The sequence below is a fragment of the Pseudomonas sp. PARCl1 genome (assembly GCF_947311875.1).
Lineage (GTDB): Bacteria > Pseudomonadota > Gammaproteobacteria > Pseudomonadales > Pseudomonadaceae > Aquipseudomonas > Aquipseudomonas juntendi.
Genome location: NZ_CAMZMX010000004.1, coordinates 56724 through 172066 on the forward strand (window position 1 = coordinate 56724; position 115343 = coordinate 172066).

General features: G+C 64.2%; 98 protein-coding genes and 2 riboswitches (2 of these 100 cut by a window edge). Of the genes, 53 read left to right on the forward strand and 45 right to left on the reverse strand.

Annotated features, from left to right (window positions below):
• A protein-coding gene (gene cytX / locus QME24_RS03635; protein WP_047150057.1) for a putative hydroxymethylpyrimidine transporter CytX crosses the window boundary here: on the reverse strand, positions 1-704 show its 5' portion. Its footprint begins 580 nt before the window's first position; 704 of the gene's 1284 nt are visible here — the first part of the coding sequence; the start codon lies at positions 702-704; the stop codon falls past the left edge of the window.
• Between the two features lie 137 nt (positions 705-841).
• Positions 842-2722 (reverse strand): phosphomethylpyrimidine synthase ThiC, encoded by a 1881-nt coding sequence (gene thiC / locus QME24_RS03640; RefSeq protein WP_280091723.1) that lies wholly within the window; start codon positions 2720-2722, stop codon positions 842-844.
• 156 nt (positions 2723-2878) lie between these two features.
• Positions 2879-2985: riboswitch (TPP riboswitch) on the reverse strand.
• A 161-nt stretch (positions 2986-3146) separates the two neighbouring features.
• On the opposite strand from thiC, the gene QME24_RS03645 reads away from it, so the two are divergent.
• Positions 3147-4583 carry a TolC family outer membrane protein gene (locus QME24_RS03645; protein WP_054904851.1) on the forward strand — a complete coding sequence of 479 codons (1437 nt, stop codon included), beginning with the start codon at positions 3147-3149 and terminating at the stop codon, positions 4581-4583.
• Between the two features lie 154 nt (positions 4584-4737).
• Here the strand turns inward: QME24_RS03645 and waaA are convergent, their stop codons facing one another.
• Positions 4738-6009, reverse strand: a complete 1272-nt coding sequence (waaA, locus tag QME24_RS03650) for a lipid IV(A) 3-deoxy-D-manno-octulosonic acid transferase (RefSeq protein WP_280091724.1) — start codon at positions 6007-6009, stop codon at positions 4738-4740.
• Between the two features lie 11 nt (positions 6010-6020).
• Complete coding sequence (locus QME24_RS03655) at positions 6021-6911, reverse strand: LysR family transcriptional regulator (protein ID WP_054904853.1); 891 nt, start codon at positions 6909-6911, stop codon at positions 6021-6023.
• Between the two features lie 85 nt (positions 6912-6996).
• Here QME24_RS03655 and QME24_RS03660 point away from each other — a divergent pair, with 85 nt between their 5' ends.
• The 4 genes from QME24_RS03660 (at position 6997) to QME24_RS03675 (ending at position 10457) form a co-directional block, all read left to right on the forward strand.
• The gene (locus tag QME24_RS03660; protein WP_009681340.1) at positions 6997-7329 is read left to right on the forward strand and encodes a multidrug efflux SMR transporter; all 333 of its coding nucleotides are present in this window, start codon (positions 6997-6999) and stop codon (positions 7327-7329) included.
• Between the two features lie 121 nt (positions 7330-7450).
• Complete coding sequence (locus tag QME24_RS03665) at positions 7451-8626, forward strand: FAD-dependent oxidoreductase (RefSeq protein ID WP_115294899.1); 1176 nt, start codon at positions 7451-7453, stop codon at positions 8624-8626.
• The gene (locus QME24_RS03670) at positions 8623-9435 is read left to right on the forward strand and encodes an aldo/keto reductase (RefSeq protein ID WP_115294901.1); all 813 of its coding nucleotides are present in this window, start codon (positions 8623-8625) and stop codon (positions 9433-9435) included. The genes QME24_RS03665 and QME24_RS03670 overlap by 4 nt, the downstream gene beginning before the upstream one ends.
• A 53-nt stretch (positions 9436-9488) precedes the next feature.
• Complete coding sequence (locus QME24_RS03675; RefSeq protein WP_054904857.1) at positions 9489-10457, forward strand: hypothetical protein; 969 nt, start codon at positions 9489-9491, stop codon at positions 10455-10457.
• 165 nt (positions 10458-10622) lie between these two features.
• On the opposite strand, the gene hldE is transcribed toward QME24_RS03675, so the two are convergent.
• Both hldE and msbA read right to left on the reverse strand, forming a co-directional pair.
• Positions 10623-12044 (reverse strand): bifunctional D-glycero-beta-D-manno-heptose-7-phosphate kinase/D-glycero-beta-D-manno-heptose 1-phosphate adenylyltransferase HldE, encoded by a 1422-nt coding sequence (gene hldE, locus QME24_RS03680; RefSeq protein ID WP_009681344.1) that lies wholly within the window; start codon positions 12042-12044, stop codon positions 10623-10625.
• A gap of 130 nt (positions 12045-12174) precedes the next feature.
• Positions 12175-13983 carry a lipid A export permease/ATP-binding protein MsbA gene (gene msbA, locus QME24_RS03685; RefSeq protein ID WP_280091725.1) on the reverse strand — a complete coding sequence of 603 codons (1809 nt, stop codon included), beginning with the start codon at positions 13981-13983 and terminating at the stop codon, positions 12175-12177.
• 215 nt (positions 13984-14198) lie between these two features.
• Here msbA and QME24_RS03690 point away from each other — a divergent pair, with 215 nt between their 5' ends.
• On the forward strand, positions 14199-14804 hold the full coding sequence (locus tag QME24_RS03690; protein WP_009681346.1) for a hypothetical protein: 606 nt from the start codon (positions 14199-14201) through the stop codon (positions 14802-14804).
• Between the two features lie 84 nt (positions 14805-14888).
• On the opposite strand, the gene QME24_RS03695 is transcribed toward QME24_RS03690, so the two are convergent.
• The 8 genes from QME24_RS03695 to putP all read right to left on the reverse strand — a co-directional run bounded on the left by QME24_RS03695 (position 14889) and on the right by putP (position 24610).
• Complete coding sequence (locus QME24_RS03695; protein WP_054881222.1) at positions 14889-15662, reverse strand: hypothetical protein; 774 nt, start codon at positions 15660-15662, stop codon at positions 14889-14891.
• 65 nt (positions 15663-15727) lie between these two features.
• A complete protein-coding gene (locus QME24_RS03700; protein WP_054906196.1) occupies positions 15728-16684 on the reverse strand; it encodes a glycosyltransferase in 957 nt (318 codons plus the stop codon).
• A gap of 37 nt (positions 16685-16721) precedes the next feature.
• Entirely contained in the window at positions 16722-18125 is a 1404-nt protein-coding gene (locus QME24_RS03705) for a PIG-L family deacetylase (RefSeq protein ID WP_280091726.1), read from the reverse strand.
• Positions 18122-19018 (reverse strand): antimicrobial resistance protein Mig-14, encoded by an 897-nt coding sequence (locus QME24_RS03710; protein WP_054906198.1) that lies wholly within the window; start codon positions 19016-19018, stop codon positions 18122-18124. Before QME24_RS03710 ends, QME24_RS03705 begins: the two co-directional genes overlap by 4 nt.
• The gene (locus tag QME24_RS03715) at positions 19018-20148 is read right to left on the reverse strand and encodes a glycosyltransferase (protein ID WP_280091727.1); all 1131 of its coding nucleotides are present in this window, start codon (positions 20146-20148) and stop codon (positions 19018-19020) included. The genes QME24_RS03710 and QME24_RS03715 overlap by 1 nt, the downstream gene beginning before the upstream one ends.
• Positions 20132-21889 carry a carbamoyltransferase gene (locus tag QME24_RS03720; protein WP_054906200.1) on the reverse strand — a complete coding sequence of 586 codons (1758 nt, stop codon included), beginning with the start codon at positions 21887-21889 and terminating at the stop codon, positions 20132-20134. Before QME24_RS03720 ends, QME24_RS03715 begins: the two co-directional genes overlap by 17 nt.
• A 237-nt stretch (positions 21890-22126) precedes the next feature.
• Positions 22127-22963, reverse strand: coding sequence for a 23S rRNA (adenine(2030)-N(6))-methyltransferase RlmJ (rlmJ, locus tag QME24_RS03725; RefSeq protein WP_054906254.1), 837 nt, complete (start codon positions 22961-22963; stop codon positions 22127-22129).
• A 168-nt stretch (positions 22964-23131) separates the two neighbouring features.
• The gene (putP, locus tag QME24_RS03730; RefSeq protein WP_054906255.1) at positions 23132-24610 is read right to left on the reverse strand and encodes a sodium/proline symporter PutP; all 1479 of its coding nucleotides are present in this window, start codon (positions 24608-24610) and stop codon (positions 23132-23134) included.
• A 357-nt stretch (positions 24611-24967) separates the two neighbouring features.
• Here putP and putA point away from each other — a divergent pair, with 357 nt between their 5' ends.
• The 8 genes from putA to yccS all read left to right on the forward strand — a co-directional run bounded on the left by putA (position 24968) and on the right by yccS (position 41109).
• Entirely contained in the window at positions 24968-28921 is a 3954-nt protein-coding gene (gene putA / locus QME24_RS03735; protein ID WP_154211057.1) for a trifunctional transcriptional regulator/proline dehydrogenase/L-glutamate gamma-semialdehyde dehydrogenase, read from the forward strand.
• Between the two features lie 882 nt (positions 28922-29803).
• Positions 29804-31606, forward strand: coding sequence for an acyl-CoA dehydrogenase (locus QME24_RS03740; protein WP_232892250.1), 1803 nt, complete (start codon positions 29804-29806; stop codon positions 31604-31606).
• Positions 31607-31637: 31 nt separating this feature from the next.
• Complete coding sequence (locus QME24_RS03745) at positions 31638-33080, forward strand: TldD/PmbA family protein (protein ID WP_232892249.1); 1443 nt, start codon at positions 31638-31640, stop codon at positions 33078-33080.
• Positions 33080-34399 carry a TldD/PmbA family protein gene (locus QME24_RS03750; RefSeq protein ID WP_054904957.1) on the forward strand — a complete coding sequence of 440 codons (1320 nt, stop codon included), beginning with the start codon at positions 33080-33082 and terminating at the stop codon, positions 34397-34399. Before QME24_RS03745 ends, QME24_RS03750 begins: the two co-directional genes overlap by 1 nt.
• Before the next feature lie 109 nt (positions 34400-34508).
• A complete protein-coding gene (gene mdtD / locus QME24_RS03755; RefSeq protein ID WP_280091816.1) occupies positions 34509-35936 on the forward strand; it encodes a multidrug transporter subunit MdtD in 1428 nt (475 codons plus the stop codon).
• 112 nt (positions 35937-36048) lie between these two features.
• The gene (gene dbpA / locus QME24_RS03760) at positions 36049-37386 is read left to right on the forward strand and encodes an ATP-dependent RNA helicase DbpA (RefSeq protein ID WP_232108669.1); all 1338 of its coding nucleotides are present in this window, start codon (positions 36049-36051) and stop codon (positions 37384-37386) included.
• 146 nt (positions 37387-37532) lie between these two features.
• Positions 37533-38714, forward strand: coding sequence for an NAD(P)/FAD-dependent oxidoreductase (locus QME24_RS03765; protein WP_054881921.1), 1182 nt, complete (start codon positions 37533-37535; stop codon positions 38712-38714).
• Positions 38715-38925: 211 nt separating this feature from the next.
• Complete coding sequence (gene yccS, locus QME24_RS03770; protein WP_280091505.1) at positions 38926-41109, forward strand: YccS family putative transporter; 2184 nt, start codon at positions 38926-38928, stop codon at positions 41107-41109.
• Between the two features lie 49 nt (positions 41110-41158).
• Here yccS and QME24_RS03775 read toward each other — a convergent pair whose 3' ends face one another.
• From QME24_RS03775 to tkt, 10 genes are all read right to left on the reverse strand, one after another.
• Positions 41159-41896, reverse strand: a complete 738-nt coding sequence (locus tag QME24_RS03775; protein ID WP_029886250.1) for a transporter substrate-binding domain-containing protein — start codon at positions 41894-41896, stop codon at positions 41159-41161.
• Between the two features lie 104 nt (positions 41897-42000).
• A complete protein-coding gene (locus QME24_RS03780; protein ID WP_009681370.1) occupies positions 42001-42297 on the reverse strand; it encodes a winged helix-turn-helix domain-containing protein in 297 nt (98 codons plus the stop codon).
• A gap of 12 nt (positions 42298-42309) precedes the next feature.
• Positions 42310-42810 (reverse strand): M48 family metallopeptidase, encoded by a 501-nt coding sequence (locus QME24_RS03785; RefSeq protein WP_009681371.1) that lies wholly within the window; start codon positions 42808-42810, stop codon positions 42310-42312.
• A gap of 39 nt (positions 42811-42849) precedes the next feature.
• Positions 42850-44970, reverse strand: coding sequence for an EAL domain-containing protein (locus QME24_RS03790; RefSeq protein ID WP_280091504.1), 2121 nt, complete (start codon positions 44968-44970; stop codon positions 42850-42852).
• A 248-nt stretch (positions 44971-45218) separates the two neighbouring features.
• Entirely contained in the window at positions 45219-46283 is a 1065-nt protein-coding gene (gene fba, locus QME24_RS03795) for a class II fructose-bisphosphate aldolase (protein WP_009681373.1), read from the reverse strand.
• A gap of 100 nt (positions 46284-46383) precedes the next feature.
• A complete protein-coding gene (locus QME24_RS03800; RefSeq protein ID WP_192441156.1) occupies positions 46384-46713 on the reverse strand; it encodes an MliC family protein in 330 nt (109 codons plus the stop codon).
• 159 nt (positions 46714-46872) lie between these two features.
• Positions 46873-47124, reverse strand: coding sequence for a hypothetical protein (locus QME24_RS03805; RefSeq protein WP_047149951.1), 252 nt, complete (start codon positions 47122-47124; stop codon positions 46873-46875).
• Positions 47124-48287, reverse strand: a complete 1164-nt coding sequence (locus QME24_RS03810; RefSeq protein WP_009681377.1) for a phosphoglycerate kinase — start codon at positions 48285-48287, stop codon at positions 47124-47126. Before QME24_RS03810 ends, QME24_RS03805 begins: the two co-directional genes overlap by 1 nt.
• 12 nt (positions 48288-48299) lie before the next feature.
• Positions 48300-49361 carry an erythrose-4-phosphate dehydrogenase gene (gene epd, locus QME24_RS03815; RefSeq protein ID WP_144189438.1) on the reverse strand — a complete coding sequence of 354 codons (1062 nt, stop codon included), beginning with the start codon at positions 49359-49361 and terminating at the stop codon, positions 48300-48302.
• A gap of 179 nt (positions 49362-49540) precedes the next feature.
• On the reverse strand, positions 49541-51538 hold the full coding sequence (tkt, locus tag QME24_RS03820) for a transketolase (RefSeq protein ID WP_029886254.1): 1998 nt from the start codon (positions 51536-51538) through the stop codon (positions 49541-49543).
• Between the two features lie 249 nt (positions 51539-51787).
• Between tkt and QME24_RS03825 the strand changes: the two genes are divergently transcribed.
• From QME24_RS03825 to QME24_RS03840, 4 genes are all read left to right on the forward strand, one after another.
• Entirely contained in the window at positions 51788-52780 is a 993-nt protein-coding gene (locus tag QME24_RS03825) for a metalloregulator ArsR/SmtB family transcription factor (RefSeq protein WP_009681380.1), read from the forward strand.
• A gap of 18 nt (positions 52781-52798) precedes the next feature.
• A complete protein-coding gene (gene metK / locus QME24_RS03830) occupies positions 52799-53989 on the forward strand; it encodes a methionine adenosyltransferase (protein ID WP_054904964.1) in 1191 nt (396 codons plus the stop codon).
• A gap of 144 nt (positions 53990-54133) precedes the next feature.
• A complete protein-coding gene (ligB, locus tag QME24_RS03835; RefSeq protein ID WP_280091503.1) occupies positions 54134-55822 on the forward strand; it encodes an NAD-dependent DNA ligase LigB in 1689 nt (562 codons plus the stop codon).
• A 134-nt stretch (positions 55823-55956) separates the two neighbouring features.
• Complete coding sequence (locus tag QME24_RS03840) at positions 55957-56349, forward strand: DUF1090 domain-containing protein (protein WP_054904966.1); 393 nt, start codon at positions 55957-55959, stop codon at positions 56347-56349.
• Positions 56350-56446: 97 nt separating this feature from the next.
• Here QME24_RS03840 and QME24_RS03845 read toward each other — a convergent pair whose 3' ends face one another.
• Entirely contained in the window at positions 56447-56905 is a 459-nt protein-coding gene (locus tag QME24_RS03845; RefSeq protein ID WP_029886256.1) for a cytochrome c, read from the reverse strand.
• A gap of 119 nt (positions 56906-57024) precedes the next feature.
• Here QME24_RS03845 and QME24_RS03850 point away from each other — a divergent pair, with 119 nt between their 5' ends.
• Entirely contained in the window at positions 57025-58176 is a 1152-nt protein-coding gene (locus tag QME24_RS03850) for an MltA domain-containing protein (protein WP_280091502.1), read from the forward strand.
• A 57-nt stretch (positions 58177-58233) separates the two neighbouring features.
• On the opposite strand, the gene QME24_RS03855 is transcribed toward QME24_RS03850, so the two are convergent.
• Positions 58234-58620 (reverse strand): MAPEG family protein, encoded by a 387-nt coding sequence (locus QME24_RS03855; RefSeq protein WP_009681388.1) that lies wholly within the window; start codon positions 58618-58620, stop codon positions 58234-58236.
• Positions 58621-58648: 28 nt separating this feature from the next.
• Positions 58649-59482: an EamA family transporter gene (locus QME24_RS03860; protein WP_009681389.1), complete on the reverse strand. Its 834-nt coding sequence runs from the start codon at positions 59480-59482 to the stop codon at positions 58649-58651.
• A 199-nt stretch (positions 59483-59681) separates the two neighbouring features.
• Between QME24_RS03860 and QME24_RS03865 the strand changes: the two genes are divergently transcribed.
• Positions 59682-60917, forward strand: coding sequence for a sodium:proton antiporter (locus tag QME24_RS03865; protein WP_029886258.1), 1236 nt, complete (start codon positions 59682-59684; stop codon positions 60915-60917).
• 32 nt (positions 60918-60949) lie between these two features.
• Here the strand turns inward: QME24_RS03865 and QME24_RS03870 are convergent, their stop codons facing one another.
• Positions 60950-61351, reverse strand: coding sequence for a hotdog domain-containing protein (locus tag QME24_RS03870; RefSeq protein WP_009682837.1), 402 nt, complete (start codon positions 61349-61351; stop codon positions 60950-60952).
• Between the two features lie 178 nt (positions 61352-61529).
• Positions 61530-61626: riboswitch (S-adenosyl-L-homocysteine riboswitch) on the forward strand.
• Positions 61627-61646: 20 nt separating this feature from the next.
• Here QME24_RS03870 and ahcY point away from each other — a divergent pair.
• From ahcY to QME24_RS03895, 5 genes are all read left to right on the forward strand, one after another.
• The gene (gene ahcY, locus QME24_RS03875; RefSeq protein WP_029887594.1) at positions 61647-63056 is read left to right on the forward strand and encodes an adenosylhomocysteinase; all 1410 of its coding nucleotides are present in this window, start codon (positions 61647-61649) and stop codon (positions 63054-63056) included.
• 229 nt (positions 63057-63285) lie between these two features.
• The gene (metF, locus tag QME24_RS03880) at positions 63286-64131 is read left to right on the forward strand and encodes a methylenetetrahydrofolate reductase [NAD(P)H] (RefSeq protein WP_009682835.1); all 846 of its coding nucleotides are present in this window, start codon (positions 63286-63288) and stop codon (positions 64129-64131) included.
• Between the two features lie 93 nt (positions 64132-64224).
• A complete protein-coding gene (locus QME24_RS03885) occupies positions 64225-65301 on the forward strand; it encodes a hypothetical protein (protein WP_054904968.1) in 1077 nt (358 codons plus the stop codon).
• A gap of 56 nt (positions 65302-65357) precedes the next feature.
• Positions 65358-66146, forward strand: a complete 789-nt coding sequence (locus QME24_RS03890; protein WP_009682833.1) for a transporter substrate-binding domain-containing protein — start codon at positions 65358-65360, stop codon at positions 66144-66146.
• Between the two features lie 219 nt (positions 66147-66365).
• Entirely contained in the window at positions 66366-68258 is a 1893-nt protein-coding gene (locus tag QME24_RS03895; protein ID WP_054904970.1) for a DEAD/DEAH box helicase, read from the forward strand.
• A gap of 239 nt (positions 68259-68497) precedes the next feature.
• Here QME24_RS03895 and QME24_RS03900 read toward each other — a convergent pair whose 3' ends face one another.
• From QME24_RS03900 to QME24_RS03910, 3 genes are all read right to left on the reverse strand, one after another.
• Positions 68498-69076, reverse strand: coding sequence for a YceI family protein (locus QME24_RS03900; RefSeq protein ID WP_009682831.1), 579 nt, complete (start codon positions 69074-69076; stop codon positions 68498-68500).
• A gap of 32 nt (positions 69077-69108) precedes the next feature.
• Positions 69109-69660: a cytochrome b gene (locus tag QME24_RS03905; protein ID WP_009682830.1), complete on the reverse strand. Its 552-nt coding sequence runs from the start codon at positions 69658-69660 to the stop codon at positions 69109-69111.
• Positions 69661-69914: 254 nt separating this feature from the next.
• Complete coding sequence (locus tag QME24_RS03910; protein ID WP_280091501.1) at positions 69915-71798, reverse strand: flavin monoamine oxidase family protein; 1884 nt, start codon at positions 71796-71798, stop codon at positions 69915-69917.
• Between the two features lie 225 nt (positions 71799-72023).
• Between QME24_RS03910 and QME24_RS03915 the strand changes: the two genes are divergently transcribed.
• On the forward strand, positions 72024-73430 hold the full coding sequence (locus QME24_RS03915) for an adenosylmethionine--8-amino-7-oxononanoate transaminase (RefSeq protein ID WP_029887358.1): 1407 nt from the start codon (positions 72024-72026) through the stop codon (positions 73428-73430).
• 70 nt (positions 73431-73500) lie between these two features.
• Positions 73501-74220, forward strand: a complete 720-nt coding sequence (locus QME24_RS03920) for a 16S rRNA (uracil(1498)-N(3))-methyltransferase (RefSeq protein WP_054904972.1) — start codon at positions 73501-73503, stop codon at positions 74218-74220.
• Here the strand turns inward: QME24_RS03920 and QME24_RS03925 are convergent, their stop codons facing one another.
• From QME24_RS03925 to QME24_RS03955, 7 genes are all read right to left on the reverse strand, one after another.
• Complete coding sequence (locus QME24_RS03925) at positions 74221-74838, reverse strand: hemolysin III family protein (protein ID WP_054904973.1); 618 nt, start codon at positions 74836-74838, stop codon at positions 74221-74223.
• A 123-nt stretch (positions 74839-74961) separates the two neighbouring features.
• Positions 74962-75423 carry a chemotaxis protein CheW gene (locus QME24_RS03930; RefSeq protein WP_054904974.1) on the reverse strand — a complete coding sequence of 154 codons (462 nt, stop codon included), beginning with the start codon at positions 75421-75423 and terminating at the stop codon, positions 74962-74964.
• Positions 75416-80365, reverse strand: a complete 4950-nt coding sequence (locus QME24_RS03935; protein WP_280091500.1) for an Hpt domain-containing protein — start codon at positions 80363-80365, stop codon at positions 75416-75418. The genes QME24_RS03930 and QME24_RS03935 overlap by 8 nt, the downstream gene beginning before the upstream one ends.
• A gap of 48 nt (positions 80366-80413) precedes the next feature.
• Positions 80414-82438, reverse strand: coding sequence for a methyl-accepting chemotaxis protein (locus QME24_RS03940; protein WP_280091506.1), 2025 nt, complete (start codon positions 82436-82438; stop codon positions 80414-80416).
• A gap of 47 nt (positions 82439-82485) precedes the next feature.
• A complete protein-coding gene (locus QME24_RS03945) occupies positions 82486-83040 on the reverse strand; it encodes a chemotaxis protein CheW (protein WP_029887363.1) in 555 nt (184 codons plus the stop codon).
• The gene (gene pilH, locus QME24_RS03950; protein ID WP_054904977.1) at positions 83037-83402 is read right to left on the reverse strand and encodes a twitching motility response regulator PilH; all 366 of its coding nucleotides are present in this window, start codon (positions 83400-83402) and stop codon (positions 83037-83039) included. Before pilH ends, QME24_RS03945 begins: the two co-directional genes overlap by 4 nt.
• Positions 83403-83449: 47 nt before the next feature.
• The gene (locus QME24_RS03955) at positions 83450-83851 is read right to left on the reverse strand and encodes a response regulator (RefSeq protein WP_009682818.1); all 402 of its coding nucleotides are present in this window, start codon (positions 83849-83851) and stop codon (positions 83450-83452) included.
• A 242-nt stretch (positions 83852-84093) separates the two neighbouring features.
• Between QME24_RS03955 and gshB the strand changes: the two genes are divergently transcribed.
• From gshB to QME24_RS04025, 14 genes are all read left to right on the forward strand, one after another.
• Positions 84094-85047 carry a glutathione synthase gene (gene gshB / locus QME24_RS03960; RefSeq protein ID WP_280091499.1) on the forward strand — a complete coding sequence of 318 codons (954 nt, stop codon included), beginning with the start codon at positions 84094-84096 and terminating at the stop codon, positions 85045-85047.
• A 91-nt stretch (positions 85048-85138) separates the two neighbouring features.
• Positions 85139-86044 carry an energy transducer TonB gene (locus QME24_RS03965; protein ID WP_054904979.1) on the forward strand — a complete coding sequence of 302 codons (906 nt, stop codon included), beginning with the start codon at positions 85139-85141 and terminating at the stop codon, positions 86042-86044.
• Positions 86045-86401: 357 nt separating this feature from the next.
• The gene (locus QME24_RS03970; RefSeq protein ID WP_054905285.1) at positions 86402-86971 is read left to right on the forward strand and encodes a YqgE/AlgH family protein; all 570 of its coding nucleotides are present in this window, start codon (positions 86402-86404) and stop codon (positions 86969-86971) included.
• Positions 86971-87396, forward strand: a complete 426-nt coding sequence (ruvX, locus tag QME24_RS03975) for a Holliday junction resolvase RuvX (protein WP_054905286.1) — start codon at positions 86971-86973, stop codon at positions 87394-87396. Before QME24_RS03970 ends, ruvX begins: the two co-directional genes overlap by 1 nt.
• 49 nt (positions 87397-87445) lie before the next feature.
• A complete protein-coding gene (gene pyrR, locus QME24_RS03980) occupies positions 87446-87964 on the forward strand; it encodes a bifunctional pyr operon transcriptional regulator/uracil phosphoribosyltransferase PyrR (protein WP_054905287.1) in 519 nt (172 codons plus the stop codon).
• 12 nt (positions 87965-87976) lie between these two features.
• Positions 87977-88981, forward strand: a complete 1005-nt coding sequence (locus QME24_RS03985; RefSeq protein ID WP_009684474.1) for an aspartate carbamoyltransferase catalytic subunit — start codon at positions 87977-87979, stop codon at positions 88979-88981.
• On the forward strand, positions 88978-90249 hold the full coding sequence (locus QME24_RS03990) for a dihydroorotase (RefSeq protein ID WP_029887681.1): 1272 nt from the start codon (positions 88978-88980) through the stop codon (positions 90247-90249). Before QME24_RS03985 ends, QME24_RS03990 begins: the two co-directional genes overlap by 4 nt.
• Positions 90250-90588: 339 nt before the next feature.
• The gene (gene hslV / locus QME24_RS03995) at positions 90589-91119 is read left to right on the forward strand and encodes an ATP-dependent protease subunit HslV (RefSeq protein ID WP_009682353.1); all 531 of its coding nucleotides are present in this window, start codon (positions 90589-90591) and stop codon (positions 91117-91119) included.
• A 76-nt stretch (positions 91120-91195) separates the two neighbouring features.
• The gene (gene hslU / locus QME24_RS04000) at positions 91196-92539 is read left to right on the forward strand and encodes an ATP-dependent protease ATPase subunit HslU (protein ID WP_009682354.1); all 1344 of its coding nucleotides are present in this window, start codon (positions 91196-91198) and stop codon (positions 92537-92539) included.
• A 143-nt stretch (positions 92540-92682) separates the two neighbouring features.
• Positions 92683-93060 (forward strand): DUF971 domain-containing protein, encoded by a 378-nt coding sequence (locus QME24_RS04005; RefSeq protein ID WP_029886361.1) that lies wholly within the window; start codon positions 92683-92685, stop codon positions 93058-93060.
• A gap of 267 nt (positions 93061-93327) precedes the next feature.
• Positions 93328-95007, forward strand: a complete 1680-nt coding sequence (gene phaC, locus QME24_RS04010; RefSeq protein ID WP_280091713.1) for a class II poly(R)-hydroxyalkanoic acid synthase — start codon at positions 93328-93330, stop codon at positions 95005-95007.
• A gap of 62 nt (positions 95008-95069) precedes the next feature.
• Complete coding sequence (phaZ, locus tag QME24_RS04015; RefSeq protein WP_280091712.1) at positions 95070-95921, forward strand: poly(3-hydroxyalkanoate) depolymerase; 852 nt, start codon at positions 95070-95072, stop codon at positions 95919-95921.
• A 58-nt stretch (positions 95922-95979) separates the two neighbouring features.
• Positions 95980-97662 carry a class II poly(R)-hydroxyalkanoic acid synthase gene (phaC, locus tag QME24_RS04020; RefSeq protein ID WP_054905289.1) on the forward strand — a complete coding sequence of 561 codons (1683 nt, stop codon included), beginning with the start codon at positions 95980-95982 and terminating at the stop codon, positions 97660-97662.
• 13 nt (positions 97663-97675) lie between these two features.
• The gene (locus QME24_RS04025) at positions 97676-98290 is read left to right on the forward strand and encodes a TetR/AcrR family transcriptional regulator (protein WP_029886365.1); all 615 of its coding nucleotides are present in this window, start codon (positions 97676-97678) and stop codon (positions 98288-98290) included.
• A 111-nt stretch (positions 98291-98401) separates the two neighbouring features.
• Here the strand turns inward: QME24_RS04025 and QME24_RS04030 are convergent, their stop codons facing one another.
• On the reverse strand, positions 98402-99193 hold the full coding sequence (locus tag QME24_RS04030; protein ID WP_232892239.1) for a phasin family protein: 792 nt from the start codon (positions 99191-99193) through the stop codon (positions 98402-98404).
• Positions 99194-99203: 10 nt separating this feature from the next.
• Entirely contained in the window at positions 99204-99623 is a 420-nt protein-coding gene (locus QME24_RS04035; RefSeq protein WP_009682364.1) for a phasin family protein, read from the reverse strand.
• A gap of 40 nt (positions 99624-99663) precedes the next feature.
• Between QME24_RS04035 and QME24_RS04040 the strand changes: the two genes are divergently transcribed.
• Complete coding sequence (locus QME24_RS04040; protein ID WP_232892238.1) at positions 99664-100383, forward strand: hypothetical protein; 720 nt, start codon at positions 99664-99666, stop codon at positions 100381-100383.
• A gap of 61 nt (positions 100384-100444) precedes the next feature.
• On the opposite strand, the gene QME24_RS04045 is transcribed toward QME24_RS04040, so the two are convergent.
• Positions 100445-100720 (reverse strand): polyhydroxyalkanoic acid system family protein, encoded by a 276-nt coding sequence (locus tag QME24_RS04045; protein ID WP_009682366.1) that lies wholly within the window; start codon positions 100718-100720, stop codon positions 100445-100447.
• A 124-nt stretch (positions 100721-100844) separates the two neighbouring features.
• Here QME24_RS04045 and ubiE point away from each other — a divergent pair, with 124 nt between their 5' ends.
• The 11 genes from ubiE (at position 100845) to QME24_RS04100 (ending at position 111014) form a co-directional block, all read left to right on the forward strand.
• A complete protein-coding gene (ubiE, locus tag QME24_RS04050) occupies positions 100845-101615 on the forward strand; it encodes a bifunctional demethylmenaquinone methyltransferase/2-methoxy-6-polyprenyl-1,4-benzoquinol methylase UbiE (RefSeq protein WP_009682367.1) in 771 nt (256 codons plus the stop codon).
• On the forward strand, positions 101615-102238 hold the full coding sequence (locus QME24_RS04055; protein WP_054905292.1) for an SCP2 sterol-binding domain-containing protein: 624 nt from the start codon (positions 101615-101617) through the stop codon (positions 102236-102238). The genes ubiE and QME24_RS04055 overlap by 1 nt, the downstream gene beginning before the upstream one ends.
• Positions 102235-103854: a ubiquinone biosynthesis regulatory protein kinase UbiB gene (gene ubiB / locus QME24_RS04060; protein ID WP_280091711.1), complete on the forward strand. Its 1620-nt coding sequence runs from the start codon at positions 102235-102237 to the stop codon at positions 103852-103854. The genes QME24_RS04055 and ubiB overlap by 4 nt, the downstream gene beginning before the upstream one ends.
• A gap of 72 nt (positions 103855-103926) precedes the next feature.
• Positions 103927-104319: a phosphoribosyl-AMP cyclohydrolase gene (gene hisI, locus QME24_RS04065; protein WP_054905294.1), complete on the forward strand. Its 393-nt coding sequence runs from the start codon at positions 103927-103929 to the stop codon at positions 104317-104319.
• A 1-nt stretch (position 104320) separates the two neighbouring features.
• Positions 104321-104656, forward strand: coding sequence for a phosphoribosyl-ATP diphosphatase (locus tag QME24_RS04070; protein ID WP_009684306.1), 336 nt, complete (start codon positions 104321-104323; stop codon positions 104654-104656).
• A gap of 62 nt (positions 104657-104718) precedes the next feature.
• Complete coding sequence (locus QME24_RS04075; RefSeq protein WP_029886370.1) at positions 104719-104991, forward strand: twin-arginine translocase TatA/TatE family subunit; 273 nt, start codon at positions 104719-104721, stop codon at positions 104989-104991.
• Positions 104992-104994: 3 nt separating this feature from the next.
• Positions 104995-105372, forward strand: a complete 378-nt coding sequence (tatB, locus tag QME24_RS04080) for a Sec-independent protein translocase protein TatB (protein ID WP_009684305.1) — start codon at positions 104995-104997, stop codon at positions 105370-105372.
• A complete protein-coding gene (gene tatC, locus QME24_RS04085; protein WP_009684304.1) occupies positions 105369-106157 on the forward strand; it encodes a twin-arginine translocase subunit TatC in 789 nt (262 codons plus the stop codon). Before tatB ends, tatC begins: the two co-directional genes overlap by 4 nt.
• Positions 106154-106861, forward strand: a complete 708-nt coding sequence (locus tag QME24_RS04090; RefSeq protein ID WP_054905295.1) for a 16S rRNA (uracil(1498)-N(3))-methyltransferase — start codon at positions 106154-106156, stop codon at positions 106859-106861. The genes tatC and QME24_RS04090 overlap by 4 nt, the downstream gene beginning before the upstream one ends.
• A 100-nt stretch (positions 106862-106961) precedes the next feature.
• On the forward strand, positions 106962-108878 hold the full coding sequence (locus tag QME24_RS04095; RefSeq protein ID WP_235768156.1) for a methyl-accepting chemotaxis protein: 1917 nt from the start codon (positions 106962-106964) through the stop codon (positions 108876-108878).
• 192 nt (positions 108879-109070) lie between these two features.
• Positions 109071-111014 (forward strand): methyl-accepting chemotaxis protein, encoded by a 1944-nt coding sequence (locus QME24_RS04100; RefSeq protein WP_235768158.1) that lies wholly within the window; start codon positions 109071-109073, stop codon positions 111012-111014.
• A gap of 123 nt (positions 111015-111137) precedes the next feature.
• Here QME24_RS04100 and QME24_RS04105 read toward each other — a convergent pair whose 3' ends face one another.
• The 4 genes from QME24_RS04105 to mdoH form a co-directional block, all read right to left on the reverse strand.
• A complete protein-coding gene (locus tag QME24_RS04105) occupies positions 111138-111872 on the reverse strand; it encodes an amino acid ABC transporter ATP-binding protein (protein WP_054905304.1) in 735 nt (244 codons plus the stop codon).
• Positions 111865-112827 (reverse strand): amino acid ABC transporter permease, encoded by a 963-nt coding sequence (locus QME24_RS04110; protein ID WP_280091710.1) that lies wholly within the window; start codon positions 112825-112827, stop codon positions 111865-111867. Before QME24_RS04110 ends, QME24_RS04105 begins: the two co-directional genes overlap by 8 nt.
• A gap of 188 nt (positions 112828-113015) precedes the next feature.
• The gene (locus QME24_RS04115) at positions 113016-113813 is read right to left on the reverse strand and encodes a transporter substrate-binding domain-containing protein (RefSeq protein WP_033690660.1); all 798 of its coding nucleotides are present in this window, start codon (positions 113811-113813) and stop codon (positions 113016-113018) included.
• Between the two features lie 235 nt (positions 113814-114048).
• Positions 114049-115343, reverse strand: partial view of a glucans biosynthesis glucosyltransferase MdoH gene (gene mdoH, locus QME24_RS04120; RefSeq protein ID WP_054905299.1) — the 3' portion only. The gene runs 1279 nt beyond the window's last position; the window shows 1295 of its 2574 coding nt (coding positions 1280-2574); its start codon lies beyond the right edge, outside the window — the gene reads right to left on this strand; it ends in the stop codon at positions 114049-114051.

Sequence of the window (115343 nt, forward strand, 5' to 3'; positions counted from 1 at the left end):
TGCCTGCCATTGCGTGCGAAACGTGAATAGTCGGCGATCAGCGGCAGCCACGACAGCGGCATGGCAATGACGATGTCGAAGCCTACTGCCAGCGACATCGAGCCATCCCCGGCGCGCCCCCACAACTCAGCCAGGTCGGCCTTGGCGAACAAGTTCCAGGTCAGCCAGACGCAGGCCCCCAGCAGCAACCAGATACCCCAGGCGCGCAACACCTTGCGCACGAACGCCAGTGGCCCGCTCACCGCCAGCAAGGTCGCCAGGGCACCAAAGCACAGGGTCCACAGCATCGGGCTGTTCCAGGCGCTGTGCTCACCGAACGCACGTGCGCCCAGCAGGCTAGCGGCATCGCGCATGACGATGATCTCGAACGCCCCCCAGCCCACCAGTTGCAGCAAATTGAGCACCGCCGGCAAGCGCGTGCCATGGCTGCCCAGGCTGAGCTTCAGGGTGCCCATGGCCGACAGCCCGGTGTCACTGCCGATGACCCCGGCGGCGCCCAGCAACAGCACGCCCACGCCGGTGCCCAGGGCAATGGCCAGTACGGCGCCAGCAAGGCCCAGGCCCGGCGCGAGCATGGCGCCGACTTGCAGCACCATCAGGCCGATGCCCAGGGAAAACCAGAGGGAGAACAGGTCACGCGCGCCGAAGATGCGCTGGTGGGTGGGGACCGGGTGGTCGGGAGAGAACGGGCTGGGTGATGTCATGGTTGGCGCTCGCCGGCAATGTTGTTGGTGTTCCTGGCGAGGACTTTGTCCTCGTATCGCGACACAAGGCCGCTCCCACAAAAAACGCGCTGGCCTTGAGCCTGGCGCGGTTTCTGTGGGAGCCGGCCCCTGCGTTCTTAGACTTTGTGGTACAGCTGGCTGCCTTCCTGGCGGAACCGCTCGGCCTGCTCACGCATGCCTTGCTCGACCGTGACGTCCACGGTTTCGATCTTGGCGGCGTACTCCCGCACTTCCTGGGTGATCTTCATCGAGCAGAACTTCGGCCCGCACATCGAGCAGAAGTGCGCGACCTTGGCCGACTCCTTGGGCAGCGTCTCGTCGTGGTAGGCGCGGGCAGTGTCAGGGTCGAGGCCGAGGTTGAACTGGTCTTCCCAGCGGAACTCGAAGCGCGCCTTGGACAGGGCGTTGTCGCGGATTTGTGCGCCGGGGTGGCCTTTGGCAAGGTCGGCAGCATGCGCGGCGATCTTGTAGGTGATGATGCCGGTCTTGACGTCATCCTTGTTCGGCAGGCCCAGGTGCTCCTTGGGCGTTACGTAGCAGAGCATGGCGCAGCCGAACCAGCCGATCATTGCCGCACCAATGCCCGAGGTGATGTGGTCGTAACCCGGGGCGATATCGGTGGTCAGTGGGCCGAGGGTGTAGAACGGCGCCTCCTCGCAGCATTCCAGCTGCTTGTCCATGTTCTCCTTGATCAGCTGCATCGGCACGTGGCCAGGGCCTTCGATCATGCACTGCACGTCATGCTTCCAGGCAATCTTGGTCAGCTCGCCAAGGGTTTCCAGCTCACCGAACTGCGCAGCGTCGTTGGCGTCGGCGATCGAGCCGGGGCGCAGGCCATCGCCCAGCGAGAAGCTGACGTCGTAGGCCTTCATGATTTCGCAGATTTCGTCGAAGTGGGTGTAGAGGAAGTTTTCCTTGTGATGGGCCAGGCACCACTTGGCCATGATCGAGCCGCCACGGCTGACGATGCCCGTGACCCGCTTGGCGGTCAGCGGCACGTAGCGCAGCAACACCCCGGCATGGATGGTGAAGTAGTCCACACCCTGCTCGGCCTGCTCGATCAGGGTGTCGCGGAACAGCTCCCAGGTCAGGTCCTCGGCCACCCCGTTGACCTTTTCCAGGGCCTGGTAGATCGGCACGGTACCAATCGGCACCGGCGAGTTGCGGATGATCCACTCGCGGGTCTCATGGATGTGCTTGCCGGTGGACAGGTCCATGACCGTGTCCGACCCCCAGCGGATGCCCCAGGTCAGCTTGGCCACCTCTTCCTCGATGGACGAGCCCAGGGCGCTGTTACCGATATTGCCGTTGATCTTCACCAGGAAATTACGGCCGATGATCATCGGCTCCAGCTCCGGGTGGTTGATGTTGGCCGGGATGATCGCACGGCCACGGGCAATTTCCTGGCGCACGAATTCGGGGGTGATCTCTTTCGGAATATTGGCACCGAAGCTATGCCCGGCATGTTGCGCGTCGAGCAGGCCGGCGGCGCGCGCCTCCTGCAGCTTCATGTTCTCGCGGATGGCCACATATTCCATCTCGGCGGTAACGATGCCCTGGCGGGCATAGTGCATTTGCGAAACATTGGCGCCGGCCTTGGCCCGGCGCGGGTTGCGCACGTGGGCAAAACGCAGCTTGGCCAGCTCGGCGTCGTTCAGGCGCTGCTGGCCGAAGTCGGAGCTCAGCCCGGCCAGGCGCTCGGTGTCGCCACGCGCGTCGATCCAGGCCGACCGCACGTCGGCCAGGCCTTTGCGCACGTCGATGATCACACTGGGATCGGTGTAGGCGCCGGAGGTGTCGTAGACCAGTACCGGGGCATTGGACTCGCCACCGAAATCGGTCGGCGTATCGGCCAGGCTGATTTCCCGCATGGGTACGCGGATATCCGGGCGCGAGCCCTGCACATAGACCTTGCGCGAACGCGGGAACGGTTGCACGGACTGCTGATCGACTTGCGCCGATTCGCTGAGGTTGATCGTTTTTTCTTGTTGGGTCATCACAGGCTCTCCAGACGGCTTCCTAGCAGTGGAATGTCGGGGTGAACCTGAATGGCGCGGACGCATCCATTAGTGGATGCAGTGCCGGATATGGGGGTGCCTTGAAGCTGCATGCAGCTGTGACAATCCCGGACCTGGCACAAGAGGCTCCCCGGGAAGGCGAGCAATCTTGTTCCCTACGCAGGCGCTAACCTGATCAGGTTCAACGGGATCCGCACCTCTGCGATCTCAGCCTTTGCTTCAAGGCACCCCGACAAGAACCTGCGCAGTCTAGACTGCTGTGGTCGGCAAAGCCAAGCGGGTTTCTGCGCAGATGATGAAAGGCGCGCCCGGCGATTGTTGCCGGGGGGCACATGGCACTAAACTGGCGCATCGCCAAATACTCAACGGTTCAGTAATTCAATTTCGTACAAGGATTGCCTTTATGCTGCGCAAACTCTCACTGGCAATAGCCGTGTCTTGTGCGTCCAACGGAGTGGCCTGGGCAGCGGACGCGCCCCAGACGGTCAAGACCGACCTGGTCAGCGTGTACCAGGAAGCGGTCGACAACAACGCCGACCTGGCAGCAGCACGCGCCGACTACGGCGCACGCCGTGAGGTGGTACCGCAGGCCCGCGCCGGCTTGCTGCCGAACCTGTCGGCCGGGGCCGAGATGATGAATACCCGCACCAAGCTGGACGAGCCGTCGATTACCTCCAACCGCAGCGGCAACGCCTGGAGTGCAACCCTGGCGCAGCCCATTTTCCGCGCCGACCGCTGGTTCCAGTTGCAGGCCGCCGAGGCGGTCAACGAACAAGCCGCCCTGGAGCTGTCGGCCACTGAGCAGAACCTCATCCTGCAAACGGCCCAAAGCTACTTTGCCGTGCTGCGCGCCCAGGACAACCTGGCCGCGACCAAGGCGGAGGAAGCCGCGTTCAAGCGCCAGCTCGACCAGTCCAACGAACGCTTCGATGTCGGCCTGTCGGACAAGACCGACGTGCTGCAGTCGCAGGCCGGCTACGACACTGCCCGGGCCAACCGGATCATCGCCGATCGCCAGGTACAGGATGCCTTCGAAGCGTTGGTAACGCTGACCAACCGAGAGTACAGCTCGATCCAGGGTGTGGTGCATAGCCTGCCAGTGCAGGTACCTACGCCGAACGATGCCAAGGCCTGGGTGGAAACGGCCGGGCGCCAGAACCTCAACCTGCTGGCCACCAACTATGCGGTGTCTGCCGCCGAAGAAACCCTGCGCCAGCGCAAGGCCGGCCATGCACCCACCCTGGATGCAGTGGCCAAATACCAGAAGGGTGACAACGACAGCCTCGGCTTTACCAACCCTGCTCCCCAACAGAACGTTCGCTACAGCGGCGACGTCGAGCAGACCAGTATCGGCCTGCAACTGAACATCCCGATCTACAGCGGCGGCCTGACCAGCTCGCAGGTACGCGAGGCTTACCAGCGCCTGAGCCAGAGCGAACAGCAGCGCGAGAGCCTGCGCCGCCAGGTGGTGGAGAACACCCGCAACCTGCACCGCGCGGTGAACACCGACGTGGAACAGGTCCAGGCACGCAAGCAGTCGATCATCTCCAACCAGAGTGCGCTGGAAGCGACTGAAATCGGCTACCAGGTCGGCACCCGCAACATCGTCGACGTGCTCGATGCCCAGCGCCAGCTGTACACCTCGGTGCGCGACTACAACAACAGCCGCTACGACTATATTCTCGACAACCTGAGCCTCAAGCAGGCCGCAGGCACCCTGAGCCCGCAGGATCTACAGGACCTGGGGCGGTACCTGAAGGCCGACTACAACCCGGACAAGGACTTCTTGCCACCGGATCTGGCGGCTGCTGCAGCCAAGAACTTCGAGCGCCGCCCTTGAACTCAGGAAGCACGCGGTGTAGGAGCGGCCTTGTGTCGCGAAAGGGGGGGCGCAGCGCCCCGGGATTTTCGCACGACCGCAAGATTGTCGGGGCCGCTGTGCGGCCCTTTCGCGACACAAGGCCGCTCCTACAGGGATCGCACCGCTGCGAATATCAGCGCATTAGCGCAGCCAGCCCATCGAGCAAGCGCTGCAATGCACCTTGGTTGGCCTGCATCACCGCCCTGCCCGCCGCGCCCATGCGCTGGGCATCCTGCGGTAACTCGACCAACCGCCGCACGGCCTCGGCCAGCCCGTCGGCATCGTCCACCTGCTGCAACGCCCCTGCCTCTACCAGCATTGCGCTGATTTCGAGGAAGTTGAACACGTGCGGCCCCATGATCACCGGCAAGGCCAGTGCTGCCGGTTCCAGCGGGTTGTGCCCGCCGGTCGGCACCAGGCTGCCGCCCACGAAGGCGATATCGGCCAGCGCATACAGAAACAGTAATTCGCCCATGGTGTCGCCCAGCAATACCCGGGTTTGTGCGTCGACGGGCGCACAAGTGGAGCGGCGAACGGTGTTGAACCGTTCGCTGCAAAGCGCATGCACCGCATTGAACCGCTCAGGGTGGCGCGGCACCAGGATCAGCAAGGCATCGCCATGCACCTGCAACAACTGCTGATGCGCCTGCAGCACCAGCGCATCCTCACCTTCATGGGTGCTGGCAGCAATCCACACCGGGCGCTGCGTAGCGCCCCATTGCTCGCGCAACCCCCGAGCCCGTGGCAACAGCTGCTCATCGACCTTCAGGTCGAACTTGATCGAGCCGGTCACCTGCACGCAGTGCGGGCGGGCGCCCAGCTCACGAAAGCGTTGCGCCTCGGTTTCGGTCTGCACGGCAATCAGGTTCATCTCCGCCAACATCGGCCGCGTCAGCCTGGCAAAGCGCCCATAGCCACGGGCCGAGCGCGCAGAGAGGCGGGCATTGGCCAGTGCCACCGGAATACCGCGCTTGGCGCACTGATGAATATGGTTGGGCCACAGCTCGGTTTCCATGATGATGCCCAGTTTCGGCTGCACATGGTCGAGGAAGCGCCCCGCCGCCCACGGCAGGTCGTAGGGCAGATAACAGTGCTGCACACGGGGTTCGTCGGCGAACATGGCGCGAATGCGCTCGGAACCGGTAGGGGTCATGCAGGTGATCGTGATGGGCAGTTGCGGGTAGGCTTTGAGCAAGGCGCGCACCATAGGCGCCGCGGCAATGCTTTCGCCGACCGACACCGCGTGCACCCAGATACCGCCCTGGCGCATGGCCGGCAGCCTGAAGGCAAACCGCTCGCCGATACGCTGGCCATAGGCCGGCGCCTTGCGCGCGCGAAGGTACAGGCGCAGCGCGACCAGCGGCAGGCCCAGGTGAAAGAGCAAGGTATAGAGGGTTCTGTTCATGGCAGCGGAGTTTACCCGATCGCGCGCAAGTGCACTGCAAAGCGCTCGGCCAGCCATTGCGCAGCAGGGCCCAGGGGTTCATCACGGCGCCAGGCCAGTTCCGCCACCAACGCCGGTGGGCGCCACTCACTGTCCAGCTCCACCATGTGCGTCTGGTATGTGGGGTACTGCACGACATGCCGTGGCAACCAGGCCCAGCCCAGGCCGCGCATCAACAGCTCCGCCAGGACGTAGAAGCTGTCGGCACGCCACACCTGCGGGCTGATGGCCTCGCCACCGGGGTAACCGCTTTGCTGCGGGGTGATCAGCAATTGACGATGGCGGGCCAGCTGTTGGCGAGTGACCCGGCCACGACCCGCCAGCGGGTGGTCGACCGCACAGACCGTGACCATTTCCACGCTGCCCAGGGCGCGCCGCTCCAGGGTTGCCGGGATGCTCTCGTGGTGAAAGAACAGCCCCAGGTCGGCGCGCCGCTCGACCAGTTTGCGCGCCACATCACCCTGGGCCCCGCTGGCCAGTTGCACCTCCAGCAGCGGAAAGTGGCTGGCCAATTCATCGAGGCTGTCAATCACCGGCTGGTAGGGCATGGCTTCGTCCTGCGCCACGCGCAGCAAGGCCTCCTGCCCGCGCATCAACGCCAGCGCACGGCCATCCAGGCGTTCGCACTGGCGCAGCAGTTCACGGGCATCTTCCAGCAGCGCGCTGCCGTTTTGCGTCAGTTTCGGCTGCCGGCCACTGCTGCGCTCGAACAGGGTGACGCCCAGGTCGGTTTCCAGCAAAGCGACCGCGCTGCTGATCGCCGACTGGGCCTTGCGCTGTTCACGGGCCACGGCAGAGAACGAGCGCAATTCTGCAACGCGCACAAAGGTTCGCAGTTGTTCGAGGTTCCACTGCTCGGCCATTGGCCTATCTCCAAAATTGATAGGTAACGACTTTACCGCATCCAGGTTGAGCCTAGAATGCCCGCCAGAACCGGAGGATCCCACCATGAATGCCTACACCTATCTCGCCATTGCCATCTGCGCCGAAGTCATCGCCACCGCTTCGATGAAAGCGGTAAAAGGCTTGAGCACGCCGTTGCCGCTGCTGCTGATGGTGGTGGGCTACGGCATTGCGTTCTGGATGCTCACCCTGGTGGTGCGCAGCATTCCGGTGGGTATTGCCTATGCCATCTGGTCGGGGCTGGGCATTGTGCTGATCAGTGTGGCGGCGCTGGTGATCTACGGGCAGAAGCTGGATGTGCCGGCGATGCTGGGGATGGCGATGATTGTCGGCGGGGTGGTGGTGATTCAGCTGTTCTCCAAGACCACCGGGCATTGAGCTGTACCCCGCGAGGCAAGCCAGCGCCCACGGGGTAGCACTGGCCGGGTTTGCCGGCGGTAGGGCCCGCTGGGGGATACCCTGTATACTTGCCAGCTGTCCCAGTCTTCGAGGTACCGCCATGCCATCTGCCATTTCCACTGACGTGCTGATCGTCGGCGCCGGGGTCGCAGGCCTCTGGCTCAATGCACGCCTGCGCCGCATGGGGTATTCGACAGTGCTGGTGGAGCGCGCCAGCCTTGGCGGTGAGCAGACCATCAAGTCCCAGGGCATTATCCATGGCGGCACCAAGTACGCCCTGCACGGTGCCCTGACCGGCGCCTCAGAAGCTATTGCCGACATGCCGCGCCGCTGGCGCGAAGCCTTGAGCGGCAGCGGCGAGCTGAATCTTGCCGGCACCCGCCTGCTGTCCGATGCCCACTACCTGTGGTCGCCAGGCACCCTGGCCGGCAACCTCACCAGCTTCTTTGCCAGCAAGGCCGTGCGCGGCCGGGTCGATCAGGTAAAGGGCGAGCAACTGCCACCCGCCCTGCAAGACCGCGCGTTCAAAGGCAAGGTCTACCGCCTGGCTGAACTGGTCATCGACGTGCCCAGCCTGCTGGCCAACCTGGCCGAACTGGCAGGTGACAGCCTGCTGGCTGGCGAGCACATCGAACCGCTGCGCGAAGGTGAAGAACTGGTCGGCCTGCGCGTGGACGGCCGTGACATCCGTGCGCAACGCATCGTACTCAGCGCCGGCGCCGGCACCGCCGACCTGCTGCATGCCGTGGGGCTGCGGCAGCCGGCCATGCAAACCCGCCCGTTGCACATGGTGCTGGCCAAAGGCGCCAACCTCAAACCGCTGTACGCCCACTGCCTGGGCAGTGGGCCAAAGCCCAGGGTCACCATCACCACCCACCCCGCGGCCGATGGCCAGTGGGTCTGGTACCTGGGTGGCGACCTGGCCGAAGCCGATGGCGTCGCCCGCGAGCCTGAGGCACAAATAGCCGCCGCCCAGAAGGAAATCGCCAGCCTGCTGCCTTGGGTCGACCAAAGCCAACTGCACTGGGCCACACTGCGGGTCGACCGCGCAGAACCGGCACAGTCCGGCCTGGTACGCCCAGACAACGCCTTCCTCGCCGAGCAACACCGCCTGCTGGTGGGCTGGCCAACCAAACTGGCGCTGGCACCGGACTTCAGCGACCGCGTCATCAGCCATCTGCAACGCGACGGGATCCGCCCACAGGCGCATGCCGAGCTAGGCGACCTGCCTCGGCCGGTGCTGGGTGTGCCGGCCTGGGAGCGCCTGCTGCCATGAGCCTGCCCACCCTGCACGGTTTGCACCGCCCGCTGGGCAGCACCGGCTTTCAGGTTTCGCCACTCGGCCTGGGTACGGTCAAGCTGGGCCGCGATCAGGGCGTGAAATACCCCAACGGGTTCACCATCCCCAGCGACGACGAAGCCCGCATGCTGCTGGCCCAGGCCCGCGAACTGGGCATCAACCTGATCGATACCGCCCCCGCCTATGGCCGCAGCGAGGAACGCCTGGGCCCGCTACTGCGCGGCCAGCGCGACGCGTGGGTGATCGTGAGCAAGGTCGGGGAAGAATTCGACAGTGGCCAGTCACATTTCGACTTTACCGCCGCCCACACCCGCCGCTCGGTGGAGCGCAGCCTGCGCCGCCTGGAAACCGACCGCATCGACCTGGTGCTGGTGCATTCCGACGGCAACGACCTGGCCATTCTTGAGCAGCAAGAGGTGTACCAGACGCTGGCCGCGCTCAAACAAGAGGGCAAGATCCTTGGCTACGGCCTGTCCGGCAAAACCGTCGCCGGCGGCCTGAAAGCCCTGGAACAAGGCGATTGCGCCATGGTCACCTACAACCTCAGCGAGCAGGCAGAACGGCCGGTGCTGGACTACGCTGCCGAGCACGGCAAGGCCATCCTGGTGAAAAAGGCGCTGGCCAGCGGGCACCTTTGCCTGGCGCCGGGTGTCGACCCTGTGAAGGCCAGTTTCGAACTGCTGTTCGCCCACCCGGGCGTCAGCAGTGCTATCGTCGGCACCATCAACCCGTTGCACCTGGCCCATAACGTGGCCACCGTTGCCCGCATCCTGGGCCAGCACTGAGTTACCCACGGCCCCCGGGGCCTGGAAACTGACCCGACGCAAGGAGGAGCCTCGTGGCGCGAACGCTGATCCGCAAGAACCCGAGCAACTTCAAGACACTGCCATTGCACGTCGAGGCGAGCGCCGAAGGGCTGATTTACCAGAGCATCGGCATGCCGCTGAATTTCGCCCAGACCCAACAGCGGCGCAAAGCCATCGAACTGCCCGACCCGCAGCGCTTCGTGGCCGAACTGGCAAACCTGGGCGTATCGGTGCGCCTGACGCTGCATTGGCAGAACCGCGATTACTGGGTGCTGGTGCGCCAGCGCCGGCAAGACCGGGGCGATGTGGTATTGAAACTGATTTCCGGCTACGTGCCGGCGCAGGAGCTGAACCTGCCCCTGCATACTGCCGTGCAGGAAGTAGCCGAAGAATGCCTGCTGGAAACCCCGGAAGGCTGGCTGGGCGGGCGCTTCAACGACACCTGGCTACCCGTCCCCTACGCTGCCGCCCTGCACTACCGCGAAACCCCGCACTTCGTGCTGGCCCCGCAATCCGGTGCCGCCCGGCCCGTACACTGTGGCCAGCTGCCCCTGCTGGAGCGGCCGCGGGCCTATGTGCACTTGCCCACTGCGTCGTTGCAGCTGATCTATGACATGCGTTTGCAGGTGCCGCGGGACGCCAAGAAACTCAGCTTGTTCCACGTTGACGAGCGTTTGGAAGGCGACCAACTGGTGGCGAGGCTCAACCGCAAGCGCCCTGACCTGTACCTGATGCCGTTGCAGGACGGCCAACCGCTGGCAGAGCTGTACACGTTGAAGAAGGACGAATTGGTGCCTGCAAGCACGCGCGGGCTGTACCTGGCCGAAAGCTTTGCCAGGCAGGAAGGTTGGGTAGTGGCGGACGAGCGGGTGCGCTGGAGGGATTGGGTCAAGCAGCAAGGCCTGGTGGAAAGCAAGCCGGCGCGGGCCTCACGCCTGCAACGTTTTGGCGACAAGGCGCGGGCGTTGCTGCAGCGGGCGCGCACCTCACTTCACAAATAAGATTCTGAAGCCTGCGTGGCTCCTGTAGGAGCGGCCTTGTGTCGCGAAAGGGCTGCGCAGCAGCCCCAGCTATTTGTGCGTTTGCAGTGGAATCCTGGGGCTGCTACGCAGCCCATCGCGACACAAGGCCGCTCCTGCACAGGCCAGTGAAAGAGTGGCGCTCGATCAGTGCTTGCGGATCTTCTCGACAATAGCCGTGGTCGAGCTGTTCTCGACCAGCCCCAGCACCTTCACGGTGCCGCCGTAGGCCTTGACGATGTCGGCGCCGACCACCTGGTCGATGCCGTAGTCACCCCCCTTGACCAGCACATCCGGCTTGACCTGGCTCAGCAGGTTCTCCGGGGTGCCCTCGGAGAAGCTGATCACCCAGTCCACCGCACCCAGCCCGGCCAGCACGGCCATGCGCCGGTCGACGCTGTTGATCGGCCGGCCCGGCCCTTTCAGGCGGCTGACGGAAGCATCGTCGTTGACGGCCACGATCAGGCGATCGCCTTGGGCCCGCGCCTGCTCCAGGTAGGTTACGTGCCCGGCATGCAGGATATCGAAGCAACCGTTGGTGAAAACGATTTTCTCCTTGTGCGCCCGCGCATCATCGATGGCCAGCAGCAGCTGTTCCAGGCCCAGCACACCGCGCTCGGAGCCTTCCTCACGCTGGATCGCACGGCGCAGTTCAGGGGCGCTGATGGCGGCGGTACCCAACTTGCCGACCACGATACCTGCCGCCAGGTTGGCCAGGGCCACTGCGTGGGGCAAGTCCTCACCGGCGGCAATCGCGGCGGCCAGGGTGGAGATGACGGTATCGCCAGCCCCGGTAACGTCGAACACTTCGCGCGCCCGCGCCGGCAAATGCAGCGCTGGCTGGCCAACGCGCAGCAGGGTCATGCCGTGCTCGCCACGGGTGACCAGCAAGGCGCCCAGGTCCAGGTCCTGAAGCAGTTGCAAACCCTTGGCGACCAGGTCGCCCTCATCGACGCATCGACCCACGATGGTCTCGAACTCGCTGAGGTTGGGGGTGATCAGGCTGGCGCCACGGTAGATGGAAAAATCCTTGCCCTTGGGGTCGGCCAGCACCGGAATGCCCTTGCCCCGGGCCGCCTGGATCAGGGCCTGGTGGTTTTTCAGCGCACCCTTGCCGTAGTCGGACAAGACCAGCACCTTGACCCCCTCCAGCAGGTTATCGACCTCGCTGGCCAGCGACAGCGGGTCGGTGGCGAAGGGCTCTTCGAAATCGATACGCAGCAGTTGCTGGTGTCGGCTCATGACCCGGAGCTTGACGATGGTCGGCTGGTGGGCAATGCGCTGGAACACCGAGCGCACCCCGGCAGCCTGCAGGCTATTGGCCAGGCTGTCGGCGGCCTCGTCCTGGCCGGTGACGCCAATCAGCGACGCGGGTGCGCCCAGCGCGGCAATGTTCAAGGCAACGTTGGCCGCACCGCCGGGGCGATCCTCGATCTGATCGACCTTGACCACCGGCACTGGCGCCTCGGGCGAAATACGCGAAGTACCGCCATGCCAGTAGCGGTCGAGCATGACATCGCCGACCACCAGTACCGGGGCTTGATCGAAACGCGGCATGGACAACTTCATGGGCAACCCATATGGAAATAATGAACAGGGGCAGGATATTAGCACAGGGTCGTCAATGGCTTTACGGCCAGATAGCCCATGGAAAATTCCCGTGACAATCGGGGCCATGACGGCCCCGATCAAGGAGGGTTCAGGTGATGTCGGCCTGGGCCGGCTCATCCAGGCCCATGGCATGCAGGCGGGCATAATGGCCATTTGCCGCAAGCAACTCGGCATGGGTACCGCGCTCTACCAACCGGCCCTGATCCATCACCAGGATCTGGTCGGCCTTCTCGATGGTGGACAGGCGATGGGCGATGACCAGCGTGGTCCGCCCCTGCATCACGTGGTCCAGCGCCGCCTGGATATGCCGCTCGGACTCGGTGTCCAGGGCAGAGGTGGCCTCGTCGAGAATCAGCAGTGGGGCGTTTTTCAGCAGTGCACGGGCAATTGCCAGGCGCTGGCGCTGACCGCCGGACAGCAGCACGCCGTTTTCACCGACTTCGGTATCGAAGCCCTTCGGCAGACGGTCGACGAACTCCTTGGCGTAGGCATCGGCCGCCGCGGCTTCGATGTCTGCGCGCGGGGCGCCGGCCAGGTCGCCGTAGGCGATGTTGTTGGCCACGGTGTCGTTGAACAGGGTGACATGCTGGGTCACTTGCGACACATGGCGGCGCAGGTTGCGCAGGCGGTAGTTCTCGATCTCCACGCCATCGAGCAGAATCTGCCCTTTGCTGTGGTGATAGAAGCGCGGGATCAGCGCAGCCAGCGTCGACTTGCCACTGCCCGAGCGGCCAACCAGGGCGATCATTTGCCCGGGCTCGGCAGTGAAGCTGATGTCGCTCAGCACCTCGCGGTCGGTACCAGGGTAGGTAAAGCTGAGGTTGCGCACTTCCAGGTGCCCTTCCACGCGCTCCTTCTCGACCGTGCCGGTGTCCAGCTCAGGGGCTTCGTCCAGTTGCTCGAAGATGCTTTCGGCACCTGCAAGGCCCTTCTGGATGGTCGAGCTGACTTCCGACAACTGGCGAATCGGCTTGGGCAACAGGCCGGCAGCGGTGATGTAGGCGACCAGGTCGCCGGCGGTGGACTCGCCCCGCAGGAACAGCACCAGGAACATCAACGCGGCCATGGCGGTGTAGATCACCAGCTGCAACACCGGCGTGTACAGCGAACCGGTCTTGGTCATGCGCAGCTGCTTGTCGGTGTTGCTCAAGCTGGCCTTGCCGAAACGCTGTTCCTCATAGGCCTCGCCACCGAAGCTGCGGACCACGCGATAGCCCTGGATGGTTTCAGAGGCAACGTGGGTGACGTCGCCCATGGCTACCTGGATCTTCTTGCTCTGCTTGCGGAATTTCTTGCTGGCAACGCTGACCATTACCGCGATGACCGGCAGGATGGCGACCATCACCAGGGTCAGGTGCCAGTTCATCCACAGCAGGTAGGCGAACAGGAACACCACCGTCAGGCCTTCGCGGATCACTACCTTGATGGCATCGGTGGCAGCGCCGGTAACCATGGTCACGTTGAAGGTGATGCGTGAAATCAGGTGCCCGGAGTTGTGGTTGTCGAAGTAGCGGTTAGGCAACACCAGCAGTTTGTTGAACAACTCCACCCGCAAGTCGTGCACCAGGCACAGGGAGACCTTGGCCAGGAAGTAGTTACCAAGGAACGAGCCCAGGCCTTGCCAGGCGGCGATCAGGATGATCAGCAGCGGCACGGCCTGAAGCAATTGCAGGTCGCGCAGGTACGGCACGTTGGGGAACAACACCGCTTCGGGGTTGCTCAACCCATCGACGAAATATTTGAGGATGCCGGCCAGCATCGGCTGGGTCGAGGCGAAGATCACGAAACCGATGATGCTCAGCAGGAAAATGCCAACGTAGGGTTTCACATAGCCCAGCAGCCGGAAGTAGATCTTCAGGCTGGATGTGTGCTCCGCCGGTCGCGGTGTTTCGGCCATTATCAAGCTCGCTGTTCAGGTTGAACCGGAAATTTTACCACAGGCGTCATTTTCGGCACGCCCCCATGGCAGCATCATCGCAAGGCCGAGCTACAGGGCTGTGTGGGCGAACCCGTTTCCTACCCGATGAATCGAAGACACCATGCATGGTGCTACCGCATTATTTTCGGCATTATTGCCGGTCATTTTGCTCGCCAGACGACAAGGCCCTATTCATGCAATGCTCGCGGCTCAACCAGGTCGACTTCGACCAGCTGACACACGGCGCCCAGGTGCTTGAGGCAGACAGCCATGGCGCCAAAGTCTACCTGCTCGCAGATGGTAATTTCCTCAAGGTTTTTCGTAGAAAACGTCTGATTTCATCTGCACTGCTGCGCCCGTACTCGCAGCGCTTCGTCGACAACGCTGCGCGCCTGGCACAACTGGGCATTCCCACCCTCGAGGTGATCAGCCAACACAAGCTCGACATGCCAGGCCGCACCGCGGTGCTGTATCGCCCTCTGCCGGGGCGCACCTTGCTGCAAATGTCTCGGGATGAAGGTTTCAGCTGGGATATCTACCTGCCGCGCCTGATCGAACTGATCCGCCAGCTGCACCGCAGCGGTGTGTATTTCCGCTCGCTGCACCTGGGCAACGTGGTGGTAACCCCTGACCAGCGCCTGGGCCTGATCGATGTAGCCGACATGCGCTTCCTGCGGCCGCCGCTGTCAGCGCGCATGATCCGGCGCAATGTGCAGCACATGGTGCGTTACATAGAGCGGGAAAACCTCGGCGAGCGCTTCCCCCTCGCTGCATTCGAGGGCGCCCTGCTCGCGCGTTGAGGTCAGCCGAGACATCGCTCGGCCAGCATCAATCGACGTTGTCGGGGGGGCTTGCTGCGGGCAATCGCGGGCATGACTGCGTTGTTACTGTACAAAAACGGTAATACCTGCGCCGATCAAGGCCCCTGCCACCAGCGTCAATGCCAGCTTCATCCGGTCACGCTGACGGCGCTTGGCCTTGCGCTCCACTTCAATGGGTACGGTCACGTGATTACCGAACCCAGTGTGCAATACCGCATCACCTTCTAGCGTGACCGCTGTCAGGTTGAGCTCGGCATAACGCCGGGACAGCGCCTTTTCTCCAGCATAGGCGGCAAATGGCGCACAGCGCTGGTAATCGCTCAACCGCCGCAGGCCGGGGTTCAACGAAAACGCCTGCCATTCGGCCTTGTCCGACAACAGGGGGTAGCACGGCACGCCGGCGATCACCTGCCGATCCCCGAGGTGAATGTACGGGCTGTGCACGGCCAGGTCGTGGGCGTGGCTGCGCAGCCACACCTGCAGCAGGTCGGGGCTGGCAGCCAGAATGGCGTGCGAGTCCTCGACGAAGCCTTGGCGATAGAAGTGCCAATCGTCCTCGCAATGGAAGATGTAGGGCGTCTTGACGTGGCTGTAGGCCAGGTCGATAGACGCCAGTTGGCCTAGCTTGGGGCGGTTGACGAACACCTTGCAGTGCGGTTTCCAGTGCTCTGGCACAGCGTCATGCACGGCATCGTCACCTGAATCTTCGGTGATGAATACCTCGCGAATGGGCGCCGTGTTGTAGCGATCGAAACTCTCAAGGGTGTCTTTGAGCAGGTCGAACCGCCCACAACTGGTCACGACAAGCGTGACATCACTCTCATTTGAAAAGCGCACCGGACTCCCCCCGCGTTGCGACTGTCGGCTTTCAACGCCCGTTCCTGGGCGCCAAAGCTCTTATGTTAGAAGCCCAGCTTCAGGCGCAGCCGCTGCCATGCAGACAATGGCGGGCGGGGCCTGAGCGCTGGGCGCATGTGCTCGACGATGCTACGGCCTACAGCGCCGAAGCTGAAACGGGAAACCGCCAGATGGCGGCCGTTTTCGGCAATCTGCCGCGCCAGCTCAGGCTCGGCACGCAAGCGTCGCAGCTTGGCCTGAAGGGTCGGGATGGTGTCATACAACACCACGTTGTGCATGTCCTGTAGACCCAACGCACGGTTTTCCTGCTCGCCCTGGTCATAGGCCAGCAGTACACAGCCGCAGGCCATGGCCTCGAAGTTCTTGATCATGTATTCGCCCATGCCGACATCGGCGCTGACGAAAAACCGGATTCGGTTGAGCGTGTTGCAATAGTCTTCGCCCGACTTGGTGCGGGTTACCAGCAGGTCCTCGACCTGCCCCAACTCGTCCAGCAGCGCCTTGCGGCCGCTGTAGGCCACGCTGTTGACACTGCCGACGAAGGCCAGTTCGATATCGCGCTCGCGCCCTTGGTCAGCCAGCAACTGCTCGTCATAACCCTTGGGCACGAATACCGCATCGAAGCCTTCCTGGCGCAGGCGCTCGCTGACCATGTAGCCAGAGCTGATCACACGCGCCCAGGGCAGTTGCCGGTAGTGGGCGCTGAACTTGCCGGTGTACTTGCACGGGATGTAGTTCTGGTAGGCGTCGTGCTCGAGTATGACCAGGTTCGGCACGGTACGAATGAACGCGACCTGGCGGATTTCCTGCTTGAAGCGCAGAAAGAAAACAATGCGGTCATAGCGCTCGACCTGCACTTGGCGCTTGAAGTAGCGGCGCAGGTTGCGTTGGTCTTCGCTGGTCAACCAGCGCAGGTCGCATTCGCAGTTGGCCGCGACGCCGTCGTACAGGCGATCCAGGATCGCGCGCTGTTCCTTCTGTACTAGAAATAGGACTTTCATCATGTTCCTTGGGCGCTCTGCGCCAACGCGGTCAGTTTTACAGCTCACGCCGCCAGAACAGCTCATGCCGGCGCACCGCCTTGCGGAAGAACTCGTTCTCCCCATAAGGCGACGGGCGGCGACCGGCCAGCCACCGCTGCAGCAAGCGGCGCAGGCGACGCTTGAAGGGGGCTGGCGGTTGCAGGTCGTGCATCATGCCCAGCGCCATTGCCTTGTCACGCTGGCTGGCCAGGTCCAGTACCAGGCTGCAGGGGGCCCAGGCCTGATCCGCGCTCAACTGCGGCGGCAACGCCACGCCGTCACCGCTATCGCCCATTGGCCAGCGATCGTTGTCATGCAGGTGGTTGGCGTAGCACAGCAGGGTCTGTGGCTTCCAGGCCAGCCCCTGCAAGGCTTCGAGCACCGCGGCCTGGGCGCAGACATGATCGGGGTGCGGGTCCAGCTGGGGGTGCGGCAGCACCAGCACTTCGGGCCTGGCCAACTCGAGCACAGCCCGCAAGTCGGCCAACAGGTTGTGCCAGGTAGGGGCACCGTCCAGGTCGGCGGGCAGCGGGAACGGGTTGAACTGGCGGAACGGGCGGATATCGGCCATGTCGGCTTCACGAGACGCCGCAGGCCGATCGGGCGCCGCCTGCATGGCAGGCAATTGCAGGCAGAAGTAGCCCAACTGCACACAACGAGATTCCGCCACCCCGGCCCAGCGCGGCACGGCAATGCTGTCCCAGGCGCGCAGGCGACCTTTCAGGCGAGCGGCTTCGGCCTTGCCCAGGCCCATCTGCCGATAATGCTCGGCCTCGATTTCACCGGCGGTCAGCGTGACCACCCAGGCTTCCTGCGCTTGGCTGTACAGCCCGTAGGCAGCCAACTCGGCGTCATCGGCATGGGGTGCAATCACCATTACCCGCCGCCGTTGCAGTTCGACCGCCGGGGTTATCCACAAGCGCGGCTGGCCCAGCAGCCGGCAATGCCGGCCACGCAAGCGCAGTGTGCCGGCCTGCAGGGGGGCGGCCAGGCCGGTGAGGTTGAGATAACGCAAGCCGGCGACACCGCGCTCGAAGGTTTGCTGGTCGGCCTGCTCGCCCGCCAGCAGTTCGACCCGCGGATCGAGAAAACGCCCCAGCCAACTGCTTTTTATGTGCAGTTCGAGCACCAGGGTTTCCCCGCCCTGCAGCACGCAGTCGGCCTTGAGCAGACCGGCCTGCAAGCGCGCGGCCACGGGCCGGGTGTGCTCCCCGAAGTCGTAGGCGTAATCTTCGCCCGGGGTGTAGAACAGATGGTCGGCAAACCACGCCTCATGCGCAGCCCACAGCAGCGGCAACAGCAAAAGCGGCAGCCACCACCATGTGGCCAGGCCCAAGGCGACCAGCCCGACCAGCCCTGCCAGGAGCGCCAGGCGTTTGTTGCGCCGGTGGCGCTTGAGCAACTGCTGCTTGCGACTCATACCTGGTACACCGGCACGGGGTTGCACCAACGCTCCTTGTACTCGCGGTCGGCACGACCGAACGAGAACCGCAGCGGCTTGTTGCGCGCTCGGGCGTCGTCCCAGGCCGCCTGGGTGTTGAGGAAGCTCAACACGCTACCTGGGCTGAAGGCCTTGGTTTCGGGGTCGACACCGCCGTTGATGTACTCCACGCTGACCCACTGCGGTGCCTCGACACGGTACACCAGCTGGATCGCAATCGGCTTGCCGTCCAGCAGCAGTACCGAGCCGATCAGCAGCTCACGCAGCCGCTCCAGCACATCGGCCATGCGCTCGGCACCGGTGGCCGGGAAGCCCCAGCGGCGCTGGAACAGGTCGCAGTACATGCTGGCGATTTCCTGTGCGCTGAACGCGCTGATCGGGCGCACCACCCCGCCCGCCTCTTCCAGCAGGCGCAGCTCGCGGCGCTGGTTGTAGCGGAACTTCTTCGACAGGTCTTCGTGCGCGCGGGCCATGGCCAGCTGTTCCTTCTGCACCTTGAGCCCGCTGAAGCGGCCCTGGTTCAGTTCGGACAGGTAGCGCACGCTGTGACGCAGCGGTGCGCCGGCATCGGGTGCGGCCGGCAGGATGATTTCGGCGTTGCCGAGGTCGAACAGGGCTTTCTTGCCGGCGCGTTTGAGCACGTCCTTGGACAGGGCCAGGTGGCGCCCCCAGGTCGCAATGGCGGCTTTCAGCTCGCCATTCTGGTGCCAGCCAAGGTAGCGCACGGGTATCTGCGCCAGGTCAGCCAGTTGCTCGACCACCAGCGGGTGAGTCGCGACGCTGCCGCCAAAGCGGGCCCACGCCTGGGCATAGGCGTGGGCGTCGATCACTTGCCAGCCGCGTTCGCGCCAAGCCTGAATACGATTGAGCATCACCCCTGCCCCACCAGCGCACGCACCTGCGGCAGTTGCCAGAAGGCCTCGCGCACGGCCTGGTCGGAAAAGCGCTCACGCAGGCGTTGCAGCATGTGTTCGGCACAGGCCTGGCGCTGCTGCCCGTCGAGCACGGCCATATGTTCCAGGCCCTGGGCCAACTGCCCGGGGTCGCCCAGCGGGAACAGCACGCCAACGCCCTCGACCACCTCGCGGGCACCGCCACAGGCGGTGGCCAACACGGGCACCCCGGCTACCATGGCCTCGAGCAGGACCATGCCGAACGGCTCATGGTCGGAGCTCAGGGCGAACACGTCGAAAGCCCGGAAGTAACGGCGCGCGTCCGGCACCTGGCCAAGGAAGTCGACCTGCCCGGCAATACCCAGTTCGCCAGCCAGGGCCTTGAGCTTGCCTTCCAGACGCCCCTTGCCAAGGATCGCCATCCGGGCGCCGGCCGGCAGCCCGGGCAGTGCCTGGGCAAAACCGCGCAAAAGCGTGGCCTGGTCCTTGTCCGGGTGCAGCCGGCCGACATTGCCGACGATCCATGCCTGCGCATCCAGGCCCAGCGCCTGCCGCGCCTCGGCGCGCGGCACCTGGGTCACCTGCAGGGCCTCGATGTCGATACGGTTGTACAGCGTCTGGATGCGTTCGGCCGGCCACTGCGGCAAGCAACGGCGCATGTCGTCGCGTACGGCATCCGACACCCCGAGCAGGCTCAGGCGTTTGCCGAACAGGTTGGCGAAAATGCGCCGCCCCTTGCGCTGGTAGTCACCAAAGGCATGGTGCACGCCGATCACCGGCAGGCCAGTAGCCAGCAACGCCACATAGATCGGCTTGAAGCGGTGGGCGATGCAGAACGCAAAATTGCGCTCGGCCGCAATCCGCCGCAGGGCGCGGATCGCGCCCAGCTTGAGACCACGCACGGCCTTGGAGCTGAAGCCCAGGAACAACACCTCGTCCGAGGCGCAACCCGCCGCTACTTGCGGGTCGGCTGCCCCCGTGAGGAACACCGTGGTGACCCGGTAGCCACGCCCCTGGAACAGGCTGGCGTACTGACGGGCACAGTCCAGAAACGGCCCGTCATAGCCATGGCAGAACTGCAGGATGCGCGGTTCAGAGCGGCTGGTCATAGGCGGCAGCGCCGTCCTTCACAACCAGGATGTCTTCCATGATCAGGTACTGCAGGTCCGAGCCGAAGAACATGTTCAGGGCGTCGGTCGGCGAGCAGATCATCGGCTCGCCACGGCGGTTCAGCGAGGTGTTCAGCGACACGCCGTTGCCGGTCAGGTCTTCGAGCGCCTTCATCATGTCGTAGTAGCGCGGGTTGTACTCACGCTTGAGCACCTGGGCACGCGAGGTACCGTCCTCGTGAACCACCTCCGGCACACGGGTTTTCCACTCTTCAGCCACTTCGAAGGTGAAGGTCATGAACGGCGCCGGGTGATCGACCTTGATCATCTGCGGGGCGACAGTGTCGAGCATCGACGGGCAGAAAGGTCTCCAGCGCTCGCGGAACTTGATCTGCTCGTTGATACGGTTGGCGACGCCCGGCACGCTCGGGCAACCGATGATCGAACGCCCGCCCAAGGCGCGCGGGCCAAACTCCATGCGGCCTTGGAACCAGGCCACCGGGTTGCCATCGACCATGATCTTGGCGATACGCTGCGGCATGTCGTCGAGCTTGCGCCACGCCGGTGCATTCGGGTGCCGAGCGCAGGCAGCGATCACGTCCTCGTTGGAATAGGACGGGCCGAGGTAGACGTGCTCCATCTTCTCGACCGGTACGCCACGGGCGTGGGACACGTAGGCCGCAGCGCCAACCGCAGTACCGGCGTCGCCGGAAGCCGGCTGCACGAACAGCTCTTTGACATCCGGGCGGGCGATGATCTTCTGGTTGAGCTTGACGTTCAGCGCGCAGCCGCCGGCAAACGCCAGCTTGCCGGTTTCGCGCAGGGTGTCGCCCAGGTAGTGGTCGATCATCTGCAGGGCGATCTTCTCGAACAACGCCTGCATGCTGGCCGCGTAATGGATGTACGGCTCGTCGGCGATATCGCCTTCGCGCTTGGGCCCCAGCCACTCGATCAGCTTGGGCGAGAAGTAGAAGCCCTTGCCCTTTTCTTTATGGCGGCGCAGGCCGATGACGTTGGCGTATTCGGTGTTGATCACCAGTTCACCGTTCTCGAAGCTGGCCAGGCGCGAGAAGTCGTATTTGCTGGCATCGCCATACGGCGCCATGCCCATGACCTTGAACTCGCCATCGAGCATCTCGAAACCGAGGAACTCGGTAATGGCACCGTACAGGCCACCCAACGAGTCCGGGTCGAAGAATTCCTTGATCTTGTGGATCTTGCCGTTTTCGCCGTAGCCGAAGAAGGTGGTGGCGTACTCGCCTTTACCGTCAATGCCGAGGATGGCCGTTTTTTCCTTGAAGCCCGAGCAGTGATAGGCACTGGAAGCATGGGCCAGGTGGTGCTCGACCGGCTCGATCTTGATCTTTTTCGGGTCGAAGCCCAGTTGCTCCAGGCACCAGACGATCTTCTTGCGGTAGCGCTTGTAGCGGCGGTTGCCCATCAGGATTGCATCGAGGGCGCGATCCGGGGCGTACCAGTAGCGCTTGGCGTAGTGCCAGCGCGCCTTGCCGAACAGGCTGATGGGCGCGAACGGGATGGCAACCACGTCGACGTCGGATGGCTTGATGCCTGCCTGCTCCAGGCAGAACTTCGCCGACTCGTAGGGCATGCGGTTCTTCGCATGCTTGTCACGCACGAAGCGCTCTTCTTCGGCGGCGGCAATCAGCTTGCCATCAATGTACAGGGCCGCGGAAGGGTCATGGCTAAGGGCGCCGGACAGGCCAAGAATCGTCAATGCCAAGGGATCAGCCTCTTCATTCGGTAGAGATGCGCCAGCGGCCGCTTGGGCGGGTGGCGACTAAAAGGCGGGATTATAACGCAAAGATCACGAACTGCGCGGTCGTTGTAGGAGCGGCCTTGTGTCGCGAAAGGGGCGCGAAGCGGCCCCAGTTTCTCAGCTTCGCGGCAGAAATTGCCGGGGCCGCTTTGCGGCCCTATCGCGACACAAGGCCGCTCCTACAAGGAATCGAGGTGCGGCCTACTCGGCGATCAGCCAGTCCATGCGGTAGCTACCGGCAGTCTGCGCCAGCTCCTTGGCCAGCCACGGCAGCAACTCCTTGAGCTCGTCTTCCAACCCCCACGGCGGGTTGGCGATGGCCAAGCCAGAACCATTGAGCCCCTGGGGGCTGTCCTGATGGTGCACATACAGCTCCACCCGCAGCAGCTTGGGTGCGCCGGTGCTGGTCAGGTCCTGGTAATAGCGTGTCAACGAACGCTGGTCCTTGATCGGGTACCAGATGGCTGCAACCGTCTGGCGCATGCGCCCAATGGCCTCTTTCATGGCCGTGGTGCAGCGCTTGAGCTCATCGGCCTGCTCGAACGGCGGGTCGATCAGCATGATCGCGCGCTTTTCCTGCACAGGCAGCAAGGCCCGCGGCACGTACCAGCCTTCACCCAGGTGCACGGTAACGCGCGGGTCTTTCTTCATGTTCTCCTTGAGCAGCGGCCCGTCTTCCGGGTGCTTCTCATTGAGCAGGGCACGGTCCTGCTGGCGCATCAAACGCCGGGCCAGCTCAGGCGAACCAGGGTAGTAGCGCAGCTCGCCGTCGGCGTTCAAACGCTTGATGACGCGCAGGTAGTCAGCGGCCATGGCCGGCAGGTCATCGCGGTTCCACAGGCGGGCTACACCTTGCTGATACTCGCCGGTGCGGCTTGCCTGGTCGCCCTGCAGGTCGTACAGGCCAAGCCCTGCGTGGGTATCGATGTAGGCGAACGGCTGCTCCTTGCGCGACATCAGGGCGATGAGGCGGGTCAGCACGATGTGTTTGAGGACGTCGGCGTGGTTGCCGGCGTGGAAGGCGTGACGATAGTTCATGGCAACTCCTGCGAAGGCGGCAAGTTTACCTTGCCTTGCAGGCGGCGTCAGGCCTGGCCGTCGATCGGCGGCGGCTTCTTCGCGGGCTTGCCCGCTCCCACACGGACCGCACTGGTTTCAGGTTCCGTGCAAACCCTGTGGAAGCAGGCGCCGCCGGCTCAGCGGGTATTACTTGTCAGCGTGGTACGCCGCATCAGCCGTCTCGAAGCGCTGCACCATCGCCTGCGAAGGGCTGCCCAGCTTGCTCACCACGACGATGGCAATGCTCGCCAGCAGGAAGCCCGGGATTATTTCGTACAGGCCCCAGACATCGATCTGCTTCCACAGGATCACGGTCAGTGCACCGACCACGATACCGGCCAGCGCGCCGTTACGGGTCATGCCTTTCCACAGGACCGAAATCAGCACCACCGGGCCGAAGGCTGCACCGAAGCCGGCCCAGGCATAGGCCACCAGGCCCAGCACACGGTTTTCCGGGTTGGCCGCCATGGCGATGGCGATCAGGGCCACCGCCAGCACCATCAGGCGGCCGACCCACACCAGCTCACGCTGCGACGCATGCTTGCGCAGGAAGGCTTTGTAGAAGTCTTCGGTCAGGGCACTGGAGCAGACCAGCAACTGGCAGCTCAGGGTGCTCATCACCGCCGCCAGAATGGCCGACAGCAATACGCCGGCAATCCAGGGGTTGAACAGAATCTTCGCCAGTTCGATGAACACGCGCTCGTGGTTTTCGGTGACCGGGCCAGCCAGATCAGGGTTGGCCGAGAAATAGGCGATGCCGAAGAAGCCCACGGCGCAGGTACCGGCCAGGCACAGGATCATCCAGGCCATGGAGATGCGGCGGGCGTTGGCAATCGACTTCACAGAGTCGGCCGCCATGAAGCGCGCCAGGATGTGTGGTTGGCCGAAATAGCCCAGGCCCCAACCCATCAGCGAGATGATGCCGATGAAGGTTGCGCCTTTGAACATGTCGAAGTTGGCCGGGTTGACCGCCTCGATGGCCGCGAAGGTAGTGTCGAAGCCACCTGTGGAGATCAGCACGATCACCGGCGTGAGGATCAACGCAAAGATCATCAGCGACGCCTGCACCGTGTCGGTCCAGCTCACCGCCAGGAAGCCACCCACGAAGGTGTAGGCGATGGTGGCGGCAGCGCCAGCCCACAAGGCGGTTTCGTAGGGCATGCCGAAGGTGCTTTCGAACAGACGGGCACCGGCAACGATGCCGGAAGCGCAGTAGATGGTGAAGAACACCAGGATGACGATGGCGGAAATGATGCGCAGCAAGCCGCTATTGTCGTCGAAGCGGCTGGAGAAATAATCCGGCAGGGTCAACGCGTCACCGTTGTGCTCGGTTTGCACGCGCAGGCGACCGGCCACGAACAGCCAGTTCAGGTAGGCACCCACGGTCAGGCCGATGGCGATCCAGGCCTCGGACAGGCCAGCGAAGTAGATGGCGCCCGGCAGGCCCATCAGCAGCCAGCCACTCATGTCGGAAGCACCGGCAGACAGTGCGGTTACCACGCTGCCCAGGCTGCGCCCGCCCAGAATGTAGTCGGAAAGGTTGTTGGTGGAGCGATAGGCGGCGAAGCCGATCAGCACCATTGCCGCGATGTAGATCACGAAGGTGATCGTTAGTGGGTTGCCCATGTGTGTGCCCTGGCGTTTGTTTTTATCTCATGCACAACCGCAGCGTTTGCGGTTGCACCCAGGCGGCGAATGCTATGCAACAACGCAAAGTGGGTGCAACCATTTTTCATTTGCAAGTTGCACCTGCCCGTGCATTTTCCGACGAAGCCGATTTTTTGCCCCTTTTTGGAGCGAAGAGGTCGTTTTCGCGATTTAACCGCGCCAAAAACGACCCCTCGCCCTGTACGGAAATCACTGTCGGACGAGTTGCACCTTTTCCTCGAAAAATTCGGGTTGCACCTGGTTGCACCCGAATTGTCCTACAGCTAATCTTGGCGCCAGCTTAGGCCACAGCCGTGGCAATAACGAGGATAAGAAATGGCGACGACCACCCTTGGGGTCAAACTCGATGACCCTACCCGTGAGCGACTCAAGGCAGCAGCGCAGTCGATAGACCGCACGCCGCACTGGTTGATCAAGCAGGCGATCTTCAATTACCTGGAGAAGCTCGAGGGTGGCGCGACCCTGAACGACCTCAACGGCCATGCCGGCAGCCTGGCCGATGACGCCGGCGAGGTCCAGCCTGACCATGGTCACCAGTGCTTCCTGGAATTCGCCGAGAGCATCCTGCCCCAGTCGGTACTGCGCTCGGCCATTACCGCCGCATACCGCCGCCCCGAGCAGGAAGTGGTACCGATGTTGCTGGAACAGGCGCGCCTCAGCGCACCGCTGGCCGAGGCGACCAACAAGCTGGCCGCCGGCATTGCCGAGAAACTGCGCAACCAGAAAAGCGCCGGCGGCCGGGCGGGCATCGTTCAGGGCCTGCTGCAGGAGTTCTCGCTGTCTTCGCAGGAAGGCGTGGCCCTGATGTGCCTGGCCGAAGCCCTGCTGCGCATCCCCGACAAGGGCACCCGTGACGCACTGATCCGCGACAAGATCAGCAACGGCAACTGGCAGCCGCACCTGGGCAACAGCCCGTCGCTGTTCGTCAACGCCGCCACCTGGGGCCTGCTGCTGACCGGCAAGCTGGTCAGCACGCACAACGAAGCCGGCCTCACCTCCTCGCTCACCCGCATCATCGGCAAGAGCGGCGAGCCGATGATCCGCAAGGGTGTCGACATGGCCATGCGCCTGATGGGCGAGCAGTTCGTCACGGGCGAAACCATTGCCGAAGCCCTGGCCAATGCCAGCCGCTTCGAGGCCAAGGGCTTCCGTTATTCCTACGACATGCTCGGCGAGGCCGCCCTCACCGAGCACGACGCGCAGAAATACCTGGCGTCCTACGAGCAGGCCATCCACTCGATCGGCAAGGCTTCGCATGGCCGCGGCATCTATGAAGGCCCAGGCATCTCGATCAAGCTGTCGGCGCTTCACCCGCGCTACAGCCGGGCCCAGTACGAGCGGGTGATGGAAGAGCTGTACCCGCGCCTGCTGTCGCTGACCTTGCTGGCCAAGCAATACGACATCGGCCTGAACATCGATGCCGAGGAAGCCGACCGCCTGGAGCTGTCGCTGGACCTGCTCGAGCGCCTGTGCTTCGAGCCGGCGCTGGCTGGCTGGAACGGCATCGGCTTCGTCATCCAGGCCTACCAGAAGCGCTGCCCGTACGTGATCGACTACGTTATCGACCTGGCCAAGCGCAGCCGCCACCGCCTGATGATCCGCCTGGTCAAAGGTGCCTACTGGGACAGCGAGATCAAGCGCGCCCAGGTCGAGGGGCTGGAGGGCTACCCGGTATACACGCGCAAGGTGTACACCGACGTGTCCTACGTGGCCTGCGCACGCAAGCTGCTGGCCGTACCCGAGGCCATCTACCCGCAATTCGCCACCCACAACGCCCACACCCTGTCGGCCATCTACCATATTGCCGGGCAGAACTATTACCCGGGCCAGTACGAGTTCCAGTGCCTGCACGGCATGGGCGAGCCCCTGTACGAGCAGGTGGTCGGCAAGCTGGCCGATGGCAAGCTGAACCGCCCATGCCGCGTCTATGCTCCGGTGGGCACCCACGAAACGTTGCTGGCCTACCTGGTGCGTCGCCTGCTGGAAAACGGCGCCAACACCTCGTTCGTCAACCGCATTGCCGACCACTCGATCTCGATCCAGGAACTGGTCGCCGACCCGGTCGCCAGCATCGAACGCATGGGCACCCAGGAGGGCAGCATCGGCTTGCCGCACCCGCGCATCCCATTGCCGCGTGACCTGTATGGCAGCGAACGGGCCAACTCGGCCGGTATCGACATGGCCAACGAGCACCGCCTGGCTTCGCTGTCCTGCGCCATGCTGGCCACCGCTCACAATGACTGGAAAGCCGCCCCGCTGCTGGCCTGCGCCGCCAGTGAGGCGGCTGCGGTAGCGGTGCTGAACCCGGCAGACCATCGCGATGTGGTAGGCCATGTGCAGGAAGCCACGGTCGCCGACGTGGACAATGCCATCCAGTGCGCCATCAACGCGGCGCCGATCTGGCAGGCCACCCCGCCGGCAGAGCGCGCCGCGATTCTGGAGCGTACCGCCGACCTGATGGAGGCAGAAATCCAGCCGTTGATGGGGCTGCTGATTCGCGAAGCCGGCAAGACCTTTGCCAACGCCATCGCCGAAGTGCGCGAGGCGGTGGACTTCCTGCGCTACTACGCGGTGCAGGCCCGCAACGACTTCAGCAATGACGCGCACCGCCCGCTGGGGCCGGTGGTCTGCATCAGCCCATGGAACTTCCCGCTGGCGATTTTCACCGGCCAGGTGGCCGCAGCCCTGGCTGCCGGCAACCCGGTACTGGCCAAGCCTGCCGAACAGACCCCACTGATCGCCGCGCAGGCCGTGCGCCTGTTACTGGAAGCCGGCATTCCGGAAGGTGTACTGCAGTTGCTGCCAGGGCGCGGTGAAACCGTGGGTGCCGGCCTGGTTGGTGACGAGCGGGTCAAAGGCGTGATGTTCACTGGTTCCACCGAAGTCGCGCGCCTGCTGCAGCGCAACGTCGCCGGCCGCCTGGACAACCAGGGGCGGCCGATCCCGCTGATCGCCGAAACCGGTGGCCAGAACGCCATGATCGTCGACTCTTCTGCGCTCACCGAGCAAGTGGTGATCGACGTGGTATCGTCGGCCTTCGACAGTGCCGGCCAGCGTTGCTCGGCCCTGCGTGTGCTGTGCCTGCAGGAAGACTCCGCCGACCGCGTGATCGAAATGCTCAAGGGGGCCATGGCTGAAAGCCGCCTGGGCTGCCCGGACCGCCTGGCAGTGGACATTGGCCCGGTGATCGACGCCGAAGCCAAGGCCGGTATCGAGAAGCACATCCAGGGCATGCGTGAAAAAGGCCGCTCGGTCTACCAGGTCGCGATCGCCGATGCTGCCGAGATCAAGCGCGGCACCTTCGTCATGCCGACCCTGATCGAGCTGGACAGCTTCGACGAGCTGAAGCGTGAAATCTTCGGCCCAGTGCTGCACGTGGTGCGCTACAACCGCCGCAACCTCGACCAGTTGATCGAGCAGATCAACAACTCCGGCTATGGCCTGACCCTCGGCGTGCACACCCGCATCGACGAGACCATCGCCAAGGTGGTGGAAACCGCCAACGCCGGCAACATGTACGTCAACCGCAACATCGTTGGCGCCGTGGTAGGCGTGCAGCCCTTCGGTGGTGAAGGCCTGTCTGGTACCGGCCCGAAAGCCGGCGGCCCGCTGTACCTGTATCGCCTGCTGTCGACCCGCCCGGCCGACGCGATTGGCCGCCACTTCCAGCAACAGGATGGCGAAGGCAAGCCGGACCGTACCCTGCATGAGCAACTGGTGAAGCCGCTGCACGGTTTGAAGGCCTGGGCCGAGAGCAATCAGCTGGCCGACCTGGCCGCGCTGTGCGACCAGTTCGCTGGCCAGTCGCAGAGCGGCATCGCCCGCCTGCTGCCAGGCCCGACCGGTGAGCGCAACAGCTACACCATCCTGCCGCGCGAGCATGTGCTGTGCCTGGCCGACAATGAAACCGACCTGCTGGCGCAGCTCGCCGCGGTGCTGGCTGTTGGCAGCTCGGCGGTGTGGGCTGACAGCGAACCGGGCAAGGCCTTGCGCGCGCGCCTGCCGCGTGAGTTGCAGGCCAAGGTGAAGCTGGTGGCGGACTGGAACAAGGATGAAGTGGCGTTCGACGCCGTGATCCACCATGGCGACTCGGACCAGCTGCGTGGCGTTTGCCAGCAGGTGGCCAAGCGTGGCGGGGCGATCGTGGGTGTGCACGGGTTGTCCAGCGGGGATCATCAGATTGCGCTGGAGCGGCTGGTGATTGAGCGCGCGGTTAGTGTGAATACTGCGGCGGCCGGTGGTAACGCCAGCTTGATGACGATTGGCTGAGGCTGAGGGTTGTTGAGGGAAAGGGAGAGCTTTGGCTCTCCTTTTTTTATGGGTGTCCGCCTTGAGATTGGGGGTGGGCTGACAGGTGACCGACACAACATTTTCAGCGCCTGTGAGATCGAGCGCCGCCCGCGCGGCGCATCGCGAGCTGGCGCTCGCTCCTACGTTTGTTTCGGGCCAATCATTCCTGTGGGATTTGCGCGCGAACGCTTTGGCGCATGGCTTGATATTGTGTCGTATGAACAAGGCGGTCGCGCACGCCTGTCACAGGCCTCACTGGCCCGAAACAAACGTAGGAGCGAGCGCCAGCTCGCGATGCGCCGCGCGGGCGGCGCTCGGTCTTACAGGCGCCGAAGCTGCTGCGGCGAACAAAGCGGGCATCCGTGACCGAGCAGGTGCCACACTATCTTTCCAAGATGCGCGACTCAGAGTTACGCCTAAGCCACCAGATACCGCCAGCCTGGCGAAACTTCGCTCATTTTCGCCCAACGGTACCCACCGCTGACTCACAACCCTACGGGTATTGGCGTAGTCTTTCCCGTCGCTCGCAAAAAAACGTCCCTCATCCCCTCGGGAGGTTACGAAGTTTGCGGCTAATGCCACACCTGTCCAGAGATCACTTTGGACGTAGGAAATTTCTGCGACGCTCGTAGGTACCAAGACTGATAGCTGCATGCCTTTTGATCTCGCAGGTGCTGGAATGCTTGCTGCGAGCATCTGGTTCCGTTGACGCTCACTCTACCCAGCCCCTTCCCCCGTCAATCAACATCAGACGCTCCAAATACGAGGATCTGTGACTGAACATCATTTGTATCGATCATGGTAGCCAGTCTTATTCGGCCGATCCTAGACTCGCCTCAAGCCCGCTCAAGGACCGCCCCCATGCCCGAGACCCTGCTCAGCCCCCGCAACCTCGCCTTCGAGCTCTACGAAGTCCTCGACGCCGAAGCCCTCACCCAGCGCCCACGCTTCGCCGAACACAGCCGCGAAACCTTCGACGCCGCGCTGACCACCGCGCGCACCATCGCCGAGAAGTTCTTCGCCCCGCACAACCGCAAAGCCGATGAAAACGAGCCGCGCTACGTCGACGGCCGCGCCGAGCTGATCCCCGAGGTGAAACCCGCCGTCGACGCGTTCCTGGAGGCCGGTTTCCTCAACGCCAACCGCGACTACGACGCAGGTGGTATGCAACTGCCCAGCCTGGTCTCGCAAGCGTGCTTCGCGCACTTCCAGGCCGCCAACGCCGGCACCACAGCCTACCCGTTCCTGACCATGGGCGCGGCCAACCTGATCGAAAGCTTCGGCACGCAGGAGCAGAAGCGCCTGTTCCTGCAGCCGATGATAGAGGGCCGCTTCTTCGGCACCATGGCCCTGACCGAACCCCACGCCGGCTCGTCGCTGGCCGACATCCGCACCCGCGCTGAACCTGCCGGCGACGGCAGCTATCGGCTCAAGGGCAACAAGATCTTCATCTCCGGCGGCGACCACGAGCTGTCGGAAAACATCGTGCACATGGTCCTGGCCAAGCTGCCGGACGCACCGCCTGGGGTGAAGGGCATCTCGCTGTTCATCGTGCCCAAGTACCACGTCAACCCCGACGGCAGCTGCGGTCCGCGCAACGATGTGCTGCTGGCCGGGCTGTTCCACAAGATGGGCTGGCGCGGCACCACCTCCACGGCGCTCAACTTCGGTGACAACGGCCAATGCGTCGGCTATCTGGTCGGCCAGCCGCATCAAGGCCTGGCCTGCATGTTCCAGATGATGAACGAGGCGCGTATTGGCGTCGGCATGGGCGCGGTGATGCTGGGTTATGCCGGCTACCTGTATTCGCTGGAATACGCCCGCCAGCGCCCGCAGGGCCGCCTGCCGGACAACAAGGATCCGCACAGCAGCGCGGTGCCGATCATTCAGCACACCGATGTGAAACGCATGCTGCTGGCGCAGAAAGCCTACGTCGAAGGCGCCTTCGATCTTGGCCTGTACGCCGCGCGCCTGTTCGACGACACGCAGACCGGCAGTGATGAGAGCGCCCGCAACCAGGCGCAGGAACTGCTCGATCTGCTGACCCCGATCGTCAAGTCCTGGCCCTCGGCGTTCTGCCTCAAGGCCAACGAACTGGCGATCCAGATTCTCGGCGGCCACGGCTATACCCGCGAATACCCAGTGGAGCAGTACTACCGCGACAACCGCCTGAACCCGATCCACGAAGGCACCGAGGGCATCCAGTCGCTCGACCTGCTCGGCCGCAAGCTGGCGCAGAACAATGGCGCTGGCCTCAAGCAACTGCTTCGCCGAATCGCCGCCACCGGCGAGCGCGCCAGCCATCACCCCAACCTCGACCCGCTGCGCCAGCCACTGGAGCAACTGGTCAACCGCCTGCAAGGGGTCACCCTGACCCTGCTCGCTGACCTGGCCCAGGGTAAAGTCGCCGGCGCCCTGGCCAACTCGGCCCTGTACCTGAAGGCCTTCGGCCACTGTGTAATCGGCTGGCGGTGGCTGGAACAGGCAGTCCACGCCGAACTCGGGCTGCTCAAGGCCGACGCTGCCGATCGCGACTTTTACCTCGGCAAGCTGCAGGCCGCCCGTTATTTCCTGACCTGGGAAGTACCAGGCTGCCATAATGAGCTGGCATTGCTCGAGGCGCGCGACAACACTTGCCTCGCGATGCAGGACGAGTGGTTCTAGGGGGAGCTACCGTGTACACGGAGGCTTGCACATGTTCGATTCCAGCGCCCTGCTGCGCCAGCGCTTTGCCGCGCTGCGCAGCAAGGCCGAGTTGTTTTCCCTGCGCCATGTGAAACAGTCGCACCAGGCGCTTTCGGTTCGCCGCAATGTGGCCGAGCCACCCTCGTTCAGCCAGGACGAGGGCGCAATGCTTACCGTACGGGTCAATGGCGTGGAGGCCTATGCGGCCACCGCCGATCTGTCGCAGGCCGGCCTGCAGCGCGCCCTGGAGCACGCCGAAGCCCTGGCCCGGCAGATCGCCCGGCATAGCCTGCTGGACCTGCGCGGGCAACCGGTGACCAGCGCCCGCCACGACCACATCTCGCCCAACCTCGACCAGCCCGTGCCCAGCCTGGCCGACTGCCTTGGCCTGCTCGCCGCGGAATCAGCCAGCGTACCCAAGGACAGCCGCCTGGTGGACTGGCAGGCCAGTCTGGGCCTGAGCCTGGTCGAGCAGACCTACCTGAACTCAGCCGGCGCCGAGCTGCGCCATGCCCAGCGCTTTCTGTTCCCGGGGCTGGGGGTAACTGCCAGCAACGGCCAGGACAGCCAGAGCCGCAGCCTGGGCCGCGACAATTTCGGCCAGCAAGGCGGTTACGAGATCGTTGAGCGTTGTGGCCTGGTTGGCGCCGCCAGCCGGGTCGCCGACGAGGCCCTACAGTTGCTGCTGGCCCCTAATACGCCCAGTGGCCCGCGCGACCTGCTGTTGATGCCCGACCAGATGATGCTGCAGATTCACGAATCGATCGGCCACCCGCTGGAGATGGACCGCATCCTCGGTGACGAGCGTAACTACGCGGGCACCAGCTTCGTCAAAGCCAGTGACTTCGGCTACCTGCAGTACGGTTCCAGCCTGCTGAACGTGACCTTCGACCCGACCATCGGCGAAGAACTGGCCAGCTACAGCTTCGATGATGACGGCACTCCGGCCAGCAAGCAGTTCCTGATCCGCGACGGCCTGCTGCTGCGTCCACTGGGTGGCGCTTTGTCGCAGTTCCGCTCCGGCCTGGACGGTGTGGCCAACAGCCGCGCCTGTGGCTGGAACCGTGCGCCGATCGACCGCATGGCCAACCTCAACATCGAGCCGGGCGAGCACTCCCTCGAACAACTGATCGCGGGCATCGAGCACGGCATCCTGATGCGGACCAACAGGTCCTGGTCCATCGACGACGCGCGCAACAAGTTCCAGTTCGGCTGCGAATGGGGCCAACTGATCGAGAACGGCGAGCTCAAGGGCATCGTCAAGAACCCCAACTACCGGGGCATCTCCGCACAGTTCTGGCGCAACCTGGCAGCGGTCGGCGACCGCAGCACCTTCCAGGTACTGGGCACGCCCAACTGCGGCAAGGGCGAACCCAACCAGGTGGTGCGCGTGGGCCACGCCTCGCCGGCCTGCGTGTTCCGCCAGATCGACGTATTCGGAGGGGATGCCTGATGAAACACGCCTTTGAAACCCTGGCCGGGGAGGTGCGCGCCGCCCTGGAACGTGGCGAGCAGTTCACCCTTGGCTACAGCGCCGAGCAGTCCCAGTTCGTGCGCTTCAACCACGCCAAGGTGCGCCAGGCCGGGCATGTCAGCCAGGCCAGCGCGCAGCTGCGGCTGATCCGCGACGGTCGCCAAGCCGAGCAGCAGGTGACCTTGAGTGGCGATGCGCAACTGGACCGCCAACGCTTGGCGGATGCCCTGGCGCAACTGCGCCAGACCCTGCCACTGCTGGCCGTCGACCCTTACCTGCGCCTGGACGAAAGCGCCTGGCACAGCCACAGCCAGCAACAGCAGCCGCTCCCTGAACTCAGCGATGTGCTGGCGTTGCTCGACCGCGAAGCGGGTGACCTGGACCTGGTCGGCATTTATGCCGCGGGCCCGGTCTGCCGGGGCTTCGCCAGCTCGTTCGGTGCCTTCGGCTGGCACCAGGCCAACAGCTTCAACTTCGACTGGAGCCTGTTCCACGAAAACGGCCAGGCGGTGAAGGCCAACTACGCCGGCCAGGTGTGGAACCCCGACGACTTCACCGCGCGCCTGCGCCAGGCGCGGGAGCAGTTGGGCTTCCTCGGGCGCCCGGCGGTCACCCTCGAACCCGGCAGCTACCGTGCCTACCTGGCCCCGGCGGCGATGGACGAAATCGCCGGCATGCTGTGCTGGGGCGGTTTTTCCGCCCAGGCGCTGGCCACCGGCAATAGCGCCTTGCAGCGCCTGTACAACGGCGATGCACGGCTGAGCCCGCTGGTGAGTTTCACCGAGCAGGTCAGCGGCTCGCTGAGCCCGGCGTTTTCCGATGAAGGCTCACCGCGCCTGGATGTGCCGCTGATCCAGCAAGGCCGGGCGGCGCAACGGCTGATCAGCGCGCGCAGCGCCGCCGAATTCAAGCTGCTGGCCAACGGCGCCGACAGTTACGAGTCGCCCTGCGCACTCAGCCTGGCACCGGGTGGCCTGCCCATGGACGAGGTCTTGCAGCGGCTGGGCACTGGGCTGTACATCAGCAACCTGTGGTACCTCAACTACTCGGACTTGCCAGCAGCGCGCATGACCGGGCTGACCCGGTTCGCCACCTTCTGGGTAGAGAACGGGCAGATCCAGGGGCCGGTGAGCACCATGCGCTTCGATGACAGCCTGTACAGTTTGCTCGGTAGCCAACTGGAGGACCTGACCCAGGAGCGCGAGATGATCCTGTCGACCAGCACCTATGGACAGCGCAGCACCGGGTCGAGTCATTTGCCGGGTGCGCTGGTCAAAGGCCTGACCCTGACATTGTGATTGGACTTGCCGGCCCTTTCGCGGCTAAAGCCGCTTCTACAACGAACGCGTAACCCTTGTAGAAGCGGCTTTAGCCGCGAAGAGGCCGGCACTGACAAACGAGGAAGTCATGCCCGAACGCACCCCGCTAGACCCCGCCACCGCCCGCTGGATCCCCTGGGTGGTCGCCATCGCCTTCTTCATGCAGTCCCTGGACGGCACCATCCTCAACACCGCGCTGCCGGCCATGGCCCGCTCGCTGGCCGAAGACCCGCTGCGGATGCAGGGCGTAATCATTGCCTACATGCTCACGGTGGCCCTGCTGATACCCGCCTCGGGCTGGATCGCCGACCGCTTCGGCACCAAGCGCATCTTCTTCAGCGCCATCCTGCTGTTCAGCTTTGGTTCGCTGCTATGCGCCGCCGCCAACAGCCTCGGCTTCCTGATTTTCGCCCGTGTGGTGCAGGGCCTGGGCGGCGCCCTGATGCTGCCGGTCGGGCGGCTGGTGGTGTTGCGCGCCTACCCGCGCAGCGAGCTGGTACGCATCATGAGCTTCATTACCATCCCCGGCCTGCTCGGGCCACTGCTGGGTCCGACGGTGGGCGGCTGGCTGGTGGAGATCCTCAGCTGGCACTGGATTTTCCTGCTCAACCTGCCTGTCGGCCTGCTGGGCTGCTACGCCGTCTGGAAGCTCATCCCCGACCTGCGCGGCGCTGAACGCACCCGCTTCGATACCCCTGGCTTCCTGCTGTTCGGCGCCGCGATGGTGCTGATCACCATTGCCATGGAGGGGCTCGGCGAGCTGCACCTGCCGCACCTGCGGGTGATGCTGCTGCTGTTTGCCGGCATGGCGTGCCTGGCCGCCTACTGGCTGCGCGCCGGGCGCGACCCCGAGCCGCTGTTCTCGCCCAGCCTGTTCCGCGTGCGCACCTTCGCCATTGGTATCCTGGGCAACCTGTTCGCGCGCCTGGGCAGCGGCGCCCTGCCGTTCCTGGTGCCGTTGCTGCTGCAAGTCGCACTGGGCTATTCGCCGGCCCAGGCCGGCATGAGCATGATCCCGCTGGCGGCGGCGGCAATGGTGGCCAAATCCCTTGCCAGGCCGCTGATCGAACGCTTCGGCTACCGCATCATCCTGACCAGCAATACCTTGCTGCTGGGCCTGCTGCTGGCCAGCCTTGGGCTGGTTGACGAGCAGACGTCCTATGCCGTGCTGCTGATCCAGCTGGGGCTGCTGGGCGCGGTCAACTCGATGCAGTTCACGGCAATGAACACGGTAACCCTGATCGACCTCGACGATGCCAGCGCCAGCAGCGGCAACAGCCTGCTATCGGTGGTCGCGCAGCTGGCGCTGAGCCTGGGCGTGGCCTGCGCCGGCGCCCTGCTTGGCGGCTTCACCGCCGCCGACAGTGCCGAAGGTGTGGACACCACATTGGGCGCCTTCCAGCTGACCTTCGTCACCATCGGCGTGATGGCCATGCTGGCGGCGGCGATCTTCCTGCAGCTGGCACCGACGGACGGAAGGCGTGCCCGTCGTCCGGAACACCACATGGAGTCTTAGGGCGAATGGCCACGAGGCTGGTAGACTATGCGGCATTTTTAGCTTCGCACCGCAGGCCCGCCTCGTGACCACCGAATCCACCGCCTTTGCCACCTTGCCGCTGTCCACTGCCATGCTGGCCAACCTGGACGCCCTCGGCTATGCCGCGATGACACCGATCCAGGCCCAGAGCCTGCCGGTCATCCTCAAGGGCCAGGACCTGATTGCCCAGGCCAAGACCGGCAGCGGCAAGACCGCCGCCTTCGGCATCGGCCTGCTGAACCCGATCAACCCGCGTTACTTCGGCTGCCAGGCCCTGGTGCTGTGCCCGACCCGCGAACTGGCCGACCAGGTCGCCAAGGAACTGCGCCGCCTGGCCCGCGCCGAGGACAACATCAAGATCCTGACCCTGTGCGGTGGTGTCTCGCTGGGCCCGCAGATCGCCTCGCTGGAACACGGTGCGCACATCATCGTCGGTACGCCTGGGCGCATCCAGCAGCACCTGGACAAAGGCACACTGGTACTCGATGGCCTGAACACCCTGGTGCTCGACGAAGCCGACCGCATGCTCGACATGGGCTTTTTCGATGCCATTGCCAGCATCATCGGCAAAACCCCATCGCGCCGCCAGACCCTGCTGTTCTCGGCCACCTACCCGGCCGGCATCAAGCAACTGGCCGCAGACTTCATGCGTAACCCGCAGCAAGTGAAGGTCGAGAGCCTGCACACCGACAACCAGATCGAGCAGCGCTTCATCGAGATCGACCCAGAGCAGCGCCTGGAGGCGGTGACCCGCGTGCTGGGCCACTATCGCCCGCAGTCTTGCGTGGCGTTCTGCTTCACCAAGCAGCAGTGCGAAGACGTGGTTGCCCACCTGACCGCCAAGGGTATCGTCGCCCAGGCGCTGCACGGCGACCTTGAGCAGCGCGACCGCGACCAGGTTCTGACCATGTTCGCCAACCGCAGCAGCTCGGTGCTGGTGGCCACCGACGTGGCCGCGCGCGGCCTGGACATCGATGGCCTGGACATGGTCATCAACGTCGAGCTGGCACGCGATGCGGAAATCCACGTGCACCGCGTGGGCCGTACTGGCCGCGCTGGTGAGAAGGGCCTGGCGGTGAGCCTGGTTGCCCCGGCAGAAGGCCACCGCGCCCAGGCCATCGAGCAACTGCAGAAGAGCCCGCTGCGCTGGGACCAGCTCGACAGCCTGAAGAACAAGGGCGGCGAGCCGCTGCTGCCGGTGATGAGCACCCTGTGCATCGCCGCCGGGCGCAAGGACAAGCTGCGCCCTGGCGACATTCTCGGGGCGTTGACCGGTGATGCCGGGATCCCGGGCAAGCAGGTGGGCAAGATCGCGATCTTCGACTTCCAGGCGTTTGTGGCGGTGGAGCGGGCGCTCGCCAAGCAGGCCATGCAGCGCTTGAACAGCGGCAAGATCAAGGGCCGGTCCCTGAAAGTCCGTATCGTCTGACATTTTTGGGGCTGCCTTGCAGCCCATCGCAGGCACGCCAGCGCCCACAGGGTCACCACAGGCCTTCAGGCTTGTGCGGTACCTGTGGGAGCTGGCTTGCCTGCGATGGGCCGCACAGCGGCCCCGGCTATCCATGAGGTAACACCGTGCACTCCACCGACGTGATCATCCTCGGCGCCGGCGCCGCCGGCCTGATGTGCGCCCAGCTCAGCGCCCGCCGCGGCCGCCGGGTACTGTTGCTCGACCACGCCAACAAGCCAGGCAAGAAGATCCTCATGTCTGGCGGCGGGCGCTGCAACTTCACCAATATGTACACCGAACCGGCCAACTTCCTCTCGCACAACGCCCATTTCTGCAAATCCGCGCTGGCCCGCTACACGCAATGGGACTTCATCGAGCTGGTGTGCAAGCACGGCGTGGCGTACCACGAGAAGAAGCTCGGCCAGTTGTTCTGCGACAACAAGGCCAGCGACATCCTCGACATGCTGCTGGCCGAATGCGACGAGGCCGGTGCCGAAATCCGCATGCACACCAGCATCGAACAGATCGAAAGAACCGAAAGCGGCTACCTGCTGCAGACCAGCGGCGGGCAGTTCGCCTGCCAGTCACTGGTGATCGCCACCGGGGGCCTGTCGATCCCGACCCTGGGCGCCACCGGGTTCGGCTACCAGGTCGCGCGCCAGTTTGGCCACACCCTGCTGCCGACCCGCGCCGGGCTGGTGCCGTTCACCATCACCGAGCCACAACTCAAGGCATTGTGCAGCGAGCTGTCCGGCACTTCGCTTGATTGCACGGCCACCTGCAACGGCACCAGCTTCCGCGAAAACCTGCTGTTCACCCACCGTGGCCTGAGTGGCCCGGCAATCCTGCAGATCTCGTCGTTCTGGGAAGCCGGTGACACTGTCGAGATCAACCTGTTGCCCGACCGCGATGCACTCACCTGGCTGCAGCAGATGCAAACCGAGCGCGCCAATGCCGAACTGAAGACCGTGCTGGGCGAAGTGTTCACCCGCAAGCTGGCCAACCTGCTGGCCGAGCAGTGGTTCGAGTCCCGTCCCATGAAGCAGTACACCCCCGCAGAACTGGCGCAGATTGCCGAGAAGCTGGCCAACTGGCAGGTGGTGCCTGCGGGCACCGAGGGCTACCGCACCGCAGAAGTGACCCTGGGCGGCGTGGATACCCGCGAAGTGTCGTCCAAGACCATGGAGTCGCTGAAAAGCCCCGGGCTGTACTTTATTGGCGAAGTGCTGGATGTCACCGGCCACCTGGGTGGTTTCAATTTCCAGTGGGCCTGGGCATCGGCCAACGCCGCAGCGCAGTTCGTGTAGAGTAGAATCCATTCAGCAGCACGGAACGCTTCTTGCTGGCCCGTGCCCAGCGCCGGAATCTGGGCCGCTTCGCGCCCCTTCGCGGGCATGCCCGCTCCCACGGGGTTTTGTGCAGTACCTGTGGGAGCGGGCGCGCCCGCGAAGGGCCGCAAAGCGGCCCCAGTAACCGGTTCTGAAAGGTATTCCTCTGATCACTGCCTAGCAGGCCAACATGTCATCGAGCTCGTTCCGTCAGTCACTGCGTCGCCTGTGGGGCCAAGACAAGTTCAGCTATAGCATCCGGGTCACCATCGCCCTCACCGGCAGCCTGGCCCTGTGCTGGTACCAGAACGAGATGGCCCTGCTGATCCCGCTGTTCCTCGGCATCATCGCCAGCGCGCTGGCCGAAACCGACGACAGCTGGCAGGGCCGCCTCAGCGCCCTGGCCGTCACCCTGGTGTGTTTCGCCATTGCTGCGCTGGCGGTCGAACTGCTGTTCCCCTACCCTTGGTTCTTCGCCATCGCCCTGGCCCTGGCAGCGTTCAGCCTCACCATGCTCGGCGCACTGGGCGAACGCTACGGGGCCATTGCCTCGGCAACCCTGATCACCGCGGTGTACACCATGATCGGCGTAGACCAGCGCGGCGGCCAGGTCACGGATTTCTGGCACGAGCCCATGCTGCTGGTGGCGGGCGCGGCCTGGTACGGGCTGTTATCGGTATTGTGGCAGGCGCTGTTCTCCAACCAGCCGGTCCAGCAGAGCCTGGCCAAGCTGTTCTTCGAGCTGGGCAGCTACCTGAAACTCAAGGCCAGCCTGTTCGAGCCGGTGCGCACCCTCGACGTCGAAGCCACACGCCTGGCCCTGGCCCAGCAGAATGGCAAGGTAGTGGCAGCCCTGAACGCGGCCAAGGAAATCATCCTGCACCGGGTCGGCAACAGCCAGCCAAACTCCAAGGTCAGCCGCTACCTGAAGCTGTATTTCCTGGCCCAGGACATCCACGAGCGGGTCAGTGCCTCGCATTACCCCTACAACGCCCTGACCGAAACGTTCTTCCACAGTGACGTGATGTTCCGCTGCCAGCGCCTGCTGCGCAAACAGGGCTCGTCCTGCCAGGAGCTGGCCCGTTCGGTCCGCCTGCGCCAGCCTTTCGTGCTGGCCAGCGGTTATCCCGAGGCCCTCGAAGACCTCAACGCTGCGCTGGAGCACCTGCGCCTGCAAAACAACCCGGCCTGGCGCGGCCTGTTGCGCTCGCTGCGGGCCCTGGCTGCCAACCTGGCCACGCTCGACCGCCTGCTCAGTGCCGCGAGCAACCCCGACAGCCTGGCCGACGCCAGTGACAGCAGCCTGCTCGACCGCTCGCCACGCTCGCTCAAAGACGTGTGGACGCGCCTACGTACCCAGCTGACACCCACGTCGCTGCTGTTCCGGCATGCCTTGCGCCTGCCCCTGGCACTGTCGATTGGCTACGGCATGGTGCACCTGATCCACCCCACCCAGGGCTACTGGATCATCCTCACCACCCTGTTCGTCTGCCAGCCCAACTACGGTGCGACCCGGCGCAAGCTGGTGCAGCGCATTTTCGGCACGGCCATTGGCCTGACCGTTGGCTGGGCCTTGTTCGACCTGTTCCCCAACCCGCTTATCCAGTCGCTGTTCGCCGTAGTTGCCGGGGTGGTGTTCTTCGTCAACCGCACGACCCGCTACACCCTGGCCACGGCCGCGATCACGCTGATGGTACTGTTCTGCTTCAACCAGATCGGCGACGGCTACGGCCTGTTCCTGCCGCGCCTGTTCGATACCCTGGTGGGCAGCCTGATTGCCATCCTTGCGGTGTTCCTGTTCCTGCCTGACTGGCAGGGGCGGCGCCTGAACAAGGCGCTGGCCAATACCCTGGCCTGTGCCAGCGTGTACTTGCGCCAGATCATGCAGCAGTATGCCCACGGCAAACGCGACGACCTGGCCTACCGCCTGGCCCGGCGCAATGCCCACAACGCCGACGCGGCGCTGTCCACCACCCTGGCCAACATGCTGATGGAGCCGGGGCATTTCCGTAAGGAGGCCGATGTCGGCTTCCGGTTCCTGGTGCTGTCGCACACCCTGCTCAGCTACCTCTCGGGGCTGGGCGCGCACCGCGATACGGCATTGCCGGCCCAGGCCCAGGAACAGTTGATCGAAGGTGCCGGGCAAAGCCTGGCCAGCAGCCTGGACGAAATCGCCAACGGCCTGGCAGCGCGGCTGCCCGTGGCCATTCACAGCGATGCCGAAGAAGCGCTGGCCAACGCCCTGGAGCAGATGCCGGATGAGCTGGATGAACATCAACGGCTGGTGCAGACACAGCTGGCGCTGATCTGCCGGCAGTTGGGGCCATTGCGGACCTTGGCCGCGCACCTGATCAAGGAAGGCAACCCGGGCTGAGGCCTGACCCGGCCTTTACCCACGAAGAGGCCGGTAACGCCACCCAAGCTCAAAAGCCATGCTGGCGCAGCAGCCGGGCATAGCTGCCATCGGCCTTCATCGCTGCGATCGCCTGCTCGAACCGCTCGACAATCCGCGCACGCTCCGGGTGCTTCAGGCTGACCAGGATATGCAGGGTGTTCTCCCCCAGCGGCGGCTCAACCAGCACCACCTCGTCACGCACCTGCTGCGGTTCACGCTGCAGGTTGTAGCGGGCAACGTACTCGTCTTCCACCGCCAGGTCTACTCGCCCTGCTGCGACCATGCGCAGTGCCGAGGAAAAGGTGCGCACCGCCACCTTGTGCAGGCGCGGATCGCCGTCGAACCCAGGGGAATAGGCGTAATCACGCACGACAGCGATGGTGTAGGGGTAAAGGTCCGACTGTTGCCGGTAGCGTATCGCCTGGCCTTTTCGCTGCAGCAAGCGGATACGGTTGGTCAGGTATGGCGTGGAGAACTGCCCGATACTGGCACGCGCCTCGTTGTACCAGGCATCGATCAACACGTCGTAGCGCCCTTGCGCAACGCCCTGCAGCGCCCGCGCCCAGGGCGCCTCCTCATAGCTGCTGGCGTAGCCGGCACGGGCCAGCGCCGTGGTGACGATGCTGGTCGCCAGGCCACCGCCCGGCAGGTCTACATCGGTGAACGGGGGCCATTTATCCGCCACCAGGCGCAGCTTGCCCTGACCCAGGGCAGGTGTTGCCAGCAGGATTGCCAGTACTCCCAGCGCACAAAGCAGTGGCCGCATGCTTACGTCCTTTTGCCATGGAGGGCACACACTGCGGGTGAGGTTACACAACCGCACTGCCGGGGGCAGCGGCCATTAGTGTCATTTTGCCTCTATTTTTGGCCTCAAGGGTAACCCAGCACGTCGCGGACCTGCCGCAGATGCTGGCTGATCCACTGTTTGTCGACCGCGCCCCAGTCACGAATACGGTAATGCCCGGCGTGGTTGCGCGCGCCTTCCTGTTGCTCGAACTCGCAAACGATGTCCAGGTCGGCCAGCGCGGCGATGGTGTCCTGGGCGGTGCGCCGCGGCATACCGGTGGCTTCCACCAGGGCCGGCACGCTGGTCGCGGTGCGGCTGTCGATCAGCCAGGCTACGTACAGGCGCCGGTAGAAGCTGCTTTTGGTCTTGCTCACGTCCATGCTGCATGTTCCTCAGAGGTTGCCCGGCAGTTCCCGGTAGGTCAGGTAGACGCGCAGGTCGAATTCCAGTTGGTGATAATCGGGTTCCATGTGCTGGCAGAGCTGGTAAAAGGCCTTGTTGTGGTCGCGCTCGCGCAAGTGCGCCAGCTCATGCACCACGATCATGCGCAAGAACTGCGGTGCGGCCTCCTTGAACAGCGAGGCGATACGGATTTCCTTCTTGGCCTTGAGCTTGCCGCCCTGCACCCGCGACACCGCGGTGTTCAGGCCGAGCGCGCGGTGGGTCAGGTCAAGCCGGCTATCGAACAACACCTTGTCCAGGCCCGGCGCACTGCGCAGGTACTGCTGGCGCAGCTCCTGGGCATAGCCGTACAGCGCCTTGTCGCTTTGCACATCATGGCGCCCGGGGTAGCGGCGCTGCAGGTACTCGCCCAGGCGGTCGCTGTCGATCATCTTGCGCACCTGCTCTTGCAGGTGCGGCGGGTAGGCTTGCAGGTAACGTAATACGGTCATGGCAGTGCATTCGGCGTAACGAATGCCGATTCTAGCCAATCATGGCGCTGGCCAGGAGAAAATCACCGGGAAGCGGGTAGCGTCCGAGGCGGTCATGGGGTGGGCCACCAGGAAACCCTGCACATACTCGCAACCATTGGCCTTGAGCCAGGCTGCCTGGGCCGGGGTTTCCACGCCCTCGGCAATGACCGTGATGCCGTAGTCGGCGCACAAGCTGATGACACTGCGCACCAAGGCGGTATCCACTGCCGTATCAGGCAAGCGTGCCACCAGGTGGCGATCCAGCTTCAGGGTATCGATCGGCAGGTCCCGCAGCATGCGCAGTGAACAGTCGCCGGCGCCAAAGTCATCCAGCGCCACCCGTACGCCCAGCTCGCGCAGGCGATGGATTTGTTTCACCGCCGCATCGATGTTGTACATCAATGAGGTCTCTGCAACCTCGACCTCCAGTTGCGCCGGGTCCAACTGGTAAAACTGGATCACCCGCTGCAGTTCTTCGACCAGCCCGGGCATGACGAACTGCGCACGGCTCAGGCTGATGCCCAGCACCAGGTCTGCGGGAAAGTGCTGGTACCAGGCATGGCGTTGGGCCGCGCCCTGGCGGTAGATCCAGCTGGCCAGCCGGTTGATCAGCCGGGCTTCCTCGAGCAGAGGAATGAACAGGCCTGGCGGCACATCGCCGACGCTCGGGTGCTGCCAGCGCAACAAGGCCTCGAAACCCCGCAGGCGGCCATCGATGAAGCTGACTTGCGGCTGGTACACCAGGGTGAAGTCCTGTTGCTCGATGGCCGTGCGCACGCTGTCTTCAAGCATCAGCCGCGAACGCGCCCGCCCGTTGAGTTCCTGGTCGTAAAAGCGGTACTGCTGGCGCCCGGCCTGCTTGGCGGCATACATCGCCGCATCGGCTGCGCGCAGCAGGCCTTCGACATTGGCACCGCATTCCGGATAGGTGGCAATGCCGATGCTCACCCCAAGGCACACATCCAGGCCGTCCACTTCATGGCGGATGGACACCCGCTCCAGCAGTTGCTCGGCATAACGCCCAGCCTGCTCCGGGTAAGGCAGGCTGTCGAACAGCGCGGTGAATTCATCGCCACCCATGCGCGCCAGCAAGGCCTCGCTGCCCAGGCAGTCCTTGAGTTGCTCGGCGACCCAGCGCAGCACCCGGTCACCGGCGTCATGGCCAAGGGTGTCGTTGATGCGCTTGAAACCGTCCAGGTCCATGTACATCAGCGCCTGGGCCTTGTCCGAGCGCTCGTTGCGCAACAGAGCGCCTTCGGCCGCCTGGTAGAAGCCGCGGCGGTTCAGCAGGCCGGTCAGCGGGTCGGTAACGGCCTGGTACTCCAGTTGCTGGTGCAGGTTGCGCACTGCCGACATGTCCAGCACGGTCACCACCATGGCCTGCTGGTCGGCTGGCAACGGCGCGCACGACAATGCCACCGGAAAAAGCTCGCCGGCCAGCGTGCGCAGTTGCGCGTCGTGCACGCGGTAGATTTCTTGCCCCAGGTAAGCGCGGTAGAACTCCGATTCAAGCCATGGGCAGGCAGCGGGAAGCTGCACCAGGTCGAGCAATTGGGCACCCTGAATGTGCTGCACGGGGGCCGCCAGCAAGCGGGAAATGGCCGGGTTGGCAAAGCTGATCACGCCCTGTGCGTCCACCACCAGAATGCCTTCGGCGGCGTTCTCCAGAATCGACCCATTGAACGCCCTGGCGGCTTCCAGCTCCCGGGTCAGGCGCTGCAACATGCGCCGGTTGCGCTGCTGGTCGAGCAAGGCCTGGACCTTGGGCTTGAGAACCTTGGGGTCGAACGGTTTGAACATGTAGTCCACGGCGCCGCTGGCGTAGCCTTTGAGCACGGCCGCTTCGGACTGTTCGTTCGCGGTCAGGAAAATGATCGGTGTCAGCCGCGTACGTTGGCTGCCGCGCATCAGCCGGGCAACTTCAAAGCCGTCCATCTCCGGCATTTGCACGTCCAGCAGGACCAGGTCGACATCATGCTCCAGCAAGGTGCTGAGGGCTTCCATCCCCGAACCGGCTGTTAACACCTGCCAATCTTGCCGGGCCAGCAAAGCCCGCATGCTGATGAGGTTTTCGGGGTAATCGTCTACCACCAGAAGAACCGAACTGCCATCCAGTGGCTGAGGGTAAGCGCCATCCATGCTGCTTCTCTTGTATGTCCAACTACGACTTGCTATTGGCTCCGAGCTTAACTCTAGCCGTGGCTACGAAAGACGCAATGCAAGGCATGGCAATAAGCCATGGACGAAGAAATTAGTCGACTAACGGTAGCTGTGCAATATGACTGTGAGCCTGATGCCGGGGGCCGCCAAACCGCTCCCAAGGCCTGAATGCCAAGCAAAAAAAACCCGCATTTCTGCGGGTTTTTCTATAACGCTCAACGGTTCGATCAGTTGACCTTGGCCGCCAGCTCGCCTTTGGCATAACGCTGGAACATGCCTTCCAGGGAGATCGGCTTGATCTTCGAGGCATTGCCGGCAGTGCCAAACGCTTCGTAACGGGCGATGCACACATCACGCATGGCCTTCACGGTTTCAGCGAAGAACTTGCGAGGGTCGAACTCGCTCGGGTGCATGGCCATGTGGCGGCGCATGGCACCGGTGGAAGCCAGGCGCAGGTCGGTGTCGATGTTGACCTTGCGCACGCCGTACTTGATGCCTTCAACGATTTCTTCAACCGGTACGCCGTAGGTTTCCTTGATCTCGCCACCGTACTGGTTGATGATCGCCAACCACTCCTGCGGTACCGACGAGGAGCCGTGCATCACCAGGTGGGTATTGGGGATGCGCTTGTGGATTTCCTTGATACGCTCGATGGCCAGGATGTCACCGGTTGGCGGCTTGGTGAACTTGTAGGCACCGTGGCTGGTACCAATGGCGATGGCCAATGCATCGACCTGGGTCTTCTTGACGAAATCAGCGGCTTCTTCCGGGTCGGTCAGCATCTGGCTGTGGTCCAGCACACCTTCGGCACCGATACCGTCTTCTTCACCGGCCATGCCGGTTTCCAGCGAACCCAGGCAGCCCAGCTCGCCTTCTACCGAAACGCCACAGGCGTGCGCCATGGCCACGGTCTGCTGGGTGACACGCACGTTGTATTCGTAGTCGGTCGGGGTCTTGCCGTCTTCGCCCAGCGAGCCGTCCATCATGACCGAGCTGAAGCCCAGCTGGATCGAGCGCTGGCAGACATCAGGGCTGGTGCCATGGTCCTGGTGCATGCACACCGGAATGTGCGGGAATTCTTCGATGGCAGCCAGGATCAGGTGGCGCAGGAACGGGGCGCCGGCGTATTTGCGGGCACCGGCCGAGGCCTGCACGATCACCGGGGAGTCGGTCTTGTCGGCCGCTTCCATGATGGCGCGCATCTGCTCGAGGTTGTTGACGTTGAAAGCTGGTACGCCGTAACCGAACTCGGCGGCGTGGTCCAGCATCTGGCGCATGCTAATGAGTGCCATTGTGTATCTCTCTCCCGACAAGCGTCGTATGTTTCGTGCAAGCCTGCCGCAGGGGCGGTTGCTGTTCAAGTAGTGTGGGCCGCCATTGCGGCCCGGCCAGTCACGGTGCCTTGCAGCCCCGCCCAATCAGATCGTTGGTTGCCACCCAGTACACCAGGCCTTCTTCGCCCTTGGTGTGGAAGGCCAGCATGCCATCGCTGTACAGCACGCCCGAAGCACCTGGTTCGGCCTTGAGCCGGTAAACCTGGTCACCACCGCCCAGGCGCACATCGACCTGGTCACGCTGGGCATCGGCGAAGCGCCACAGCACCTCGGCCTGGGTGTCGCAGACCCAGCGGGTCCAGTTGTCTGCCGGGGCGGGTTGCGCCGGCTGCAGCAGTGAGCAGCCTGCCAGTGTCGCCAGGACCGTCACGGCCAAAAGCGCTTTCATTCAGTTTCCTCGATTTGGGGCTGCTTTGCAGCCCTTCGCGGGCTTGCCCGCTCCCACAGGTCAAGCGCGGTACCTGTGGGAGCGGGCAAGCCCGCGAAGGGCCGCACAGCGGCCCCTTTCCAAGACCACAAATCAGCCTTCAGGTTGCCTGCTACCCGATCAAGGGCAACCCGGCGCCTTGCGCTGGTGGTCTTCGTCGTACTTTTCCAGGCCTTCCGGGCCCACCCGCTTGCTGATTACCGGCACGGTCTCGGCCTGCCACTCGGACTGGTAGCAGCCGCCCTTGGGCGGCTGCGCCGGGTCATCAGGCGAAGCCGGGCTGCCGGAGCACGCGCTCAGCAGACCCGCCAGCAGCATCACAGGCAATTGCTTGACCATCAGGCCACTCCCTTTGCCAGGCGCCGAAGTCATCAGGCCTTGGCCCGCTCTTCCAAGATTGCCACGGCTGGCAGGACCTTGCCCTCGACAAACTCGAGGAACGCGCCGCCACCGGTAGAAATGTAGGAGATTTCCTTGCTAACGCCATATTTGTCGATGGCCGCCAGGGTGTCACCGCCACCGGCGATGGAGAACGCGTCGCTGTCGGCGATGGCCTTGGCCAGCACCTGGGTACCCTTGCCGAACTGGTCGAACTCGAACACGCCGACCGGGCCGTTCCACAGGATGGTCTTCGACGACTTCAGCAACTCGGCGAACTGGGCTGCGGTTTGCGGGCCGATGTCCAGGATCATGTCGTCGGCAGCAACATCGGCGATGGCCTTGACGGTGGCTTCGGCATCTTCGGCGAACGCCTTGGCGACCACCACGTCAACCGGCAGCGGCACATTGACCTTGGCAGCGATGGCCTTGGCCGTGTCGACCAGGTCCGGCTCGTACAGCGACTTGCCGACAGGGTGCCCGGCAGCGGCCAGGAAGGTATTGGCAATGCCACCACCGACGATCAGCTGGTCGCAGACCGCGCTCAGGCTGTTCAGCACGTCCAGCTTGGTGGAAACCTTGGAGCCGGCGACGATGGCCGCCATCGGCTTGGCCGGCGCCTTCAGGGCTTTGCCCAGGGCATCCAGCTCGGCAGCCAGCAGGGGGCCTGCAGCTGCAACCTTGGCGAACTTGGCCACACCGTGGGTCGAGCCCTCGGCGCGGTGCGCGGTGCCGAACGCGTCCATGACAAACACGTCGCACAGCGCAGCGTACTGCTGGGCCAGCTCGTCGGCGTTCTTCTTCTCGCCCTTGTTGAAGCGCACGTTCTCGAACAGCACCAGCTCACCGGCCTGCACCGCGACGCCGCCCAGGTAGTCGGCAACCAGCGGCACCTCGCGGCCCAGGGCCTTGCTCAGGTACTCGGCAACCGGCTTGAGGCTGTTTTCGGCAGAGAACTCGCCTTCGGTCGGGCGGCCCAGGTGCGAGCAGACCATTACCGCCGCGCCCTTCTCCAGGGCCAGCTTGATGGTCGGCAGCGCTGCCAGGATGCGCGCGTCGCTGGTTACCACACCGTCCTTCACAGGCACGTTGAGGTCTTCGCGGATCAGTACGCGCTTACCTTGCAGGTCGAGGTCGGTCATCTTCAACACGGTCATGAATGCAGTCCTTCAGGGCTGTTTATTGCGGGTTGGGTGAACGACGTGCAGATAGTGTTCGGCAACGTCGAGCATACGGTTGGCGAACCCCCATTCGTTATCGAACCAGGCCAGCAGGTTGACCAGGCGGGGCCCGGCAACACGCGTCTGGCTGGCATCGACGATCGCCGAATGCGGGTCATGGTTGAAATCACAGCTGGCATGCGGCAGCTCGGTGTAGGCCAGCAAGCCTTTCAGCGGGCCGTCCAGCGCGGCCTCGCGCAGCACCCGGTTGACCTCGGCGGCACTGGTGTCGCGGGCGGTCTGCAGGGTGATGTCCAGGCAAGACACGTTGACGGTCGGCACGCGTACCGCTTTGGCCTGGATTCGCCCGGCAAGTTCCGGAAGCAGGCGCTCGATACCGCGCGCCAGACCAGTGGACACCGGTATCACCGACTGGAAGGCCGAACGGGTGCGGCGCAAGTCTTCGTGGTGATAGGCGTCGATCACCGGCTGGTCGTTCATCGCCGAGTGGATGGTGGTGATCTGCACGTACTCGATGCCGAACGCCTGGTCCAGCACACGCAACAGGGGCACGCCGCAGTTGGTGGTGCAGGAGGCATTGGAAACCAGCCGCTCCTGGCCGGTCAGGCAAGCCTGGTTGATGCCATAGACCACGGTGGCATCGACATCGGCCTCGCTGGCCATGGGCTGGGAAAACAGCACGCGCGGGGCACCGGCATCGAGGAAGCGCTGGCCGTCGGCGCGGGTGTTGTAGGCACCGGAGCACTCCAGCACCAGGTCGATACCCAGGGCAGCCCAATCGATGCCTTCGGGGGTGGCGCTGCGCATGACTTTCACGCAGTCGCCATTGATGTGCAGGCAGTCGCCGTCGACCTTCACCTGGCCAGGGAAGCGGCCATGGGTGGAGTCGAAGCGAGTCAGGTACTCCAGGCTGGCCTGGTCGGCCAGGTCATTCAGCGCAACGATCTCGAAACCGGCCTTCGCCCCCCGCTCGAACAGCGCGCGCAGGACACAGCGGCCGATACGGCCATAACCGTTGAGTGCAACTTTGTAGGGACGCAGGTGGGGCATTCGTTGGCTCGCTAACGCATGATGGCGGTTGGGGCCGGGTGGCGGCCCATCGCGACGCAAGGCCGCTCCTACAGGGTGCGGCATGCGCAGTACCCTGTAAGAGCGGCCTTGTGTCGCGATGGAGGGCAAAGCCCTCCCCTTGCACGACCTGAAGGGCGTCACTGCCCTCCTGGGTTACATCAGTCTTCCAGCAGCTCTTCGGCAGTACCGAGGATGTTCTCCAGGGTGAAACCGAACTCCTCGAACAGGGCCGAAGCCGGCGCCGACTCACCGTAGGTGGTCATGCCGATCACGCGGCCTTCCAGGCCGACGTACTTGTACCAGAAGTCGGCGTGGGCGGCTTCGATGGCGATGCGCGCGCCCACTTCCAGCGGCAGCACGGATTGCTTGTAGGCAGCATCCTGGGCATCGAACACGCTGGTGCACGGCATGGAAACCACGCGCACCTTGCGGCCCTGCTCGGTCAGCTTGTCGAAGGCCTGAACCGCCAGGCCCACTTCCGAACCGGTGGCGATCAGGATCAGTTCAGGCTCGCCTGCACAGTCCTTGAGCACATAGCCACCACGGCTGATGTCGGCGATCTGCTGCGCGCTGCGCGCCTGGTGCTGCAGGTTCTGGCGCGAGAAGATCAGCGCCGAAGGGCCGTCCTTGCGCTCCAGGGCGTTTTTCCAGGACACAGCGGATTCAACGGCGTCAGCCGGGCGCCAGGTGTCCAGGTTCGGCGTGCTGCGCAGGCTGGTCAGCTGCTCGATCGGCTGGTGGGTAGGGCCGTCTTCGCCCAGGCCGATGGAGTCGTGGGTATACACATGGATCACGCGCTGCTTCATCAGCGCCGACATGCGCACGGCGTTGCGGGCGTATTCCATGAACATCAGGAAGGTCGCGCCGTAAGGCACCAGGCCGCCGTGCAGGGCAACACCGTTCATGATGGCGGTCATGCCGAACTCGCGTACGCCATAGAACACGTAGTTGCCGCTGGCGTCATTGGCCTCGACGCCCTTGCAGCCCTTCCACAGGGTCAGGTTGGAGCCGGCCAGGTCGGCCGAACCGCCGAGGAACTCGGGCAGCAGCGGGCCGAAGGCGTTCAGGGCGTTCTGGCTGGCCTTGCGGCTGGCGATGGTTTCACCCTTGGCAGCCACTTCTTCGATGTAGGCCTGGGCCTTGGCACTGAAGTCGGCCGGCAGTTCGCCGCGGGTACGGCGCTTGAACTCGGCAGCCAGCTCCGGGTAAGCCTTGGCGTAGGCGTCGAAGCGCTGGTTCCACTCGGCTTCGACCTGGGCACCGGCAGCCTTGGCATCCCACTCGGCATAGATGTCGGCCGGGATTTCGAACGGGCCGTAGTTCCAGTTCAGGGCCTGGCGGGTCAGGGCGATTTCGTCGTTGCCCAGCGGTGCGCCGTGGCAGTCTTCCTTGCCCTGCTTGTTCGGCGAACCGAAACCGATGGTGGTCTTGCAGCAGATCAGGGTCGGGCGATCGCTCTTGCGGGCGGTCTCGATGGCGGTCTTGATCTCGTCGGCGTCATGGCCGTCGACGTTGCGGATCACCTGCCAGTTGTAGGCTTCGAAGCGCGCCGGAGTGTTGTCGGTGAACCAGCCGTGCACTTCGCCGTCGATGGAGATGCCGTTGTCGTCGTAGAAGGCGACCAGCTTGTTCAGGCCCAGGGTGCCGGCCAGCGAGGCGACTTCGTGGGAGATGCCTTCCATCATGCAGCCGTCGCCCAGGAACACATAAGTGTTGTGGTCGACGATGGTGTGGCCGTCACGGTTGAACTGGGCAGCCAGCACTTTTTCTGCCAGGGCGAAGCCCACGGCGTTGGCGATACCCTGGCCGAGCGGGCCGGTGGTGGTCTCCACGCCCGGGGTGTAGCCGTATTCCGGGTGGCCCGGGGTGCGGCTGTGCAACTGACGGAAGGCCTTGAGGTCGTCGATCGACAGGTCGTAGCCGGTCAGGTGCAGCAGCGAGTAGATCAGCATCGAGCCGTGGCCGTTGGACAGCACGAAGCGGTCGCGGTCGGCGAAGTGCGGGTTGCTCGGGTTGTGTTTCAGGTAGTCACGCCACAGTACTTCGGCGATATCCGCCATGCCCATGGGGGCACCTGGGTGGCCGCTATTAGCCTTTTGCACGGCATCCATGCTGAGGGCGCGAATGGCGTTGGCACGTTCACGACGGCTGGGCATCGCTGGTCTCCTGGGGGCTTGTAGAGGTGGTGTCACGAAAAAGACGACCATTTTCGCCCACTGGGGGGCTTGGGGCAAACATTTAAGCGCCAAGCGGCCAGCTTTAAGCTTCCAGAAAGAAGCAGGGGCCGAGCCGGACTGCTCTGGAGCCTGTAGCGTGCAGTTTCAAGGCTGCAACTCATCGCCAATATCAAAACTTTTTGATATTGGCCTTGCTAGGGCACCAATGCCTGACTAGACTGCCCGCCCATGAACCTCCGTGTGCAATCGATCCCCGAGCAATGCGAAACATTGGCCGCCCTGTGCAAGGCCAGTGGCGACGCCTTGCGCCTGAACGTGCTGCGGGCCCTGGCCAACGACTCGTTCGGTGTACTGGAGCTGGCCCAGATCTTCGGCATCGGGCAGTCGGGCATGAGCCACCACCTCAAGGTGCTGGCCCAGGCAGAGCTGGTCGCTACCCGCCGTGAAGGCAATGCCATCTTCTACCGCCGCGCCCTGCCCGACAGCCTGCGCCTGGGTGGCCGGCTGCACGCGGCGCTGCTGGAAGAGGTGGATGCCCTGGCCCTGCCGGCCGATGTGCAGGCGCGCATCGCGCAGGTCCAGCAACGCCGCGCGGTCACCAGCCAGGACTTCTTCCTGCGCGTGGAAGAAAAGTTCCGCGCCCAGCAAGACCTGATCGCCGGCCTGCCGCAGTACCGCGAGAGCCTGCTGGCGCTGCTCGACAAGCTGCATTTCGACCCGGCGGCCAGTGCCCTGGAAGTCGGCCCCGGCGACGGTGGTTTTCTACCCGACCTGGCCCGGCGCTTTGCCCACGTCACTGCACTGGACAACAGCGCGACCATGCTCGAACTGGCGCGCCAGGTGTGCCAGCGCGAGGGGCTCGACAATGTGACCCTGCAGTTGGCCGATGCACTGGGTGCCACGGATGTGGCCGCCGACTGCGTTGTGCTGAACATGGTACTGCACCATTTCAGCGACCCGGCCCTGGCCTTGCGCCAGCTGGCCAAACGGGTGAAGGCAGGCGGCAGCCTGCTGGTCACCGAGTTGTGCAGCCATGACCAGGGGTGGGCCCGCGAAGCCTGCGGCGACCTGTGGCTTGGCTTTGAACAGGACGACCTGGCCCGCTGGGCCAACGCGGCCGGGCTGGCCCATGCGGACAGCCTGTACGTGGGCTTGCGCAACGGTTTCCAGATCCAGGTCCGGCACTTCCAGCGCACGGCTGGCGACATACACCATCGGTAAATTTCAGGAACCTTCGAGATGAGCGAATACTCCCTTTTCACCTCCGAGTCCGTGTCCGAAGGGCATCCGGACAAGATCGCCGACCAGATTTCGGACGCAGTCCTCGATGCCATCATCGCCCAGGACAAATACGCCCGCGTAGCGTGTGAAACACTGGTCAAGACCGGTGTCGCCATCATCGCCGGCGAGGTCACCACCTCGGCCTGGGTCGACCTGGAAGACCTGGTGCGCAAAGTCATCATCGATATCGGCTACAACAGCTCCGACGTCGGCTTCGACGGCGCCACCTGCGCCGTGATGAACATCATCGGCAAGCAGTCGGTAGACATCGCCCAGGGCGTCGACCGCTCCAAGCCGGAAGACCAGGGCGCCGGCGACCAGGGCCTGATGTTCGGTTATGCCAGCAACGAAACCGAAGTGCTGATGCCGGCGCCTATCTGCTTCTCGCACCGCCTGGTCGAGCGCCAGGCCGAAGCACGCAAGTCCGGCCTGCTGCCATGGCTGCGCCCGGATGCCAAGTCGCAGGTCACCTGCCGCTATGAAAACGGCAAGGTCGCAGGCATCGACGCAGTGGTACTGTCGACCCAGCACAACCCTGAGGTTTCGCAGAAAGACCTGCAAGAAGCGGTGATGGAGCTGATCGTCAAGCACACCCTGCCTGCCGAACTGCTGCACAAAGGTACCCAGTACCACATCAACCCGACCGGCAACTTCATCATCGGTGGCCCGGTGGGCGACTGCGGCCTGACCGGCCGCAAGATCATCGTCGACTCCTACGGCGGCATGGCGCGTCACGGTGGTGGTGCGTTCTCCGGCAAGGACCCGTCCAAGGTCGACCGCTCCGCCGCCTACGCCGGCCGCTACGTGGCCAAGAACATCGTCGCCGCCGGCCTGGCCGAGCGTTGCGAGATCCAGGTGTCGTACGCCATTGGCGTGGCCCAGCCGACCTCCATCTCGATCAACACCTTCGGTACCGGCAAGGTCTCCGACGAGAAGATCATCCAGCTGGTGCGCGAGTGCTTCGACCTGCGCCCGTACGCGATCACCACCATGCTCGACCTGCTGCACCCGATGTACCAGGAAACCGCTGCCTACGGCCACTTCGGCCGTACCCCGCAGCAGAAGACTGTCGGCGACGACACCTTCACCACCTTCACCTGGGAGCGTACCGACCGCGCCCAGTCGCTGCGTGACGCTGCTGGCCTGTAAGTTTTCCTGCAGCGCTGGACGAAAGCCCCTGCCGAGCGATCGGCAGGGGCTTTTTCATGACATATCGACTCACAATCGCTTACCGGCAATGCCTGCCAGCTTGCCTACGCTGAGGGGCCAACCCGCCATGCAAGGATGCAGGCCATGCCGCTCATGCTGTTCATCACCCTGCTCGGGGTGCTCGCCGCGCCACTGGCGCACGCCAGCTCATGCCCCGGCTGGAACCCCCAGCAAGTCGCCAGCGAGGTTGCCCAATTGCGGAAAACCCTTGGCAGCTGGGACGACCACTACCATCGCCAAGGCATTGCCTTGGTACCTGATGAGCTTTATGACCAGAGCCGCCAACGCCTCGCGCAGTTGCAGCAGTGCTTCGGCCTGGCCGGTGGCCCTGCGCCCCTGGCCAACGCGGGCGGCCCGGTACCCCACCCCATCCCCCACACGGGCATCGACAAGCTGCCCGACCGCCACGCCGTGCAGCGCTGGCTGGCCGGCAAGGCCGATGTCTGGGTCCAGCCCAAGGTCGATGGCGTGGCGGTGTCGCTCATTTACCGAGAGGGCCGCCTGGTGCAGCTGATCAGCCGGGGCAACGGCGCCCAAGGGCACGACTGGAGCCGCCACATCCCCCAGCTGGGTAGCATCACCCGCCAGCTGCCGCAGGCCATGGACCTGCAGTTGCAGGGTGAGCTGTACCTGCGCTTGAACGCGCATGTTCAGGCCCAGGCGGGCGGCGCCAAGGCGCGCGATACCGTGGCCGGGTTACTCGCCCGCAAGCGCCTGAGCAGCGAACAGGGCGAGGCGGTGGGCCTGTTCGTCTGGGACTGGCCGCAAGGCCCCGAGCAACAGGCCGAACGCCTCGCGCAGCTGGCACAGCTGGGCTTTGCCGACAGCCAGCGCTACAGCGTTGCCATCAATACGCTGGATGAGGCGGCCCAATGGCGTGAACACTGGTACCACGCTGCCCTGCCCTTCGCCAGCGATGGGGTGGTGCTGCGCCAGGGTAGCCGGCCACCCGCTGAACGGTGGCAGGCCAAGGCACCGTACTGGCTCGCCGCCTGGAAGTACCCGTACATGCAAGCATTGGCCGAGGTTCGCGACGTGCGCTTTCGGGTCGGTCGTACCGGGCGGGTCACGCCCGTGCTGCACCTGCTGCCGGTAACCCTCGACAACCGACGGGTCACGCAAGTGAGCATGGGTTCGCTGGCGCGCTGGCACAGCCTGGACGTTCGCCCTGGGGACCAGGTGGCGGTGAGCCTGGCCGGGCTGACCATTCCGCGCCTGGAGCAGGTGGTACACCGCGCTGTCGAGCGCGTGCCGGTAGCGGCACCGGCAGCCGGCCAGTATCACGCCCACAGCTGCTGGCAAGCCAGCGTGGGCTGTGAAGAACAGTTCATTGCCCGCCTGGCGTGGCTGAGCGGCAAGCACGGCCTGGCCCTGCCGCGCACCGGGCCGGGCACCTGGCGCCGGCTGGTCGCAGCCGGGCTGGCAACCTCGCTCACTGACTGGCTGCAACTGGATGCCACACGCCTGAGCGAGGTTGCAGGAATCAGTGCGCGAACGGCAGCCCAGTTGCGCAGCAGTTTCGACAATGCCCGCACCCGGTCGTTTGACCAGTGGCTGCGGGGGCTGGGCGCTCCCCTGCCCAATGGCATGCAGATTACCGGCGACTGGCAAGCACTGGCGGCCCGCACGGCTGACACTTGGCAGGTATTACCCGGCATTGGCGAAAAGCGCGCACGACAACTGGTGGATTTTTTTGCAGCCGCCGAGGTTCGAGCCATAGCAACGCAGCTGGGCGAGCACGGTATCGAAGGCTTTGAGCGCCTTAAGCAATGATTTTTTACCAATTAGCCTGTAGGAAATTCCTGAGATTCAAGCGGAAATACCCGGCAAGGGTTTCTAAAAGGACAAAACCAAGGCAGGATTTCACCCTAATTTTTTGCTGCCCCGCCCCGTCCAGGAGGCTTTCCATGAAACGTATTTCCACCCTTTTCCTGCTCGCGACCTTTGCGGCGGCCGCAGGCACCGCCCAGGCCGCCCAGCCGGATGCCGGCCTGACTGGCTGCGCCGCCAAGCGCAGCGCCATCGAGAACCAGCTGAAGATTGCCCGTGACCACGGCAACAGCGACCAGGTCGCAGGCCTGGAAGCAGCGCTGCGCGGAGTCGACAACTGCACCGACGCCAGCCTGCGCAAGGAACGCGAGCAAAAGGTGCTCGACGCCCGTCATGAAGTGGCGCAGCGCGAAAAAGACCTGAAGAAGGCCGAGAAAAAGGGCGACGCCGAGAAGATCAACAAGCGCAAGGACAAACTCGCCGAGTCGCGCAAAGAGCTGCAGGAAGCAGTAGACGATCTCGACCGCTGAGGTATCTGACTTGCAAGTGCGGTCTTTGTGGGAGCGGCCTTGTGCCGCGCCCACAGAAGCATGTGCAAGCCTCAGGTTTGTGCAAACAGCACAGCCATCAATGATTGCGGAACTCGCTATGGCAGGCCTTGCAGGCCGCCTCGACCTTGTCCATCGGCGCTTTCAGTTGCGCAGGGTCCAGCGGCTGCGTGCGGGTCACATCGACCAGTTCGCCGGTCACGCCTTCCAGCTGCCGGGCCAGCTCATGGAAGCGCGCCTGGCGCTCCCACACTTCGGCACGGGCACTGCTGTCACCGCCATCGCGTACCTGCGGGAAGTGCTGCCACGGCTGGTGCGAGAGGTTGTCCAGTTGCAGTGCACCGCCGGCAAACTTCACCCCGTCGAACGGCAACCGGCCACGCAACATGCCGCCCAGGTCTTCGCTGGTCTTGAGCATGTCCTTGAAGATGACCTTGCGCTTGCCCAGCGGCGAGTTGGGGTCAACCCGCTCGCAACCACTCAAGGCTGCACCCAGGGCCACTGCTGCCAGCACTACAACGGTCAATCGCTTCAACATGACGCTCACTTCGGCCTGCGAAAAGGGGCGGCCAGTATCGCTGCCCCGCAGCCAAACACCAATAGCCACATAAAAAACAGGGGCGAATCTTCATGTTCGCCCACCACAGGAATGCACACATGAAATCTGCCCTGCGCCACCTGGCCTGGACATTCCCGGTACTGGCCCTGCTGGCTGGCTGCAATGGCGGCGAGAGCGCCAAGCCCGAGCCGCATGCGGTAGCCACCTACGCCCCCGCCACCTGGAAAGACCTGCCCGCAGTCAGTGACGACGACTTGCTGGCCGGGTTCTACGCCTGGCGCAGCGGTTGCGAAAAACTCAAGCGCGACCCGGTGTGGGCCGCGACCTGCGAAGCGGCGGGTAGCGCCCAGGCCAGTGCCGCGCAGGTGCGCACCTTCCTGGAGCAGAACCTGGAGGTCTACGGCCTGCGCTCGGCCGAGAACAACGCCAACGGCCTGATCACCGGCTACTACGAACCGGTCTACCCCGGCAGCCTGAGCCCATCGAAAACCAACCATGTGGCAGTTTACGGCGTGCCCGAGGACATGATCGTCGTCGACCTGGCCAGCGCGTACCCCGAACTCAAGGGCAAGCGCTTGCGTGGCCGCCTCGAGGGTCGGGTGCTCAAGCCTTACGACACCGCCGAGGTGATCAACCGTGACGGCGTGAAAGCGCCCGTGCTGGCCTGGCTGAGCGACCCGATGGACCTGCAGTTCCTGCAGATCCAGGGCTCAGGCCGGATCCAGCTGGAAGATGGCCGCCAGTTGCGCCTGGGCTATGCCGATCAGAACGGCCACCCCTACCGGCCGATCGGTCGCTGGCTGGTCGAGCAGGGCCAGTTGAAAAAGGACGAGGTGAGCATGGGCGCCATCCATGCCTGGGCCCAGGCGAACCCCCAGCGCGTCGCGGAGTTGCTTGCCAGCAACCCAAGCTACGTGTTCTTCAGCACCCGCCCGGACAGCAACGAGGGCCCGCGCGGTTCGCTGAACGTACCGCTGACCGCAGGCTACAGCGTGGCCATCGACCGCAAGGTGATCCCTCTGGGTAGCCTGTTGTGGTTGTCCACCACGCGCCCCGACGGCTCGCCGGTGGTGCGCCCGGTTGGCGCCCAGGACACGGGCGGCGCCATTGCTGGCGAAGTGCGTGCCGACCTGTTCTGGGGTACCGGGCCCGAGGCCGGCGAGTTGGCGGGGAACATGAAGCAGCAAGGGCAGATCTGGATGCTCTGGCCCAAGGGCCAGCCGCTGCCAGAGGTGCCCAAGGTTCCTTGACGTTGCACGGGCCCTGCGAGGGCGGCTTCAGGCGCGCCACAGGGCCCACGCAGACCTTCAGATGGAAACCACGAAGAACGCCACGATGATCGCCAGCCCGGCCAGCCATACCAGCGAGCGCAAGGCAGCCCAGTCGGCCAGGTAGCAAATGATGTAGAGCAGCCGGCTGGTGATGTACATCACCCCCAGCACATCCTGGGTCACCTGCTCGGCATTGCCGACAATGTCTGCCACCAGCACGGCTGCGGCGAACGCCGGAAATGCCTCGTAGCTGTTCTGCTGCGCAGCATGCGCGCGGCGTGGCAGCCCGGACAGCGTATCGAGGAAGGCACGCGGGTCATGGTTGTCCCGCATGCCAAAGCGGCCACTGCTGACCTTGGCGATCAAGGCACACAGCGGCGGCAGGAACAGCGCGATCAGGATGCACCACAAAGCGACGGTCATAGGCAGGACTCCTTGTTCAGTCTTCAGGTCAGAGCTTCATTACCAGCATGCCGGCCAGCACCAGCCCGCAAGCTAGGAGTCTTGGGCCGCCAAAAGGTTCTTTGAGGTAGCGCATACCCAGTAACACCACCAGCACCACGCTCAATTCCCGCAATGCCGCGGCCTCGGCCACAGAGCCCAGGTGCATGGCCCACAGCACCAGCGCGTAGCTGAACAGCACACAGAACCCTACCGCCAGCCCCAGGCGCCACTGGCTGCGCCAGAACGCTACGAAGGGCGCACGCCGCGCCACACTGGCCAGTAGCGGGAATGGCCAGGCACTGAGCAGGGTCAGCCACACCAGGTAATCCCACGGCTTGCCCCACAGGCGCACGGCCTGCCCGTCGAACCAGGTGTAGCACCCGATGCACAGGCCGATCAGGGCCACCACCGGTAGCATCGCCCAGGGCAGCCGGTCACCGCCGCCGCCCTGCCACAGTAGGCAGGCCATGCCGCACGGAATCAGCAGGATCCCGATGATCTGCTGCTGGCTCAGCGACTCCCCGGCAAACGCAAGCGTCAAGCCCAGCACCACCAGCGGCGACAACCCGCGCATCAGAGGGTAGACCAGGCCCAGGTCACCCACCCGGTAGGCCTGGATCAGCAGGTAGCGGTACAGCTGCTCGGCCAGCGCCGAAGCCAGCAGCCACGGCCAGATACTGGCCGGTGGCAGTTGCACGAACGGCAGCGCCAGCACGGCGAAGGCCAAGGCCACGGTGTCCATGCTGGCAATGACCAGCAGCCGCTCGCCGCTGAATTTGATCAGGGTGTTCCAGGTCGCGTGCAGCAGCGCAGCGACCAGCACCAAGGATGTTGCCAGCACGTCTTGTTTTCCTTATGGCTTTCGTGGCTGTGAATATAGAGCGTTCGCGGGCCATTGTGCGGCCAATCGCCGGCCCCAGAATGGGAACGTTCGCAACGAATTCGGTCAAAGGCTGTGTCCCGACCCCCTCGCCAGGTCATCAAAGAACTGCCCGAGCCATTCGGGTTACGACTTGGAAGCCACTGTTACAGGATTCGGGATGCTTGAATTAGTTGCCGCGTTTATCTGCCTGACCACCCTCCTCACCTATGTGAACTACCGTTTCATCGGCCTGCCGCCCGCCATCGGCGTGATGGTCACGGCGCTGCTGTTTTCCCTGATGCTGCAAGGCCTGAGCCTGATCGGCTTCCCTGGCCTGGAAGAGCGCGTCGAAGGCCTGATGAACCAGATCGATTTCAATGACCTGCTGATGCACTGGATGCTGGCATTTCTGCTGTTTGCCGGCGCCCTGCACGTCAACCTCACCGACCTGCGCAGCTACCGCTGGCCGATTGGGCTACTGGCGACCGTGGGCGTGCTGATTGCCACCGTGGTCATCGGCTACCTGTCGCATTGGGTGTTTGCCATGTTCGGCTGGCAGGTTCCGCTGATCTACTGCCTGCTGTTCGGTGCACTGATTTCACCGACCGACCCGATTGCCGTGCTCGGCGCGCTGCGTACGGCCAATGCGCCAAAACCCTTGAAGACCACCATCGTCGGCGAGTCGTTGTTCAACGACGGTACCGCCGTGGTGGTGTTCACCGTGTTGCTGGGCATCATCCAGCTGGGCGAAACCCCAAGCATCAGCGACACGGCGGTGCTGTTCGCCCGCGAGGCCATTGGCGGCGTGCTCTTCGGCGGCCTGATCGGCTACGCCACCTACCGCATGATCAAGAGTGTGGAGCAGTACCAGGTCGAGGTCATGCTGACCCTGGCACTGGTGATCGGCGGCTCGGCGATGTGCTACGAGCTGCACGTGTCGGCGCCGATCGCCATGGTGGTGGCGGGCCTGATCATCGGCAACCTGGGGCGCAACCTGGCCATGAACGACATGACCCGCCGCTACATGGACGGTTTCTGGGAGCTGATCGATGACATGCTCAATGCGCTGCTGTTCGCCCTGATCGGCCTGGAGCTGTTGCTGCTGCCGTTCAACTGGATGCACCTGGCCGCTGGCGGCGTGCTGGCGCTGGCGGTGCTGCTTTCGCGGTTGCTGACCGTGGCACCGGCCATCGTGCTGTTGCGGCGCTGGCGGCCGGTGCCCAAAGGCACGGTGCGGGTACTGACCTGGGGGGGCTTGCGTGGCGGGGTCTCGGTGGCCCTGGCGCTGTCGCTGCCCTTGGGCGATGAGCGCGACCTGCTGCTGTCGATTACCTACATCGTGGTGCTGTCGTCGATCCTGGTGCAGGGCTTGAGCATCGGCCGGGTGGTACGCAAGGTCAGCGCCCAGCCTTGAGAATGCCGGGGCCGCTCTGCGGCCCCGTACGATCACTCGACGGCAGAATCCGGGAACTGGTCCTGCACATACTTGATCGCGGTTCGCCCATGGGCCGCCGGCAAGCCGTCTTCACCCAGGTTGACGAAGACCATCTTGTCCACGGTCAGGATGCTCTTGCGGGTGATCTTGTTGCGTACCTCGCATTTGAGGGTGATCGAGGTGCGGCCGAACTCCGTCGCGGTGATGCCCAGCTCGATGATGTCGCCCTGGCGCGAGGCACTGACGAAATTGATTTCCGACATGTACTTGGTCACCACGCGCTGGTTGCCCAGCTGCACGATGGCGTAGATCGCCGCCTCTTCGTCGATCCAGCGCAACAGGCTGCCACCGAACAGGGTGCCATTGGGGTTGAGGTCTTCGGGTTTAACCCACTTGCGGGTGTGAAAGTTCATCAGTACTCCTGACCTGCTTGGCTAACGTGCGCCCATGATGGCAGAGCAACTGCGATCGCTCCATTGCACATCGACTATCGTCGCGATTAATCGACAGAAAACCTTGGGCAAGCCGGCAGGCACGGCTATAATCTGCGCCGCTTCACATGGTTGCCCACAGCGGTGCCATGCCCGCCACCTGTCCGAGGGGCGCTGCAGCAGGCTAGGCCTGTCAGGCTCGGATGGGGCGTTGCTCGCTCTCGCGGGCGCTTAACGCACAACGGCGCCCATTCGCACACTACGAATGGAGGCTCTCATGAGCGCTGCAAACATGCCTGCTGGTTTTACCGATTTCAAAGTCGCCGACATCTCCCTGGCCGCCTGGGGCCGTCGCGAAACCATCATCGCCGAATCGGAAATGCCTGCGCTGATGGGCCTGCGTCGCAAGTACCTGGCCGAGCAACCGCTCAAGGGCGCGAAGATCCTGGGCTGCATCCACATGACCATCCAGACCGCCGTGCTGATCGAAACCCTGGTAGCCCTGGGTGCCGAAGTGCGCTGGTCGTCCTGCAACATCTTCTCCACCCAGGACCAGGCCGCCGCCTCCATCGCCGCTGCCGGTATCCCGGTGTTCGCCTGGAAAGGTGAAACCGAAGAAGAGTACGAGTGGTGCCTGGAGCAGACCATCCTCAAGGATGGCCAGCCATGGGACGCCAACATGATCCTCGACGACGGTGGCGACCTGACCGAACTGCTGCACAAGAAGTACCCGCAGGTACTGGACCGCGTGCACGGCGTGACCGAAGAAACCACCACTGGCGTGCACCGCCTGCTGGACATGCTGGCCAAGGGCGAGCTGAAAGTCCCGGCAATCAACGTCAACGACTCGGTCACCAAGAGCAAGAACGACAACAAGTATGGCTGCCGTCACAGCCTGAACGACGCCATCAAGCGTGGTACCGACCACCTGCTGTCGGGCAAGCAGGCGCTGGTAATCGGCTACGGCGACGTGGGCAAGGGTTCGGCGCAGTCGCTGCGCCAGGAAGGCATGATCGTCAAGGTCACCGAAGTCGACCCGATCTGCGCCATGCAGGCCTGCATGGACGGCTTCGAGGTGGTATCGCCGTTCATCGACGGTATCAACGACGGCAGCGAAGCCAGCATCGATAAAGCCCTGCTGGGCAAGATCGACCTGATCGTGACCACCACCGGCAACGTGAATGTCTGCGATGCCAACATGCTCAAGGCCCTGAAGAAGCGTGCCGTGGTGTGCAACATCGGCCACTTCGACAACGAGATCGACACGGCCTTCATGCGCAAGAACTGGGCCTGGGAAGAGGTCAAGCCGCAGGTGCACAAGATCCACCGCACCGGTGCCGGCAGCTTCGACCCGCAGAACGACGACTACCTGATCCTGCTGGCCGAAGGCCGCCTGGTAAACCTGGGCAACGCCACCGGCCACCCAAGCCGCATCATGGACGGTTCGTTCGCCAACCAGGTCCTGGCCCAGATCTTCCTGTTCGAGCAGAAGTTCGCCGACCTGTCGCCCGAGAAGAAGGCCGAGCGCCTGACCGTGGAAGTGCTGCCGAAAAAGCTCGACGAAGAAGTGGCCCTGGAAATGGTCCGCGGCTTCGGCGGCGTGGTCACCCAGCTGACCAAACAGCAAGCCGACTACATCGGCGTTACCGTCGAAGGCCCGTTCAAGCCGCACGCTTACCGCTACTAAGCGGCAGGGTTGGAGCTGCTAGCAGCGAGCAGCGAGCAGCGAGCAGCAAGTTGCAAGTTGCAAGTTGCAAGCAGAAGCAGACCGTGTTGCTGCTGCTTGTAGCTCCAGCCTTTTAAAACCTTGAACGATGACCAGCCAGACCGGCCATCACCGATCTGGCTTTTACTTGCAGCTTGAAGCTTGCCGCTTGCAGCTTGCAGCTTGCCGCTTGCTGCCAGAGGAACGCCTGATGTCACAAGAACGCCGCTACAGTTTCGAGTTCTTCCCGACCAAGACCGATGCCGGTCACGAAAAGCTGATGGGTGTAGCCCGCCAGCTGGCTGCCTGCAACCCGGACTTCTTCTCCTGCACCTATGGTGCCGGTGGTTCGACCCGCGACCGTACGCTGAACACCGTGCTGCAGCTGGAAAGCGAAGTACAGGTACCGGCCGCCCCGCACCTGTCGTGCGTGGGCGACACCAAGGCTGAACTGCGCGCCCTGCTGGCCGAGTACAAGGCCGCCGGCATCAAGCGCATCGTGGCCTTGCGCGGCGACCTGCCGTCGGGCATGGGCATGGCCTCCGGCGAACTGCGCTACGCCAGCGACCTGGTCGAGTTCATCCGCACGGAAACCGGCGATCACTTCCACCTGGAAGTGGCTGCCTACCCCGAAATGCACCCACAGGCGCGCAACTTCGAGGCCGACCTGGGCAACTTCGTACACAAGGTCAAGGCCGGTGCCGACAGCGCCATCACCCAGTACTTCTTCAACGCCGACAGCTACTTCTACTTTGTCGAGCGCGCGCAGAAGCTGGGCGTGGATATCCCGGTGGTGCCGGGCATCATGCCAATCACCAACTACAGCAAACTGGCACGCTTCTCGGATGCCTGTGGCGCCGAGATTCCACGCTGGATCCGCAAGCAGCTGGAAGCCTACGGTGATGACACCGCAAGCATCCAGGCCTTCGGCGAAGAAGTCATCACCCGCATGTGCGAACAACTGCTGCAAGGCGGCGCACCGGGCCTGCACTTCTACACCTTGAACCAGGCCGAGGCGAGCCTGGCGCTGTGGAACAACCTCAAGCTGCCGCGCTGAAACTTTTTGGCAATGTCTGCTTAAGAAATGATTAAGGCTTTGGTCATAGACTAAGGCCTTGTTCTTTTTTGGGTTACACAGGTCTCGCCTGCCATGCAGCATCCCCAGCCATCTCGCCCACAGCTCGTCTACCTGGCTTTTGGCCCCGCGACCTATCATCAGGAAGCCTGTTTCAGCATCATCAGCGCCCTTGCCCAGCTCGGCAGTACCGCCAGCAGCGTCATGGACATCCAGGTCTACACCGACAACCCGCAACCCTATGCCGGGCTACCGGTCACCACTCATGTACTGGACGAGGCCACGCGCCAAGCCTGGAACGCCCCGCACGGCTACCACTTCCGCAGCAAGCATGTGCTGTTGCGCCAGGTACTGCGCCAGCACCCGCTGGCCGTACTGATCGACACCGATACCTTTTTCCGCAAGTCACCACTGCAACTGTTCGACCGGGTCGCGCCCGGCAAGCTGCTGTGCAACACCATCGGCCCGCACTATGGGGCGAACCCGAAGTGCCTGCTGTATAAAAACCTGCGGGCCCCTCTGCAGTCCCGCGGCCTGGCCGACTGCCAGATGCCCCTGGTCAACTCCGGGGTGATCGGCCTCACGGCCGCCGATGCGGGCACCCTGGACCGCTCCATCGACCTGATGGACACCCTCTACCCGCTGGCCCGCGAGGCCTACACCCTGGAAGAATTCTGCCTGGCAGTCGCGGCCCATGGTCACCTGCAGCTGGCGGCATGCTCCGACGTCATTCACCATTACTGGAGCCGCAAGGCGCAGTTCCGCGCCAAGATCCAGGCCTGGCTGGCCAAACATGGGCAACATCCACTCAGCCCGGCAGCGCTGGCCGACGTCGCCCTGGTCAACGACCAGCTGCCCCGGCCACCGGCCTTGCACCGCCTGGGCTACAAGGCATTGAGCCTGACCCTTCCGCCCCAGGAACGTCAGTTTGCCCGTGAGTTGCTGTACGGCTGCTACCCCTACGCCAACGAGTTCGACCGCGCCTGCGCGTCGGCCTGGTGGGACAAGGCCCTGGAAAACCTCAATGCCCGCCACGGCCCCACCGACCCCGAGCGCCTGCGCCAGTGCTTGCGCCACCCCGGGCTGCGCTTGTCGCTGGGGGAACGACGCAAGGACATCGAGCATCACCTGCTCAGGTCTTCCCACGCTTGAATGGCCCGGTGCCCTGCCCTCTGGCCTTGCACCGGCCGAGCGCGTAATCTCCCGGCATGCCCAACATCGCCCGGCTGTTCTGGATCCTGCTGCTCGTTTGCCTGAGCCCGTTGGCCCTGGGCGAACGCTTGCGCCTGGTCTCCGACGACTGGGCGCCCTACGTGTACCAGCAGGACGGCCATCCACGCGGCATCGACTACGAAGTGACCAACCTGGTGTTCGCCCGCCTCGGGGTCGAGGTGGAATGGCAGTTCCTGCCGTGGAAGCGTTGCCTGGCAATGGTCGAACAAGGCCTGGCCGACGGTATTGTCGATATCTTCCAGACCGAGTCGCGTCAGCCCTACCTGGTCTACGCGCCAGAGCCCATGTCGGAGGTCGAGTTCATCCTGTTCCAGGCCAGTGTGCGCCGCCACGTGGTCAACCAGCTGGAAGACCTGGCCGGGCTTACCGTCGGCACCTCGCCCGGCTACACCTATGGCGCAGCCTTCAGCGGGGCCACCTACTTCAAGCGCGAAGCCGCGCCCACCCACGAAGCCAATTTCGGCAAGCTGATGCTGGGCCGTGTCGACCTGGCGATCACCGACCGCAAGGCTGGCCATTACCTGGCGCAGCAGCTGGGCCTGCAACGGCAGGTCGAGGCGCTGCCACTGGTGGTCAGGCGCCAGCACCAGTACCTGGCCCTGGTGCGCAAGCCGGGCCGCGAGGCACTGGCCGAGGCGTTTGCCGAAGAACTGCGGCGTTTCAAGCAGGAAGCGGCCTATACGGCGATCAGCAACCGCTACACAGGCGACACCAAAAACATTCTCAACGCCGTTGAGCAGCAGGAAAGCAGCACAGCGCGATAGCTCTGTTATACTCGGGCCTTCCCGCCCGGCTCACGCCCGGACGCTCGGCCTCGCAACAGGCATCCCGATCGGCACTGGCGCACCTTCGCGTCCACCCTCCGTTTCCCGGATGTGCAGTGAAAGCCCAGCTGGACCGGACGCGATCGCATCCCGACGATGCCCGTCGCGCCAGGCAGAACATCCCATACGGGCCCAGCCCAAACGAGAACAGGATCGCCCATGTCCTTTGCTTCCCTCGGTCTCTCCGAGGCTCTTGTCCGCGCTATCGAAGCTGCGGGCTATACCCAGCCGACCCCCGTGCAACAGCGGGCCATTCCCGCCGTGTTGCAAGGCCGCGACCTGATGGTTGCCGCCCAGACTGGTACTGGTAAGACCGGCGGCTTTGCCCTGCCGATTCTCGAGCGCCTGTTCCCGGCCGGCCACCCCGACAAGTCGCAGCGCCATGGCCCGCGCCAACCCCGCGTGCTGGTACTGACCCCGACCCGCGAACTGGCCGCCCAGGTGCATGACAGCTTCAAGGTGTATGCCCGCGACTTGCCCCTGGTCAGCGCCTGCATCTTCGGCGGCGTAGGCATGAACCCTCAGATCCAGGCCATCGCCAAGGGTGTCGACGTACTGGTCGCCTGCCCTGGCCGCCTGCTCGACCTGGCCGGCCAAGGCAAGGTAGACCTGGCCCACGTTGAAATACTCGTCCTGGACGAAGCCGACCGCATGCTCGACATGGGCTTTATCCACGACGTGAAGAAGGTACTTGCCCGCTTGCCGGCCAAGCGCCAGAACCTGCTGTTCTCGGCCACCTTCTCCAAAGACATCACCGACCTCGCCGACAAGCTCCTGCACAACCCGGAGCGCATCGAAGTCACCCCGCCGAACACCACCGTGGAGCGTATCGAGCAACGCGTGTATCGCCTGCCGGCCAGCCACAAGCGTGCCCTGCTGGCGCACCTGATCACCCTCGGTGCGTGGGAACAGGTGCTGGTGTTCACCCGAACCAAGCACGGTGCCAACCGCCTGGCCGAGTACCTGGAAAAGCACGGCCTGACCGCCGCCGCCATCCATGGCAACAAGAGCCAGAACGCTCGTACCAAGGCGCTGGCCGACTTCAAGGCCAACAGCGTCCGGGTACTGGTCGCCACCGACATCGCCGCCCGCGGCCTGGACATCGACCAACTGCCACACGTGGTCAACTTCGAGCTGCCGAACGTCGAGGAAGACTACGTGCACCGCATTGGCCGTACTGGCCGCGCCGGCCGTTCGGGCGAGGCCATTTCCATGGTCGCCCCGGATGAAGAAAAACTACTCAAGAGCATCGAGCGCGTCACTCGCCAGCGCATTCCCGATGGCGACCTGATGGGCTTCGACGCCAGCCAGGTAGAAGCCGAAAAACCCGAAGTACGCGAGCGCCCGCAGAACAACGGCCGCGGTGGCCGTAACCAGCAGGCCCGCGGCGAAGGTGGCAAAGACGCCAACGGCGGCCGCAAGGACAAGGGCAAGGACAAAGGCAAGGCCAAGCAGCAAACAGCTGAAAAGCCCGCCGACAAGGAAAAGAGCGGCGACAGGCAACAGCAGCCGCGCAAGCCGCGTGACAAGAAGCCGCGCCAGCAGCAACAAGCCAGCAGCAGCCCCAGCGTGCCGAAGGTTCCGGCCGACCGTGACCCGGAAGAGTTCCTGGACGACGAGATCGACAACTTCGGAAACCGCGCTGACTACGTCAGCCCCTACGAGGGCAAGAGCCAGGGCCGCAATCGTCGCCCGGGTGGCGGTCAGGGCCAGGGCCAAGGCAATGGTCAGCGCAGCAACACTGGTGGTCAGGGCCAAGCCCGTAGCGGCGGCCAGCAGCGCAGCGGCGGTAGCAGCGGCGAAAAACGCCCGCCGCGCGCCAACAACCGAGGCGGTGCCCGTCGTGATGGCGGCGCTGGCCGTGGTCGCCCGGCCCGTGACGATGCTGCCCGGCAGGAGCCAGCCGTGCGCAACCCGCGCCAGGCGGAAAAACAGCCGGTGATCATCCGCAAGGAATCCAAGCTCGACCGTTTCCCTACGCCTGAGCAGCTGGATGACTTGCCAAGCCGCCCCCGCGGTGAGCGCCCGGCGCTGCTGACCCGCAAGGGCTAAGCCCAGGTAGCAAAAAAAGACGCCGCCCGATGGGCTAATGCCAGTCTGTTAAGTAAGTTGGGGCCGCTTTGCGCCCCTTCGCGGGCACGCCCGCTCCCACAGGGGATCGCGCATTTCTTGAGTTCAGCGCAAAACGTGTGGGAGCGGGCGTGCCCGCGAAGGGCTGCAAAGCAGCCCCAATAACACTTAACTGACAGCCATTACCCGATGGGCGGCGTTTTTCAGGGGCAACGCAATACTTACTTCTGCTTCACGCCTTCGACACTGATATCCAGGTCCAGGGTTTGCGAAGCCGGGCCTGGGCCCTTGATGCCGAAGTCGTTCAGGTTCAGCGTGGTGGTCGCGTTGAAGCCTGCACGCTCCCCGCCCCATGGGTCTTTGCCTTCACCGTTGAAGGTTGCCTTGAAGGTGACCGGCTTGGTCACGCCGTGCATGGTCAGGTCGCCAGTCACGTCAGCGGTCTTGTCGCCAGTCGACTTCACGCTGGTGGAGACGAACTTGGCGTCCGGGTATTTTTTCACGTCCAGGAAGTCAGCGCTGGCAATGTGCTTGTCACGTTCGGCGTGGTTCGACCACAGGCTGGCGGTTTTCAGGTCGACGCTGATCTTGCTGGCTTCAGGCTTGGCGCTGTCCCAAGTGAAGTTGCCGTCGAAGTCCTTGAACGTACCGTGGATGAAGCTGTAGCCCAGGTGGCTGATTTTCCAGTCAACGAACGCGTGCTGGCCTTCCTTGTCGATCTTGTACTCGGCAGCCATTGCCTGGCCAGCAGAGAGCAGAGCGGTACCCAGCGCCAGAGCGGCAAAAGTCTTTTTCAACATCCTGTTCCTTCCTATGCAATTGAGGTTGAGGGTCAAGCTTTGCGGCCCAGCATGCGGGTCAGGGTCGCGTCACGGTCGATGAAATGGTGCTTGAGTGCAGCCAGGCCATGCAGCACGGCAAAAATCACCAAGCCCCAGGCCAGCCACAGGTGGATTACCCCTGCCACGTCTGCCTGGTCCGGCAGGTCACTGATCAACGCCGGCACTTCGAACAGGCCGAATACCGGAATGCCAACGCCGTCGGCAGTGGAAATCAGGTAGCCGGCGCCCATCACGGCAAACAACCCGAGATACAGCGCCAGATGGCCCAGTTTGGCCGCCAGGCGGGTGAAGCTGCCATGGTTGGCCGGTGCCGGCGGTGGCGGGCTGATGAAACGCCAGAGTACACGCAGCAGCATTACCGCCAGCAGCACCAGGCCGATGCTCTTGTGCAGGTCCGGGCCGGCTTTGCGCCACGGGCTGTAGTAGTCGAGGCCGACCATCCACAGGCCCAGGCCGAACAGGCCGAAGACTGCCAGTGCCACGCCCCAGTGCAGGACGATGCTGACCACGCCGTAGCGGGAAGGTGAATTGCGCAGTTGCATGTTGACGTGTTTCCCCGTGAAAGCTGTGCACAGACTAACGCGTAACGTATCGAATAAAAGCGGAAAAAATTGCTTCGGATTATCGATAAATCCGATAGAAATTCTGATCGCTTCCCATTAAGGAAACATTAACGCCAACGGCTGTGAATGGGGCAGCCAGGGCCGGCCTCTACCAGGGCGCCCGCTCCCGCCAAGGACCACAGTGTCCGTTGCAGGAGCAGGGTTACCCACCTAGAGGCTGGCACTGCGACCTGTCAACCCGCCTTGGCCTGCGGGTTGGCGACAGGTTTCTTGGCCGGCTCCGACTTGGCGTTGGCCTTTTTGCTCTCGGCAGGCTTGGTCGCTGGCTTGGTCGCTGGCTTGTGCGCTGGCGCATGCTTGGCAGGGGCGGCCTTGGCCGCAGCAGGCTTGGCTGGCGCCGCCTTCACTGCCGGTGCCGGTGCCGGTGCTGGTGCAGGTGCTGCCTGGGGCGCTGGCGCAGGGGCAACGACCGGCGCCGCTTCGTCAGCCTTGGCTACCGGCTGGGCCTTGGCCTCTGGCGCGTCAGCGCCACCGAACAGGCGCTTGAAGAAGCCTGGCTTGTCTTGCTTGGCCTCATCGCCTGCCTTGGACTCAGCCTTGGCAGGTGCCTGCTCAGCCTTGCCCGCCTTGTCGGACGAACCCCCGAACAGGTTGGAGAAGAACCCGCCTTTGCTCGCGGCAGCTGCCCCGGCACCGGCGGCGGCGGCCGCCACCGGCGCGGCCTTGACCGGGTCGAACGACTTGCCGGCCAGCAGGTCCTGGGCCTGGCTGGCGGCACGTTGGCCGCTGCGCAGGGCGCCTTCCAGGGTGCCCGGGTACAAGGCATCGGTGTGCTCACCGGCAAAGGTGATGCGCTGCACCGGGCGCTCCCACAGGCGCCAGAACTTGCTGATCTGACCCGGCCCGTAGGCCAGGTAGGCACCGCCGGTACCGGCATCGACGCTATACCGCTTCACCTCGTAACCGGTGAACGCACCGCGCGCCTGCGGGTAGAAGGCATGCAGACGGATCAACACCTGGTCGACCATCTGCTTGTCGCCGAAAGCCTGCAGCAGGCGGGCGTTGTCGCCGGACAGGTTGATCACCACGTTCGCCCCGCCCTTCAGCGCCGGCTCGATCCACAGCATGCCGAGACCGGCGTTGCTGAACACCTCGCCCGACATGCGCGCGCGGCTTTCCCAGACCGGCTTCTTGAACTTGAGCATCAGCTGGTCGCGCCAGCCATAGTTGGTGCCCTTGAGCGCCGCCAGGTGCTGGCTGTCCAGCCCCGGGGTGATCTGGATCTTGGCCAGGGCGCGCAATGGCACGGCCATGACCAGGTAATCGGCCTGGTAACCGACACTGCCGACCTTGACGGTGACGCTGTCCTTATCCTGAACGATGGCGGTGACCGGCGAGCTGGTCTTGATGGTCTTCAACTGCTTGACGAAGGCCTGGGCCAGCACCGGGCTGCCGCCAGGCAGGCGCGCAGCCCGCAGGTCACGGTCACTGACGTTGCGGTAAACACGGTTCTGCTGGGCGAAGTACAGCAGCGACAGGCGCGACGGTTCGTCGTAACGGGTGCGGATTTGCTGGTTGATCAGTTGCCGGGCGGTGGCCGGCAGTTGCAGCTTGTCCAGCCAGCTGGCGACGTTGATCTGGTCAAGGGCAAACAGCGTGCTGGTGGCCTGCGGATTGAGCGGGTCGTCGATCGAGCGGGCCAGGTCATCGAGGGTTTTCTCGTAACGCTTGAGTGCCTCGGCGGTGGCCGGCTGCTTGGTGGCCAGGTCGGTTGCGCTGAAGTACTCACCGTCGATCAGGTAACCCGGGGTGCGCACGAACTCTGGCGCCGGCAGGGTCGTGAGCTTGAAGCGCTCGAGGTACTCATTGAGCACAGGTTGCGCCTTGGCGTTGCCGATCCACTCGCTGGTGGCCAGGCCAGAGCGCCCGCCCATGCTGGCCTTGGCCTCCAGCAGGGTCACCTGCCAGCCTTTGTTCTGCAGCTCATAGGCTGCCGTAAGGCCCGCCAGGCCACCGCCGACGACGATCGCCGTGGGTGTCTTGTCCTTCGCCAGCGCAGCGCCGCTGGACACACCAATCAATACCAACGCGCACAGGCGCACCCAAGCAGCAGCCATGTCGGCGAACTCCGAGTCAGAGGTTACAGGAACGAGGAGGGGCAGAAATGCCCCGAGCGAGATGCGTTAAGAATACGTCAGCCGTGCCGGCCCTGCCAGCGCAGTGATATCAAGTGCCCTTGCCAACTGACAATTTTACCTGCTGCCGCCCGGCGGTTGTCCTACCCTGCGGCATTGCTTAGGCTTACGCGGTCGAACCACGCCGCAAAGCCAGGAGAAGTGCCGATGGGCCTCAATGATCAGTGGATGCAACGTGACCTCAAGGTCCTGTGGCACCCCTGCACCCAGATGAAAGACCATGAGCAACTGCCGCTGATCCCGATCAGGCGCGGTGAAGGCGTATGGCTCGAAGACTTCGAAGGCAAGCGTTACCTGGACGCGGTGAGCAGCTGGTGGGTCAATGTGTTCGGCCACGCCAACCCGCGCATCAACCAGCGCATCAAGGACCAGGTCGACCAGCTGGAACACGTGATCCTGGCCGGCTTCAGCCATCAGCCGGTGATCGAGCTGTCCGAGCGCCTGGTGGCCATGACCCCGGCCGGGCTTGACCGGGTGTTCTACGCCGACAACGGCTCATCGTGCATCGAAGTCGCGTTGAAGATGAGCTTCCACTACTGGCAGAACGTCGGCAAGCCAGGCAAGAAACGCTTCGTCACCCTGACCAACAGCTACCACGGCGAAACCATCGCCGCGATGTCGGTCGGCGATGTGCCGCTGTTCACCGAGACGTACCAGGCGCTGCTGCTCGATACCCTCAAGGTGCCGAGCCCGGACTGCTACCTGCGCCCCGAGGGCATGGGCTGGGAAGAGCATTCGCGCAACATGTTTGCCAGCATGGAACAGACCCTGGCCGAGCACCACGAGACCATTTCGGCGGTGATCGTGGAGCCGCTGATCCAGGGCGCCGGCGGCATGCGCATGTACCACCCGGTGTACCTCAAGCTGTTGCGCGAGGCCTGCGACCGCTACGACGTGCACCTGATTCACGATGAAATCGCGGTGGGCTTTGGCCGTACCGGCACGATGTTCGCCTGCGAGCAGGCCGGCATCCGCCCAGACTTCCTGTGCCTGTCCAAAGCCCTTACCGGGGGCTACCTGCCACTGGCGGCCTGCCTGACCACCGACAAGGTGTACCAGGCCTTCTATGACGATTACCCGACCCTGCGGGCGTTCCTGCACTCGCACAGCTACACCGGCAACCCGCTGGCGTGCGCAGCGGCGCTGGCGACCCTGGACATCTTTGCCGAGGACAACGTGATCGAGGCCAACAAGGCCCTGGCCGCACGCATGGCCAGCGCCACCGCCCACCTGGCCGACCACGCCCACGTGGCCGAAATCCGCCAGACCGGCATGGCGCTGGCCATCGAGATGGTTCAGGACAAAGCGGGCAAGGTCGCTTACCCCTGGCAACAGCGGCGGGGCCTGAAGGTGTTCGAACACGCCTTGAGCCGCGGCGCGCTGTTGCGCCCGTTGGGCAGCGTGGTGTACTTCCTGCCGCCGTACGTGATCACCCCCGAGCAGATCGACTTCCTTGCCGAGGTCGCCAGCGAAGGCATCGACCTTGCCACCCGCGAGCGCATCAGCGTGGCGGTGCCGGCCAACTTCCACCCCGACTTCCGCGACCCGGGCTGATCGTGCAGCCCTTTCGCGACACAAGGCCGCTCCTACCCAGGGCGCGTTTCCCTTTGCCAACGAGCACTACATGAGACTGTCCCGCTTTTTCATCGATGCCCCCCTGAGCCTTGGCGAGCATGACCTGCCCGAGGCCCAAGCCCACTATATTGGCCGCGTCTTGCGCATGGCCCCCGGCGACGCCGTGCAGCTGTTTGATGGCAGCGGCCAGGAATACCGTGGCCATTTGCTTGAAGTGGGCAAGAAAACCGTACGCGTCAGCCTCGACCAGGCGTTTGCCGGCCAGGCCGATTCGCCCTTGCACATCCACCTTGGCCAAGGCCTGTCCCGCGGCGAGCGGATGGACTGGGCGATCCAGAAAGCCACCGAACTGGGCGCCAACGCCATCACGCCTATCATCAGCGAGCGCTGCGAAGTGCGCCTCAAAGACGAGCGCGCCGACAAGCGCCTGGCGCACTGGCGCCAGGTGGCAATCAGCGCCTGCGAACAATGCGGCCGCTCCACCTTGCCGGCCATCAACCCACCCATCACCCTGGCCGAATGGCTGAGCAGCACCCAGGCTGAGCTGAAGCTGGTGCTGCACCCGGTGGCCGAGCCGCTCACAAGCCATGCCAGGCCCGCCACCCTGGCCTTCTTGATCGGCCCTGAAGGCGGCCTTGGCGACGCTGAAGTCGAACAGGCGCAAAGCGCAGGCTTCCAGGCCGCACGCCTCGGCCCGCGCGTGCTGCGCACCGAAACCGCACCGGTAGTGGCGCTGTCGGTAGCGCAGCAGTTGTGGGGCGACTTTTAACTAACGCACGTAGAACGACACCGCCACAAAGTGCAAAAGGCTGCCGGCGATCACGAACAGGTGCCAGATACCGTGCGCGTGGCGCAGGCGGCTGTCGAGGGCGAAGAAGATGATGCCCACGGTATAGAACACTCCGCCGGCGGCGAGCCAGGCAAAGCCGGCGGTGCCCAGTGCTTGCAGCAGGGGGTTGACCGCCACCAGTACGATCCAGCCCATCACCGCGTAGATGATGATCGACAGGATCCGCGCTTCGGAGCGGGGCTTGATTTCCTGCAACATGCCAATCACTGCCAGCCCCCAGACCACGCCGAACAGGCTCCAGCCCCACGGGCCATGCAGGCTGACCAGGCAAAACGGTGTATAGCTGCCGGCAATCAGCAGGTAGATCGACAAGTGATCGAGCTTGCGCATGATCACCTTCGCCCGGCCGCGCGTGCTGTGGTAGAGGGTGGAGATGCTGTACAGCAACAGCAAGGTGCTGCCGTAGATGGAGAAACTGACGATCTTCCACGGGTCACCTTGCATACCCGCAACCACGATCAGCCAGATGGCACCGATGGTGGCCAGGATGGCACCGACCAGGTGCGTCCAGGCATTGAAGCGTTCACCGTAATACATGCAAACACAGACCTCTCTAGGAGCGGCTAGGTTCAAGCTGCAAGCTGCAAGCTGCAAGCCGATCGTGGTGAAATGAACACCGCCCTCAAGCTCGCAACTTCAAGTTTGAAACTTCGAGCGCTGCTATTGCAATTGCGCGTCACGCACCAGCCTTTCCAGCGCAACCAGGTCCGGCACCCGCGCCACTTGCTCGCCCACCTGCACTGCGGCCAACTCCAGCCGCCCCAGCGCCACGTCCACATAGTTGAGCTGGCTGTCGAGCTTGCAGGAACGCGGAATGTCTTGCAGCAGCAATGCCAGGTAGCGCAGGCCGGTGTCGCCCAAGGCATTGAGCACCACCACCCGCGCCCGCTCCCCGCACGGTGTTTCGCCACCGCAGGCAGCCTCGAAACCGATCAGCGGCAGGCGCTGCTGGCGCCAGTCGATCCAGCCCAGGTGCCAGGGCGGGTCGCCGCGCTGGCACAACAGGTTGCGTTGGCCGCTCAACTCGGCCACCGCCACGTTCGGTAGCACCAGGGTCCGGTCACCCAAGGGCAGCAACAACCCGGTCAGGCTGCTGCGCTGGCCGGCAATCAGTTCAAGCATGGGTCTGGCTCCACTGGGCGATACTTTGCAACAGCAACGACTCCTGGTACGGCTTGCCCAGGTATTCGTTCACGCCAATCGCCATGGCCCGGTCGCGGTGCTTCTGCCCGGTACGCGAGGTGATCATGATGATCGGCAGGTCTTTGAGCCGCTCATCACGGCGGATACGCGTAGCGACTTCGAAGCCGTCCATGCGCGGCATCTCGATGTCCAGCAGCAGCACATCGGGGCGGTGCTCCTGCAGCAACGCCATGGCATCGACACCGTCCTTGGCCGTGAGCACGCTCATGCCGTGGCGTTCCAGCAGGCGGCTGGTGACCTTGCGCACCGTGACCGAGTCGTCCACCACCATCACCAGCAGGGCGCGGCGCGGTACCGGGCCGGGCAACTGGCGCGGGTTGCCGCCCCCGGGCAGGCGCGCCAACCTGCGCTGCTGGCCACGCAGCTGGCCCAGCAGGTCGAGAATCAGCACGACCCGCCCATCGCCCAGCAACGTCGCCCCGGAAAGCCCGGCAACGGCGGCAAATTGCGGCCCCAGGCTTTTCACCACGATCTCCCGGCTGGGTGACAAGGCATCGGCCTGGATCGCGAACGACTGCTCCTTGGAATGCACCAGCAGCACCGGCAGCGGCACACTTTGCCCCAGCAAGCTCGGGCGCGGCATGCCTTGCAGCAACTCGCCCAGGTAACGCAACTCGTATTCGTGGCCGGCATACACATAGCGTGGCGTGTCCAGTTGGTAGCACGCCGCCAGCTCGGCCGGCGGCACGCGGACGATGCCCTCGATGGTATTGAGCGGGATGGCGTACTGTTCCTCGCCCAGGTGCACCATCAAGGCGCGGTTGATCGACACCGTGAACGGCAGGCGAATCAGGAACCGCGCGCCTTTGCCCTGGGCCGACTCGATGCTCATCGAACCGCCCAGCTGCTTGACCTCCTCGTGCACCACGTCCATGCCCAGGCCACGCCCGGAGATCTGGGTAATCTTCTCGGCGGTGGAAAAGCCGGGGCGCAGGATGAACTGCAGGATCTCGTGGTCGCTCAAGTGCGCCTGCGGGTCCAGCAAGCCGCGTTTGATCGCCTTGCGCCGTACGGCCTCCAGTGGCACGCCGGCACCGTCGTCGGTCATTTCGATGACGATATCCGCGCCTTCGTGCAGCAAGTTCAGGTGGATGGTACCCAGCTCCGGCTTGCCCGCAGCCAGGCGCATTTCGCGGCTTTCCAGGCCATGGTCCACGGCGTTGCGCAGCATGTGCTCCAGCGGCGCCACCATGCGTTCGAGCACGCTGCGGTCCAGTTCGCCCTCGGCGTTGCCGACCACCAGCTCCACTTGCTTGCCCAGCTCGCTGGCCACCTGGCGCACCACCCGTTGCAAACGCGGTACAAGGCGTTCGAAAGGCACCATCAGGGTGGCGGTCAGGCCCTCCTGCAACTGGCTGTTCACCCGCGCCTGTTGCTGCAGCAGGCTGTACGCCTCCTGGGCGCGCTGGGCCAGGGTTTCCTTCAGGTCGAGCAGGTCCGAGGCAGACTCGAACAGTGCCCGCGACAGCTGCTGCAATTGCGAATGGCGGTCCAGCTCCAGGGGGTCGAAATCGTCGTAGGCATCGCCCTCGAACGGCTGGCGGCTGGAGATCCGCCCCTGGGTCTCGCTATCCAGGCGCAACAACTGGTCGCGCATGCGCTCAAGGGTGGTTTCCATTTCGTTGAGGGCAAACTGCGCATCGTTGACCTGCTGCTCGATGCGCCCACGGATGATCGAGTGCTCACCTGCCAGGTTGCCCAGGTCGTCGAGCAGTTCGGCATCGACCTTGACCATGTCGCCGGCGGCGCGCTCAGGTGCCGCTGCCGGCACTTCGGCAGCGCTGGCATCTTGCGGCCCCTGGCCTGCGGCACTGTCGGTCAGTGCCGCGCTGCTGAAATTGCGTATGTAGTCGATCAGCGCCGTGGCCGCGTGCAGCGGCTGCCCCAGGCGCACGGCGTCGAGCATTTGGGCCAGGCGATCGTGGCAGTTCTGCAGCAAGGCGAACAACGGTGCACTGGGTGGCAGGCGGCCAGCGGCCAGCAGTTCGTAGAGAAACTCAAGCTCATGGGCAAAGTCGCCGATTGGGGTGATTTCGACCATGCGCGCCACGCCCTTGAGGGTGTGCAGGTCGCGCATCAGGTTGTCCACCTCGACGCTGTTGCGCGGGTCGGCTTGCCAGCGGGCCAGGGCTGCAGCGGCGCTTTCGACGATGTCCGAGCTTTCTTCGAGGAATACCTCCAACAACTCCTCGCCAGGGCTTTCGGCCTCCTCGACCTGGGGCTCGGCCACTTCCGGCGGCAGTGACGGGCGTGGCAAGCCCAGGCCCAAGGCGTCGGTCAGGTCCATGTCCGGGTGCAGCGGGGTGACCGCGTCGATACCCACCAGGCCGGTGGCATCCGGGGCCAGCGCCTGGTCCAGCAGCGCACGCAGGCGCTCGACCAGTTCCGGGCGCGGCGCTACATCCTGGCCGGCCGCCACTTCATCGAGCATGTCCATCAGGGCTTCATGGGCACCCTGGGCGAGGGCGAAGAAACCTGCATCGGCAGCCAGGCTGCCCTCCTCCACGGCACCATAGAGGTCGAGCAGGGCCTCGCACAGGTCATCCATTGGGCGAAGGTCGGCCAGGTGCGCGGCATGGCCCAGCGTGGTCATTTCATCCAGCAGGGTGTCCAGCGCATCGCGTTGGCCGGGCTGCTGCTGCCAACGCGACAGCAACGATTCGGCGTTGAGCAGGGTATCCATCGCTTGCGCGAGGAAACTGGCCACCCACTGCGGGTCATGCCTGCCGCGCCGCTGCTGCTGAGGGTCGGCGTGCAGGCTGGCCAGCCGCTCGTCCACTGCCTGGCCAACCCGCTCGATCAGGTCCGAGGCCCCGGCAATGGCGGCCAGCGGGGTGCTGTCCAGTTGCGCCAGGCCCAGCTGGAACAACGCCCGGGCAGCCTCAAGCCACTCGACTTCAGCCATCTGCAGCGGTAACTGGTGGCCCTTGTATTCGCGTACCAGGCGGTCGAAGGCCGTGGCCAGTTCGGCAAGCGGCATCACCCCGGCCATGGCGGCGCTGCCCTTGAGCGTGTGCAAGGCACGTTGCAGGTCATCGCTGACCGGCGTGTCATGGCCGCCGGCACCCTGCAGGAAGGCGTCGAGACTGGCCAGGTGGCCTTGCGCTTCGCTGCGGAAGATGTCCAGCAACTGCGGGTCGAGGCCATCGAGGTCGGCGACCGCGGGTGGGTCGTTTTCAGCCAGGCCATGCAGATGCCCAGCCAGTCGTTCGATGTCGCTCAGCTGCGGTAACTGGCCTGCGGCAAAGTCGGCCAGCAGGTCTGGCAACTGCACGAAGGCTTGCTGCAGCGCCACCACGCCCTGGGCGCTGAGCGCCCTGCGGCCTTCGATTACACGGTTCAAGAGGTGTTCGGCGCCCCACGCCAGTTCGGCCACGGCTTCGGCATGGACCATACGCCCACTGCCCTTGAGCGTGTGCAAGGCGCGCCGAACATCGCCCAGTGCTGCCATCTGCTGGTTATCGGCACGCCAGCGCAGCCAGTGCCGCTCGATTTCCGGTAACAGCTCACCGGCCTCTTCGAGGAACACCTCGCGCAGCTCATCATCGATGCCATCGCTGCTGTCATCGGCGCCTTCAGTGGCGGTGGGTTGCGTACACTGCACCCCAAGCGCAGCCAGGCTGGCCCGTGCGGTGTCGATAAAGGGCTGGCCATCGGCCAGCGGATCTGCGACACGCCATTGCAGATAACACTCGGCCGCGCTCAGGGCCTGCGCCAGGTGGGCCAGCTCATCGGCCGGCGGCTCCGCTTCCAGGTGTTGCAGCCAACCCTGCACATAGCCGGCACACCCCTCAAACAGCTCGGCCACCGCAGGCAGCATCAACATGGCCAGTGCCCCGCGAACCTGCTGCAACAACCCCGGCAGGGGTTGCAGGCGCTGCCGAGGCCAGCCGGACTCCAGGCAATCGCCAATCAGGTCCTTGGCCTGCTGCAGCACATTCAGCGACTCGTTCAGCACCAACTGGCGAATCTCGGCCAGGTCCGAGCCAGCCAGGCCGCCCTGGCCGTTTTCCTCCAGCGGGCCGACCATGCCGTTGAGGGTGGCCTCCACGTACAGCAGCGCACCTGCCACATCCATCAGCACCGCATCGTCAACGGCACGCGCCCCCTCGGCCAGCGCCTGCAAGGCCAGCACCTGGTCGATGATCACCCGCCGTGGCTGCTGAAAGCCCAGCACGGCGAGGGTATCGGCGACATGCCGCAGGGGCGCCAGCAAAGCGTCAAGCTGTTCACGGTGCTGACGGTCGCCCCGCACGAACTGGTCAAGCCGCTCCTTGATGCGCATCAGGTCGTCGCACAGCGCGGTCACTACCGAGCGCAAGGCATCCCTGCCCGGCCCGGCCTGCAGCTGTTCACGCCAATTGCCCAGCGACAGATCGAGGTTGGCCAGGTCATCGGCACCGGCGAAGCGGTGCGCCGTGCCGCTGATCAGGCTGGCCTGGGCCAGCGGCTCGACACCCCGGCAGGCGCGCAACTGGTTGAGCAACGGCAGCATCACCAATGGCAGGTCATGGCGCGCGCCACGCAAGCGTTCAAGGTACGCCGGCAATTGCTCGAGGCCGCGGAACAATGCGCCCAGGCAATCCCCGCGCGGGCTGACCTGGCCATCGGCCAAGGCCTTGGCGAACAGCTCCAGCTCTTCGGCCAAGCGTGTTGCGCCGCGCAATTCGAGCATACGCAGGCAACCATGCACCTGGTGCAGGTTGTCGACCACGAAGGCCAGCATCGACAGCTCGCCCGGCTCGCCGGCAAAGCGCTCCAGCGCCTGGCGGGCCTGGCCCAGGCAATCGAGGATGGCGGCCTTGGTCCAGGCCAGCGCCACGGTATCGTGGCGCTCGGGGCTTAGTGCTGCTACAGCCATGGGCACTCCTCAGCGCGGTATATCAGTACGGCTCATCGCAAGGCCGGTTCACTTGGGCTCGGCAGGTGGTGGCAAGGTGAAGCCAGACACCGAACGGCGCATCTCGCTGGCCATGCGCGCCAGGTGGCGAATACTGTCGGCGGTCGCACTAGAACCGGCGGAAGTCTGCGCAGTGATCTGCTGGATCACCGCCATGGTGTGGGAAATCTGCCCGGCCGAAGAGGTCTGCAATTGCGCGGCGTCGGAAATGCTGTGGATAAGGTCGGCAAGGTTCTGCGACACCCCTTCGATCTCGGCCAGCGCCACCCCGGCATCCTGGGCCAGGCGGGCACCGCGCACCACCTCGGCGGTGGTTTGCTCCATGGATATGACGGCTTCGTTGGTGTCGGCCTGGATGGTGCGCACCAACGCCTCGATCTGGCGGGTGGCCGACGACGAGCGCTCGGCCAGGCGCTGCACTTCGTCGGCGACCACGGCAAAGCCGCGCCCGGCTTCGCCCGCCAGCGAGGCCTGGATCGCCGCGTTCAGGGCAAGGATATTGGTCTGGTCGGCGATATCGTCGATCAGGCTGACGATATCGCCGATTTCCTGGGACGACTCGCCCAGCCGCTTGATGCGCTTGGCGGTGTCCTGGATCTGCTCGCGAATGTTGTCCATGCCGTTGATGGTGTTGTGCACCACCTCGTTGCCCTTGTTGGCGATGGCCACCGACCGCTCGGCAACCTTGGCAGATTCATAGGCATGTGCGGAAACCCGGTCGATCGACTCGACCATGTCGCCCACCGCCTCGGACGCCTCGCTGATCTGCTCAGCCTGCTGCTCGGAGGCCTTGGCCAGCTGCCGCGCGGTGTTCTGCGTATCCTGCACGGCGGCGGCAACCTGCACCGCACTGTGGTTGATGGTAGCGACCAGGTCACGCAGCTGGTCGACCGAATAGTTGATCGAGTCGGCAATGGCGCCGGTAAAGTCTTCGGTGACCGAAACCGTCACCGTCAGGTCGCCATCGGCCAGCTCTTCGATTTCATCGAGCAGGCGCATGATTGCCTGTTGGTTGCGTTCGTTCTTTTCTGCCGTCTCGCGCAGCTGGCGGTTGGTGGTACGCACCATCACCAGGCCGATGAGGATGATCGAAGCCAGGGCCAGCAGGCCCAGGGCGTAGCCACCCACGGTATCGAGGGTGCGCCCGCCGGCCAGGTTTTCAAAACCGTTGGCCAGGTGCGAGGCCTCGTCGAGCAGGGTTTGCGACAGGCTGAAGATATTGCCCGCCGCCTCGCGCACCCGGAACAGCTCTGGGGAGGTTTCGAGAATTTCGTCCACCGAACCGGCAACGAACTGGAACAGCTCGGCAATTTCGGCCAACCGGGCACGGGCGTCGGCATCTGCAACTCGGGTTACCTGAATGCCCGCACCGCCGTTGAGCATCCCTTGCAGCACCTGGCCGAAACGCCCGGCATCACGCCCGAACGCATCGGCCGCCTGGGCTGCCGCGTCATCACCGGCCAGCACGGTGTTGACCGAGCCGAGGATCCGCTCGGCCAGCAACAATTGGCGCTGGGCCACCGCCACCTGGTTGGCCGGGGCGCCGCTCTGCAGCAGGATCTCGACGACCTTTTCGTACTCCACCTGCAGTTGCGGCACGGTTTCGGCCAGGGTCGCCGCCACCTGGTGCAGCGACAGCACCGTCTGTTCAGTGGCCAGGATGGTATCGGTGTTCTTGCGCAGGTTTTCCCAGTCACGCCGCACCGCTTCCATTTCATCACGCACGGCGGGCGGCGCGGGCGGCAGGCCGGTGGCTTTGTCACCTTGGCGCAGGTAGCCCCAGCGCCGCTCGAAATCGTTGCGCGCATCCGACAGCAACTTGAACGCCAACGCCTTGCCTGCAGCGGCTTCGGTGGCGTTCTTGGCGATGCGCTGCGACAGCACGCGCAACTCGCCGGCATGGCCGATGTACTGCTTGTCGTAGTTGGACTGGGTGTTCAGGTAAGCGAAATTGGCGAACAGCAGGATGATCGACAGGATCAGGATCAGGAACAGCACGGTGATCTGCGCGATGCTGCGGGTACGCGGGGTCACGGTGGTGGCCGTGACGGGGGCGGCGGGTGTGTTCACATTCGCAGGTCCTATAGCGCCACATCGAGAAAGCCCGGCGCCTGGGCCAGGGCGAAGGGGCTGAAGATCGCCCAATTGCGTTCACGCGGGAAGTGCCCTTGCACAAAGCGCGCAGCGGCACGAATCAGCGGCTGTGGCGGGGACAGTTGCAGGCTGTCGAGGGTAAAGTGCTGCAAACCGAGCACTTCGTCCACCAGCAGGCCGACGAACAGGTCGTCGTGGTCCACCACCAGCACCCGGCGCTGCTTGCCCGGGGCGGCGTGGCCCAGGCCAAAGAAGCTGCTCAGGTCCATTACCGGCAACAACCGGCCACGCAGGTTGGCCACGCCGCAGACCCATGGCTGCACCCCCGGTACCCGGCTGCTACGCGGCTCGCGCAGCACCTCGGCCACCTCGCCCATGGGCGCGACGAACCATTGCCCGGCGGTGCGAAAGCCAATGCCACTCCATTCTTGCAGGCGGTTGTCTTGCGGCGGCTGGTCAGCGACCAGCAAACGGCAGCGCCGGTCGATGTCCAGCAACAACTCGAAGGCGGTCAGTGACGCGCCCTGCGGGCGGCTGGTCAAGCCCCCAGCACTTCTTTGAGCTTGGCGATCAGCGCCTCTTCGCCCACCGGTTTGGTGAGGAAGTCGCGGGCGCCCTGGCGGGTGGCCCAGATGCGGTCGGTCTCCTGGTCCTTGGTGGTGACCATGATCACCGGGATGGCACTGGTTTCCGGGTCTTTGCTGAGCTGGCGGGTGGCCTGGAAGCCGTTCATGACCGGCATGACGACGTCCATCAGCACGGCGTCCGGCTTTTCTTGCCGGGCCAGGGCCACGCCATTGGCACCGTTTTCGGCCTTGCTCACTTGATGGCCATGCTTTTCAAGAAACTCGGTCAAACGTTGCATCTCTGTCGGCGAGTCGTCGACAATCAGAACTCGGGCCATGCTGTTACCCCATCAGGAAAGTAGAACCGTGCCATGGCGGGGCGCGGTCAGGGTGCTTGTGGTTCAGGTGCCGCAAACCCGGGCACATGGGCACGGATTGCGTCGAGCAGTTCTTCCTTGCTGAACGGCTTGGTCAGAAACTGATCAGAGCCGACTACCCGGCCGCGGGCCTTGTCGAACAGCCCGTCGCGCGACGACAACAGGATCACCGGGGTGTCCTTGAAGGCGCTGTTGTGCTTGATGATGGCGCAGGTCTGGTAGCCGTCCAGGCGCGGCATCAACACGTCGACGAAGATGATGCCGGGGCGGTGATCGACGATCTTGGCCAGGGCATCGAAGCCATCGCTGGCGGTGATCACCTCGCAGCCGGCTTCACCGAGCAACATCTGCGCAGTGCGGCGGATCGTGCGCGAGTCGTCGATCACCATCACCTTCAGGGGTTGTTCCATAGACGCCTACCCGTAGGAATTGAGCTGCAAGTTGCAAGCGGCAAGGTACAACAAAAGCCCAGCCGGCACGCGGCTGCTTTGCTCTTGAGGCTTGGAGCCAAGGGCTTGCAGCTGCATTTTTAACACACTCCGGGTGGCCGTTCCATCTGCGCCGCCCCTTGACCAGCGGCGTTCACAGCGCCACCCTGAGCCACTTTTCTTCCGACCCATCGCGGCAACGCGCCGCCAAGAGGAACCACCCCATGAGCGTTCGCCTCGGCATTGTCATGGACCCGATCGCGTCCATCTCCTACAAAAAGGACAGCTCGCTGGCCATGCTGCTGGCCGCCCAGGCACGCGGCTGGAGCCTGTTCTACATGGAGCAGCGCGACCTGTACCAGGGCGAAGGCAAAGCCCGTGCACGCATGCGCCCGCTGAACGTTTTCGCCGACCCGGCCCGCTGGTTCGAGCTGGGCGAAGAACAGGACAGCACCCTGGCCGAGCTGGACGTGATCCTGATGCGCAAGGACCCGCCGTTCGACATGGAGTTCGTCTACAGCACCTACCTGCTGGAGCAAGCCGAGAACGATGGCGTGCTGGTGGTCAACCGCCCGCAAAGCCTGCGTGACTGCAACGAAAAACTGTTCGCCACGCTGTTCCCGCAGTGCACGCCACCGACGCTGGTCAGCCGCCGCCCGGACATCATCCGCGAGTTTGCCGCCAAGCATGGTGACGTGATCCTCAAACCGCTGGATGGCATGGGCGGCACGTCGATCTTCCGCCATCGGGTGGGCGACCCGAACCTGTCGGTGATCCTCGAAACCCTGACCGCGCTGGGTGCCCAGCAGATCATGGCACAGGCCTACCTGCCGGCGATCAAGGACGGCGACAAGCGCATCCTGATGATCGACGGCGAGCCGATCGACTACTGCCTGGCGCGCATTCCGGCCAGCGGCGAAACCCGTGGCAACCTGGCTGCCGGTGGCCGCGGCGAGGCGCGCCCGCTGAGCGACCGGGACCGCTGGATTGCCGCCCAGGTGGGGCCAACCCTGCGCGAGAAAGGCCTGTTGTTCGTGGGCCTCGACGTGATCGGCGATTACCTCACCGAGATCAACGTCACCAGCCCGACCTGCATTCGCGAAATCGACAACGCCTACAACACCGATATCGGCGGCAAGCTGATGGATGCCATTGATCGCCAGTTGCAGGCGCGCTGACCGCCGACGCACGGCATTTACCCGGAGTGGGGTATGATGCGGGTCCCATTTGCCTGGCCTGCTGCCCCGCCCTGCGGTTGCTGGATACCCGATGACGCTGCCCGCTGATATCCCTTCCGACCTGCTGCCCCCACGCGTTCGCCCAGTGGACCGGCTCGGTTTCACGCTGTTCCTGGCTGCGCTGGTGCACCTGGCGCTGATCCTCGGCGTCGGTTTCACCGTGGTCAAGCCTGCCGAAATCCGCCATACCATGGACATTACCCTGGCCACCTTCAAAAGCGAAAAACCGCCGGAGAAAGCTGATTTTCAGGCCCAGGACAACCAGCAAGGCAGCGGCACCCTGGACAAGAAGGCGGTGCCCAAGACCACCGAAGTGGCGCCGTTCCAGGACAGCAAGATCAACAAGATCACCCCCCCGCCGGCAGCCAAGCCGGAAGTAGTGCCGCCACCAACCCCGCAGAAGTCGGCGGTGGTGACCACCGCGCCCAAGGCGCACAAGGTCGAGCCCAAGCCCAAGCCCAGCAAGGCGCAACCCAAGCCAGCCGCGCCCGCCCCGGACTTCGACAGCTCGCAGCTGTCCAGCCAGATCGCCAGCCTGGAGGCAGAGCTGTCCAACGAACAGCAACTGTACGCCAAGCGCCCGCGCATCCACCGCCTGAACGCTGCCTCGACCATGCGCGACAAGGGCGCCTGGTACAAGGAAGAGTGGCGCAAGAAAGTCGAGCGGGTGGGCAACCTCAACTACCCCGACGAGGCGCGCCGGCAGCAGATCTACGGCAACCTGCGCATGATGGTCTCGATCAACCGCGACGGCTCGCTGTACGAAGTGCTGGTACTGGAGTCGTCCGGCCAGCCGGTGCTGGACCAGGCAGCGCAGCGTATCGTGCGGCTGGCGGCGCCGTTCGCACCGTTTACCGGGGACCTGGCCGAATTCGACCGCCTGGAGATCATCCGCACCTGGCGCTTTGCCCGTGGGGACCGTTTGTCCAGTAACTGAGTTATGCCTTGGGTTTAGGGCTTGCGATATGCGGTGGCGCGGATATCGAGCGCCGCCCGCGCGGCGCATCGCGAGCTGCGCTCGCTCCTACGTTTGTTTCGGGCCAGTCATGCCTGTGATGGCGGCGCGCGACCGCCTTGTCTGTACCCTTCGATAGTGAGCCATGCGCCAAGACGGTCGCGCGCGATGGGCACAGGATTTATTGGCCCGAAACAAACGTAGGAGCGAGCGCAGCTCGCGATGCGCCGCGCGGGCGGCGCTCGATCTCACAACCAACAAAACCCTCAAGACACTGACCAACCAAACGACACAAAGCGGACCTTGTCAGCCCCGCCACCTGGCGCCACACTATCCCCCATGAAAACCCTCGCCCCGAGCTACCTCAAGCATCAGTTCCTGATCGCCATGCCGCACATGGCCGATCCGAACTTCGCCCAGACCCTCACGTACATTGTCGAGCACAACGCCCATGGTGCCATGGGCCTGGTGGTGAATCGGCCGCAGGAACTGAGCCTGGCCGATATTCTCGAGCAATTGCGCCCGGACGAAACGCCGCCGGACAGCACTTTGCAAGTGCCGATCTACCAGGGCGGCCCGGTGCAGACCGACCGTGGCTTCGTGCTGCACAGCAGCGAGTGCAGCTTCCAGGCGAGCGTGGCGCTGGAAGGGCTGACGCTGAGCACGTCGCAGGACATCCTGCTGGCCATTGCCGCCGGGGTCGGCCCCAAGCAAAGCCTGATCACGCTCGGCTATGCCGGCTGGGAAGCCGGCCAGCTGGAAGCGGAGCTGGCCGAAAATGCCTGGCTCAACTGCCCGTTCGACCCGCAAATCATCTTTGAAATGGCCAGTGACCTGCGCCTGGAGGCCGCCGCCGCCAGCCTGGGCATCAACCTGCACCTGCTGACCAGCCAGGCGGGCCACGCCTGATGACCGAACTACGCCTGCTGCTGGGTTTCGACTATGGCAGCAAACAGATCGGTGTGGCCGTCGGCCAGGTCATCACCGGCCAGGCCCGTGAGCTGTGCACGCTGAAGGCGCAGAACGGCGTGCCGGACTGGGCCCAGGTGGAAAAGCTGATTGCCGAATGGAAGCCGGACGCCATCGTCGTCGGCCTGCCATTGAACATGGACGGCACGCCCAGCGAAATGAGCGCCCGCGCCGAAAAATTTGCCCGCCGCCTCAATGGCCGCTTCAACCTGCCCGTGCACACCCACGACGAGCGCCTGACCACTTTCGAGGCCAAAGGCGAGCGCATGGCCCGTGGCGGCCAGCGCGGCAGCTACCGCGACAACCCGGTCGATGCCATCGCCGCGGCCCTGTTGCTGCAAGGCTGGCTGGAGGCCAATACCTGATCATCTTTGCCGCCGGCCACGCCCGGCGCACCCTTCCGAGGAGCCCGCAATGAGCCTACCCAACCCCGCCGAGCTGGTCCGGCAGATGGCTGTCGACCTTCGCGCCCACCTGGCCCGCCGCAGCATCAGCGGGCCGCGTTACATCGGTATTCGTACAGGTGGTGTCTGGGTTGCCCAGGCCCTGCAGGAGGCCATGGGCGACGAGAGTGCCATGGGTACCCTGGACGTCTCGTTCTACCGCGATGACTTCAGCCAGAATGGCCTGCACCCGCAGGTACGCCCGTCCGAGCTGCCGTTCGAAGTCGAAGGTCAGCACCTGGTGTTGGTGGATGACGTGCTGATGAGCGGCCGCACCATCCGCGCGGCGCTCAACGAACTGTTCGATTATGGCCGCCCGGCCAGCGTCACCCTGGTCTGCCTGGTGGACCTGGATGCCGGCGAACTGCCAATCCGCCCGAATGTGGTCGGCACCACCCTGTCGCTGGCCCCCGATGAACGGGTAAAATTGACCGGACCCGCACCGCTCGCCCTCGAGCGCCAGGACCTCGCCCCCGCTTCCGCCCTTTAAGAGTCCCCCGCGATGACGCCAATCGACGCCAAGCGCCCGCTGCAGCTCAATGACCAGGGCCAGCTGCGCCACTTCCTCTCGCTTGACGGTTTGCCCCGCGAACTGCTCACCGAGATCCTCGACACCGCCGACTCCTTCCTGGAAGTCGGTGCCCGGGCCGTGAAAAAAGTCCCTTTGCTGCGCGGCAAGACCGTGTGCAACGTGTTCTTCGAGAACTCGACCCGTACCCGCACCACCTTCGAGCTGGCAGCCCAGCGCCTGTCTGCCGACGTGATCAGCCTGAATGTGTCGACGTCCTCGACCAGCAAGGGCGAGACCTTGTTCGACACCCTGCGCAACCTCGAAGCCATGGCCGCCGACATGTTCGTCGTGCGCCACTCCGACTCGGGGGCTGCGCATTTCATCGCCGAGCACGTGTGCCCGCACGTTGCCGTGATCAACGGTGGTGACGGCCGCCATGCGCACCCGACCCAGGGCATGCTCGACATGCTGACCATCCGTCGCCACAAGGGCAGCTTCGAGAACCTGTCGGTAGCGATCGTCGGCGATATCCTGCACTCGCGGGTAGCCCGCTCCGACATGCTGGCGCTCAAGGCCCTGGGTTGCCCGGACATTCGCGTGATCGGGCCGAAAACCCTGATCCCGGTCGGTATCGAGCAGTACGGCGTGAAGGTCTACACCGACCTCGCCGAGGGCCTGAAGGATGTCGACGTGGTGATCATGCTGCGCCTGCAGCGTGAGCGCATGGCCGGTGGCCTGCTGCCCAGCGAAGGCGAGTTCTACCGCCTGTTCGGCCTGACCACCGCCCGCCTGGCCGGGGCCAAGCCGGATGCCATCGTCATGCACCCAGGCCCGATCAACCGGGGCGTGGAGATTGAGTCGGCGGTGGCCGACGGCAAGCATTCGGTGATCCTCAACCAGGTTACCTACGGCATCGCTGTACGCATGGCAGTGCTGTCCATGGCCATGAGCGGGCAAAACGCGCAACGTCAATTCGACCAGGAGAACGCCCAGTGACCATCAGCATTCTTGGCGCCCGGGTCATCGACCCCAACAGCGGCCTAGACCAGGTCACCGACCTGCACCTGGACGGTGGCCGCATTGCTGCCATCGGCGCCGCCCCGGCCGGTTTCAGCGCCAGCCGCACGATCCAGGCGCAAGGCCTGGTTGCCGCGCCTGGCCTGGTCGACCTTGGCGTGTCCCTGCGCGAACCGGGCTTTAGCCGCAAAGGCAACATCGCCAGCGAAACCCGCGCAGCCGTGGCCGGCGGCGTGACCAGCCTGTGCTGCCCACCGCAAACCAAGCCGGTGCTGGACACCTCGGCCGTGGCCGAGCTGATTCTCGACCGTGCCCGCGAAGCGGCCAACAGCAAGGTCTACCCGATCGGCGCCCTGACCAAGGGCCTGGAAGGCGAGCAACTGGCGGAGCTGGTGGCCCTGCGTGACACCGGCTGCGTGGCATTCGGCAACGGCCTGAAGGAAATCCCCAACAACCGTACCTTGGCCCGCGCCCTGGAGTATGCCGCCACCTTCGACCTGACCGTGGTGTTCCATTCCCAGGACCGCGACCTGGCCCAGGGCGGCCTGGCCCATGAAGGCGCCATGGCCAGCTTCCTTGGCTTGCCGGGCATTCCGGAAAGCGCCGAAACCGTGGCCTTGGCGCGCAACCTGCTGCTGGTCGAGCAGAGTGGCGTGCGCGCGCACTTCAGCCAGATCACCAGCGCCCGTGGCGCGCGGCTGATCGCCCAGGCCCAGGCACTTGGCCTGCCGGTAACCGCTGACGTGGCGCTGTACCAGCTGATTCTCACCGACGAGTCGCTGCGCGAGTTCTCCAGCCTGTACCACGTGCAGCCACCGCTGCGTACTGCTGCTGACCGTGACGGCCTGCGTGAAGCGGTCAAGTCTGGCGTGATCCAGGCGATTTCCAGCCACCACCAGCCGCACGAACGCGATGCCAAGCTGGCCCCTTTCGGTGCTACCGAACCGGGTATCAGCAGCGTCGAGTTGCTGCTGCCGCTGGCCATGACCCTGGTGCAGGACGGCCTGCTCGACCTGCCCACCCTGCTCGCCCGCCTGAGCAGCGGCCCGGCTGCCGCCCTGCGCCTGCCTGCGGGTGAGTTGAAAGCAGGCGGCGCGGCCGACCTGGTGCTGTTCGACCCGCAAGCCTCGACCGTTGCCGGCGAGCAATGGCTGTCGCGGGGTGAGAACTGCCCGTTCATCGGCCACTGCCTGCCGGGTGCAGTGCGTTATACCTTGGTCGATGGGCACGTTTGCCACGAGGCCTAAGGGCTAGCTGCAAGCTGCAAGCTGCAAGTCGAAAGTCGAAAGTCGAAAGTCGAAAGTCGAAAGTCGAAAGTCGAAAGTCGAAAGTCGCAAGAAGAAGCAAGCCTCCCACGGATCTGCTTTTTCTTGCCGCTTGTAGCTTGTAGCTTGCAGCTTGCAGCTTGCAGCTTGCAGCTTGCAGCTTGCAGCTTGCAGCTTGCAGCTTGCAGCTTGAAGAAGAAGCAAGCCACCCACCGATCTGCTTTTTCTTGTCGCTTGTAGCTTGAAGCTTGAAACTCTCCCCCCCACCCCCATATGAGTCTGCATCAGGCACTTTCGCCCCGCTGCGTGGAGACTCTCCCCTTGACCACCATCGTTTCTGTCCGCCGTAACGGCAAAGTCGTCATGGGCGGCGACGGCCAGGTATCCCTCGGCAACACGGTAATGAAAGGCAACGCCAAGAAAGTGCGCCGCCTGTACCACGGCCAGGTCATCGCCGGCTTCGCCGGTGCCACCGCCGACGCATTCACCCTGTTCGAGCGCTTTGAAGGGCAGCTGGAGAAACACCAGGGCCACCTGATCCGTGCCGCCGTCGAGCTGGCCAAGGAATGGCGTACCGACCGTTCCCTGAGCCGCCTGGAAGCCATGCTGGCCGTGGCCAACAAGGATGCCTCGCTGATCATCACCGGCAACGGCGACGTGGTCGAACCCGAAGATGGCTTGATCGCCATGGGTTCCGGTGGTGCCTACGCCCAGGCTGCCGCCCGCGCACTGCTGAACAAGACCGACCTCTCGGCCCGTGAAATCGCCGAGACCGCCCTGAACATCGCCGGCGACATCTGCGTGTTCACCAACCATAACCTGACCATCGAGGAGCAGGACCTGGCCGACTGACTCAGCTGTTCTGGCGCCCCATCCCGGTGATGGGGCTTTTCCACGCTGACTCATCTGCCCAAGGACCCAATTGATCATGTCCATGACCCCCCGCGAGATCGTCCACGAACTCAACCGCCACATCATCGGCCAGGACGACGCCAAGCGCGCCGTGGCCATTGCCCTGCGCAACCGCTGGCGGCGGATGCAGCTGCCGGCTGAGCTGCGCGCCGAAGTGACGCCGAAGAACATCCTGATGATCGGCCCGACCGGTGTCGGCAAGACCGAAATCGCCCGCCGCCTGGCCAAGCTGGCCAACGCCCCGTTCCTCAAGGTCGAAGCCACCAAGTTCACCGAAGTCGGCTACGTCGGCCGTGACGTCGAGTCGATCATCCGCGACCTGGCCGATGCCGCACTGAAGATGCTGCGCGAGCAGGAGATCATCCGTGTGCGCCACCGCGCCGAAGACGCCGCCGAAGACCGTATTCTCGATGCCCTGCTGCCGCAGGCGCGGGTGACCAGCTTCAACGAGGAAGCCGCGCAGACCAGTAGCGACTCCAACACCCGCCAGCTGTTCCGCAAGCGCCTGCGCGAAGGCCAGCTGGATGACAAGGAAATCGAGATCGAAGTCGCCGATGCCGTAGGTGTCGAAATTGCCGCGCCGCCCGGCATGGAAGAAATGACCAACCAGCTGCAAAGCCTGTTCGCCAACATGGGCAAGGGCAAGCGCAAGGCGCGCAAGCTGAAGGTCAAAGAAGCGCTGAAGATGGTCCGCGATGAAGAAGCGGGCCGCCTGGTCAACGAGGAAGAGCTCAAGGCCAAGGCCCTGGAGGCGGTCGAGCAGCACGGTATCGTGTTCATCGACGAAATCGACAAGGTCGCCAAGCGCGGCAATGTCGGCGGTGCCGATGTGTCCCGTGAAGGCGTGCAGCGCGACCTGCTGCCGCTGATCGAAGGCTGCACCGTCAACACCAAGCTGGGTATGGTCAAGACCGACCACATCCTGTTCATTGCCTCGGGCGCGTTCCACCTGAGCAAGCCCAGCGACCTGGTACCCGAGCTGCAAGGCCGCCTGCCGATCCGTGTAGAGCTCAAGGCACTGACCCCGGAAGACTTCGAGCGTATTTTGCGCGAGCCGCACGCTTCGCTGACCGAGCAGTACCAGGCGCTGCTGAAAACCGAAGGCCTGAACATCGAGTTCGTCGCCGACGGCATCAAGCGCCTGGCCGAAATTGCCTATCAGGTCAACGAGAAAACCGAGAACATCGGTGCCCGTCGCCTGCATACCCTGCTGGAGCGCCTGCTTGAAGAGGTGTCGTTCAGTGCCGGTGACCTGGCCAGCGCCCATGACGAAACGCCGATCCAGATCGACGCGGCCTATGTGAACAGCCACCTGGGTGAGCTGGCGCAGAACGAAGACCTGTCGCGTTACATCCTGTAAGCGGCAAGCTGCAAGCGACGAGCTGTTAGGCGTCGCTTGCAGCACCGCAAAACATGGCCGTTACATGTCTTGGCCATCTCCTCTTGCAGCTTGAGGCTCGAAGCTTGAAGCTTGAGTCTTGTCGCCAAGAAGAGATTCAGCCCATGGCCCGCATGCCCACCGCCATCAACCTGCACAAAGCCTCGAAAACCCTCAGCCTTACCTATGCGCCCGGTGAGGTCTACACCCTGCCCGCCGAGTTCCTGCGCGTGCACTCCCCCTCCGCCGAGGTCCAGGGCCACGGCAACCCCATTCTGCAATTCGGCAAGCTCAACGTCGGCCTCAGCGGCATCGAGCCAGCCGGCCAATATGCACTGAAACTGACCTTCGACGACGGCCATGACAGCGGCCTGTTCACCTGGGAATACCTGGAACAGCTGTGCCTGCGCCAAAACGAGCTGTGGGCCGAATACCTCGACGAGCTGCACAAGGCCGGCAAGTCCCGCGACCCGGCGGAGTCGGTCGTCAAATTCATGCTCTAGCGCAAGGGCTGCAAGGTTTAGAGCGCATTTTCTAGTTTCATCTGTTTGAATGATTGGCAGACGGCCCAGTGACGGGCTGTCTTGCGCATTACATGAAAGTCGGGTAACCAATGTGAGTGGCAAGTTCCCTGCATCACGCTGCAGGTATTCAGAACCCCGCAGCACCGCTGTTCCTTATCACTGGTCACCCGAGTAGCAGTACCGGGCTCAGGGCTGTGCCCCCGTCACAGCAACCGGTACTCGTCTCAGGACAACGGAGCGTCGTAGATGAGTAACAAGAACAACGATGAGCTGCAGCGGCAGGCCTCGGAAAACACCCTGGGGCTGAACCCGATCATCGGCATTCGCCGCAAAGACCTGCTGAGTTCGGCACGCACCGTATTGCGTCAGGCCGTGCGCCAACCGCTGCACAGCGCAAAGCACGTGGCCCATTTTGGCCTGGAACTGAAAAACGTCCTGCTGGGCAAGTCCAGCCTGGCCCCGGAAAGCGACGACCGACGCTTCAACGACCCGGCCTGGAGCAGCAACCCACTGTACCGCCGCTACCTGCAGACGTATCTGGCCTGGCGCAACGAACTGCAGGACTGGATCGGCAGCAGTGACCTGTCACCTCAGGACATCAGCCGCGGCCAGTTCGTCATCAACCTGATGACCGAAGCCATGGCGCCGACCAACACTTTGTCCAACCCGGCGGCGGTCAAGCGCTTCTTCGAGACCGGTGGCAAGAGCCTGCTCGACGGCTTGTCCAACCTGGCCAAGGACATGGTCAACAACGGCGGCATGCCTAGCCAGGTGAACATGGACGCCTTCGAGGTGGGCAAGAACCTGGGCACCAGCGAAGGCGCGGTGGTGTACCGCAATGATGTGCTGGAACTGATCCAGTACAGCCCGATCACCGAACAGGTGCACGCCCGGCCACTGCTGGTGGTGCCGCCGCAGATCAACAAGTTCTACGTATTCGACCTGAGCCCGGAAAAGAGCCTGGCTCGTTTTTGCCTGCGCTCGCAGCAGCAAACCTTCATCATCAGCTGGCGCAACCCGACCAAGGCCCAGCGTGAATGGGGCTTGTCCACCTACATCGACGCACTCAAGGAAGCCGTCGACGCCGTATTGGCGATTACCGGCAGCAAGGACCTGAACATGCTCGGTGCCTGCTCTGGCGGCATCACCTGCACGGCACTGGTAGGGCACTACGCAGCCCTCGGCGAGCACAAGGTCAATGCCCTGACCCTGCTGGTCAGCGTGCTGGACACCACGATGGATACCCAGGTGGCGCTGTTCGTCGACGAGCAGACCCTGGAAGCCGCCAAGCGCCACTCCTACCAGGCCGGTGTGCTGGAAGGCAGCGAGATGGCCAAGGTGTTCGCCTGGATGCGCCCCAACGACCTGATCTGGAACTACTGGGTGAACAACTACCTGCTCGGCAACGAGCCGCCGGTGTTCGACATCCTGTTCTGGAACAACGACACCACGCGCCTGCCCGCCGCCTTACATGGCGACCTGATCGAAATGTTCAAGACCAACCCGCTGACGCGTCCCAACGCCCTGGAAGTGTGCGGCACCCCCATCGATCTGAAAAACGTGCAGTGCGACATTTTCAGCGTGGCGGGTACCGCTGACCACATTACCCCGTGGCAGTCGTGCTACCGCTCGGCCCACCTGTTCGGGGGCAAGATCGAGTTCGTGCTGTCCAACAGCGGGCATATCCAGAGCATCCTCAACCCACCGGGCAACCCCAAGGCACGCTTCATGACCGGTGACGACCGCCCGGGTGATCCGCTGGCCTGGCAGGAAAATGCCACCAAGCATGCCGACTCCTGGTGGCTGCACTGGCAAGGCTGGCTGGCCGAGCGCGCAGGCGAACTGAAAAAAGCGCCGACCCGCCTGGGCAACCGTGCCTATGCTGCGGGCGAGGCGGCCCCAGGCACCTACGTTCACGAGCGTTGAGTGGCAGCGCCGTGGCGGCCCTCAGGGCGCCACGGTGTTCATTTCACCCAAGAGTCACGCGCATGACGCAACCGTATATCTTCCGGACCGTCGAGCTGGACAACCAGTCCATCCGCACCGCCGTCCGCCCCGGCAAGCCGCACTTGACGCCGCTGCTGATCTTCAATGGCATCGGCGCCAACCTGGAGCTGGTATTCCCGTTCATCGAAGCACTGGACCCGGACCTGGAAGTGATCGCTTTCGACGTTCCCGGTGTCGGCGGCTCGTCCACCCCGCGCCACCCGTATCGCTTCCCCGGGCTGGCCAAGCTGACGGCACGGATGCTCGATTACCTCGATTACGGCCAGGTCAATGTGATTGGGGTGTCCTGGGGCGGCGCCCTGGCCCAGCAGTTCGCCCACGACTACCCCGAACGCTGCAGGAAGCTGATACTCGCCGCCACTGCCGCCGGTGCCGTGATGGTACCCGGCAAGCCCAAGGTGCTGTGGATGATGGCCAGCCCCAGGCGCTATGTGCAGTCATCGCATGTCTTGCGCATTGCCCCGCTGATCTACGGTGGCGGTTTTCGCCGGGACCCAGAGCTGGCCATGCACCACGCAGCCAAGGTGCGCTCCGGCGGCAAGATGGGCTACTACTGGCAGCTGTTCGCCGGCCTGGGCTGGACCAGCATTCACTGGCTGCACAAGATCCAGCAGCCGACCCTGGTGCTGGCGGGCGACGACGACCCGCTGATCCCGCTGGTTAACATGCGCCTGCTGGCCTGGCGGATTCCCAACGCCGAGCTACATATTATCGACGACGGCCATTTGTTCCTGATTACCCGAGCCGAGGCTGTCGCGCCAATCATCATGAAGTTCCTGCAGCAAGAACGTCAGCGCGCCGTGATGCACCCGCGCCCGGCCTCGGGAGGGTAAGCGCCAGCACCGCGAAAGGGGCTATAACGCGCAATGGGTCAGACAAGGGAGTGTTGCCATGACAGACAAACCGGCCAAAGGATCGCAAACGGTCCCTGCCGGCAGAATGACCGTGCAGCATGCCATGCTCGGCCTGCGCGGCCGCGACCTGCTGGCCACGCTACGCAATGTCGGCCGCCACGGCCTGCGCCACCCGTTGCATACCGCCCATCACCTGCTGGCCCTTGGCGGGCAACTGGGGCGGGTGATGCTGGGCGATTCACCGCTTCAACCCAACCCGCGTGACAACCGGTTCAGCGACCCTGCATGGAGCCTGAACCCGTTCTACCGCCGAGGCCTGCAAGCCTACCTGGCCTGGCAGCAGCAGACCCGCCAGTGGATCGACGAAAGCCAGCTGCATGACGATGACCGGGCCCGCGCCCACGTTCTGTTCAACCTGCTCAACGATGCGCTGGCCCCCAGCAACTCGCTGCTCAACCCGCTGGCCGTGAAGGAACTGTTCAACACCGGTGGCCAGAGCCTGGTGCGCGGCCTGGCCCACCTGCTCGAAGACCTGCGCCACAACGATGGCCTGCCGCGCCAGGTCGATGAGCGGGCCTTCGACGTGGGCCGCAACCTGGCCGCCACCCCTGGGGCCGTGGTATTTCGCAACGAGCTGCTGGAGCTGATCCAGTACCGGCCGATGAGTGAAAAACAGCACAGCCGCCCGCTGTTGGTGGTGCCGCCGCAGATCAACAAGTTCTATATCTTCGACCTGAGCACGAACAACAGCTTCGTCCAGTACATGCTCAAGAACAACTTGCAAGTGTTCATGGTCAGCTGGCGCAACCCAGACCCGCGCCATCGTGAATGGGGCCTGTCCAGCTACGTGCAGGCGCTGGAAGAAGCCCTGGATGCCTGCCGCCGCATCAGCGGCAACCGCGACCCCAACCTCATGGGCGCTTGCGCCGGCGGCCTGACCATGGCCGCCTTGCAAGGCCACCTGCAAGCCAGGAACCAGTTGCGCCGGGTGCGCAGTGCCACCTACCTGGTCAGCCTGCTGGACAGCAAGTTCGACAGCCCGGCCAGCCTGTTCGCCGACGAGCAGACCCTGCAGGCAGCCAAACGCCGCTCTCACCAGCGCGGCGTGCTGGACGGCGCCGAAGTGGCGCGGGTGTTTGCCTGGATGCGCCCCAACGACCTGATCTGGAACTACTGGGTCAACAACTACCTGCTCGGCAAGACACCGCCTGCGTTCGACATTCTCTACTGGAACGCCGACAGCACGCGCCTGCCTGCCGCATTGCATGGCGACCTGCTGGATTTCTTCAAGCTCAACCCGTTGACCTACCCGGCCGGGCTGGAGGTCTGCGGCACGCCAATCGACCTGCAACAGGTCAGCGTGGACAGTTTTACCGTCGCCGGCAGCAACGACCACATCACCCCCTGGGACGCGGTGTACCGGTCGGCCTTGCTGCTGGGCGGTGAGCGCCGCTTCGTGCTGGCCAACAGCGGGCATATCCAGAGCATCATCAACCCGCCAGGCAACCCCAAGGCCTATTACCTGACCAACCCCAGCCTGAGCAGTGACCCGCGCGCATGGTTCCACGAGGCTACGCGCAGCGAGGGTAGCTGGTGGCCGTTGTGGCTGGCGTGGATCACCCAGCGCTCCGGTCCGCTCAAGGCGCCACGCAACGACCTGGGCAACGCCACCCACCCGCCCCTGGCCCCTGCGCCCGGCACCTATGTGCTGACCCGATGAGCAGACCGACCGGATGAAAACCCGCGATCGTATCCTTGAGTGCGCCCTGCAGCTGTTCAACCAGCAGGGCGAGCCGAACGTATCGACCCTGGAGATTGCCAACGAGCTGGGTATCAGCCCGGGCAACCTCTACTACCACTTCCACGGCAAGGAGCCCCTGGTACTGGGGTTGTTCGAGCGCTTCGAGGAAGCGCTGATGCCGCTGCTGGACCCGCCGCTGGAAGTGCGCCTGGATGCCGAGGACTACTGGCTGTTCCTGCACCTGATCGTCGAGCACATGGCGCAGTACCGGTTTCTGTTCCAGGACCTGTCGAACCTGACCGGGCGCCTGCCCAAGCTGGCCCGCGGCATGCGCAGCCTGATCAACGCCCTGAAGCGCACGCTGGCGGCACTGCTGGCCAGCCTCAAGGGCCAGGGCCTGGTACAGAGTGACACCCAGGCCTTGGGGCAACTGGTGGAACAGATCACCCTGACGCTGCTGTTCTCGCTGGATTACCAGCGGGTGCTGGGGCGCGAAGGGGATGTGGGGATCGTGGTGTACCAGGTGATGATGCTGGTGGCGCCGCACCTGCAGGCTCAGGCCCGGGGGGCAGCCGAGCAGTTGGCGATGAAGTATCTGGAGGACTAGCCCTGCAGGGGCTGTGCTGCCGCCGCCAACGCATTCGCGGGTGAACCCGCGCCTGCAGGGTTGCGCTGAACCTGTAGGCGCGGGGCCACCCGCGAAGAGGGCGTTGCGGTATCAGATCAGGGTACCGGTCCCGTTGGCCGCCGACGGCGTGTTGCTGGCCGGGGCTGCAGCCGGGGCCGGGGCATCGGTTGCGGCAGGTGCAGCGCTGGCCGCCGGCTTGGCCGGTGCTTTCTTCGCTGCAGGCTTCCTGGCTGCTGCCGGTTTGGCTGCTGCCGGCTTTGCCGCAGGCTTGGCGGCGGGTTTCGCTGCTGCCGCCTTGCTTGCAGGTTTGGCAGCCGCAGGCTTGGTCGCAGGTTTTGCCGCGGCCGCCTTGGCTGCAGGTTTCGCCGCAGCGGTTTTGGCTGCGGGTTTGGCCGCTGCCGCCTTGGCCAGTGGCTTGGCTGCCGCCTTGCTGGCTGCCGGCTTGGCTGCGGCCCCTCGCGACGAAACCGGCGCCACCGAGGCACCGGTCAGCTTCTCGATCTGCTTGGTCAGGCTGTCTACCTGCTGGTGCAGGGCCTTGATTTCGTTGCGGCTCGGTACACCCAGGCGCGAGATGGCGCTGTTCAGACGTTTATCGAAAGCCTCTTCGAGTTCGCTCCACTTGCCCAGCGCCCGGTCCTTCACGCCGGACACCCGCGAAGTGGTCGAAGACTTGGCGCTTTCGGCCACATCTTCGGCGCTCTTCTTGGCCTGCTTTTCGGCCTTCTCGCCATCTTTCACCAGCGAGTCGAAAAGCTTGGGGCCGTCCTGGTCGATCTTCGAATAGATACCCAGCCCCGCCAGCCAGATCTTGCGGGAGTACTTTTCGATCCCGCCGACCCAGGAGCTGCCTGCTTTGTCGGTATTCTTCTTGCCAGCCATCCTGCTCTCCTTATGGTTTGTGCGCGACGCGCTCAAGCAGCTCGTGCAGCTGTTCAAGCTTGATCGACAGCGCCTCAACGTCATGTTTAGACGGTATGCCAAGGCGATTCAAGGCGCGCCCTACCCGTGCGTCGAAAGCTTTTTCGATCTTGTCGAGTTGAATTTCAACCTTGCCACGTACGCGGCTCACTTCCTGGGCGGCGTCATCGATCTGCTGGTTGGCGGCGTCCAGCTCTTTATCAATGCGCTTCTTGCCCCGCTTCTCGACACCTTCGCCGGCCTTGACCAGCGCCTGGAAATAGTCGGCGCCTTCGTGGCCGACACGCGCATAGGCGCCGATGCCCGCCAGCCAGATCTTGCGTGCGTAACCCCGCACCTCACCCAGCGTGCCCGGCGCGTCCGCCTTTTTCTTCACATTCACTTTGGCCATGCTCTGTACCTCATGCTCATGAGTGGAGGAGGAACCGCCCATGGAGGGTGGGCTTGAGCATAAGGTAGAGGCAGGAATTAGAATCTTCACCCTAAGATCGGCGCACTGCTTTATCTACCACAGGGCCCAGATCATCAGTGACCTGCATCAACTCGTCGTCCGCAGGGACCGGCTCAGCGCAGACGATTTCGAAAGTACCCTGCTCGCCCAGCAAACCCTGCGCGGCAAGCATTTTCACGAAGCACTGCTGAGCCACGACAGCCTGGCTGCCGCCGGCCTGACGCCCGAACAACAGAAGGCGCCCCTGGAGAGCGCCCTTCGCGAATACAAGCTGGCCCTGAGCAATGCCCAGTACCTGCTTTCACGCAACATGCCTGCGGTGGACAGCAGCCAACTCGAGGCCTACATCGTTGAGCTCAATATACTGATAAGCCTGGGCGAGGATGACATGGCCAACCTGGCGGCCGCGACCGATCGCCAGGATGCAGTACCCGAGCAACCACTGACCCACAGGGCGCGCAAACAGCTCAAGCCCAATGACTTTCTGGATGTGTACGACATCTATCGCCTGCAGCCCAGGCAGATATCGCCTGCAGCCCAGGCAGAAGCTCTGGGAGGCGCACTTCCACTACACCACCGCCACCGCCAATGCCCGGCGCTTTGCCAAAGGCCATTTGAAGTTTCCGGAGGCCATGGGCCGCGACGAGCGCTTGCAACGGGCACAGGCTTCGGCGGAGCGTTGCCAGGTGTACCGGGGTGACCTGCGCCTGGACCAGATCGAAGACCTGATCCCGTTCCCCGCCAGCTGAATAAAGCGGGCGTCAGGCCAGTGCCTTGTCCAGGGCCCGCTCGATCTCGCCCTTGATGGTGCCGCTCATCATCGACAGCATCATGCCCAGTTTCAGCTCCACGCGGATGCTGTCTTCGCCGATCTGCACGCTACCCTTGGCGCCGCTGCGCGCCACATCGACCCGGTCACCGTTCCAGGTGGCCTGGAGGTCGTACTCGCGGCTGAGCTTGTCGACCAGCGCCTGGGCCTTGGCACGGGCGGCGTCACGGCCGAGGGAGTGTTTGCGTTCGACGCTGATCTGGGTCATGCAGGTGTTCCTGAAGATGTAGACATAATCGGCATTATGCCCGCCCCCGGCCACAGGCACACCCTGCCAAGACAAATCCGCCCGTTCGCCCTAGAATGGCGGTAATTTTTTCCGGTGAAGCGATATGAACGACCAGCGCAAAGGCGACCACGCCGAACCCACCACCCATTTCGGCTACCAGGACGTCCCTGAAAGCCAGAAAGCCAAGAAAGTTGCCGAGGTATTCCATTCGGTAGCTGCCAAGTACGACCTGATGAACGACGTGCTCTCCGGCGGCATGCACCGCCTGTGGAAGCGCTTCACCATCGAGCTCTCGGGTGTGCGCAGCGGCAACCGCGTGCTGGACATCGCCGGTGGTACCGGCGACCTTGCCGCCAAGTTTTCGCGCCTGGTCGGCCCGACCGGGCAAGTGGTACTGGCCGACATCAACGACTCGATGCTCAAGGTTGGCCGTGACCGCCTGCTGGACCGCGGCGTGGCCGGCAACATCGAATTCGTGCAGGCCGACGCGGAAAAGCTGCCGTTCCCGGACAACCACTTCGATTGCGTGACCATCGCCTTCGGCCTGCGCAACGTCACCCACAAGGATGCAGCCATCCGTTCGATGCTGCGTGTACTCAAGCCCGGTGGCCGCTTGCTGATCCTGGAGTTCTCCAAGCCGACCAACAAGCTCATGTCCAAGGCCTACGATGCCTACTCGTTCGCCTTCATGCCCCTGGCCGGCAAGCTGATCACCAACGACTCCGAAAGCTACCGTTACCTCGCCGAGTCGATCCGCATGCACCCCGACCAGGAAACCCTGAAAAGCATGATGGTCGAGGCCGGCTTCGACCGCGTCACCTACCACAACATGACCAGCGGCATTGTTGCCGTGCACCGGGGAATCAAGCCCTGATGCTGCTGGCCGGGCTGCTCGCCAGTGTCGAACAGGGCCTGAACCGCGTCCTGCGCATGGACAGCACGGCCCTGCCGCGGCTGGGCGCGCTGGCGGGCAAGGTCATCGAGATAGACTGCCGCCAACCGGCCTTGCAGGTGTTCATCCTGCCCGATGAAGAGGGCCTGATGCTCGCCGCCCACTGGGAAGGCGAGGTCGACTGCAGCCTGCGCGCCCCGGCCGGCAGCCTGGTGCAACTGGCCGTGACCAAGGACAAGACTGGCGTGTTGCACAGCCCGCAGGTCGAGCTGCACGGCGACAGCGCCGTGCTGCTCGACCTGTTCGGTGTGCTGCAGGACCTGGAACTGGACTGGGAGCACGAGTTGCAACGCTGGCTCGGCCCGGTGGCCACGGCCATGCTGGCCGGCCACATCCGCCTGCGCGCACGCTGGACCCGCCAGGGCCTGGCGCGCTTCAGCCAGAATTTGTCCGAGTACCTGGCCGAAGAGTCGCGCACGCTGGTCGGCAAGCGCGAAGCCGAGGCTGCCTTCAGCGAACTCGATGCCCTGAAACTCGACACCGAACGCCTTGAGGCGCGCCTCAAGCGCCTTTCCCGATCCCTTGATTCCAGCGATAACGCATGAAGCTGCTCGCCGTCCGCCGCCTTTTCCGCATTCAGCGTGTGGTCATCCGCTACCGCCTGGATGACCTGCTGTTCGATCAACCCCTGCTGCCCTGGTGGCTGGCCAGCCTGCGCCTGCTGATGCCGTGGCGCTGGCTGCCACGCAAGCCGTCCGAGCTCAACCGTGGCGCACGTCTGCGCCTGGCGCTGCAGGACCTGGGGCCGATCTTCATCAAGTTCGGCCAGTTGCTGTCCACCCGCCGCGACCTGCTGCCCCCCGACATCGCCGACGAGCTGATGCTGCTGCAGGACCGCGTGCCGCCATTCGACCCGAAACACGCCGTGGCGTTGATCGAAGCGCAACTGGGTGCCAAGGTGGGCGAGCTGTTCAGCCGCTTCGACGTCGAGCCGCTGGCCTCGGCCTCGGTCGCCCAGGTGCATGCCGCGCGCCTGAAAACGGGCGAAGAGGTGGTGGTCAAGGTGGTACGCCCCGGCCTCAAGCCGGTCATCGCCCAGGACCTGGCCTGGCTGTTCCTGATTGCCAAGGCCGCCGAGCGCGCCTCGGCCGATGCCCGCCGCCTGCACCCGGTGGACATCGTCGGCGACTACGAAAAAACCATCTACGACGAGCTTGACCTGTTGCGCGAAGCGGCCAATGCCAGCCAGCTGCGGCGTAACTTCGAAGGGTCCGAGCTGATGTACGTGCCCCAGGTGTACTGGGACCTGTGCCGCCCCAAGGTGCTGGTCATGGAGCGCATCTATGGCGTGCCCGTGACCGACATGGCTACCCTGGCCGACCAGCGCACCGACATGAAGCTGCTGGCCGAACGGGGTGTGGAGGTGTTCTTCACCCAGGTGTTCCGCGACAGCTTCTTCCATGCCGACATGCACCCGGGCAACATCTTCGTCAGCACGGTCAAACCGTGGAGCCCGCAGTACATCGCCATCGACTGCGGGATCGTCGGCAGCCTCACCGCCGAAGACCAGGACTACCTGGCGCGCAACCTGTTTGCCTTCTTCAAGCGCGACTACCGGCGTGTGGCCGAGCTGCACATCGATTCGGGCTGGGTCCCGGCGCATACCAAGGTCAACGAATTCGAAGCCGCGATCCGCACCGTGTGCGAACCGATCTTCGAAAAACCGTTAAAGGAAATTTCCTTCGGCCAGGTGCTGATGCGCCTGTTCCAGACCGCACGGCGCTTCAACATGGAAGTGCAGCCGCAGTTGGTGCTGCTGCAAAAAACCTTGCTCAACATCGAAGGCCTAGGCCGCCAGCTGTACCCTGACCTGGACCTGTGGAGCACCGCCAAGCCCTACCTGGAACGCTGGATGCGCGAGCGCTACAGCCCCAAGGCCATGTTCGGCAACCTGCACAGCCATGTCGAGCAGTTGCCGCACCTGGCCGGTATGACCCGCGACCTGCTCGAACGCCTGTCGCAACCGCATTTGCATGACCCGCAACTGCCAGAGCGCCGCAAGGGCGACCGCTGGGCGCTGCGCCTGCTGGGTGCCGGCCTGCTGGGCGGGGGCGCGGTACTGGCCGCGGGTGCTGCCGAGGCCGCCAGCCTGGCCGCGCCTGCAGCCTGGCCAGCCTGGCTGATGCTGGCCGCCGGCCTTTACCTGATCGTGCGCCAATAGCCAGCCGCGCCTGTGGCTGGCACACTAGCGCAAATGGCCCGGTACAGAAGCGGGCTCGCTTTGGAGTCGACGATGAAAGACTGGCTGGACGAGATCAAGTGGAACAGCGATGGCCTGGTGCCAGCGATCGCCCAGGACCACAAGACCGGACGGGTGCTGATGATGGCCTGGATGAACCGCGAATCGCTGGCGCTCACGGCCGCCGAGCAACGCGCCATCTACTGGTCGCGCTCGCGTGGCAAGCTGTGGCGCAAGGGCGAAGAGTCCGGGCATGTGCAGAAGCTGCATGAGCTGCGCCTGGACTGCGACGCCGACGTCATCATCCTGATGGTCGAGCAACTGGGCCATATTGCCTGCCATACCGGCCGTGAAAGCTGTTTCTATCGCGTCTACGAAGACGGCCAGTGGAACATCGTCGACCCGGTCCTCAAGGACCCGGGTGCCATCTACAGCGCAGGACACTGACATGAGCGACACCCTCAACCGCCTGGCCGCCGTGCTTGAAGAACGCAAGCAAGCGGCGCCCGACAGCTCCTATGTGGCCAGCCTGTACCACAAGGGCCTGAACAAGATCCTTGAAAAGCTCGGCGAAGAGTCGGTCGAAACCATCATCGCCGCCAAGGACGCCGCGCACAGCAAGGATTACAGCGATGTCATCTACGAAACCGCCGACCTGTGGTTTCATAGCCTGGTGATGCTCAGCGCGCTGGGCCAGCATCCGCAAGCGGTGCTGGACGAACTGGAGCGCCGCTTCGGGCTGTCCGGACATGATGAGAAGGCTGCGCGAACGCCTTCTGCCTGATGCATTTGCGGGGGGCGCCGGGCGCCCCTGAAGCTTCACTGACATTTTTTCAGGAGTACGAAATGGGTATCTTTGACTGGAAACACTGGATCGTCCTGCTGGTGGTCGTGGTGCTGGTATTCGGCACCAAGAAGCTGAAGAACTTCGGCAGTGACCTGGGCGAGTCGATCAAGGGCTTCCGCAAGGCCATGAACGATGAAGAGCACAAGCCGGCCGAGCAAACCCCGCCGCCTGCCCAGCCTGTGCCGCCGGTGCAGAACACCGCCCAGCCGCAGCCAGGCCACACCATCGAGGGCCAGGCACAGCCGGTCCAAGAGCCACAGCGGAAAGACTGACCCATGTTCGGCATCAGTTTCAGCGAGCTGCTGCTCGTCGGCCTGGTCGCCCTGTTGGTGCTCGGCCCCGAGCGCCTGCCAGGCGCGGCCCGCACCGCAGGTTTGTGGATCGGGCGGCTCAAGCGCAGCTTCAACAGCATCAAGATGGAAGTGGAGCGTGAAATCGGCGCCGACGACATCCGCCGTCAGCTGCACAACGAGCACATCCTGCAGATGGAAGAGGAAGCCAAGCGCATCCTCAACCCGCTGACGCCACCGGCACAGCCGCCCGTGACCACCGCCACCGTGCAGCCACCCGCCGGGGTCGCAGCCAGGCCAGTGGAAACACCGGCCACCCCGGGCACAACAACTGAACCGCCTCAACCGCCGCGAGCCCCATGAGCGAGAATCCGGAACACGACCAGCCAATGCCGCTGGTTTCGCACCTGACCGAACTGCGCACCCGCCTGCTGCGCTGCGTTGCGGTCATTTTCCTGATCTTTGCCGGGCTGTTCTCCTTCGCCCAGCAGATCTACACCCTGGTCTCCGCCCCCCTGCGTGATCACTTGCCGGCCAACGCAACGATGATCGCCACCGACGTGGCCTCGCCGTTCCTCACGCCGTTCAAGCTGACCATGATCGTGTCGCTGTTCCTGGCCATCCCCTTCATCCTCCAGCAGATCTGGGGCTTCATCGCGCCTGGGCTGTACCGCCACGAAAAGCGCATCGCGATCCCGCTGCTGGTGTCGAGCATCCTGCTGTTCTATGCCGGTATGGCGTTCGCCTATTTCCTGGTGTTCCCGCTGATGTTCAAGTTCTTCGCGGCAGCCACCCCGGCAGGCGTGGCCATGATGACCGACATCGCCAACTACCTCGATTTCGTGATGACGTTGTTCTTCGCCTTTGGCGTGGCCTTCGAGATCCCGGTGGCGGTGGTGCTGCTGGTGTGGATCGGCGTGGTCGACGTGAAGTACCTGAAGAAGATCCGCCCTTACGTGATCATCGGCTGCTTCGTGGTCGGCATGATCCTCACGCCACCGGACATCTTCTCGCAGACCCTGCTGGCCGTACCCATGTGGTTGTTGTTCGAAGTCGGCGTGCTGTGCGGCAGCCTGGTGCGCAAGCGCAGTGCCCACGACGAAACTGCCGACGATTCCAACGACCAGCCGCCAGCGACTCAACCGTGAACCTGCTGCTGCTTGAACAGGCCGACTTCGTTGCGGCCGACCGCGTGGTGCTGGCTGACCGGCGCTTCACCCACATGCAGGAAATCCACCGCGTGGCGGTCGGCGACCAGCTGCGCGTGGGCCGCGTCAACGGCTTGATGGGCAAGGCCACGGTGCTGCGCCTGGCACCGCACCAGGCCGAGCTGGAGGTGGCCTTCGACCAGCAACCGCCGGCCAAACTGCCGCTGACCCTGGTGCTGGCTGTACCCCGCCCGAAGATGCTGCGCCGGCTGTTCCAGACCGTGGCCACGCTGGGTGTACCGCGGCTGATCCTGCTGAACAGCTACAAGGTCGAGAAAAGCTTCTGGCAAACGCCGTTCCTGCAGCCGGAAAGCATTCGGGACAACCTGATCCTCGGCCTGGAACAAGCCCGCGACACGGTACTGCCCGAGGTGATCATCGAGAAGCGCTTCAAGCCGTTCGTCGAAGACCGCCTGCCCGCGATCGCTGCTGGTACCCTGGGCCTGGTCGGTCACCCCGGCCCGTACCCTGCCTGCCCGCGCGCCGTGGACCAGCCCGTGACCCTGGCCATCGGCCCCGAAGGTGGCTGGATTCCTTACGAAATCGACCTGCTGGGCAAGGCAGGCCTGGCGCCCGTGCAGCTGGGTGAGCGCATTCTGCGCGTGGAAACGGCCGTCACTGCGCTGCTTTCGCGCATTTTCTGACGCAAACGCCACCTAATCGCCCATCAAGTTTCCCCTTCCCGGGCCGATGGCCTTGGCAACACAACAAAGTTTCGTGCTGCCAAGCCGACCGGGAGTCTACATGTATCAATGGTTAGCCCAATCGCTGGGCAATATGAGCGTGAACCGCAAACTGGGAATGGGTTTCGGCCTGGTCCTGCTATTGACCGTGGCCATCACCCTGACCGGCTGGCACGGCATGGACAGCATCACCGCCCGTGGCGACAAGCTGGGGAATATCTCGGTCATTCAGCAGCACACCCAGGAACTGCGTATCGCCCGCCAGCGCTATCAACGCGAGCGCGACGAAGCCTCGATCGCAGACGTGGAAAAAGCCCTGGCTACGCTGGACCGCCAAGTGCAAGTGATGCTCGGCCAGATCGAGCAGCCCGCCGACCACCAGCGCCTGGAGCAGCAGCGCGAGGCCGTGCGCGGCTACCAGCAGGCCTTGGGCGAGCTGAAACAGGCCGGCCAACGCCGCGAGGCAAGCCGCGCAGTGCTCGGCGATAGCGCCGACAAGGCCGTGGAACTGCTGAGCCGGGTGCAACAGCGCCTGCGCCAGGGCGGCGACATAAGCCAATACCAGTCCGCCGTGGAGGTCAGCGCCCTGCTGCAGCAAGCCCGCTTCCAGGTACGCGGTTATACCTACAGCGGCAATGCCGAGTACCAGCAAACCGCTTTGAAAGCCATTGACCAGGCCTTGCTCGAACTGCGCGCGCTGCCGGCCAAGGTGCCGGCCGACTACGCCGCCAGTCTGGACGATGCGACCACCGCCATGGGCGGCTACCGGGATGCGGTCAGCCAGTTCGGCGCTGCCCAGACGGCCAGCGATCAAGCCTTGCAACGCATGGTCGAGTTCGGCGCGGCGCTGCTGCAGACCAGCGAGGCGATGACCACCTCCCAGACCGCCGTACGGGATAGCGCTGCCGCCCAGGCCAAGACCCTGCTGCTGATCGCCACGGTGCTGGCGCTGGCCCTTGGCCTGCTGGCAGCCTGGGCGATTACCCGGCAGATCGTCGTGCCCCTGCGCCAGACCCTGAGCGCCGCCGAGCGGGTAGCCAGCGGCGACCTCAGCCACAACCTGCAGGTAGACCGCCGTGACGAGCTGGGCCAGTTGCAAGCCAGCATGCAGCGCATGACCCAAGGCTTGCGCGAGCTGATCGGTGGCATCGGCGATGGGGTAACGCAGATCGCCAGTGCGGCCGAGCAACTGTCGGCGGTGACCGAGCAGACCAGCGTCGGGGTCAACAACCAGAAGGTCGAGACCGATCAGGTGGCGACTGCCATGAACCAGATGACCGCGACCGTGCACGACGTGGCACGCAATGCCGAGCAAGCCTCGGAAGCGGCCTTGATGGCCGACCAGCAGGCCCGTGAAGGTGACCGGGTGGTGGGCGAAGCGGTGGCGCAGATCGAGCGCCTGGCCGGCGAAGTGATCAACTCCAGCGAAGCGATGAACCAGCTCAAGGCCGAGAGCGACAAGATCGGCAGCGTGCTCGACGTGATCAAGTCGGTGGCTCAACAGACCAATTTGCTGGCGCTCAACGCAGCTATCGAGGCTGCCCGTGCAGGCGAAGCCGGGCGCGGCTTTGCCGTGGTGGCCGACGAGGTACGCAGCCTGGCCCAGCGCACCCAGCAGTCGACCGAAGAAATCGAAGAACTGATTGCCGGCTTGCAAAGCGGAACCCAGCGGGTGGCCAGCGTGATGGACAGCAGCCGCCAACTGACTGACAGCAGCGTCGAGCTGACCCGCCGCGCCGGCAGCTCGCTGGAAACCATCACCCGCACCGTGTCGTCCATCCAGGCGATGAACCAGCAGATCGCCACCGCGGCAGAAGAGCAAACGGCCGTGGCCGAAGAGATCAACCGCAGCGTGATGAATGTGCGGGACATTTCCGACCAGACCTCGGCGGCCAGTGAGGAGACGGCCAGCTCCAGCGTGGAGCTGGCGCGGCTGGGCACCCATTTGCAAGGGTTGGTGGGGCGCTTCAGGCTCTGATCGGGTGTGCCTGGCCTCTTCGCGTCAGTTCGGCGCGGAGCGGCCAGGCACAAGCGACACATTTCCTACTAGCCGCAGCGAAATTTCCTACCTGATTATCAGGTCAAGTCCTACAGCTCCGCTGCCGATGGGCAAAGGTGTCATGCCGGCAATACGCCTGCATGCCCTCCCCCTTTCGCACGGAGACTCACCATGCTCGGCTACCTCAACCGCAAGCTCGGCAACATCAGCGTGGCTGCCAAGCTGGCCCTCGGCTTCGCTGTGGTCCTGCTGCTTACCCTGGCCACCACCATCAGCGGCTGGCGTGCGTTGGACGACGCCATCGTCCGCTCGCAACAGCTCAGCGAAATCGGCCGGATCAACGACCTGACCAAAGACCTGCGCGCAGAGCGCATCACCTTCCGCGTGCTCAACGACGACGCCAGCAAGGCCACTATCGGCAACATCCTCGACCAGCTCAACAGCATGCTCAACACCCTGCAGCAGCGCAGCAACGTCGATGAGTCGCGCCAGATGCTGACCGATAAGCTGACCCTGCTGCAGCGCCTGCGCGATGACTTCACCGAGTTGCAGCGCACCGTCGCCAACCGGGTGGCCTTGCGCCAGGCAATGCAGGAGCAGGAGCAGAAGCTCAACGATGCCATCGACGAGCTGCAGACCCAGGCGTTGCTGAACATGCCGGCCCACAGCCAGCAAAATGGTGCCCTGGCGCAAATGGACACCCTCAGCCGGCAAGTGGACGGTGCCAACCAGCAAAGCCTGGTACCCGCCTACACGTTCGCCCCGGTCGAGGACTTTGCCAAAGTCGGCGACAGCGCCCTGGACGCAGCCCAGGCCAGCCTCGAGCAACTGCTCAAAGGCCTGGCGCCGCTTGGCCTGCCACGCGCTGTCAGCGAGCAGCCCGGTGTCGAGCTGGCCAAGTACCGCGCCAGCCTGGACCAATACCGGCGCGCCGCCGTGCGGGTCGAGCAATTGCAGAACAACATGGAGCGAATGGGCAACGAGTTGCGCGCGCTCAGCCTGGAACTGGGTAAACGCAAGGTCGAGCAACGTGACCGCGAAGCCTTGGCCGCCCGCTCGCTGCTGACCAGCGTTGCGTTGCTGGCACTGGTAGCGGGGGCCCTGGCTGCCTGGCTGATCACCCTGCAGATCACCCAGCCCTTGCGCCAGACCCTGGCGGTGGCGGCGCGCATCGCCAAGGGCGACCTGAGCCAGGTCGACACCGTGCAGCGCCGTGACGAAATGGGCCAGTTGCAGACCAGCATGCGGGAGATGACCTTGAGCCTGCGCGAACTGATCGGGGGCATCGACCAGGGCGTCGGCCAGCTGTCGCAGGCGGCCTCGCAGCTGGCGACCAGCAGCGAAGACACCAAGCTGCGCATCAACCAGCAGCGCGAGGAAACCGACCAGGTTGCCACCGCCATGAACCAGATGAGCGCCACGGTTCAGGAAGTGGCGCAAAACGCCGAGCAGGCCTCGCAGGCCGCCACCAGCGCCGACCAGCAGGCCCAGGTAGGCGACCAGGTGGTGGCCGAAGCCATCGGCCGCATCGAGCAACTGGCCGGGCAGATGGACCATTGCCTGGCGGCCATGCATCACCTGGCGGGCGAAAGCCAGCGGATTGGCAGCATTCTCGATGTCATCAAGTCGGTCTCCGAGCAGACCAACCTGCTGGCCCTGAACGCTGCCATCGAAGCGGCACGGGCCGGTGAAGCCGGGCGCGGTTTTGCCGTGGTGGCCGATGAGGTACGCGGCCTGGCCCAGCGCACCTCCACGGCAACCGAAGAGATCGGCCAGTTGATCGACAGCCTGCACAGCGGCACCGACGAGGTCACCCGCTTGCTGGACAACAGCAAGCAGCTGACCGAACAAAGTGTGGAGCTGAGCCGCAGGGCCGGCGATGCCTTGGGCCAGATCACCAACACGGTGTCGAACATCCAGGGCATGAACCAGCAGATCGCCACGGCCAGCGAAGAACAGAGCGTGGTGGCCGAGCAGATCAACCGGAGCGTGCTGAATGTGCGGGATGTGTCGGACCAGACCAGTGCGGCCAGTGAGCAGACAGCGATGTCGAGCGGCGAGCTGGAACAGCTGGGGCAGCAGCTGCGGGGGATGGTCGGGCGGTTCAATATCTGAGGGTCGCGACGCGGACATCGCAGTGGATGGCACCGGCATTGCCGGTGTTCGCGGCTAAAGCCGCTCCTACACCGACCACGTTGCGTGTAGGAGCGGCTTTAGCGGCGAAGAGGCCGGTGCAGGTTAAAGCACCTGGCGCAGGAAGGCCTGCGCGCGCGGGTCTTTCGGCGCGGCAAAGAACGTGGCCGGGGCCGAGTCTTCCAGCAATTTGCCGTGATCGAAGAACAGCACCCGGTCGGCCACTTCGCGGGCAAAGCCCATTTCGTGGGTGACGCAGACCATGGTCATGCCTTCCTGGGCCAGGGTTTTCATCACGTCCAGCACCTCGCCGACCATTTCAGGGTCCAACGCAGAAGTCGGTTCATCGAACAGCATGACCTTGGGCTCCATGCACAAGGCGCGGGCAATCGCTACACGCTGCTGCTGACCGCCGGAAAGCCGTGACGGGTATTCGTTGGCCTTCTGTGCAATGCCCACCTTCTCCAGCAACGCCCGGGCCTTGGCCTCGCGGTCCGCCTTGTTGCGCTTGCGCACCACCTTCTGCGCCAGGCACAGGTTTTCCAGCACGGTCATGTGCGGGAACAGGTTGAAATGCTGGAACACCATGCCGACTTCACGGCGGTAGGCGTTGATGTCGGTCTTCGGGTCAGCCAGTTGCAGGCCGTCGATGGCGACATAACCCTGGTCGAAGTGCTCCAGCCCGTTAAGGCAACGCAGGAAGGTGGACTTGCCCGAGCCCGACGGGCCCAGTACCACCACCACTTCGCCCTTGGCCACCTGGGTGGTGACGTTATCCACAGCCCGGACCACCTGGCCGCGGGTGTCGAATATTTTCAGCAGGTCACGGACTTCAATCACTTTGCGCAAGCCTCCGCTCGAGCCGGCTGGCAATGTGCGACAGCGGCAGGTTGATCAGCAGGTACAGGCCTGCCACGCAGAACCAGATCTCGAAGGTGGAGAACGAGGTGGTAATGGCCTCGCGGCCGCTCTTGGTCAGTTCGGTAATGGCGATCACCGACACCAGCGAGGTGTCCTTGACCAGGCTGATGAACTGGCCGGCCAAGGGCGGCAGTACGCGCTTGAAAGCCTGGGGCAGGATCACGTGGCGCATCGACTGGCCGGCATTCAGGCCCAGCGAGCGTGCAGCTTCGTTCTGGCCTTTGGCAATCGACTGCACCCCGGCCCGCACGATTTCTGCCACGTAGGCGCCCGTGAACAACGCCAGTGCAGCCACCCCGGCAAATTCGCGGGACAGGTTGAGCACGGTACCGATGAAGAAGTAGAAGATGAAGATCTGCACCAGCAACGGGGTGCCACGCACCAGTTCGACGTACACCGTCGACAGGTCGCGCAGGGTCGGGTTGGTCGACAACCGGCACAGGCCGGCGAACAGGCCGATCACCAGGCCCAAGGCGCCGGACACGACCGAGATCCATAGCGTGGTCCACAGGCCCCAGGCCAGCGGCCCGGCGGCCCAGTGGCGGGTCACACCGATCTGGTCGCCCTCGGCAACATCATCGCCGCGGCTCAGTTGCAGGCTGTCCGCGTCCACAACCAGCACCTGCTCGGCGCCGCTTTCGTCCTTCAGCGTCACGCGGGCGTTATCGCCGGAAATGACGATTTCCTGCACGGTGCCATAATCGGCTGCACGCTGGGTTTCCTCGGCCTTGTACGCGAAGTACTGCGGAACGCGGTTCCAGCGCCACTCGTAGGAAATCATCGAGGTGGCCAGGTACAGGCTGAACGCCAGGCCCACCAGGACCAGCGCGGTCAGCCCGTGCCAGGGCCACTGGGCTTTCTTGTGTTTGATCACGTGGGTACTCCAGAAAGCGTCAAGCCGCAAGCTGCAAGCTGCAAGCTGCAAGCTGCAAGCTGCAAGCACAAGCAGATCGGTGCACGGTCCGCTTGCGCTTGAAGCTTGAAGCTTGAAGCTTGAAGCTTGAAGCTTGTGGCTTGTGGCTTGTGGCTTGTGGCTTGCGGCTTGCGGCTTGAAGCCAGCTTTTATTCCATTTCCTTCAGCCAGTCCTTGTTCTTGAACCACTTGTCGTGAATACGATCGTAGGTCCCGTCGTGCTTGATCTGGTGCAGGAAATTGTTGATGAAGTTGATGCTGTCGTAGTCGCCTTTCTTCAGGCCGAAGGCCAGCGGCTCGTAGGTGAAGGGCTCTTCGAGGAACAGCAGCTTGCCGGCACCGGCCTTGTCCACCGCCACCACGTTATAGGGCGCGTCGTAGACAAAGGCGTCAGCCTTGCCGTTGACCACATCCATCACGGCTTCCTGCTCGTTGTCGTAGCCATGGTACTTGGCTTTGCCGATCAGCTTCTTGGAAACCATTTCGCCGGTGGTGCCAAGCTTGGAGGTGAGGCGGTACTTCTCGTTGTTCAGGTCCTTGTACGACTTGATCTCGCCTGCCAGCTCCTTGCGGATCAGCAGGGTCTGGCCAACCACGATGAAGGGTTCGCTGAAGTTCAGGCGCAGGTTGCGTTCCTGGGTAAGGGTCATGCCGCTGCCGATCATGTCGAACTTGCCGGTCAACAGCGCCGGGATGATGCCGTCGTAAGCGGTGGACACCGCCTCGAACTTGACGCCCATCGACTTGGCCATGGCTTTGAGGATATCGACCTCGAAGCCGATGATCTCGCCACGCTTGTTGGTCATCTGGAACGGCATGTAGGTCGGGTCCATGCCCACCCGCAAGGTGCCGCGCTTGACCGCATCATCGATGGCGCCGGCCTGCGCCGCTGTCACGGCGACCAGGGCGGTGACACCGACCAGCAGTCGCGAAAGGTATTTCTTGATCATCACCAAGTCCCCTAGCAAGAAAAGTAGCGAATCTTATTGTGTTGGCACGGCCGTACCGGCCGATGCTTCGTATCGGAGAGGGATGCTAACGCATGCCGGCCCGGGGACCTAGCACTGGGGGGGACTTTGTTGGCCAAAATCAGGGTTGGGCCCTTGAAGCATCGCGGGCACGCCCGCTCCCTCAGGGAAATGCGGATCCCTGTGGGAGCGGGCGTGCCCGCGAAAAGGCCGGTCAGGCGCCGGCGAGTGCCGGCTGGCCTTCATTCTCCGGATGCAACGGCAGCAGCGGCGAATGCGGGTCGTTCTTGATCGAGGCACGCCACACATCGATCCACGCCGCATTGTGCCCGGCCCATACCTGCTCGTGCAGGCGGCTCAAGGCGACCGGGTCGCTGAGCAACGCCAGGCGGGTATTGAGGTCCAGCCCTTTCGGCCCGACCTCGATGGCCTTGGCCACGCGCTCGGCACGCAGCGCCTCGATCGGCGCCGCCTGGCCGTGGCGGGCCGTGGCCATGGCGCAGGCCAGGGCGTTCTGCCGCGGGTCGACCACAGCACGGACGAAACCGTCATGCAGGGCATGCCAGCGGTTTTCGTGGGTGTACTGGTCGGTTGCCAGCAACTCCTGCGGCGTCGCGTACTCCTCGGGGATCAGGAACAGCTTCTCGTCCTTGGCCGCCAGCCCCAGGCGGGTGCGGCTGGAAATGACCGATACCGGAATCGACAGCATCAGCGAACCGACGATCGGCGCCAGCCACCACAGGAAGCTTGGGTTCAGCCATGCCACCAGCCCGGCCCAGGCAATGCCCAGCAGCGTCTGCGGGCCATGCCGGCGTAGCGCTTCGCTCCACGGTGTGGAGTCGTCGTCGCGCTGCGGCGAGTTCCAGGTCGCCGCCCAACCGAGGAACGCGGCCAGGACGAAGCGGGTATGGAAGATCATGCGCACAGGCGCCAGCAGCATGGAGAACAGCATCTCCATCAGCATCGACAAGGTGACCTTGATTCGCCCGCCGAACTCGACGGCGCCCTTGGCCCAGATCAGGATGACGCTGAGCAGCTTGGGCAGGAACAGCAGCACGATGGTGGTGGAGAACAGCGCCACGGCCTTTTCCGGGTGCCACTGTGGCCACAGCGGGTACAGCTGGTACGGCTCGATGAAGTACTGCGGCTCCATCAGCGTGTTGGTCGCCAGCAGCGCGGTCGACAGCACCAGGAACAGGAACCACAACGGTGCCGACAGGTACGACATGACCCCTGTGAGGAACACCGCACGGTGCACCGGGTGCATGCCCTTGACCAGGAACAGGCGGAAGTTCATCAGGTTGCCGTGGCACCACCGACGGTCACGCTTGAGCTCGTCAAGCAGGTTCGGCGGTAGCTCTTCGTAGCTGCCCGGCAAGTCGTAGGCGATCCACACGCCCCAGCCGGCACGGCGCATCAACGCCGCTTCGACGAAGTCGTGGGACAGGATGGCGCCGGCGAAGGCGCCCTTGCCCGGCAACGGCGCCAAGGCGCAGTGCTCGATGAACG

What these genes read in the sequence shown, in the direction of transcription:
- ahcY (WP_029887594.1), top strand. Translation starts at nt 61,647, where the DNA reads ATGAGCGCTGCAAACATGCCTGCTGGTTTTACCGATTTCAAAGTCGCC.
- tatC (WP_009684304.1), top strand. Translation starts at nt 105,369, where the DNA reads ATGAGCGAGAATCCGGAACACGACCAGCCAATGCCGCTGGTTTCGCAC.
- QME24_RS03655 (WP_054904853.1), bottom strand. Translation starts at nt 6,911, where the DNA reads ATGGCCGAGCAGTGGAACCTCGAACAACTGCGAACCTTTGTGCGCGTT.
- yccS (WP_280091505.1), top strand. Translation starts at nt 38,926, where the DNA reads ATGTCATCGAGCTCGTTCCGTCAGTCACTGCGTCGCCTGTGGGGCCAA.
- QME24_RS03955 (WP_009682818.1), bottom strand. Translation starts at nt 83,851, where the DNA reads ATGGAACAACCCCTGAAGGTGATGGTGATCGACGACTCGCGCACGATC.
- QME24_RS03895 (WP_054904970.1), top strand. Translation starts at nt 66,366, where the DNA reads ATGTCCTTTGCTTCCCTCGGTCTCTCCGAGGCTCTTGTCCGCGCTATC.
- QME24_RS03750 (WP_054904957.1), top strand. Translation starts at nt 33,080, where the DNA reads ATGAAACACGCCTTTGAAACCCTGGCCGGGGAGGTGCGCGCCGCCCTG.
- ubiE (WP_009682367.1), top strand. Translation starts at nt 100,845, where the DNA reads ATGAACGACCAGCGCAAAGGCGACCACGCCGAACCCACCACCCATTTC.
- QME24_RS03845 (WP_029886256.1), bottom strand. Translation starts at nt 56,905, where the DNA reads ATGTTGAAGCGATTGACCGTTGTAGTGCTGGCAGCAGTGGCCCTGGGT.
- QME24_RS03690 (WP_009681346.1), top strand. Translation starts at nt 14,199, where the DNA reads ATGCAATGCTCGCGGCTCAACCAGGTCGACTTCGACCAGCTGACACAC.
- waaA (WP_280091724.1), bottom strand. Translation starts at nt 6,009, where the DNA reads ATGAACAGAACCCTCTATACCTTGCTCTTTCACCTGGGCCTGCCGCTG.
- QME24_RS03700 (WP_054906196.1), bottom strand. Translation starts at nt 16,684, where the DNA reads ATGAAAGTCCTATTTCTAGTACAGAAGGAACAGCGCGCGATCCTGGAT.
- tatB (WP_009684305.1), top strand. Translation starts at nt 104,995, where the DNA reads ATGTTCGGCATCAGTTTCAGCGAGCTGCTGCTCGTCGGCCTGGTCGCC.
- QME24_RS03930 (WP_054904974.1), bottom strand. Translation starts at nt 75,423, where the DNA reads ATGCTTGAACTGATTGCCGGCCAGCGCAGCAGCCTGACCGGGTTGTTG.
- hldE (WP_009681344.1), bottom strand. Translation starts at nt 12,044, where the DNA reads ATGAAGTTGTCCATGCCGCGTTTCGATCAAGCCCCGGTACTGGTGGTC.
- phaC (WP_280091713.1), top strand. Translation starts at nt 93,328, where the DNA reads ATGAGTAACAAGAACAACGATGAGCTGCAGCGGCAGGCCTCGGAAAAC.
- QME24_RS03660 (WP_009681340.1), top strand. Translation starts at nt 6,997, where the DNA reads ATGAATGCCTACACCTATCTCGCCATTGCCATCTGCGCCGAAGTCATC.
- QME24_RS03805 (WP_047149951.1), bottom strand. Translation starts at nt 47,124, where the DNA reads ATGACTTCGGCGCCTGGCAAAGGGAGTGGCCTGATGGTCAAGCAATTG.
- ligB (WP_280091503.1), top strand. Translation starts at nt 54,134, where the DNA reads ATGCCGCTCATGCTGTTCATCACCCTGCTCGGGGTGCTCGCCGCGCCA.
- QME24_RS03985 (WP_009684474.1), top strand. Translation starts at nt 87,977, where the DNA reads ATGACGCCAATCGACGCCAAGCGCCCGCTGCAGCTCAATGACCAGGGC.
- QME24_RS03905 (WP_009682830.1), bottom strand. Translation starts at nt 69,660, where the DNA reads ATGCAACTGCGCAATTCACCTTCCCGCTACGGCGTGGTCAGCATCGTC.
- QME24_RS03890 (WP_009682833.1), top strand. Translation starts at nt 65,358, where the DNA reads ATGCCCAACATCGCCCGGCTGTTCTGGATCCTGCTGCTCGTTTGCCTG.
- putA (WP_154211057.1), top strand. Translation starts at nt 24,968, where the DNA reads ATGGCGACGACCACCCTTGGGGTCAAACTCGATGACCCTACCCGTGAG.
- QME24_RS03910 (WP_280091501.1), bottom strand. Translation starts at nt 71,798, where the DNA reads ATGGCTGCTGCTTGGGTGCGCCTGTGCGCGTTGGTATTGATTGGTGTG.
- QME24_RS04070 (WP_009684306.1), top strand. Translation starts at nt 104,321, where the DNA reads ATGAGCGACACCCTCAACCGCCTGGCCGCCGTGCTTGAAGAACGCAAG.
- msbA (WP_280091725.1), bottom strand. Translation starts at nt 13,983, where the DNA reads ATGGCCGAAACACCGCGACCGGCGGAGCACACATCCAGCCTGAAGATC.
- QME24_RS03965 (WP_054904979.1), top strand. Translation starts at nt 85,139, where the DNA reads ATGACGCTGCCCGCTGATATCCCTTCCGACCTGCTGCCCCCACGCGTT.
- QME24_RS03810 (WP_009681377.1), bottom strand. Translation starts at nt 48,287, where the DNA reads ATGACCGTGTTGAAGATGACCGACCTCGACCTGCAAGGTAAGCGCGTA.
- QME24_RS03745 (WP_232892249.1), top strand. Translation starts at nt 31,638, where the DNA reads ATGTTCGATTCCAGCGCCCTGCTGCGCCAGCGCTTTGCCGCGCTGCGC.
- QME24_RS04045 (WP_009682366.1), bottom strand. Translation starts at nt 100,720, where the DNA reads ATGACCCAGATCAGCGTCGAACGCAAACACTCCCTCGGCCGTGACGCC.
- phaC (WP_054905289.1), top strand. Translation starts at nt 95,980, where the DNA reads ATGACAGACAAACCGGCCAAAGGATCGCAAACGGTCCCTGCCGGCAGA.
- QME24_RS04035 (WP_009682364.1), bottom strand. Translation starts at nt 99,623, where the DNA reads ATGGCCAAAGTGAATGTGAAGAAAAAGGCGGACGCGCCGGGCACGCTG.
- ruvX (WP_054905286.1), top strand. Translation starts at nt 86,971, where the DNA reads ATGACCGAACTACGCCTGCTGCTGGGTTTCGACTATGGCAGCAAACAG.
- hslU (WP_009682354.1), top strand. Translation starts at nt 91,196, where the DNA reads ATGTCCATGACCCCCCGCGAGATCGTCCACGAACTCAACCGCCACATC.
- gshB (WP_280091499.1), top strand. Translation starts at nt 84,094, where the DNA reads ATGAGCGTTCGCCTCGGCATTGTCATGGACCCGATCGCGTCCATCTCC.
- hisI (WP_054905294.1), top strand. Translation starts at nt 103,927, where the DNA reads ATGAAAGACTGGCTGGACGAGATCAAGTGGAACAGCGATGGCCTGGTG.
- metF (WP_009682835.1), top strand. Translation starts at nt 63,286, where the DNA reads ATGTCACAAGAACGCCGCTACAGTTTCGAGTTCTTCCCGACCAAGACC.
- QME24_RS03915 (WP_029887358.1), top strand. Translation starts at nt 72,024, where the DNA reads ATGGGCCTCAATGATCAGTGGATGCAACGTGACCTCAAGGTCCTGTGG.
- dbpA (WP_232108669.1), top strand. Translation starts at nt 36,049, where the DNA reads ATGCTGGCCAACCTGGACGCCCTCGGCTATGCCGCGATGACACCGATC.
- QME24_RS03785 (WP_009681371.1), bottom strand. Translation starts at nt 42,810, where the DNA reads ATGACCGTATTACGTTACCTGCAAGCCTACCCGCCGCACCTGCAAGAG.
- pyrR (WP_054905287.1), top strand. Translation starts at nt 87,446, where the DNA reads ATGAGCCTACCCAACCCCGCCGAGCTGGTCCGGCAGATGGCTGTCGAC.
- QME24_RS03740 (WP_232892250.1), top strand. Translation starts at nt 29,804, where the DNA reads ATGCCCGAGACCCTGCTCAGCCCCCGCAACCTCGCCTTCGAGCTCTAC.
- rlmJ (WP_054906254.1), bottom strand. Translation starts at nt 22,963, where the DNA reads ATGAACTATCGTCACGCCTTCCACGCCGGCAACCACGCCGACGTCCTC.
- QME24_RS03715 (WP_280091727.1), bottom strand. Translation starts at nt 20,148, where the DNA reads ATGACCAGCCGCTCTGAACCGCGCATCCTGCAGTTCTGCCATGGCTAT.
- QME24_RS03850 (WP_280091502.1), top strand. Translation starts at nt 57,025, where the DNA reads ATGAAATCTGCCCTGCGCCACCTGGCCTGGACATTCCCGGTACTGGCC.
- putP (WP_054906255.1), bottom strand. Translation starts at nt 24,610, where the DNA reads ATGGGCAACCCACTAACGATCACCTTCGTGATCTACATCGCGGCAATG.
- QME24_RS03855 (WP_009681388.1), bottom strand. Translation starts at nt 58,620, where the DNA reads ATGACCGTCGCTTTGTGGTGCATCCTGATCGCGCTGTTCCTGCCGCCG.
- QME24_RS04095 (WP_235768156.1), top strand. Translation starts at nt 106,962, where the DNA reads ATGTATCAATGGTTAGCCCAATCGCTGGGCAATATGAGCGTGAACCGC.
- ubiB (WP_280091711.1), top strand. Translation starts at nt 102,235, where the DNA reads ATGAAGCTGCTCGCCGTCCGCCGCCTTTTCCGCATTCAGCGTGTGGTC.
- QME24_RS04075 (WP_029886370.1), top strand. Translation starts at nt 104,719, where the DNA reads ATGGGTATCTTTGACTGGAAACACTGGATCGTCCTGCTGGTGGTCGTG.
- metK (WP_054904964.1), top strand. Translation starts at nt 52,799, where the DNA reads ATGAGCGAATACTCCCTTTTCACCTCCGAGTCCGTGTCCGAAGGGCAT.
- QME24_RS03780 (WP_009681370.1), bottom strand. Translation starts at nt 42,297, where the DNA reads ATGGACGTGAGCAAGACCAAAAGCAGCTTCTACCGGCGCCTGTACGTA.
- QME24_RS04100 (WP_235768158.1), top strand. Translation starts at nt 109,071, where the DNA reads ATGCTCGGCTACCTCAACCGCAAGCTCGGCAACATCAGCGTGGCTGCC.
- QME24_RS03670 (WP_115294901.1), top strand. Translation starts at nt 8,623, where the DNA reads ATGAGCCTGCCCACCCTGCACGGTTTGCACCGCCCGCTGGGCAGCACC.
- mdtD (WP_280091816.1), top strand. Translation starts at nt 34,509, where the DNA reads ATGCCCGAACGCACCCCGCTAGACCCCGCCACCGCCCGCTGGATCCCC.
- QME24_RS03775 (WP_029886250.1), bottom strand. Translation starts at nt 41,896, where the DNA reads ATGCGGCCACTGCTTTGTGCGCTGGGAGTACTGGCAATCCTGCTGGCA.
- QME24_RS03885 (WP_054904968.1), top strand. Translation starts at nt 64,225, where the DNA reads ATGCAGCATCCCCAGCCATCTCGCCCACAGCTCGTCTACCTGGCTTTT.
- QME24_RS03865 (WP_029886258.1), top strand. Translation starts at nt 59,682, where the DNA reads ATGCTTGAATTAGTTGCCGCGTTTATCTGCCTGACCACCCTCCTCACC.
- QME24_RS04030 (WP_232892239.1), bottom strand. Translation starts at nt 99,193, where the DNA reads ATGGCTGGCAAGAAGAATACCGACAAAGCAGGCAGCTCCTGGGTCGGC.
- QME24_RS03870 (WP_009682837.1), bottom strand. Translation starts at nt 61,351, where the DNA reads ATGAACTTTCACACCCGCAAGTGGGTTAAACCCGAAGACCTCAACCCC.
- QME24_RS03825 (WP_009681380.1), top strand. Translation starts at nt 51,788, where the DNA reads ATGAACCTCCGTGTGCAATCGATCCCCGAGCAATGCGAAACATTGGCC.
- QME24_RS03705 (WP_280091726.1), bottom strand. Translation starts at nt 18,125, where the DNA reads ATGAGTCGCAAGCAGCAGTTGCTCAAGCGCCACCGGCGCAACAAACGC.
- QME24_RS03900 (WP_009682831.1), bottom strand. Translation starts at nt 69,076, where the DNA reads ATGTTGAAAAAGACTTTTGCCGCTCTGGCGCTGGGTACCGCTCTGCTC.
- fba (WP_009681373.1), bottom strand. Translation starts at nt 46,283, where the DNA reads ATGGCACTCATTAGCATGCGCCAGATGCTGGACCACGCCGCCGAGTTC.
- QME24_RS03710 (WP_054906198.1), bottom strand. Translation starts at nt 19,018, where the DNA reads ATGCTCAATCGTATTCAGGCTTGGCGCGAACGCGGCTGGCAAGTGATC.
- QME24_RS03665 (WP_115294899.1), top strand. Translation starts at nt 7,451, where the DNA reads ATGCCATCTGCCATTTCCACTGACGTGCTGATCGTCGGCGCCGGGGTC.
- QME24_RS03935 (WP_280091500.1), bottom strand. Translation starts at nt 80,365, where the DNA reads ATGGCTGTAGCAGCACTAAGCCCCGAGCGCCACGATACCGTGGCGCTG.
- QME24_RS04055 (WP_054905292.1), top strand. Translation starts at nt 101,615, where the DNA reads ATGCTGCTGGCCGGGCTGCTCGCCAGTGTCGAACAGGGCCTGAACCGC.
- QME24_RS04005 (WP_029886361.1), top strand. Translation starts at nt 92,683, where the DNA reads ATGGCCCGCATGCCCACCGCCATCAACCTGCACAAAGCCTCGAAAACC.
- QME24_RS03840 (WP_054904966.1), top strand. Translation starts at nt 55,957, where the DNA reads ATGAAACGTATTTCCACCCTTTTCCTGCTCGCGACCTTTGCGGCGGCC.
- QME24_RS03920 (WP_054904972.1), top strand. Translation starts at nt 73,501, where the DNA reads ATGAGACTGTCCCGCTTTTTCATCGATGCCCCCCTGAGCCTTGGCGAG.
- QME24_RS04040 (WP_232892238.1), top strand. Translation starts at nt 99,664, where the DNA reads ATGGAGGGTGGGCTTGAGCATAAGGTAGAGGCAGGAATTAGAATCTTC.
- phaZ (WP_280091712.1), top strand. Translation starts at nt 95,070, where the DNA reads ATGACGCAACCGTATATCTTCCGGACCGTCGAGCTGGACAACCAGTCC.
- QME24_RS03645 (WP_054904851.1), top strand. Translation starts at nt 3,147, where the DNA reads ATGCTGCGCAAACTCTCACTGGCAATAGCCGTGTCTTGTGCGTCCAAC.
- tkt (WP_029886254.1), bottom strand. Translation starts at nt 51,538, where the DNA reads ATGCCCAGCCGTCGTGAACGTGCCAACGCCATTCGCGCCCTCAGCATG.
- thiC (WP_280091723.1), bottom strand. Translation starts at nt 2,722, where the DNA reads ATGACCCAACAAGAAAAAACGATCAACCTCAGCGAATCGGCGCAAGTC.
- QME24_RS03970 (WP_054905285.1), top strand. Translation starts at nt 86,402, where the DNA reads ATGAAAACCCTCGCCCCGAGCTACCTCAAGCATCAGTTCCTGATCGCC.
- epd (WP_144189438.1), bottom strand. Translation starts at nt 49,361, where the DNA reads ATGCCCCACCTGCGTCCCTACAAAGTTGCACTCAACGGTTATGGCCGT.
- QME24_RS03925 (WP_054904973.1), bottom strand. Translation starts at nt 74,838, where the DNA reads ATGTATTACGGTGAACGCTTCAATGCCTGGACGCACCTGGTCGGTGCC.
- QME24_RS03790 (WP_280091504.1), bottom strand. Translation starts at nt 44,970, where the DNA reads ATGGATGGCGCTTACCCTCAGCCACTGGATGGCAGTTCGGTTCTTCTG.
- QME24_RS03800 (WP_192441156.1), bottom strand. Translation starts at nt 46,713, where the DNA reads ATGAAAGCGCTTTTGGCCGTGACGGTCCTGGCGACACTGGCAGGCTGC.
- pilH (WP_054904977.1), bottom strand. Translation starts at nt 83,402, where the DNA reads ATGGCCCGAGTTCTGATTGTCGACGACTCGCCGACAGAGATGCAACGT.
- QME24_RS04025 (WP_029886365.1), top strand. Translation starts at nt 97,676, where the DNA reads ATGAAAACCCGCGATCGTATCCTTGAGTGCGCCCTGCAGCTGTTCAAC.